The 115,343-nt window shown below is 35.5% G+C and carries 110 protein-coding genes and 7 tRNA genes (1 of these 117 cut by a window edge); 46 read left to right on the top strand and 71 right to left on the bottom strand.

Annotation, left to right across the window (positions count from 1 at the left end):
• Nucleotides 1–50 precede the first annotated feature (50 nt).
• Nucleotides 51–1,433, bottom strand: a complete 1,383-nt coding sequence (dnaA, locus tag PHF10_01195; protein MDD5534351.1) for a chromosomal replication initiator protein DnaA — start codon at nucleotides 1,431–1,433, stop codon at nucleotides 51–53.
• A gap of 192 nt (nucleotides 1,434–1,625) precedes the next feature.
• The gene (locus tag PHF10_01190) at nucleotides 1,626–2,348 is read right to left on the bottom strand and encodes a DUF5701 family protein (protein MDD5534350.1); all 723 of its coding nucleotides are present in this window, start codon (nucleotides 2,346–2,348) and stop codon (nucleotides 1,626–1,628) included.
• 167 nt (nucleotides 2,349–2,515) lie between these two features.
• Here PHF10_01190 and PHF10_01185 point away from each other — a divergent pair, with 167 nt between their 5' ends.
• From PHF10_01185 to PHF10_01160, 6 genes are all read left to right on the top strand, one after another.
• Complete coding sequence (locus tag PHF10_01185; protein MDD5534349.1) at nucleotides 2,516–3,031, top strand: hypothetical protein; 516 nt, start codon at nucleotides 2,516–2,518, stop codon at nucleotides 3,029–3,031.
• A gap of 188 nt (nucleotides 3,032–3,219) precedes the next feature.
• Nucleotides 3,220–3,420: a 50S ribosomal protein L32 gene (rpmF, locus tag PHF10_01180; GenBank protein MDD5534348.1), complete on the top strand. Its 201-nt coding sequence runs from the start codon at nucleotides 3,220–3,222 to the stop codon at nucleotides 3,418–3,420.
• Between the two features lie 67 nt (nucleotides 3,421–3,487).
• Nucleotides 3,488–3,949 carry a transcription antitermination factor NusB gene (gene nusB, locus PHF10_01175; protein ID MDD5534347.1) on the top strand — a complete coding sequence of 154 codons (462 nt, stop codon included), beginning with the start codon at nucleotides 3,488–3,490 and terminating at the stop codon, nucleotides 3,947–3,949.
• Between the two features lies 1 nt (nucleotide 3,950).
• Entirely contained in the window at nucleotides 3,951–4,694 is a 744-nt protein-coding gene (rnc, locus tag PHF10_01170; GenBank protein MDD5534346.1) for a ribonuclease III, read from the top strand.
• Nucleotides 4,695–4,765: 71 nt separating this feature from the next.
• Nucleotides 4,766–5,185, top strand: a complete 420-nt coding sequence (locus tag PHF10_01165) for a hypothetical protein (protein MDD5534345.1) — start codon at nucleotides 4,766–4,768, stop codon at nucleotides 5,183–5,185.
• 218 nt (nucleotides 5,186–5,403) lie between these two features.
• Entirely contained in the window at nucleotides 5,404–7,665 is a 2,262-nt protein-coding gene (locus tag PHF10_01160) for an AAA family ATPase (GenBank protein MDD5534344.1), read from the top strand.
• A gap of 63 nt (nucleotides 7,666–7,728) precedes the next feature.
• Here PHF10_01160 and PHF10_01155 read toward each other — a convergent pair whose 3' ends face one another.
• Genes PHF10_01155 through holB form a run of 6 tightly spaced genes read right to left on the bottom strand, consistent with a single transcriptional unit; the run spans nucleotide 7,729 to nucleotide 13,801 of the window.
• Nucleotides 7,729–8,766: a rod shape-determining protein gene (locus PHF10_01155; GenBank protein ID MDD5534343.1), complete on the bottom strand. Its 1,038-nt coding sequence runs from the start codon at nucleotides 8,764–8,766 to the stop codon at nucleotides 7,729–7,731.
• A 24-nt stretch (nucleotides 8,767–8,790) separates the two neighbouring features.
• The gene (gene proS / locus PHF10_01150; protein ID MDD5534342.1) at nucleotides 8,791–10,020 is read right to left on the bottom strand and encodes a proline--tRNA ligase; all 1,230 of its coding nucleotides are present in this window, start codon (nucleotides 10,018–10,020) and stop codon (nucleotides 8,791–8,793) included.
• Between the two features lie 6 nt (nucleotides 10,021–10,026).
• Nucleotides 10,027–11,187, bottom strand: a complete 1,161-nt coding sequence (locus PHF10_01145; protein ID MDD5534341.1) for a M50 family metallopeptidase — start codon at nucleotides 11,185–11,187, stop codon at nucleotides 10,027–10,029.
• Between the two features lie 2 nt (nucleotides 11,188–11,189).
• Entirely contained in the window at nucleotides 11,190–11,741 is a 552-nt protein-coding gene (locus PHF10_01140) for a ribosome-recycling factor (GenBank protein ID MDD5534340.1), read from the bottom strand.
• Between the two features lie 18 nt (nucleotides 11,742–11,759).
• Nucleotides 11,760–12,842, bottom strand: coding sequence for a hypothetical protein (locus tag PHF10_01135; GenBank protein ID MDD5534339.1), 1,083 nt, complete (start codon nucleotides 12,840–12,842; stop codon nucleotides 11,760–11,762).
• Nucleotides 12,843–12,850: 8 nt separating this feature from the next.
• Nucleotides 12,851–13,801: a DNA polymerase III subunit delta' gene (gene holB, locus PHF10_01130; GenBank protein ID MDD5534338.1), complete on the bottom strand. Its 951-nt coding sequence runs from the start codon at nucleotides 13,799–13,801 to the stop codon at nucleotides 12,851–12,853.
• Between the two features lie 114 nt (nucleotides 13,802–13,915).
• On the opposite strand from holB, the gene PHF10_01125 reads away from it, so the two are divergent.
• The 7 genes from PHF10_01125 (at nucleotide 13,916) to PHF10_01095 (ending at nucleotide 17,704) form a co-directional block, all read left to right on the top strand.
• Nucleotides 13,916–14,647, top strand: a complete 732-nt coding sequence (locus PHF10_01125) for a hypothetical protein (GenBank protein MDD5534337.1) — start codon at nucleotides 13,916–13,918, stop codon at nucleotides 14,645–14,647.
• A 134-nt stretch (nucleotides 14,648–14,781) separates the two neighbouring features.
• A complete protein-coding gene (locus PHF10_01120) occupies nucleotides 14,782–15,771 on the top strand; it encodes a hypothetical protein (protein ID MDD5534336.1) in 990 nt (329 codons plus the stop codon).
• A gap of 113 nt (nucleotides 15,772–15,884) precedes the next feature.
• Complete coding sequence (locus PHF10_01115) at nucleotides 15,885–16,148, top strand: hypothetical protein (protein MDD5534335.1); 264 nt, start codon at nucleotides 15,885–15,887, stop codon at nucleotides 16,146–16,148.
• A gap of 222 nt (nucleotides 16,149–16,370) precedes the next feature.
• Complete coding sequence (locus PHF10_01110; protein MDD5534334.1) at nucleotides 16,371–16,688, top strand: hypothetical protein; 318 nt, start codon at nucleotides 16,371–16,373, stop codon at nucleotides 16,686–16,688.
• On the top strand, nucleotides 16,604–17,128 hold the full coding sequence (locus tag PHF10_01105) for a hypothetical protein (GenBank protein ID MDD5534333.1): 525 nt from the start codon (nucleotides 16,604–16,606) through the stop codon (nucleotides 17,126–17,128). Before PHF10_01110 ends, PHF10_01105 begins: the two co-directional genes overlap by 85 nt.
• Nucleotides 17,129–17,141: 13 nt before the next feature.
• Nucleotides 17,142–17,291 (top strand): hypothetical protein, encoded by a 150-nt coding sequence (locus PHF10_01100; GenBank protein MDD5534332.1) that lies wholly within the window; start codon nucleotides 17,142–17,144, stop codon nucleotides 17,289–17,291.
• A complete protein-coding gene (locus tag PHF10_01095) occupies nucleotides 17,288–17,704 on the top strand; it encodes a hypothetical protein (protein MDD5534331.1) in 417 nt (138 codons plus the stop codon). Before PHF10_01100 ends, PHF10_01095 begins: the two co-directional genes overlap by 4 nt.
• Nucleotides 17,705–17,749: 45 nt before the next feature.
• Here PHF10_01095 and PHF10_01090 read toward each other — a convergent pair whose 3' ends face one another.
• From PHF10_01090 to PHF10_01065, 6 genes are all read right to left on the bottom strand, one after another.
• On the bottom strand, nucleotides 17,750–18,451 hold the full coding sequence (locus tag PHF10_01090; protein MDD5534330.1) for an HAD family hydrolase: 702 nt from the start codon (nucleotides 18,449–18,451) through the stop codon (nucleotides 17,750–17,752).
• 11 nt (nucleotides 18,452–18,462) lie between these two features.
• Nucleotides 18,463–18,942 (bottom strand): hypothetical protein, encoded by a 480-nt coding sequence (locus PHF10_01085; GenBank protein ID MDD5534329.1) that lies wholly within the window; start codon nucleotides 18,940–18,942, stop codon nucleotides 18,463–18,465.
• Between the two features lie 165 nt (nucleotides 18,943–19,107).
• A tRNA-Arg gene (locus PHF10_01080) sits at nucleotides 19,108–19,179 on the bottom strand.
• Nucleotides 19,180–19,279: 100 nt separating this feature from the next.
• Nucleotides 19,280–19,543: a GIY-YIG nuclease family protein gene (locus PHF10_01075; GenBank protein MDD5534328.1), complete on the bottom strand. Its 264-nt coding sequence runs from the start codon at nucleotides 19,541–19,543 to the stop codon at nucleotides 19,280–19,282.
• Nucleotides 19,544–19,629: 86 nt separating this feature from the next.
• Nucleotides 19,630–20,133 (bottom strand): DUF5673 domain-containing protein, encoded by a 504-nt coding sequence (locus PHF10_01070; GenBank protein ID MDD5534327.1) that lies wholly within the window; start codon nucleotides 20,131–20,133, stop codon nucleotides 19,630–19,632.
• Between the two features lies 1 nt (nucleotide 20,134).
• Nucleotides 20,135–22,384, bottom strand: a complete 2,250-nt coding sequence (locus PHF10_01065; protein ID MDD5534326.1) for an O-antigen ligase family protein — start codon at nucleotides 22,382–22,384, stop codon at nucleotides 20,135–20,137.
• Between the two features lie 86 nt (nucleotides 22,385–22,470).
• Here PHF10_01065 and PHF10_01060 point away from each other — a divergent pair, with 86 nt between their 5' ends.
• Nucleotides 22,471–22,923 (top strand): DUF192 domain-containing protein, encoded by a 453-nt coding sequence (locus PHF10_01060; GenBank protein MDD5534325.1) that lies wholly within the window; start codon nucleotides 22,471–22,473, stop codon nucleotides 22,921–22,923.
• A 64-nt stretch (nucleotides 22,924–22,987) separates the two neighbouring features.
• Here PHF10_01060 and typA read toward each other — a convergent pair whose 3' ends face one another.
• From typA to PHF10_01010, 10 genes are all read right to left on the bottom strand, one after another.
• Entirely contained in the window at nucleotides 22,988–24,802 is a 1,815-nt protein-coding gene (gene typA / locus PHF10_01055; protein ID MDD5534324.1) for a translational GTPase TypA, read from the bottom strand.
• Between the two features lie 171 nt (nucleotides 24,803–24,973).
• Complete coding sequence (locus tag PHF10_01050; protein ID MDD5534323.1) at nucleotides 24,974–26,845, bottom strand: alanine--tRNA ligase; 1,872 nt, start codon at nucleotides 26,843–26,845, stop codon at nucleotides 24,974–24,976.
• Nucleotides 26,846–26,852: 7 nt separating this feature from the next.
• Nucleotides 26,853–27,164 carry a hypothetical protein gene (locus PHF10_01045; protein MDD5534322.1) on the bottom strand — a complete coding sequence of 104 codons (312 nt, stop codon included), beginning with the start codon at nucleotides 27,162–27,164 and terminating at the stop codon, nucleotides 26,853–26,855.
• Nucleotides 27,165–27,167: 3 nt separating this feature from the next.
• On the bottom strand, nucleotides 27,168–27,392 hold the full coding sequence (locus PHF10_01040; GenBank protein ID MDD5534321.1) for a hypothetical protein: 225 nt from the start codon (nucleotides 27,390–27,392) through the stop codon (nucleotides 27,168–27,170).
• 27 nt (nucleotides 27,393–27,419) lie between these two features.
• Nucleotides 27,420–28,307 (bottom strand): hypothetical protein, encoded by an 888-nt coding sequence (locus PHF10_01035; GenBank protein ID MDD5534320.1) that lies wholly within the window; start codon nucleotides 28,305–28,307, stop codon nucleotides 27,420–27,422.
• A 189-nt stretch (nucleotides 28,308–28,496) separates the two neighbouring features.
• Nucleotides 28,497–28,946 carry an SRPBCC family protein gene (locus PHF10_01030; GenBank protein MDD5534319.1) on the bottom strand — a complete coding sequence of 150 codons (450 nt, stop codon included), beginning with the start codon at nucleotides 28,944–28,946 and terminating at the stop codon, nucleotides 28,497–28,499.
• A 91-nt stretch (nucleotides 28,947–29,037) separates the two neighbouring features.
• Nucleotides 29,038–29,124, bottom strand: a tRNA-Ser gene (locus PHF10_01025).
• 9 nt (nucleotides 29,125–29,133) lie between these two features.
• Nucleotides 29,134–29,391: a GIY-YIG nuclease family protein gene (locus tag PHF10_01020; GenBank protein MDD5534318.1), complete on the bottom strand. Its 258-nt coding sequence runs from the start codon at nucleotides 29,389–29,391 to the stop codon at nucleotides 29,134–29,136.
• 132 nt (nucleotides 29,392–29,523) lie between these two features.
• Nucleotides 29,524–29,614, bottom strand: a tRNA-Ser gene (locus tag PHF10_01015).
• Nucleotides 29,615–29,629: 15 nt separating this feature from the next.
• The gene (locus tag PHF10_01010; GenBank protein ID MDD5534317.1) at nucleotides 29,630–30,238 is read right to left on the bottom strand and encodes a hypothetical protein; all 609 of its coding nucleotides are present in this window, start codon (nucleotides 30,236–30,238) and stop codon (nucleotides 29,630–29,632) included.
• 345 nt (nucleotides 30,239–30,583) lie between these two features.
• Here PHF10_01010 and PHF10_01005 point away from each other — a divergent pair, with 345 nt between their 5' ends.
• Entirely contained in the window at nucleotides 30,584–33,229 is a 2,646-nt protein-coding gene (locus tag PHF10_01005) for a GxxExxY protein (GenBank protein ID MDD5534316.1), read from the top strand.
• 55 nt (nucleotides 33,230–33,284) lie between these two features.
• On the opposite strand, the gene PHF10_01000 is transcribed toward PHF10_01005, so the two are convergent.
• The 17 genes from PHF10_01000 to PHF10_00920 all read right to left on the bottom strand — a co-directional run bounded on the left by PHF10_01000 (nucleotide 33,285) and on the right by PHF10_00920 (nucleotide 53,640).
• Nucleotides 33,285–33,566 carry a hypothetical protein gene (locus tag PHF10_01000; GenBank protein ID MDD5534315.1) on the bottom strand — a complete coding sequence of 94 codons (282 nt, stop codon included), beginning with the start codon at nucleotides 33,564–33,566 and terminating at the stop codon, nucleotides 33,285–33,287.
• 57 nt (nucleotides 33,567–33,623) lie between these two features.
• On the bottom strand, nucleotides 33,624–34,508 hold the full coding sequence (locus PHF10_00995; GenBank protein ID MDD5534314.1) for a hypothetical protein: 885 nt from the start codon (nucleotides 34,506–34,508) through the stop codon (nucleotides 33,624–33,626).
• 21 nt (nucleotides 34,509–34,529) lie between these two features.
• Entirely contained in the window at nucleotides 34,530–34,838 is a 309-nt protein-coding gene (locus PHF10_00990; GenBank protein ID MDD5534313.1) for a hypothetical protein, read from the bottom strand.
• A gap of 228 nt (nucleotides 34,839–35,066) precedes the next feature.
• Nucleotides 35,067–35,381 (bottom strand): DUF5663 domain-containing protein, encoded by a 315-nt coding sequence (locus tag PHF10_00985; GenBank protein MDD5534312.1) that lies wholly within the window; start codon nucleotides 35,379–35,381, stop codon nucleotides 35,067–35,069.
• 18 nt (nucleotides 35,382–35,399) lie between these two features.
• Nucleotides 35,400–38,666, bottom strand: a complete 3,267-nt coding sequence (locus PHF10_00980; protein ID MDD5534311.1) for a hypothetical protein — start codon at nucleotides 38,664–38,666, stop codon at nucleotides 35,400–35,402.
• A 124-nt stretch (nucleotides 38,667–38,790) separates the two neighbouring features.
• Nucleotides 38,791–40,179 (bottom strand): DNA repair protein RadA, encoded by a 1,389-nt coding sequence (radA, locus tag PHF10_00975; protein MDD5534310.1) that lies wholly within the window; start codon nucleotides 40,177–40,179, stop codon nucleotides 38,791–38,793.
• Nucleotides 40,180–40,187: 8 nt separating this feature from the next.
• Nucleotides 40,188–41,372, bottom strand: coding sequence for a pilin (locus tag PHF10_00970; GenBank protein MDD5534309.1), 1,185 nt, complete (start codon nucleotides 41,370–41,372; stop codon nucleotides 40,188–40,190).
• 39 nt (nucleotides 41,373–41,411) lie between these two features.
• Nucleotides 41,412–42,692 (bottom strand): hypothetical protein, encoded by a 1,281-nt coding sequence (locus PHF10_00965; protein MDD5534308.1) that lies wholly within the window; start codon nucleotides 42,690–42,692, stop codon nucleotides 41,412–41,414.
• A 34-nt stretch (nucleotides 42,693–42,726) separates the two neighbouring features.
• Nucleotides 42,727–43,998 carry a pilin gene (locus tag PHF10_00960; protein ID MDD5534307.1) on the bottom strand — a complete coding sequence of 424 codons (1,272 nt, stop codon included), beginning with the start codon at nucleotides 43,996–43,998 and terminating at the stop codon, nucleotides 42,727–42,729.
• A gap of 17 nt (nucleotides 43,999–44,015) precedes the next feature.
• Nucleotides 44,016–44,471, bottom strand: coding sequence for a hypothetical protein (locus PHF10_00955; protein ID MDD5534306.1), 456 nt, complete (start codon nucleotides 44,469–44,471; stop codon nucleotides 44,016–44,018).
• 97 nt (nucleotides 44,472–44,568) lie between these two features.
• Nucleotides 44,569–45,129, bottom strand: a complete 561-nt coding sequence (locus PHF10_00950; protein ID MDD5534305.1) for a hypothetical protein — start codon at nucleotides 45,127–45,129, stop codon at nucleotides 44,569–44,571.
• 14 nt (nucleotides 45,130–45,143) lie between these two features.
• Complete coding sequence (locus PHF10_00945; protein MDD5534304.1) at nucleotides 45,144–47,081, bottom strand: DUF87 domain-containing protein; 1,938 nt, start codon at nucleotides 47,079–47,081, stop codon at nucleotides 45,144–45,146.
• A 141-nt stretch (nucleotides 47,082–47,222) separates the two neighbouring features.
• On the bottom strand, nucleotides 47,223–47,888 hold the full coding sequence (locus tag PHF10_00940; GenBank protein MDD5534303.1) for a TraC family protein: 666 nt from the start codon (nucleotides 47,886–47,888) through the stop codon (nucleotides 47,223–47,225).
• A 71-nt stretch (nucleotides 47,889–47,959) separates the two neighbouring features.
• Nucleotides 47,960–48,391 (bottom strand): hypothetical protein, encoded by a 432-nt coding sequence (locus tag PHF10_00935; GenBank protein ID MDD5534302.1) that lies wholly within the window; start codon nucleotides 48,389–48,391, stop codon nucleotides 47,960–47,962.
• 58 nt (nucleotides 48,392–48,449) lie between these two features.
• Nucleotides 48,450–48,821 carry a four helix bundle protein gene (locus PHF10_00930; GenBank protein MDD5534301.1) on the bottom strand — a complete coding sequence of 124 codons (372 nt, stop codon included), beginning with the start codon at nucleotides 48,819–48,821 and terminating at the stop codon, nucleotides 48,450–48,452.
• A 23-nt stretch (nucleotides 48,822–48,844) separates the two neighbouring features.
• Nucleotides 48,845–50,746, bottom strand: coding sequence for a hypothetical protein (locus PHF10_00925; protein ID MDD5534300.1), 1,902 nt, complete (start codon nucleotides 50,744–50,746; stop codon nucleotides 48,845–48,847).
• Between the two features lie 8 nt (nucleotides 50,747–50,754).
• Nucleotides 50,755–53,640, bottom strand: coding sequence for a hypothetical protein (locus PHF10_00920; GenBank protein MDD5534299.1), 2,886 nt, complete (start codon nucleotides 53,638–53,640; stop codon nucleotides 50,755–50,757).
• A 94-nt stretch (nucleotides 53,641–53,734) separates the two neighbouring features.
• Between PHF10_00920 and PHF10_00915 the strand changes: the two genes are divergently transcribed.
• Nucleotides 53,735–54,619 (top strand): T9SS type A sorting domain-containing protein, encoded by an 885-nt coding sequence (locus PHF10_00915; GenBank protein ID MDD5534298.1) that lies wholly within the window; start codon nucleotides 53,735–53,737, stop codon nucleotides 54,617–54,619.
• Between the two features lie 90 nt (nucleotides 54,620–54,709).
• Here PHF10_00915 and PHF10_00910 read toward each other — a convergent pair whose 3' ends face one another.
• The 4 genes from PHF10_00910 to leuS form a co-directional block, all read right to left on the bottom strand.
• A complete protein-coding gene (locus PHF10_00910) occupies nucleotides 54,710–62,914 on the bottom strand; it encodes a hypothetical protein (protein ID MDD5534297.1) in 8,205 nt (2,734 codons plus the stop codon).
• Between the two features lie 65 nt (nucleotides 62,915–62,979).
• Entirely contained in the window at nucleotides 62,980–63,693 is a 714-nt protein-coding gene (locus PHF10_00905; protein ID MDD5534296.1) for a thrombospondin type 3 repeat-containing protein, read from the bottom strand.
• A 4-nt stretch (nucleotides 63,694–63,697) separates the two neighbouring features.
• The gene (gene rsmA, locus PHF10_00900; GenBank protein ID MDD5534295.1) at nucleotides 63,698–64,564 is read right to left on the bottom strand and encodes a 16S rRNA (adenine(1518)-N(6)/adenine(1519)-N(6))-dimethyltransferase RsmA; all 867 of its coding nucleotides are present in this window, start codon (nucleotides 64,562–64,564) and stop codon (nucleotides 63,698–63,700) included.
• 3 nt (nucleotides 64,565–64,567) lie between these two features.
• Nucleotides 64,568–67,087, bottom strand: coding sequence for a leucine--tRNA ligase (gene leuS, locus PHF10_00895; protein ID MDD5534294.1), 2,520 nt, complete (start codon nucleotides 67,085–67,087; stop codon nucleotides 64,568–64,570).
• A gap of 230 nt (nucleotides 67,088–67,317) precedes the next feature.
• Between leuS and PHF10_00890 the strand changes: the two genes are divergently transcribed.
• Nucleotides 67,318–68,559, top strand: a complete 1,242-nt coding sequence (locus tag PHF10_00890; protein MDD5534293.1) for a LysM peptidoglycan-binding domain-containing protein — start codon at nucleotides 67,318–67,320, stop codon at nucleotides 68,557–68,559.
• Nucleotides 68,560–68,637: 78 nt separating this feature from the next.
• Here the strand turns inward: PHF10_00890 and speE are convergent, their stop codons facing one another.
• From speE to PHF10_00860, 6 genes are all read right to left on the bottom strand, one after another.
• On the bottom strand, nucleotides 68,638–69,528 hold the full coding sequence (gene speE / locus PHF10_00885) for a polyamine aminopropyltransferase (protein MDD5534292.1): 891 nt from the start codon (nucleotides 69,526–69,528) through the stop codon (nucleotides 68,638–68,640).
• 1 nt (nucleotide 69,529) lies between these two features.
• Nucleotides 69,530–70,597, bottom strand: coding sequence for an adenosylmethionine decarboxylase (speD, locus tag PHF10_00880; protein ID MDD5534291.1), 1,068 nt, complete (start codon nucleotides 70,595–70,597; stop codon nucleotides 69,530–69,532).
• Nucleotides 70,598–70,660: 63 nt separating this feature from the next.
• On the bottom strand, nucleotides 70,661–72,220 hold the full coding sequence (locus PHF10_00875) for a YifB family Mg chelatase-like AAA ATPase (protein MDD5534290.1): 1,560 nt from the start codon (nucleotides 72,218–72,220) through the stop codon (nucleotides 70,661–70,663).
• A gap of 103 nt (nucleotides 72,221–72,323) precedes the next feature.
• Nucleotides 72,324–72,962 (bottom strand): deoxyribose-phosphate aldolase, encoded by a 639-nt coding sequence (deoC, locus tag PHF10_00870; GenBank protein MDD5534289.1) that lies wholly within the window; start codon nucleotides 72,960–72,962, stop codon nucleotides 72,324–72,326.
• A 61-nt stretch (nucleotides 72,963–73,023) separates the two neighbouring features.
• Complete coding sequence (locus PHF10_00865) at nucleotides 73,024–73,806, bottom strand: hypothetical protein (protein ID MDD5534288.1); 783 nt, start codon at nucleotides 73,804–73,806, stop codon at nucleotides 73,024–73,026.
• A 227-nt stretch (nucleotides 73,807–74,033) separates the two neighbouring features.
• Complete coding sequence (locus PHF10_00860; GenBank protein ID MDD5534287.1) at nucleotides 74,034–74,426, bottom strand: polymer-forming cytoskeletal protein; 393 nt, start codon at nucleotides 74,424–74,426, stop codon at nucleotides 74,034–74,036.
• A gap of 155 nt (nucleotides 74,427–74,581) precedes the next feature.
• Between PHF10_00860 and PHF10_00855 the strand changes: the two genes are divergently transcribed.
• The 3 genes from PHF10_00855 (at nucleotide 74,582) to PHF10_00845 (ending at nucleotide 75,309) form a co-directional block, all read left to right on the top strand.
• Nucleotides 74,582–74,788, top strand: a complete 207-nt coding sequence (locus PHF10_00855; GenBank protein MDD5534286.1) for a hypothetical protein — start codon at nucleotides 74,582–74,584, stop codon at nucleotides 74,786–74,788.
• A gap of 160 nt (nucleotides 74,789–74,948) precedes the next feature.
• A tRNA-Arg gene (locus PHF10_00850) sits at nucleotides 74,949–75,020 on the top strand.
• 22 nt (nucleotides 75,021–75,042) lie between these two features.
• Nucleotides 75,043–75,309: a DUF5698 domain-containing protein gene (locus PHF10_00845; GenBank protein MDD5534285.1), complete on the top strand. Its 267-nt coding sequence runs from the start codon at nucleotides 75,043–75,045 to the stop codon at nucleotides 75,307–75,309.
• A 61-nt stretch (nucleotides 75,310–75,370) separates the two neighbouring features.
• On the opposite strand, the gene PHF10_00840 is transcribed toward PHF10_00845, so the two are convergent.
• Both PHF10_00840 and PHF10_00835 read right to left on the bottom strand, forming a co-directional pair.
• The gene (locus PHF10_00840; protein MDD5534284.1) at nucleotides 75,371–75,877 is read right to left on the bottom strand and encodes a hypothetical protein; all 507 of its coding nucleotides are present in this window, start codon (nucleotides 75,875–75,877) and stop codon (nucleotides 75,371–75,373) included.
• On the bottom strand, nucleotides 75,874–76,113 hold the full coding sequence (locus tag PHF10_00835; GenBank protein MDD5534283.1) for a hypothetical protein: 240 nt from the start codon (nucleotides 76,111–76,113) through the stop codon (nucleotides 75,874–75,876). The genes PHF10_00840 and PHF10_00835 overlap by 4 nt, the downstream gene beginning before the upstream one ends.
• Before the next feature lie 162 nt (nucleotides 76,114–76,275).
• Between PHF10_00835 and PHF10_00830 the strand changes: the two genes are divergently transcribed.
• The 8 genes from PHF10_00830 (at nucleotide 76,276) to PHF10_00795 (ending at nucleotide 81,779) form a co-directional block, all read left to right on the top strand.
• A complete protein-coding gene (locus PHF10_00830; protein MDD5534282.1) occupies nucleotides 76,276–77,019 on the top strand; it encodes a helix-turn-helix domain-containing protein in 744 nt (247 codons plus the stop codon).
• Nucleotides 77,010–77,080: transfer RNA gene (locus tag PHF10_00825), tRNA-Ala, on the top strand. The genes PHF10_00830 and PHF10_00825 overlap by 10 nt, the downstream gene beginning before the upstream one ends.
• A gap of 24 nt (nucleotides 77,081–77,104) precedes the next feature.
• Nucleotides 77,105–77,407 carry a MazG nucleotide pyrophosphohydrolase domain-containing protein gene (locus PHF10_00820; GenBank protein MDD5534281.1) on the top strand — a complete coding sequence of 101 codons (303 nt, stop codon included), beginning with the start codon at nucleotides 77,105–77,107 and terminating at the stop codon, nucleotides 77,405–77,407.
• An 8-nt stretch (nucleotides 77,408–77,415) separates the two neighbouring features.
• Nucleotides 77,416–77,979 carry an alpha/beta hydrolase gene (locus PHF10_00815; GenBank protein ID MDD5534280.1) on the top strand — a complete coding sequence of 188 codons (564 nt, stop codon included), beginning with the start codon at nucleotides 77,416–77,418 and terminating at the stop codon, nucleotides 77,977–77,979.
• Complete coding sequence (locus PHF10_00810; protein ID MDD5534279.1) at nucleotides 77,976–80,279, top strand: hypothetical protein; 2,304 nt, start codon at nucleotides 77,976–77,978, stop codon at nucleotides 80,277–80,279. The genes PHF10_00815 and PHF10_00810 overlap by 4 nt, the downstream gene beginning before the upstream one ends.
• 56 nt (nucleotides 80,280–80,335) lie before the next feature.
• Nucleotides 80,336–80,719 carry a hypothetical protein gene (locus tag PHF10_00805; protein MDD5534278.1) on the top strand — a complete coding sequence of 128 codons (384 nt, stop codon included), beginning with the start codon at nucleotides 80,336–80,338 and terminating at the stop codon, nucleotides 80,717–80,719.
• Nucleotides 80,720–80,721: 2 nt separating this feature from the next.
• Nucleotides 80,722–81,243 carry a hypothetical protein gene (locus PHF10_00800; protein MDD5534277.1) on the top strand — a complete coding sequence of 174 codons (522 nt, stop codon included), beginning with the start codon at nucleotides 80,722–80,724 and terminating at the stop codon, nucleotides 81,241–81,243.
• An 8-nt stretch (nucleotides 81,244–81,251) separates the two neighbouring features.
• On the top strand, nucleotides 81,252–81,779 hold the full coding sequence (locus PHF10_00795; protein ID MDD5534276.1) for a hypothetical protein: 528 nt from the start codon (nucleotides 81,252–81,254) through the stop codon (nucleotides 81,777–81,779).
• Between the two features lie 75 nt (nucleotides 81,780–81,854).
• Here PHF10_00795 and PHF10_00790 read toward each other — a convergent pair whose 3' ends face one another.
• On the bottom strand, nucleotides 81,855–82,727 hold the full coding sequence (locus tag PHF10_00790) for a S41 family peptidase (protein MDD5534275.1): 873 nt from the start codon (nucleotides 82,725–82,727) through the stop codon (nucleotides 81,855–81,857).
• A gap of 64 nt (nucleotides 82,728–82,791) precedes the next feature.
• Here PHF10_00790 and PHF10_00785 point away from each other — a divergent pair, with 64 nt between their 5' ends.
• The 3 genes from PHF10_00785 to PHF10_00775 all read left to right on the top strand — a co-directional run bounded on the left by PHF10_00785 (nucleotide 82,792) and on the right by PHF10_00775 (nucleotide 87,091).
• Nucleotides 82,792–83,328, top strand: a complete 537-nt coding sequence (locus PHF10_00785) for a hypothetical protein (protein MDD5534274.1) — start codon at nucleotides 82,792–82,794, stop codon at nucleotides 83,326–83,328.
• 112 nt (nucleotides 83,329–83,440) lie between these two features.
• The gene (ppdK, locus tag PHF10_00780) at nucleotides 83,441–86,089 is read left to right on the top strand and encodes a pyruvate, phosphate dikinase (GenBank protein ID MDD5534273.1); all 2,649 of its coding nucleotides are present in this window, start codon (nucleotides 83,441–83,443) and stop codon (nucleotides 86,087–86,089) included.
• Nucleotides 86,090–86,095: 6 nt separating this feature from the next.
• Nucleotides 86,096–87,091, top strand: coding sequence for a hypothetical protein (locus PHF10_00775; GenBank protein ID MDD5534272.1), 996 nt, complete (start codon nucleotides 86,096–86,098; stop codon nucleotides 87,089–87,091).
• A gap of 220 nt (nucleotides 87,092–87,311) precedes the next feature.
• Here the strand turns inward: PHF10_00775 and PHF10_00770 are convergent, their stop codons facing one another.
• Nucleotides 87,312–88,199 (bottom strand): hypothetical protein, encoded by an 888-nt coding sequence (locus tag PHF10_00770; protein MDD5534271.1) that lies wholly within the window; start codon nucleotides 88,197–88,199, stop codon nucleotides 87,312–87,314.
• A 124-nt stretch (nucleotides 88,200–88,323) separates the two neighbouring features.
• Here PHF10_00770 and hypA point away from each other — a divergent pair, with 124 nt between their 5' ends.
• The 3 genes from hypA to PHF10_00755 all read left to right on the top strand — a co-directional run bounded on the left by hypA (nucleotide 88,324) and on the right by PHF10_00755 (nucleotide 90,381).
• Complete coding sequence (gene hypA, locus PHF10_00765; protein MDD5534270.1) at nucleotides 88,324–88,719, top strand: hydrogenase nickel incorporation protein HypA; 396 nt, start codon at nucleotides 88,324–88,326, stop codon at nucleotides 88,717–88,719.
• A 5-nt stretch (nucleotides 88,720–88,724) separates the two neighbouring features.
• Complete coding sequence (locus PHF10_00760; GenBank protein ID MDD5534269.1) at nucleotides 88,725–89,459, top strand: P-loop NTPase; 735 nt, start codon at nucleotides 88,725–88,727, stop codon at nucleotides 89,457–89,459.
• Nucleotides 89,460–89,583: 124 nt separating this feature from the next.
• Nucleotides 89,584–90,381 carry a radical SAM protein gene (locus tag PHF10_00755; protein ID MDD5534268.1) on the top strand — a complete coding sequence of 266 codons (798 nt, stop codon included), beginning with the start codon at nucleotides 89,584–89,586 and terminating at the stop codon, nucleotides 90,379–90,381.
• 115 nt (nucleotides 90,382–90,496) lie between these two features.
• Here the strand turns inward: PHF10_00755 and PHF10_00750 are convergent, their stop codons facing one another.
• The 4 genes from PHF10_00750 to PHF10_00735 all read right to left on the bottom strand — a co-directional run bounded on the left by PHF10_00750 (nucleotide 90,497) and on the right by PHF10_00735 (nucleotide 93,783).
• Nucleotides 90,497–90,934 carry an NUDIX hydrolase gene (locus PHF10_00750; protein MDD5534267.1) on the bottom strand — a complete coding sequence of 146 codons (438 nt, stop codon included), beginning with the start codon at nucleotides 90,932–90,934 and terminating at the stop codon, nucleotides 90,497–90,499.
• 277 nt (nucleotides 90,935–91,211) lie between these two features.
• The gene (locus PHF10_00745) at nucleotides 91,212–91,772 is read right to left on the bottom strand and encodes a glycosyltransferase (GenBank protein MDD5534266.1); all 561 of its coding nucleotides are present in this window, start codon (nucleotides 91,770–91,772) and stop codon (nucleotides 91,212–91,214) included.
• Nucleotides 91,769–92,905: a glycosyltransferase family 1 protein gene (locus PHF10_00740; protein MDD5534265.1), complete on the bottom strand. Its 1,137-nt coding sequence runs from the start codon at nucleotides 92,903–92,905 to the stop codon at nucleotides 91,769–91,771. Before PHF10_00740 ends, PHF10_00745 begins: the two co-directional genes overlap by 4 nt.
• Nucleotides 92,906–93,048: 143 nt before the next feature.
• On the bottom strand, nucleotides 93,049–93,783 hold the full coding sequence (locus PHF10_00735; protein MDD5534264.1) for a helix-turn-helix domain-containing protein: 735 nt from the start codon (nucleotides 93,781–93,783) through the stop codon (nucleotides 93,049–93,051).
• Between the two features lie 173 nt (nucleotides 93,784–93,956).
• Between PHF10_00735 and PHF10_00730 the strand changes: the two genes are divergently transcribed.
• From PHF10_00730 to PHF10_00720, 3 genes are all read left to right on the top strand, one after another.
• Nucleotides 93,957–94,274 carry a hypothetical protein gene (locus PHF10_00730; protein ID MDD5534263.1) on the top strand — a complete coding sequence of 106 codons (318 nt, stop codon included), beginning with the start codon at nucleotides 93,957–93,959 and terminating at the stop codon, nucleotides 94,272–94,274.
• A gap of 176 nt (nucleotides 94,275–94,450) precedes the next feature.
• A complete protein-coding gene (locus PHF10_00725) occupies nucleotides 94,451–94,882 on the top strand; it encodes a hypothetical protein (protein MDD5534262.1) in 432 nt (143 codons plus the stop codon).
• Nucleotides 94,883–94,954: 72 nt separating this feature from the next.
• Entirely contained in the window at nucleotides 94,955–95,824 is an 870-nt protein-coding gene (locus PHF10_00720; protein MDD5534261.1) for an ATP-binding protein, read from the top strand.
• A gap of 46 nt (nucleotides 95,825–95,870) precedes the next feature.
• Here PHF10_00720 and PHF10_00715 read toward each other — a convergent pair whose 3' ends face one another.
• On the bottom strand, nucleotides 95,871–97,130 hold the full coding sequence (locus tag PHF10_00715) for a methyltransferase domain-containing protein (protein MDD5534260.1): 1,260 nt from the start codon (nucleotides 97,128–97,130) through the stop codon (nucleotides 95,871–95,873).
• 40 nt (nucleotides 97,131–97,170) lie between these two features.
• Between PHF10_00715 and rpsF the strand changes: the two genes are divergently transcribed.
• From rpsF to PHF10_00685, 6 genes are all read left to right on the top strand, one after another.
• Entirely contained in the window at nucleotides 97,171–97,587 is a 417-nt protein-coding gene (gene rpsF / locus PHF10_00710) for a 30S ribosomal protein S6 (protein MDD5534259.1), read from the top strand.
• A gap of 23 nt (nucleotides 97,588–97,610) precedes the next feature.
• Nucleotides 97,611–98,048 carry a single-stranded DNA-binding protein gene (locus PHF10_00705; protein ID MDD5534258.1) on the top strand — a complete coding sequence of 146 codons (438 nt, stop codon included), beginning with the start codon at nucleotides 97,611–97,613 and terminating at the stop codon, nucleotides 98,046–98,048.
• 107 nt (nucleotides 98,049–98,155) lie between these two features.
• Entirely contained in the window at nucleotides 98,156–98,365 is a 210-nt protein-coding gene (gene rpsR, locus PHF10_00700) for a 30S ribosomal protein S18 (protein MDD5534257.1), read from the top strand.
• A 9-nt stretch (nucleotides 98,366–98,374) separates the two neighbouring features.
• A complete protein-coding gene (gene efp / locus PHF10_00695; GenBank protein MDD5534256.1) occupies nucleotides 98,375–98,935 on the top strand; it encodes an elongation factor P in 561 nt (186 codons plus the stop codon).
• Between the two features lie 57 nt (nucleotides 98,936–98,992).
• Complete coding sequence (locus PHF10_00690; GenBank protein ID MDD5534255.1) at nucleotides 98,993–100,039, top strand: type IV pilus twitching motility protein PilT; 1,047 nt, start codon at nucleotides 98,993–98,995, stop codon at nucleotides 100,037–100,039.
• Between the two features lie 148 nt (nucleotides 100,040–100,187).
• Nucleotides 100,188–100,259: transfer RNA gene (locus PHF10_00685), tRNA-Arg, on the top strand.
• Nucleotides 100,260–100,314: 55 nt separating this feature from the next.
• Here the strand turns inward: PHF10_00685 and PHF10_00680 are convergent.
• From PHF10_00680 to PHF10_00660, 5 genes are all read right to left on the bottom strand, one after another.
• Nucleotides 100,315–101,730 (bottom strand): adenylosuccinate synthetase, encoded by a 1,416-nt coding sequence (locus tag PHF10_00680; GenBank protein MDD5534254.1) that lies wholly within the window; start codon nucleotides 101,728–101,730, stop codon nucleotides 100,315–100,317.
• Nucleotides 101,717–102,646 (bottom strand): pyruvate kinase, encoded by a 930-nt coding sequence (locus tag PHF10_00675; GenBank protein MDD5534253.1) that lies wholly within the window; start codon nucleotides 102,644–102,646, stop codon nucleotides 101,717–101,719. Before PHF10_00675 ends, PHF10_00680 begins: the two co-directional genes overlap by 14 nt.
• A gap of 160 nt (nucleotides 102,647–102,806) precedes the next feature.
• Nucleotides 102,807–103,784 carry a hypothetical protein gene (locus PHF10_00670; GenBank protein MDD5534252.1) on the bottom strand — a complete coding sequence of 326 codons (978 nt, stop codon included), beginning with the start codon at nucleotides 103,782–103,784 and terminating at the stop codon, nucleotides 102,807–102,809.
• 106 nt (nucleotides 103,785–103,890) lie between these two features.
• Entirely contained in the window at nucleotides 103,891–105,804 is a 1,914-nt protein-coding gene (locus PHF10_00665; GenBank protein MDD5534251.1) for an ATP-binding protein, read from the bottom strand.
• Nucleotides 105,805–105,830: 26 nt separating this feature from the next.
• Nucleotides 105,831–106,508, bottom strand: coding sequence for a hypothetical protein (locus tag PHF10_00660; GenBank protein MDD5534250.1), 678 nt, complete (start codon nucleotides 106,506–106,508; stop codon nucleotides 105,831–105,833).
• Nucleotides 106,509–106,807: 299 nt separating this feature from the next.
• Between PHF10_00660 and PHF10_00655 the strand changes: the two genes are divergently transcribed.
• Nucleotides 106,808–106,878, top strand: a tRNA-Lys gene (locus PHF10_00655).
• A 152-nt stretch (nucleotides 106,879–107,030) separates the two neighbouring features.
• Entirely contained in the window at nucleotides 107,031–107,744 is a 714-nt protein-coding gene (locus PHF10_00650; GenBank protein MDD5534249.1) for a ribonuclease H-like domain-containing protein, read from the top strand.
• Nucleotides 107,745–107,796: 52 nt separating this feature from the next.
• On the opposite strand, the gene PHF10_00645 is transcribed toward PHF10_00650, so the two are convergent.
• From PHF10_00645 to PHF10_00620, 6 genes are all read right to left on the bottom strand, one after another.
• On the bottom strand, nucleotides 107,797–108,336 hold the full coding sequence (locus PHF10_00645; protein ID MDD5534248.1) for a hypothetical protein: 540 nt from the start codon (nucleotides 108,334–108,336) through the stop codon (nucleotides 107,797–107,799).
• A gap of 412 nt (nucleotides 108,337–108,748) precedes the next feature.
• Nucleotides 108,749–109,024: an HU family DNA-binding protein gene (locus tag PHF10_00640; protein MDD5534247.1), complete on the bottom strand. Its 276-nt coding sequence runs from the start codon at nucleotides 109,022–109,024 to the stop codon at nucleotides 108,749–108,751.
• A gap of 80 nt (nucleotides 109,025–109,104) precedes the next feature.
• The gene (gene dnaN / locus PHF10_00635) at nucleotides 109,105–110,226 is read right to left on the bottom strand and encodes a DNA polymerase III subunit beta (GenBank protein MDD5534246.1); all 1,122 of its coding nucleotides are present in this window, start codon (nucleotides 110,224–110,226) and stop codon (nucleotides 109,105–109,107) included.
• 246 nt (nucleotides 110,227–110,472) lie between these two features.
• Entirely contained in the window at nucleotides 110,473–111,378 is a 906-nt protein-coding gene (locus tag PHF10_00630; GenBank protein MDD5534245.1) for a hypothetical protein, read from the bottom strand.
• Between the two features lie 223 nt (nucleotides 111,379–111,601).
• The gene (gene ftsH, locus PHF10_00625; GenBank protein ID MDD5534244.1) at nucleotides 111,602–113,419 is read right to left on the bottom strand and encodes an ATP-dependent zinc metalloprotease FtsH; all 1,818 of its coding nucleotides are present in this window, start codon (nucleotides 113,417–113,419) and stop codon (nucleotides 111,602–111,604) included.
• Nucleotides 113,420–113,573: 154 nt separating this feature from the next.
• Complete coding sequence (locus PHF10_00620; protein ID MDD5534243.1) at nucleotides 113,574–114,698, bottom strand: S1 RNA-binding domain-containing protein; 1,125 nt, start codon at nucleotides 114,696–114,698, stop codon at nucleotides 113,574–113,576.
• 272 nt (nucleotides 114,699–114,970) lie between these two features.
• On the opposite strand from PHF10_00620, the gene PHF10_00615 reads away from it, so the two are divergent.
• Nucleotides 114,971–115,343: the start of a hypothetical protein gene (locus PHF10_00615; GenBank protein MDD5534242.1), read on the top strand. 1,037 nt of this gene lie beyond the right edge of the window; the window shows 373 of its 1,410 coding nt (coding positions 1–373); its start codon is at nucleotides 114,971–114,973; its stop codon lies off the right edge, out of view.

Genomic DNA, 115,343 nt, shown 5'->3' with positions numbered 1-115,343 from the left:
CCGCCCAAAAGGCGGATTAAATTTCTAACTATAATTTTCAACAAAGCTTTTTAGTTATAAAGTCTTTGTTTGATTAAATCTATTTCTTGTTTGACTCTTCCGCCTTCAGCAACGCTTTGTTTGATTTTGCTGTATGCGTGCATGGCTGTGGTATGATCGCGATTACCCAATGCCTTGCCGATTAAAGGAAAAGACGCATCTATTTCTTCTCTCATTAAGAACATTGAAATTTGGCGAGGAACAACCAACTCTCTTTTGCGGGAATCGCCGGTTACTTCATCAACTCTGATTCCGTAAAAATTGGCCACTGCTTCAATAATTTGCTTGGGTTGGAGAAAACTCTTTTTGGGCTGAGTGGTTAAGCTGACTAAAATATTTTTAACCGTCGGCAAATCCAATTCTATTTTATGAAGCTCATGATAAGCCATGATTTTATTCAAAGCTCCTTCAAGTTCACGAATATTGCTTTGAATTTGAGCCGCCAAATATTGAAGGACGTCTTCGCTTAAGCCATATTTTTTTTCTTGGCATTTTGCTTTTAAAATGGCAAGTCTTGTTTCCAAGTCCGGCGGGTTAATATCGGCAATCAATCCCCATTCCAAGCGGGAAGTTAATCTGTCTTCCAAGGCCGGGATGGCTTTGGGAGGCCGATCGGAAGTTATGACAATTTGACGGCCGTCTTGATACAAAGTATTGAAAGTATGAAAAAATTCTTCTTGAGTTCTTTCCTTGCCGGCCATAAATTGAAAATCATCTATCAAGAGAATATCCAAATTGCGATAATTTTTTCTGAACTTATCCATTGATCCGTTTCCCACCGCCTGAATAAATTCATTGGTGAATTTTTCGGCATTGGTGTAAAGAAATTTCACTTTGGGATTTTTTTTCAAAATAACATGACCGATGGCTTGCAAAAGATGAGTCTTGCCCAAACCGACTCCGCCGTAAATAAAAAGCGGATTGTATTTTTTGCCCGGTTGGCCTGCTGCCGCCAAACTGGCCGCGTTCGCCAATTCATTTCCTGAACCGACAATGAAAGTTTCAAAAGTATATTTTGGATTTAATCCATGGCTGTTTGTTTCATTTTTTGTTTCCGATTCTTTTTGAGTGCTGATTTCTTTCAGTTCTTCCAATTCTATCGCCAATGGCTGACTGGGTTTTATTGATTGAGATGTTTCCACCCGATAAATAACTTTTTTCACTTTATCATCCGTGGCTCCTTGAAGAGATTTTAAAATATCGCGATGATATTTTCTTTCCAGCCAAGTTTGAGTAAAAGTATTCGGAACGCTGACAATTACCGTTTCTCCATTATCTTCTATTTGAGAAATGCGGGTGTTCTGAAGCCAAGTTTTAAAATTGGCTTTTGAAATTGACAATTCCAAATCACCCAATACTATTTGCCAAAGTTGATTTTTATCTAATGTTTCCATTTGTTTTAAAAAAAATAATTTAATTTAAATCTTATGTATTATTATAATATAGCTGTCTATATATCGTAAGTTTATAACCTGCGGAAAACCTGTTAATAACTTTTTAATTTTAGAAAAAAATAAATTCCCCCGACACTTTGTGTTGGGGGAATAATTAATTTCCAAGTTTCCAAATACCGAGAACCGAGTTTCCTAACTCCCGCAAGAAGCCGAACCATAGCGAGAGTAAGAATAGAAGGAATAGCGGGAATCCAGCTCAGGCCTGCCGACATCGAGGTCGAGGCAAGGCACGAAGCCGGAGTCATAGCGAGAGCCGGGAAGATCTATAAAGTGATCTTCCAAAACATACGGATTCTGAATCAACAGGAAACAACCCTCTCTTGCAGTAAGCCCTCTGCGTCCTTGTTTTTTAAATATCTCAACGCATTGATCAGGGCTCTTGCCTAACATCTTTTTTCCGTTTTCAACTTCATAGATCCAATAGAATGCCAATTTTCGTAGTATAACCACATCTTCAAGTTCAGCGAGACTAAGACGGTTTATACCATTGGCGCATTTCATTCCTTTTTCACAATCAAGTATGTCAATAATCAGTAACGCATTGGGGCGGTTCTCAGGGAGAGGAACTCTATTTCTGAATTCTTCTTCACTCATATTAAGCGCCTTATGAACATTACATTCAAGTAAACGCTTTATTTGAGTTTCCCTGACTTTAACTTCTGAGGATGCCTGTGATACCAATACTCCTTTGCTACCACTGAGAGCGACCAAATCAACTATCTCCTTCCCCAGTTTATTGCCCTTTGAATCAATAATTTTCTGGGCAAGCTTACCATCAAGACCCGCAGCTTCGAGTTTATTTAAAATCTCATTGCCTTGGCCTCGTGACATTTTTTGGTTCACGATGTTTTTCATCGCACACCTCCTATTTTTAAAAGTGCTATTATCCCCAAACCAATTGTTTGGTTGTTATTAAAATATCATATTTTTTGAAAAATGTCAATACCCAATTATCACCTGATTATCCAATTATCATTGGTTATCATTTGACACGGCCGTTACTTTTAGTATACTTATATCATATGAAAAAAATTAAAAAATTTTTAACAGAACAATTTTTGGAAAAATTATCGGGACTAAAACTATTCTCTAAATATCTTTTGTTAGCACCATCAGTTCGGCCCACCCTATTTAATTACCAAAAATTATCAGAAGAACTGATTGACGAATGGGATAAAAAAAGTATCAAAAAAGCCATTAAACATCTTATCCACTCTGGACTCTTAAAAAAGAATGAGAAGGATGAATACTTTTTGACTGCCAAGGGTATGAATAAATTATTAGAGCTAAAAATAAAAAAGAAAATTGAGACAAAACAAAAAATAAAAAAGAAATATTTTGTCTTAATTTTTGACATCCCCGAGAAAACAAGATTTAGACGAGATTTGTTCCGGCGACATTTAAAAGAATTAGGGTTTGAACAAATTCAACAGAGTGTCTGGATAACTCAATACGATATTCTAGAGGAAATAAAAGTCTTAATAGAAAATTTTGGCTTGAATAAATATATAAAATTCTTTGTTGCTGAAAAGGTTTAGGTAAAAATCCGACAATAACCAATAAATCACTTAGATACTAAAAGTAACGGCCGTTATATTTAGTATCTCAATGTTGGACTAATATTTTTCTATCATTTCTACTCTATCCTCAAAATATCCTTGCCAAAAAAATCAAAATATGGTAAAATCATTTTACATTTTAAATTATTAATCTAATCTTTAAATTTATGGCACTTCCAAATAGAAAAAGATCTAAAAGCAGAAAAGGAGTTAAACAATATCAATATCGCCTTAAAAAGAACAATCTCAGCAAATGTTCTTCCTGTAAAAAATCTATAAAACCGCATTGTATTTGCCCATTTTGCGGCTGTTATAATAAGAAAGAAATTATTGCTCAAAAAACAAAGGCGAAAAAGGGTAAGAAATAAATGGTTTTGTCTCGCCTAAATTTTCTTCTCCGCCAGTTGGCGGACCTAAAAATTAAATAATTTTCTTATGGCTCAAAGACATTTAGCCAGAACTATTGCGCTCCAAACTTTAACCGAATGGGATTTTAACAAATCTGTCGTTAAAACCAAAGTTAGTATTGAAGAAATTACAAAAAGAAATTTAAAAGAATTCGCTCCGGAAAATTTTGAAGGAAAAGAATTTACCGAAAGTTTGATTGCCAAAATCACGGATAATTTGGAAAAAATTGATTCGTATATTCAGAAATACGCTCCTCAATGGCCGATTGACCAGATAACCTTGGTTGACAGAAATATACTCAGGTTGGGTATTTTGGAATTGGCGATTTTAAAAGAAATTCCGCCAAAAGTGGCGATTAACGAAGCCATAGAAATTGCCAAAAGTTTCGGCGGCGCCACTTCCAGTAAATTCGTCAACGGAGTTCTGGGAGCGATTTTTGAAGACATTGAAAAAGAAACCAAGCCGAAAAATTCCGATAAAACCAAATAGTATGATGTTTAAAATTCAAAAAAAAATCAAAGAAATTCCTTTTCTTCCCGAAATCAAAAGAATGCTACCCCTTGAACAAGTCATTAAAATTAAATTCAAAAATAAGAATTTGCTTCTTCAATCTTTAATACATCGCTCTTTTTTAAATGAACATCCCCGATTCATTGTTTCCCATAATGAAAGGTTTGAATTTTTGGGTGATGCGGTAATTGAGCTGATTGTGACAAAATATCTTTTTAATAATTTCCCGAATCCAGAAGGAGAATTGACGGTTTTTCGTTCAAGCTTGGTTAACGCCAAAACTTTGTCAAAAGTCGCCTCAGAAATAAAACTTGACCATTATCTTTTTCTCTCAAAAGGAGAAACCGGTTCCACGGGAAAATCAAAAGAAATTATTTTAGCCGACGCCTTTGAAGCCCTTATCGGGGCTATTTATTTAGACCAAGGATTTGAAGTGGCGGAAAAATTCATTTACCGAGTTTTATTAACTCAACTGAGTTTTATTGTTAAAAATCAATTATATAAAGATCCCAAAAGCGAATTACAGGAAATCGCTCAAGGAAAATTAAAAATTACGCCTAGCTACAAAGTGATTGAAGAAATCGGTCCGGCTCACGCAAAAATATTTACGGTTGGCGTTTTTTTAAACACGGAAATGATTGCCATTGGCAAAGGACAAAGCAAACAAGAAGCGGAAGTTGATGCGGCTCATAATGCCCTGAAAAAAGGATTTGACAAAAAGTAAAAAATTTGCTAAATTAAACTTAATTAAAGTTCGTTTAAAAAAAGCCTGCTATCGGCAGACAGGGAGGGAAAATGCCATTTAAGCATAGGCACAAGAAACGCCATAAACACCCTAATCGTGAACGCCCCAAACACTCGAAAAAACATTTAGGATGGAGATTTGAAGAATACCCCCATAATCTTAAACACAAAAATCGCATCAAATCTAAAATAAAACATGACAGCAGAACCACTACTCACCATAAAATTCCTCGTTCCAGAGGCGGCGTAAACGAAGAAGGCAATCGAAAAGAAGTGGTTGATTGGGTTCATAAAGCTTGGCACAGAATTTTTCTGAATTGGACGCCTAACGAAGTAATAAGGGCGTTCAGAGTGAATAACAGAAATTTTTTTATCAGAAATAATGATCTTCTCAAACAGGACTGGTTTTCTCTTTTTGGAGACAGATCTGATAAAGAAATTATTGAGATCATAAAGAGGGAGTGGTCATAAAATTAAAAACAGAAAAGGAGTCATAAAAATCAAATATGACTCCTTTTTTAATAGACAAAAAAAATAAATCTGCTAAAATAACGAGTATGCCAGGTAGTGAAACTTTGACTTAAATTTTAGAGGGTTATACCGGCATAAAAAAGTAAAATTTAACAATAATCAAACTAATTTTAGAATTTTGATAGTAAAAAATACCTGTCAAAGTTCTACTACCTGGTATGTATCTCAAACGAGTAGAATTAATCGGCTTTAAATCCTTTGCTCAAAGGACGGTTTTGGAATTTGCTCCGCCCGAAGGAGATAAATTCAGCATTACTTCAATTGTCGGTCCGAATGGCAGCGGAAAATCAAATATCGGCGACGGAATCAGATGGGCATTGGGCGAACAAAGCATAAAATCATTACGCGGAAAAACATCCGAAGATGTGATTTTCTCCGGTTCTGATAAAAAATTGCGTCTTAACGTGGCTGAAGTAAGCCTCTTTTTTAATAATGAAGACGGCTTGACGCCAATAGATTATAAAGAATTCACCATTACCCGCCGAATTTACAGAAGCGGCGAAGGAGAATATTTAATCAACAAAAGCAAAGTTCGGTTACAGGATATTTTGATGCTTCTGGCCAGAGCGAATTTTGGACAAAAAAGTTACAGTATTATCAGTCAAGGAATGGTTGACCAAGTTTTGCAGGCCTCTCCCATGGAAAGAAAAAAATTCTTTGACGAAGCAACCGGTATCAGGCAATATCAAATTAAAAGAGACGAAGCGGCGAGAAAAATAGAAAAATCTGAAGAAAATTTGAAACAAGCAGAAATCGCTTTGGCGGAAATTGAACCGCGGATGAAATCATTAACACGCCAAATTAAAAGATTGGAAAAACGCCAAGAAATAGAAGCTCAATTGCAAAATTTGCAAAAAAAATATTACGGATCGATACTTCAAGGCCTGGACGAACAAATTATTGAAATTAATAAAGAAATCAAACAGGAATCGGAAGGCCAAAAAATCATAGAAAAAAAATTATCAGAAATGCAGAAAGAATCGGAAAATCTGGTCTATGAAGAAACTGACGATAAGTATCAAAATCTGCAAAAAGATTATCAGAAAATTCTGGAACTTAAAGACGAATTATTCAACAAGCAGTCAACCTTGAAAGCTAAAATATATTTTGAAGAAGAAAAAAGAAAACAGGTTCAGCTTACTCATCAAAAAACAAAGTTTGCCGGCGATCCGGAAAAAATATTCAGCGAGCTGAAAGATATCGGCGCGCTTTACGAAAAATTCCTGCAAAATTTAAATCAAATTTCATTGACCGAAGATTTGGAAAAAATAAAAAATCTAGCCCAAGATGTTTCCAAAAAAATAAATCATCTTTTTGAATATTTCCAGCGCCCGCAGCTTATTACTAATCTCCCCAATGAAAATGAAGTAGAAAAAATTCAAAAAGAAAAAGATGAGCTGGATCAACAAATAAGCGATTTAAATAAAAAATTAAGCGAGATTAATCAAGAGCTTGGCCTTTTCACGGAAAATGAACGCCAAAAAAGAACAAAACTGCTTGAATGGCAGAGAAAAATCCAAGATCAACAATTAGAATTAAATGTTATTAACCACAAAATCAATGAATTTCAAATCAATTTGGCCCGCGTAGAAACAAAAAAGGACACTCTTTTGGAAGAAATAAAAAATGAAATGAAAATAGATCCTCAAAATTTATCTGTCGCCGATGAGGCCGTAAATCAGGAAGTTACTATGCCTTTTGAAGAAATACAAAATTTAAAACACCAGTTGGAACTGATCGGCGGAATTGATCCCGAAATCACCAAAGAATATCCGCAAGTGCATGAACATTTTGAATTCTTAAGCACTCAAAGCATTGATCTTAAAGAAGGTATCAAGTCGCTCAATCTAATTATCAAAGAATTGGATAAAAAAATAAAAGAACAATTTACCCAAAATTTTTCCAAAATCAATCAAGAATTTGAAAGATATTTCAAAATGTTCTTCGGCGGCGGCAAAGCGAAAATAGTTTTTGAAGAAGATAAAGAATTGGAAGAAAAAGATGAAGAACAAAAAATAAATCCTGAAGACGAAAATAAAAAAGAGAGCGAACCTGAAGAAGAGGAAAAATCCGAATCAAATATCAATGGAATTGAAATTTTGGCCGTCCCGCCCGGAAAAAAAGTAAAAAATGTGGAAACACTGTCCGGTGGAGAAAGAGCTTTAACTTCATTGGCTTTGATTTTTGCCATCATCAATATCAATAAACCTCCTTTCGTAGTCATCGATGAATCTGATGCCGCCTTGGATGAACAAAATTCAAACAGATTCGCTCAGATATTGGATGAACTTCGCAACTTTACACAATTTATCGTTATTACTCATAATCGACAAACTATGGAAGCCGCCAATATTCTTTACGGCGTAACCATCAGCGTTGACGGTGTTTCAAAATTAATTTCCCTGAAATTGGAGGATTAAAGAGTTAAATTATAAAAACAAAAAAACACCCCCAAAATAGGGTGTTTTTTTGTTTTTATAATTTTATCCTCTTGCCGAAGGAATAATCACATCTTTTAAATTTTCATAATCTTCCAAAATGAGACCAAGTCCTCGGATCACGGAAGTTGATGGATCGTCAGTAACAAAAATCGGAATATTAATTCTTTTTTGAATTAATTTATCCAGGCCCCGAAGCAACGCTCCGCCACCTGACAAGACCAATCCTCTTTCATAAATATCCGCTACCAATTCCGGCGGGGTGGCTTCAATGGTATCATGGATGCTTTCCGCGATAGTTTTTAAAACCGGCATCATCGCCTCTCTAAGCTGGGCGTCAGTCATGATTATCTCTCTGGGCAAACCGGTTATTAAATCTCTACCCTTAATTTTCATTTCTTGCGGCGCGTGAGCAAAAGCGGAACCGATTTTTATTTTAACTTCTTCCGTCGTATGTTCTCCCAAAAGAATATTAAATTTTTCTCGAGCATAATTCATAATATTTTTATTCAATGACTCGCCGCCGATTTTCAAGGATTTCCAAGTAACAACTCCGTGCAAAGAAATCAAGGCCATTTCCGAAAGTCCTCCACCCAATTCAACAATTAAACTGCCTACTGAGTCATGAATCGGCAATCTCGCGCCAATAGCCGCGGCCATCGGTCTTTCCACCAGAAATACTTCTCTGCCGCCGGCTTGAAGAATAACATCCTCTAAGGATTTTTTCTCCACTTCGGTTACATCCAAAGGAATAGTGGTAAAAACTCTCGCTCGGGGCAAAAGAGTAAAGGTTTCTTTTTGAACTTTTTCAATAATTGATTTAAGCATTTTTTCCGTCACTTCAAAATCAGAAATAATACCGTGATCCAGCGGTTTGACAATTGAAATATGAGCCGGCGCTTTGCCGACCATTTTTAAAGCATTGCTGCCAATGGCGATAATCTGATCATTCCTGGTATTAATGGCGACAATTGACGGTTCATTGAACACTAAGCCCTTGCCGCGAATATAAACGCGGAAATTGGTGGTGCCCAAATCAATGCCTATGTCTTTGGCAAATATTCCAAAAAAATTTTTAAACATATTAGTTTAAATGATATTAAAATACTATTTCAGTTTAGCTAATAATTCTTCTAATGTAAATAGCTGGCATTCTTTTTTGTCTCTTTCTTTGTATTCCACTTTATCTCCTGTTTTTTTACTGATAACCAATCTGACCGGGATACCGATTAAATCAGCATCTTTAAATTTAGCGCCAGCGGAATCTTGCCGATCGTCAAAAAGAACTTCATATTTTTCCGAAAGTTTTTTATAAATTTTTTCCGCTTGTTCGGCTATATTTTTATCGTCTAGATCCAAACCGATTAAATGAACATCAAACGGACTGACAGAAGCTGGCCAAATAATTCCATTCTGATCATGAGAAGCTTCAATAATCGTCGCCATCAATCTTTGTAAACCGATACCGTAGCAACCCATCATTACCAATTTTTTTTGTCCGTCGCTATCCGTAAAATTCAAATTCATTTTTTGACTGTAAACTGTTTTTAATTTAAAAACATGACTGATTTCAATGGCATTTTTCATTTCAAGCTTGCTTGAACATTTTGGACACTCTGTTATGTCTTTGCCGATTTCCGTATTCGCTCCCCAACCGCATTTTGGACAAACTAAAATTTTATCTTCACCCGAATCGGCTAAAATCATAAATTCGTTTGAAATACTGCCTCCGATTGAACCCGAAGAAGCTTCAACAGCCACGGCTTTAAGTTGGCAGCGATCATATATTTTAAAATAAGCTTGTTTCACTTTTTCGTAAAAATCATCCAAATCTTCGGACGATTTATGAAAACTGTATAAATCTTTCATAATAAATTCCCGGGTTCTCAATAATCCGCCGGTTGGACGCATTTCATTGCGAAATTTATTTTGAATTTGATAAACCGCTTTAGGCAGATCTTTATAAGATTCAATATAAGTTCTGGCCAAGTCAGTAACCACTTCTTCATGAGTTGAGCCAAGCGCCAGCCATTTTTCATGGCGATCTTTAACTTTAAATAAAGGCGGATCAATCGTATCCCAACGTCCGGTTTCAAGCCATAATTCTTTAGGCTGAAGAGAAGGCATTAAAATTTCTTCCGCGCCAAGAGCATTCATTTCTTCGCGAATGATATTCTCAATTTTTTTATAAACGCGCAAACCCAAGGGCAATAAAGACCAAGCGCCGCTGGTTAATTGATTGATATAACCGGCTTTTACCAAAAATTTATGGCTGAAGGTAGCCGCATCTTTGGGATCGGTTTTAGAAGTTTTAGTAAAAAAATTATTTTGTCGCATAAAAAATTATTTGAAAAACTTACTGAATAAATGCGCTAAATCTTGATAGGTAAGCAAAACAGCCAAAACTAATAATAAATAAAAACCAATGGTTAAAATAAAATTTTCCGTTTCTTGTTTAATCGGTTTTTTTCTGATTCCTTCTATAAAGGCGAAAAGAATGCGTGAACCGTCAAGACCGGGAATAGGAATAAACTGCGAGACGCCTATGGCTACGGAAATAATGGCTAAAAATTGAACCAAATAAATAAAACCAACCCTGGCTACTTCTCCACCCATTGCCGCCAATCCAACCGGACCGACAAACTGGCCAATCATATGGTGCTTGATTATTAAAGTTTTAAAAATCAAATAAAGAGAATAACACCATTGTCCGATCAATAAAAAAGTTGTTTTAAAACCTTCATAAATCGATTGATACCAAGGATAAGAAACAATGGCAATATTGGCCAATCCCACGCCGATCACGCCATAAGATTCTTCTATATCTTGAAAGTTTTGACTGGCCGGCAGAACATTAACTTCTTTTTCAATAATTTGCAAATTGCGTTTTATTTTTATTTTAACCGTTTGATTGACTTTCGGTTTAATATAGTTTTGAAGGCCTTCCACTGTTTTAATTTCTTGTCCGTCAATACTAAGAACCACATCTCCTATTTTAATACCGGCTTTTTCAGCAGACGAATTGGGACTGACCATGCTTATTTGGATGCCGATAATTTCCTTAATTTTTCCTCCCCCGGTCGTTTGCTCGACTGCCTGCGGTATGCCGGCAGAGAAACAAAAAGAAAATAAAATGATCGCCAAAATAAAATTCATGCAAACGCCGCCCGCTCCGATTAAAACCTTTTTCCACCACTTTTGTGCCCCCCAATCATCTTTCTCCTGGCCACCCATTTCTCCTTTTAATTTATTAAATCCTCCGAAAGGAATCCAATTAACAGAATAAATGGTTTTTTTGTCCGCTTCTTTGGGAATATTTTTATTCCAAAAAAATTTAAAATTCCATTTATTTTTATCAGTTTTTATCCAACCGAACATTCTGGGCGGATAACCAAAACCGAATTCTTCAACCCTGACGCCAAAAATGCGGGCAAAAATAAAATGCCCGAATTCATGGAAAAATATGACAATACTCAAGCCAATAATGGTTAAAAGAATAGACATGATTAAATACTGGTAATTTCTTTTTCTTTACGTTCACAAATTAATTTCATTTCCTCTTGCTTGGCAACACTGAATTTATCCAATTCTTCCAATAAACGGAACTTATCATCTTCTGACATTTCTTTCGCTCTTTCTGATTTAATGATTTTTTCTCTGACTAAATCTCGAATTGTCCTTAATGATTGATGAGAGTGTTCCAATTTGGTTTTTAAAATTTTAACCAAATTATTTCTCGTTTCTTCACTTAAAGCCGGTAGAACCAGGCGAACAATTCCTTCTTTGGATGACGGACTCGCTCCCAAATCCACCGAACTTAACGCTTTTTCAATTTCTTTAATAATGCTCTTGTCCCAAGGTTGGATAACAATGGTTCGCGGTTCCGGAACATTAACACTGGCTAATTGTTCAAGCGGAGTTTTTGCTCCATAAACGGAAACCAAAACATGAGAAACCAAGTCCGGAGTGGCGCGATTGGTTCTGATGCCTTGAATATCTTTCTTAAAAAATTCGACGATATTCTCAAATTCTTGTTTGTGAGATTCAATAATATTCATAGTTTTAAATAATTAATGTTACTTTTTAGGTTTTTGAACTTCTCCCAAATATAAAATATTCGGATTGTTCGGATCAACTAATAATTCAACCGGGATCTGTCCGCTCGGCAAAGATTTTGTCACCCAAGTTTTTCCGTCATCCGCTGATTTTTGAAGAGTGTTGGCGGTAATATAATAAATATTATTCGGATTTTGCGGATTGATGGCGAAAGAAAGAATGCTTGCCTGGCCCTGTTTGGGCAATAATTTATAATCAACCCAAGTTTTTCCGCCGTCCTCGCTTCTTAACAAACCGTAATTGCTGGCGGTGATTATTCCATCCGCTCTTCTCGGGTCAAAAATTATTTTATTAACATCTCGGCCATTTTTAAAATCTTTTAAAGATTCATCCAAAGAAACCCATTTGATTCCTTTATCTTCCGTGCGCATGATTCCTTGTCCTGAAGTGGTGGCGTAAATTATTTGCGGATTATTAGGATTGATTAAAATCTGCTTAATACCTCCTTTGAGATCAACAAAAGTTTGCCAGCTTAAACCGTCGTCTTCGCTTCTTATCAGTCGGCCATCGGAAAGACCGGCATAAATTCTGGTATTGGTTTCCGGATCAACAGCCAAAGCGTTAATTTGCACTCCTCCGGCTGCTTCCAAATAAACATTTTCCCATGTACGACAGCAATCAAGACTTTTAAAAATACGATTGCCAATGGCCGTATAAACTACATTTTTTAATTTTGGATGAACGGCAATGGCATTTATTTTTCCGCTCGGCAATTTAGAATATTTTTGCCAAGTTTCCGCGTTATCATAACTGACGAAAAGCCCACTCCCCTTGGTTCCTAAATATAAAGTATTGCTGTCTTGCGGATCAAGAACCATGGCGGAAACATCCACGGCGTCCAAATCCGTCATAACTTTCGGATCTTTTTTGGCCGTGCTTAAAACAAGCAAGCCGACTTTTTGCTGCCAAGATTCGGCTCGATTTACGGATTTGAAAATTCCACTATTGGCTTTTGGAGTCGCAAAATTTATATTAAGACATCCGCTAGTCATTCCTAAAATAAAAATTAGGACGATTAGGAATAAAAAATTCTTGCGTTTCATAAATAAATTTATAAATTAATTAATAAATTTTCAATTGCTATTTTAAAACTGACATTTTGGCGCAGCATCATCTGTGTTTTTAAAATCTCCGAAGTGAATTTGACCAATCTTTCCATGGAATAAATCTTGGAAACTTTTGTTAAAACAGGCGTTAAATCGGAAGATGTCGGAATACCCAATTTAAAAAGAATCAAATCTCTTATTACTTTCAATAAATTGCTTAAAGAGCTTGAATCGCTCAACAAATCGGCTATTTCAAACCTGCTGAGAAAATTATTCTTGGCCAATTCGTTCAATATTACTGCTTGAAATTTTTGATATTCTTTGATTTTTTGAGGATCGGAAACCAATTCCATGGCCGAACCCGGCCGACCCAAGCTTAAATTAAAAATATTTTCCGCTTCTTTGTCGCTTAACTTAAAATCTTTGGTTAAACTGGAAATAATTTCCGTCTTTTTCGGGAAAGAAAATCTGATAATTTGCGATCGAGACCTGATGGTTAAGGGAATATTGCGAAAACTTTTGGCGATTAAAATAATAACCGTTTTAGATGCTGATTCTTCAAGTAATTTCAAAAATGAGTTTGCCGCCTGAATGGTCAAATTATCCGCTTCTTCTATTATAGCAACTTTATAAGGAGCGCAAAAGGGCTCTAAGGACAAATTTTCTTTAAGTTGGCGAATTTGTTCAATACTGATCTGGCTTTTATTTTCCTGATTAACAACCCAATAAACATCCGGATGAATTCGTTTTTGAATTTGAAGACAATTTTGACACTCGCCGCAAGGATTTCCTGATTTCGGATTTTGACAAATTAAGCTGGTGGCAAAAAATTCAGCCACCTTGGTCTTGCCGATATGGGACGGCCCATAAAATAAATAAGTATGGGCCAAATTATTGCCCGAAATACTCTTTTTTAAAAAATTCACAATCTTTTGGTGACCGATAATCTCTAACATACCAAAAAATTATAGCACTAATCATACATTTTTCAAGGGGGTTGACAAGATTCGAAAAATCTGGTTAAATTTAAATTAAGTTAATTCTCGAAAGTTCTTTACAAGGAGGTGGTTATGTCACCATCAAAGAAAAGAAAAGAAAGAGGAATAAAAAATGAAATTCCTCAATCAAAGAAAACAACCGCTGAAAAAATGGTTGTTTTGGAAAGAACAGCGGCGACACCGGAAAAAATAAAATCGCTGATAGAAGAAAAGATAAAAATCCATGGTCAAAAAACAAAAACCGGATTCACGGATTGGGTAGAGACAAGTTCCCTTCGAATAATCGTGTATGCGACAGCGGCAATCTTTATATTCTGTTTGATAACAGCGAATAATCGCGGAACTAAGAATATTTTCTTAAATGGCGTCCAAACTGACAAGATAACCATAAATGACACCCACCCCTGCCCGGACAATCCAAATTGTTTGACCAATTGGTTCGCGTTGCCTTATAAAGAAGTAAGGATTTTCGCAACTTTCCCGAAAAAAAGCGGCAATATTTGCCTTAACTATTCGGGGCAATATAACGACGAATCAGGATCATCTAAAGAAAAGAATGAATGGTTTTCTTCCACGCAAATGATTCCAAAGAGCTTTCTTCAAAGAGTCAAAAACATTAAGTTGGATGAAGAAAGAAAATGGCTGATTATAACCATGGATACCAATTGGAAGCTGGTTATAACCTTCTGTATTATCTGCGGATTTTTTGCCTGGCTTATTCCGGAGCTGTTTTATTTCTCTTTTTCTAAAGGGTTCTATCTGGAGGATGGAGATTACTATAGAAGTAAAAGAAAATATCGGTAACTAAATAAAAAAAATAAAGAGCGGTTAAAAAAACCGCTCTTTTTATTTTTGGGTCTTGACAAAAATCAAAAAATATGCTAAAATAATAATACAAAAATAAAAATCAGTTCATTTAAAACCAAATAGGAGGAAAAATGAAAAAAATATGGGGTATAACTTTAATTATCTGCATTTTTTGCGGACTGGGAATAATGGGCTGCTGGAAGGGTTTAAAATGGCTTGACGGCTTTACAAGAGCCAGAAAAGCAAAAGAAGCCCTTACCTGCTCTTTGATTGCCAGAATTCATAAAGGCAGAGCAATGTTGTCTGACAGCATTTACATCTGTGATAGTCGATTAATCTATTACATCGCTGTTTATGACACTGTAAAAAAAGACGGAATAAAAGTTTTTAAAATGAAGAGAGACGGGAAAATATTGAAACCGGTTGATAAAAACAAAGGAATTCCGGTTATAACCATTGTCGGACCGAACGCGCTTTTTGCCACTTCCAATTATCAATTGTTGGCGGTAAAAAACAGAACTCTGGTCGGTAAGAAAATCCAGAATTTCATTTGGACTCCATTTTCAATGTCAATTGATTCTCCTGATTTGGAAGAAGTCGGTAAAAAATACTTGGGAGATCTGGTTGACCGAGTCTATGAACAATTAGAAGAGCAGGGAGTAAAATCCCGAGCGGACACAAATAAACTGGTTGTTCAAATGGTTCCGACTAATTTGCCTCTCAATCTAATTTTCACCGAACAGGCATGGTTTGGAGATACCAAAAAAACATCTGTTTTTTTGGGAGCAAACGAAGAAAATGCTTTTGCCAATACCAAAAGCAAACAAAATGCTTTTGCTTTAGTCCAGATGTTGCCCTCAACATATCACATGCTGAGACGGAAATATCCTGATGCTGAATTACCAAGTAATTTTTTTGCGGGAATATTAAATCACACCACGGCTGTTAAGGCTATGATTCTGCTCTGCGACGCGAACCTGGAATATTTGAATGGCAATTATCAAGAAAAAAAATTGGTAGAGATGTATCACTCCGGGGTGGTGGAAGTAATCGGCCCGGCCTGTCAGAATTATTTGGATAAATATGACACCATACAGTTAGAATTAGCAAACAATTTTTGAAATATAAGAGGAGTCTTAAAAAAGACTCCTCTGTTTTTTTATTTAAATTTAGGGGTTGACAAAATGTAAAAAATTTGTTATTATTTATATAGTTTTCTAAAAAGGGGGAAATTATGTTAAAATGGAATGATAAACTTGAAAAAGTTTTAGGCGTCTGGATTCTCTTTATGCTCTTATTAGGAGGAGGATTTTGGGGGATATGTGCCATGAATTGTGGATTTAGTTCAAATGGATTATTTAAAGACTTTGTAATTTTTCTTTTTAAAGGAGTAGTAATTTTCTTAATTGATGCAGTGGTGATAGTATTCGTACCCGTAATAATTATCTGGCTTATCTGGATTCCAACAAATTCCGTAAAAAAAATAAAGGACAGTTAAAAACTATCCTTTTTAAATTAAGGGGTTGACCCCCTCACTAAACACTGATGTATTTTTAAAACACAAAGTCTATTTATTTATATTAAATATTAAATTTAAAAACTTGATAAACATAAAACCGAGTGTTTATCAGTGTTCTAAGTGAGGGGGTTGACAAAAAGCAAAAAATTTGCTTAAATAATAATAATTGAACAAAAAAGTACCTTAAAAAGGAGGCAAAAAATGAAACCAATTTTACGCAAAACCGGTTTGGATATTATAATTCCAATTCTCGCTCCCATTGCTGCTATAATATTTTTAGTAATTAGTCCCATCGTGGCAATGTTCCGAGGACTTATTGCCGAGGCAGAAGGTAACGAAGATGGAGCTTATGATTGGAAAGGAAATTTAAAACCCGGCAGACAAGTTGGCAGCCACGGCCCATATCCTTTAAATCATGGTTTTTCGAAAGAAGGATGGATTTGGCTGAAAGGATTAATTTCAGATCAAGGGAAAAAAGAAGTATTGAAAATGATGAAAAAAGAAAGGGAGGCAAAATGAACGAAACTGACGAACACATTAAAATCAGAAATATGGGCGGCGTAGTAGTTTGTGATACTAATGAACTATTTACTGCCGATGAGATTGCAAGAGCATTTATTCCAAACCCATACGATCCTGGCCCACAAAATAATCTATCCGATGATCCGGTCTTAGAAAATAATTTAGCCAAGAATCCAGTCTCAGAGAATAATCTGGCCGATAATCCGAACATGGAGTCTAATTATATAGACTCAGATGATAATATAGATCACTGCACCTGCAATTCAAATATAGACACAAAGTTTAAGTCTATGGATGAGTGTTTGATTAAGATATATTTAGAAGAGATGCAGTTAATCCGTAAACAGGCAAGAACGCCTCAAAATATCAAGAAAATAGAATATTATCAACAGCTGTTGATAAATTTAAAAAAGAGTACAGTGTGGTTGAAGAAATAAATAGGGGGAAAAAATGAAAGACGTTTGCAAATGTAACTTTTGTCACGAAGGAATTGATAGTAATGAAATATGTTATAGAACTGAAAAAGGACAGTTAAGATGCAATAAGTGCCAAAAAATAGTTTGGGACAGAGAAAGAGAAATAGAAAGGGGGAAAAAATGAAAAATGTCTACATCATTTGTCCGGTCAGAAAATTAACCGACCAGGAAAAGGAACGAATTTTGAATTACGTGGAGGATCTGGAGAAAAAGGGATATATTGTCAGATGTCCATTCAGAGACACTCCTCAAGAAGACGAAGTCGGATTAAGAATCGTCACTGATCATGAAATAAATGATATTTTATGGGCGGATGAAATTCATATCTGGTGGAACCCAACCTCTGAAGGATCTTTGTTTGACTTTGCTCAAGCAAGAATGCTTTCTCATATCAAAGAGAATAAGATTATTCTGATTAATGTGGATGAGATTGAAATAACTTCCAAAAAGAGTTATACCAATGTTCTGTTGGCCACGCACTTCGGACTTCAACCGGGTTGCACACTGAAAGAGTTAATAGAAGCAAAAAATAAGTAAAAAAATAAAGGGCGCGAATTAAAGCGCCCTTTTTTATTTTTTTGCTTAAGAAAAGATTTTTAATAGTTCCTGAAAATCCCTGATTTCCGTATAGAGATTTGAATCGATCTCACTGCTATTATACTGCCAATTGCCAAAAACCTTGACGTGAATCGCCTGGCATCCCGCTTTAATAGCCGCCTCCATGTCAGATTTCAATGAATCTCCAATCATCCAAACATTTTTTTTGCCGAATTTATCCGTTAAATATTTCAGTTTTTCAACCTTACTTTCCGGAACAATTTCAATTTCATCAAAATATTTTTCAGTATCAGTCTCGGCAATCTTTCCTGTTTGGATTTTCAAATCTCCGATAGTCAGCAGAACCATATAATAACCTCTTTCTCTTAATGTCTTCAGAGTAGAAGCTACTTCTGGTTTTAGAGGAAACGGCCCATTTCCGAATTTAGCTGCCATATTATAAATTTCACTCTCAATTTCCTTCTTGGGGTCAATACCGATTTTCCAACAAATTTCCTGGTAAGTTTTTACCCAACAAGTCGGAAATCTTTCTTTGGAAAATTTCAAAACTTTAATCGCCGCCTTGTCAATATCTTCAAAAAATTGAATGGTTTCTACTACCGGAATAGTACGTGGTTTGATATTTTCGTAAATAATCTCCAGGCATTTAATTCTCAGTATCTCGTATATATATTGAGACCACCAAAGAGTTTCGTCGCCGTCAATCACTAAACACTTTTTCGCCATTTTTTCCTCCCTTATTTCTGATGAAATCTTTTGCCCCTTAATTCCGATGATAGCCCTCCTTTTTTGCGAGCCGCAAAAAATGCTTCTGCCATAATTTTTCTCTCTTCTTTAGGGGAAATCTTTTTAAATCTCGTGGCTTTTTCGCCCATAAACAATCGGCGAAGAAACAATTTGAATTTTTCCTTTTTACTCATTGTCTTGTCAAGAATTTTTTTCAAATCATCTATGTTTTTTATTCCTTTGGAATTTCCCGTTTCCTTATTGAAAGAAAAATCATTGATAAAATCATCAAATTTTTTCTCGATAATTTTTGCTTCTTTCGGGGTTATAATCCTGATGGCCGGTAATCGAAAAAAATTCATTATAACAAAATTATGTTTTTTCCGTAATTCACGTATTTTTTTACAGGTAACTTCTTCCGGCTCTATGCCTTCTCTTTTGGCTATCAGTCTTCGTAAAAATTCATCCAAACTACTCTTATTTTCTTCCATTTTGTCCTCCTTTTTTATTTTAAATAACTGTTATTATTCAAGCAAATTTTTCAGTTTTTGTCAATCCCGCACCTTTTAGCGATAATACTTTGCATTTAAAAATACCATTGCCAAAAGATGCGGGATCAAATAAAAAAACGCACTAACTATAATGCATTTTTTCAATGCCCCCGCCGCGAATCGGACGCGGATCTTGGGTTCCGCAAACCCACACTCTATCCGTTGAGCTACAGGGGCAAAAGAACAAAATTTTTCTATCCGTCCCGACGCTCCATTTTTATTGGAGGTCGAGATACCGACCCCTCAAGGCGTCGGTATTGAGCTACAGGGGCAAATTCTAGGCTTTCATTTTTATACAGCCATCGGCTACCATTTTTATAATATAGTCCTTTCTTTTTAAATTTTTTATTTTTTTCTCTATTTTTCTGGCGATACTTAAAGTTTCGTATTCTTGAGATAAAACCAATATCGGATGAATCATATTTCTCGTAGTTTGAGTATGTCCAGCGCTATGTTGTTGTAATCTTCTCTTAATATCCGACGTACTGCCAATATAAAATTTATTTATTTTATCTTTTAAAATATAAACGTAACCTTTCATAATAAATTTTTCTATCCGCCCCGACGCTTCGGTCGGGACTCCGACCCTTCAAGGCGTCGGAGTTGAGCTACAGGGGCAAAAAAATTCTAAATTTTCAGCCAGCGATTCAAGCGATCAGTCAAAGTTTCTTCAGTTTTAGTCAAATCTTCTTTTAAATATTTTTTCAAAATATCACGGACCATTAACGGATTTTGGTCATCCAAAGGAATGGAAAAATCCTGCAAGAGATTATTTTTTAAATCAATATAAAGTTTCTTAACATCCGGCGGCTGATAAACAATCCTGAAATTTTTTATATCAGACCATTCATAAAATCGGCTGCCGACTGCCATGCCATCTTCAAAAATATCGCATAAAACATCCATCGGCTCGCGGCGATTATGCAAAGTAATAATCGTCATGAACAAAATCAATAAAACAACAAAAAGAAAGTTGACTGTTACTATGGAATAAATAATAATCCCCAAAGAAATCAAACCGACAATTACATACCATGATTTTTCCCGTTCATATTTGGTATATTCGGGAAACTGCCAGCTTAAAAAATTTTTACCATGATCAATATTTTGATTTTTATTTTCTTGCATCATATTATTTTTGCTGTAATGAATTTAAAATAAAGTTAGAATTGGGATCATCAGGCCAGAGAACTTGAAAATGTTGAGCCCAATAAATCGCCGAGTCAATTTGCCCCATTGATTGATAAGTAGTGATTATTTCTTGATAAATAACTTTTAAAGCATTCGGATAAGGAGGAGTAAAACCCTTTAATATAGGATATGCTGATTTTTGATAATAGTCAATTGCCTTTTGGGGGTTGCCTATTTTTCTGTAAACAAATCCCAAATTAAGATAAACCGGCGTCATTTCATTAACAACATCGCGATAGTGCTCTTCGTTTAAAGACGGGTGGTTGAGGTCAGGATATAAAGAAATGGCTTTCTCGCACATTTTAACGGCTTGATCCCAATTTTCTTCATAAACCTTCAAATCACACCAATGATTGTAAACAAGAGCCGTGCCGGGGGTAAAATCCGCCGAATCTTGAAAAGCTTTTTCCGCGGCTTGAAAATCATTTTGATTTTTAGTCAAATTGGCCTTCTCGCTTTTTAACCAACTTAGCCAAATAATCGCTTCAATCGGCCTGATTTTTTGAGGAATCATTTCAATATTTTCTATACCTGTTTCCAACCAATCAAGTTTTTTTGTTGAAGATGAAAAACCGGCTTGATACAAACTTAAAGCGAATTCTTGATGAAAATAAGGATTATTCGGATTAAATTGTATCGCTCTTTCGTTTTCTTGAATCATTTCCTGCCAATCACCCATTGCTTTTGCCTTTTGGGCATTTAAAAAATAATGGCTGGATAAATATAATTTAAAATTGAATTGCCATGAACATAAAAAAATTAAACTTAAGACAAAAAGAATCATCAAGCTTTTAAGCGGGGTTAAAAATTCTTCCGGTTTTTCTTTTGAAATTAAATTATTTTCCGAGTCAGTCAAATTATTTGATAAAATAATCACCAAAACCATGAAAAGCCAAAAATAAAGCAAAGTGGACATTACATGAAATGAAAATTGAATGGAGGCCAAATAACCGAAAAGTCCGCTCAAAAGACAAAGAATTAGGAATTTAGAATTTGGAATTTGTTTCGGATTTCGGATTTCGGATTTCGGATTTTTAAATAGATATCTTAGCCCAAACCAAAATACACTACCAATCAAAAATAAATAACTCGCCAAACCTAAAAAACCTGAAATTAAAAGCGTGTCCAAAATATCATTATGAGCATAATCAAGATAAATATTAGGTTTTTCGTAAACGGCGAATATTGGCTGATAATATTTAGGGAAATTAAACCGCTGGCCACCCAAGCCATATCCCAAAATCGGCTTGTCTTTAATCAAATCCGCGCTTGCCTGCCAATGCATCAAGCGATATTGCCCGGCTTCTTTCAAATCAGTTAAGCTCATTAAACGGGTTAAAAGCGGATTTGCGGCCAATTTATCTTTTGAAATATTAAAATGCGGAGCGATAAATAACAATGAAATTATTATGAACAAAAAAATCGCGGGAAAAATAATCTTCTTTTTATCTCGGCGCCAGAAAAATAAAATACCCATGAAAACAATCATGACTAAGGCGCCAAGCCAGGCCCCGCGCGATTTGGTCCAAAGAAGATTTAAAAAAAGCAAAATTAATAAAAAGAATGAAAAATATTTGATTAATGATTTTTTGTTTATTAAACCAAAAATAACCAACGGTATGACCAGGAGCAACCAAGAACCCAAAAAATTCGGCTGACCGATGCTGGAAAAAATCCGCCCCATGACAAACGGATCATAAGTCCATTTGAATATGTCCAATCCTTTAAATTGCATGGCGCCATAGATGCCGACGAAAAAAGAAGAAGCCAAAATGGCCGCTAAAATCCGATAAATTTGATTTCTTTTTCTAATATTCAGAAGCAAAAGCAGCCCGAAAACAAAAAAATGGAGCCAGGTCAAATAACCCATTCTCCGCTCCCAAGATCCCCAAAAACTGAACCAGGGCACTTGAGAAAAAATCGTGGAAACGCCCAAAATGGCGATAAAAATACCGGCCGGAATAAAATATTTTATTCTTTGGCGGAAAATTTTAATATTTTCCCGATAAAAAAGAATAAATTTTACAAGATAAACAAATAATAAAATTTCCGTCAAATTTTGAAATAAAACATTTTTGGCAACTTCAAAAACATTATATAATCCCTGATCAAGATAAACAGGAATAAAAAAAATAATCGCCAACCAAAGGATCTCAATAACAATGTCTATTTTTTTGGTTTTCTCCGGCATATTTTTATTATTTGTCTTATTTGCTCCTTATGTTATTATATAATTATTATAATAGATAATCGTTTAAAAATCCAGCCCCTCTTAATATGATAAAAAATAAAAAAATTTTATGGCTGATTTGTGTAATAATTTTACTGATTTTAATTATTATTTTAATCAAATTTTCATCTCATCCCGAATCAACCAAGGTCTGTTTTAAAGATAATTGTTTCCAAACAGTTATTGCCAGAACGCCGCCTGAAATGGCCAAAGGATTGATGAATCAGCATCTTAAAAAAAATGGCGGCATGCTTTTTGTTTTTAAAACTCCGGTAAGTGATAAATTTTGGATGAAAAACACTCTGGAACCACTGGATATCATTTGGCTTGATGAAAACAAGCAAGTCATATTTATTTCAAAAAATACGCCGATTTGTGAGAAAGATCCCTGCCCAAATTACGGCACTGAACAAAAATCACTTTATGTTTTGGAAATTAAGGGCGGAGCAACTAACCAAATTGGATTGAATATTGGTGATAAATTGGATTTTTCACTTTAAATTTAATCTAACAAAAAAATTATTCGCCCGAAAAGGCGAATAATTTTTTTAAATACAGAAATTATTAAGATTTGTTGTGGCGGGCAGTGCGCTTAGATTCCAATTCGCTCAAACAAGTTTTTCTGATACGAACGTTTGCCGGCGTAATTTCCACCAATTCGTCGTCGCCGATATATTCCAAAGCATCTTCCAAGTCCATTATTTTCGGGGTATTAAAATGTTCAGTAATTCCATCTCCCCTGGAACGCATGTTCGATAATTTTTTTGTTTTACAAACATTAATCCAAATATCACCCGGCCGCGAATTTTGACCGACCACTTCGCCTTGATAAACTTGAATCGCCGGACCGTAAAATAAAATTCCGCGATCTTGAACATTGAGCAATCCGTATGAATTCGTCACGCCGGTTTCATGAGCAACCAAAGAACCCTGTTCTTTTTCTTTCCAATTTCCCGGATCAGGCAAATAATCATAAAAAGTCGTATTGATAATTCCCATGCCGCGCGTGTCGGTTAAAAATTCCGAACGATAACCGAAAAGTCCGCGTGTTGGAATTAAATATTCCAAATAGACGATTTTATCAACTATGTTCATTTCTTTAAGCATGCCTTTGCGGCCGCCTAATTTTTGAATGACAACTCCTTGGCTGACTTCCGGCACTTCAATAAATAATCTTTCAAAAGGCGTAACTTCTTGCCCATTAATTTTTTTATTAATTACTTGTGGACGGGAAACTTGCATTTCATAACTCTCGCGTCTTAACCGTTCAATCAAAATTGCCAAATGAAGCTCGCCGCGGCCGGAAACAACCCATTTGCCGTCAGAAGTGTCCTCAACGCGCAAGGCCATATCTGTCTCCAATTCCTTGAATAAACGCGCTCTAATCTGCCTGGAAGTGCAATATTTGCCCTCTTTTCCGGCAAAAGGCGAATCATTGATCATAAAAGTCATTTTAACCGTCGGTTCGTCAATTTTTAACAAAGGCAAGGCCTGAGAATCTTCCGGATCGGCAATCGTTTCGCCAATGGTTACTTCCGGAATACCGGCCAAAGCGACAATGTCGCCGGCGTTAACTTCTTCCGCTTCCACACGACTCAAACCGCTGAAAATCATTAAAGAATTCAAGCGATATTTTTTATGTTCTCCTTGGCGATTGATGTGCATAATATCCTGTCCCGCTTTTATGGTGCCATTATGAATTCTCCCTATCGCAATTCTGCCCTTAAATTCGTCAGCCGTAATATTTGAAATTAATATCTGCAACGGCTTGTTTTCTTCAACAATCGGCGACGGAATATGTTGAACAATGGATTCAAAAATCGGTTCAATATTTTTCATTTTTTCAAGTTCCGGATCCAAACCGGCTAAACCGTTTTTTGCCGAAGCGTAAACAATCGGAAAATTCAAACCCTGATCATCAGCGCCCAATTCCAAAAATAATTCCATGGTTTTTTCCACCACATAATCAATTCTGGCATCCGGCTTGTCAATTTTATTAATCACCACGATTATTTTATGTCCGATTTCCAGCGCTTTTTTCAAAACAAATCTGGTCTGAGGCATTGGTCCTTCTTTGGCGTCAACCAAAAGCAGACAGCCGTCAGCCATATTTAAAACGCGTTCCACTTCTCCGCCGAAATCAGCATGACCCGGAGTGTCTATGATATTGATTTTAATATCTTTCCAAACCACGGAAGCATTTTTGGAAAAAATCGTAATGCCTCTTTCGCGTTCCAAATCATTGCTGTCCATAATCAATTCCGATTGAGCGATTTCTTTGTTCAAATGAGTTTTTGATTGGCGCAATAAAGCATCCACGAGCGTGGTTTTACCGTGGTCAACGTGGGCGATAATTGCGATGTTTCTGATTTTTAACATAATATATTTTTAACAAATAAAGGGTACTAGACCCTTTTTTGCCTGCGCTCGCTCGGAAAAGAAAATAAATTTTCTCTTCCCTCACTTGCTTGGCAATAAAAGGCTTTTGAATTTGAAAAACCTTTTATTTAATTTCAGTTTAACAAATTTGTAAAAACAATGTGCTGCTTGTTATTCTATAACTGCTTTGATTCTTCTGACTCCGGCGCTGCTTGCTTCTTCTTTGATAATTTTAAAACTGCCGAGTTCTTGAGTATTTTTGGCATGTGGTCCGCCACAAATCTCTTTTGAAAAATTATTGATGCTGTAAACTTTTACTTTTTCTCCATATTTACTTTCAAAAACTCCCATGGCACCTTTTTCTTTTGCCTCGTTCAAAGTCATTTCTTCGCAAATCACGGGCAAATTTTCTTTAATTTTTTGATTAACTATTTCTTCAACTTTTTTTATTTCTTCCGGTGTCATTTTTTGTGAATGAGAGAAATCAAATCTTAATCTTTCGGCCGTGATATTGCTTCCTTTTTGAAAAACGTGATCTCCCAAAACCTGCCTTAAAGCCGCCAGCATCAAATGCGCCGCGGTATGAAGTTTTGTCGTCTGCTCGCCGGAATCCGCCAATCCGCCTTTAAACATGCCTGCTGAAGCCGTGCGCGAAAGTTCTTGATGTTTTTTAATTTCTTCATTAAGACCTTCCTCATCTAATTCTAGTCCCTCTTTTTTGGCAATTTCTCTTATTCTATCAATAGATAACCCGTATGTTTGACGCCAATTAAAAGCAACTTTGCCGGAAATTTTATTATTTGGGCCATTTGTTGGACCAGGAGCGCCCGTTGGACTATAAATCTCACGTATTGATTGTGCAGCACCCGTTGCTACAGATATCCCTCTCTCTTCTGATTTACCAAATTTTTTTTCTTCATTAACCAATTGATTAATTATTAAATCTTTATTTTTATTCAAATCGGGATAGACATCTTGATAAATTTTAATCACTTCTTCGGCGATTTTAAAACAAAAAATATCTTTAATGCCTAATCGTTGACCGCACCCAATGGCTAGACGAATTAATCGACGTACTACATAACCTTGTTTTTGATTTGAGGGTTCTACTCCATTTTTGTCGCCAATAATAAAAGTCGCGGCTTTAAGATGATCGGCAATAATACGGAATTCTTTTTTATTATCTTCATATTTTTTGCCGGACAATTCCTCAATTTTTTGAATAATCGGCCCAAAAACATCAGTTTTATAATTATCATCAAATCCGTTTATTATTGCCAATGTTCTTTCTAACCCCATACCTGTATCAACATTTTTCTGTTTTAATGGGATAAATTCGTAAAAATTTTCTGGAATTTCTTTGTTGTTTAATATCAAATTATCATACTCTTCTTTTTTTTCTAGTCTTATTTGTTTAAAATACTGCATAAAAACGTCGTTCCAAATTTCCACCCATCGTTTATCGTCTGGATTAAATTCTTTCGGGGCCACTTCTTTGCCTACCCAGTAGAACATTTCCGTATCCGGCCCACAGGGTCCAGTTTCTCCAGCCGGTCCCCACCAATTATTTTTTTTAGGCAATTCTTTTATTCTTGTTTCAGGGATGTTCAAACTTAACCAAACTTTCTTGGATTCCTCATCTTTCGGAGCATCTTCGTCTCCTTCAAAAATAGAAATGGCTAATTTTTCTTTTTCCAAACCAAGCCACTCTTTTTTTGTTAAAAATTCAAAACTAAATTTTATCGCCTCTTCTTTAAAATAATCTCCGAGTGACCAATTACCGAGCATTTCAAAAAAAGCATGATGAGTTTCATCGCCAACCTCGTCAATATCATCAGTGCGAACACAAAGCTGAATATCAACCAGTCTTTTCCCTTCGGGATGTTTTTCGCCCATAAGATAAGGAACTAACGGTTGCATACCGGCTGAAATAAAAAGTGCAGTCGGATCATTTTCCGGAATTAAAGAAGCTGAGGATATAATTGTATGCCCTTTTTCTTCAAAAAATTTTAAATATTTTTCTCTGATTTCTTTTGAATTCATAAAAAAATTAATGCTTAATCTGAACGATAAACGTAATTAATGTAATCAGAAAAAGCCAGCCAATGGTGTAAAAAAACATTTTTATCGCTTCGGATTTGCGATTCTCAGAATACAACAAAAGCGGTTTTCCCAAAACGAGCATGCCGGTAATCGCGGCGGATAAAACAAAAAGCAACAAAAATGCCACCGGCGCCAAGAAATTATCCATTTTGCTGAATATTTTATCGCCGTTTCGCAAAATAAATGAAATGCCGATGACGTAAACAGCCACGCCAATCGCATTCAATAAACTGATAAAAATTGATTTTTGATTTTTCATGGTTTAATTATCTTTAAAATATTTATCAGTAAGCTTTTTGGACTCTCGCTCTTTTCTTTTTTCTTCCCGATTTTTAATTATTACTTCATATGAAGTTTGTAACAACCATAACACACCTAATATTTCTAATCCAATCTTGGCGCCCTCCCACGTCCCACCGAAAAAGACAATTAGAACTCCACTTGCTATTACAATAGTGCCTATTAGTATTGATATTTTCTCAAACATAATATTCTTAAGCTCTCTTTAATAAATTTATTTTGGATCCACGCCTGGAACTATTATCACATCAATAATACCAGAAATTTTTTTTAAATCTTTTGAAAATTTATCAGGTATCGGAGTATTTTTTTCATTATATATAAAAATAATAAGTGATTTATAATCAGTAGAAGTCACTAAATAACCAGCAGCATCGTCATTAATTTCTTTCTGAATTTTTTTAATATCTTGCTTTTTTCTTAAATATTTACATTCTAATAATAATTTAGCATCTGGAATTCCAAAATCTGGTTTGTATGAAATGGTGCCAAATTTTGGTAAATTGAGTTCTTCTTCAAGATTTAAAAAATGACTTTTCAGTATTGGAAATAGAAAATTTTGCAGTTCTTTTTCATTTTTTAATAAATTTTTTAATCGTAATTGATACCGATTAAATTTTTTTAATATTAAAATTGTTTTTAAAATAATATTTTTTCTTTCTTTAATTTGATCACTTTCAGGAACATATTCAAGGATTTTAAATTCGGGTAAAGATTGTGTAACCTTATAAAATAATTTTTCTAAGAAATCTTGTTCATCCGCTCCAATAGATAATTCAACAAACTGATTATGCTTAAAAAAGGTGGAACCAAAATCAAATATGTTTTTGTATAATTTGGGGCCTTCTTGTATATGTATAGAACAAACAAAATAATCAAGTAAAGAAAAATCAATATCTCTCCAATTATTTTTAAACTCATTATAAGTTTCGTAACTTATATCCTTGTAGGGTAGAGATAATGTCAATCTAAATAAGGAAATTTGAGCATCTTGAAATTTAATTTTTACAATAACCAAAATACATTCTATAATTTTCTCAAGTTGTCCTAGAAAATCTACAGAATTACCTTTTATCTTTTGTATACTTTTAGTAATTTTCATAGTTTAAAATAAAATACTTCAGTCTATCCACAAAACTTTTTCCGGCAGAAAGAATAGTCTCTACAATGGGATTGCTGTTTGTCGCCGATCACTCTACTCTTAGACAAACAAGGGGAAATTCGCTTCTCGCACTACTGGACACGTTTAGAGCCGTGAGAAAAAAAGATAGTAGAAGAATTAAAAAGAATTTTATCTCTCAACCCTTTTTCTTAATTCATCTATAACAGCTTTCTGCCAGTATTTCATGGAAAACCAACTAATCAACGGCCCTGCAACTATACGGAGCCAGCGTTTATGGATAACAACTTGATAAGTGTAATCAATCACGGTTCCTTCCGGGCATTCAGAGAGCAATAATTCTTCGTGACCGGAAGTTCCAAATTTAGGACTCTCATTATCCGAAATAAATCCCTTTCCGGGGAGAATCCGAGTTTTCATTTTTACCGGGAACTTTTGGCCGAACGATTTGACAGTCGCATTTATTTCCAAATTATTTTCTCCATGCTTTACGACTTGTATAGATTCCGCAACTTTCGGAAAATACTCAGGCCATTTTTCAAAGTCAGTTATTATGTTAAACACCTCTGTCAGAGGAGCTTTGATGAGCCACTTGGCGTGAAGAGTGATTTTTTCTTTCATATAAAAATTATACCAAAAATTGATGGAGAGGGTGAATTCGCTTCTCGCCACTGCTGTGGCTCGAAGTAAAAGTACTGAGCTTGTCGAAGTACGGAGAGGGTGGGATTCGAACCCACGAGGACATTACTGCCCTAACAGTTTTCAAGACTGTCGCTTTCGACCGCTCAGCCACCTCTCCATGTTTATTTTATATTTTTTCCAATGTATCTTTTAGTAAGAACTTTATTCTCTCTTTACCTTTCCCTGACTTTAAAAATAATTCTTCTTTTTCCGCGTCAATTTTTGAGAGAAAACACTCGTAATAAATTAAACTCCATGGTCCATTATTTTTAGTAAAAACAGATTTACCGGAGTTATGCTCTTTAATTCTTCTTTTTAAATCGTTAGTAAATCCTTTATATAGCTTACTATTCTTTTTACTTTTTAGAATATAAACGTAATACATAAAAAATATCGCTCCCAGCCCAAGGCTGGTCGGCCTCGGGCCGAAGCCACCTCTCCATATCTATTTAAAACAAAACCAGAATACCCTATTTTTAAACAGGGTATTTCAAATAACTACACTTCCGTTTAAAAACGGAAGGAGTGGGATTTGAACCCACGGTACGGATTAAAACCCGTACAGAGGTTTAGCAAACCTCCGCCTTAAACCACTCGGCCATCCTTCCATAAATCAAATTATTTTATAACTTTTTAGTTAAGCTTTCGTAAAGACCAATAATTTTTAATAACAGTTTAACATCAAAATATTTAATTGTACATGTCCCTCTATAATCAATTCTTTTCATTCTATTTGTCGGATTTGTGATTGTCGGTTTATAAAATTGAGTTGTCGGCACATCCAATAAATCACTCCAAAATTCCGTAATTTCTTTAGGAGAATGAGTTGAATGAAGCTGCAAATGAATTCTGATTTTATCTTCATTAATTTCAAAACCGCGTCTTAAAAGCCCTAGAAATACTTTAACCAAGTTATAATCACTATTGGAAAAAGCGACAAAATTACTGGATGGATATTTTGATCCCTCGCACCAATATAATAAACTGACAAAAATTTTGGCAAGATTTTTATCGATTTTCAAATTGTCGCATAAATTACGCAAATCAGATTTCAAAAATTCTTCCTTCTGTCTGGCTAAATTAAATGCTTTGGCGTCAGAGGGAATGTCTCTAACCCAGCGAGAAATGGTAAAATTGGGAACTTTAAGTTTTTTCTCTATTTCTCTGATTGATAAGCCCTTTTTTCTTTCTTTTCTTGCTTCTTGAACAACTTTTTGATCGTAAAATTTCATAAATCTAATTTATCAAAGAATTTCTGAAATGTCAATGGTTCACAAACCGCCACCATATTGTCCGTCGCAACCATCCGGTTTGAACAGGATAACAGATTTAATACTATTTTATTTTATCAAAAAAATTTTAAATGTCAACCTCTAATTTCGGTTAATAAATATCAAGGGTTTGACCCTATTGCCCCCACACCAAAACTCAACATAAAGCTTTCTTAATAGATAAAAATAAAAGCGAAGCGGCTTCGCCTTCTAATTTTGATAATATGCCAATCAGGTGTTAAGTTTGGTGTGAGGGCTTGCCAAAAAGTCAAATTTGTATTATAATATTATAATAATTTTGAAATTATGCCTTGTCTCAAAACACCATTAAGTGAATTGACTTCGGCGAGCAAAACAACCTTAAACCGTTTGGAAAAATTAAAAATTCAAACGGCCGAGGATTTGCTGTATCATTTTCCTTTTCGCTATGACGATTACAGCAAAATTTTAACCATTGCCGAATTGAAAACAAAAAAATCCGGCACAATTAAAGGAAAAATCAGCTTAATCGCCAATCACCGTTCACCGCGAAAAAAAATGGTTATTACCGAGGCGATTATTTCCGACAAAACTGATTCTATTAAAGTGGTCTGGTTCAACCAGCCTTTTTTAACAAAAATTTTACGATCCGGACTGGAAATTTATTTGGCCGGAAAAATAGATGTTGACGATTATTACGGAATGCAATTTCTGAATCCGTCCTACGAAATCGTAAACAGCAAAGATCCGATCCACACCGGCCGATTAGTGCCGATTTATCCCGCCACGGTCAATTTGAGCCAAAAACAAATCCGCTATCTTATCCGCCAGACCATTCCTTTGACGCAAGATATTGAAGATTGGCTGCCCAGAGAAATAAGGAGTAAATATAATTTAACAAGTACTACTTTTGCCTTGGAGCAAATTCATTTTCCGCAAAACAGGGAATGGCTGGAACGAGCCGCTCACCGCTTGAAATTTGACGAATTATTTTTAATTCAAACCCGCAATCAATTGGTCCGCCAAAAAATCAAAAGTTTGGTCGCGCCGAAAATTGAATTCAAATTGGAAGAAACGAAAAAATTTGTTGACAACTTGCCTTTCAAACTAACCGATGCCCAGAGAAAATCCAGTTGGGAAATCATCAATAATTTGGAAACAAGCGCGCCGATGAACCGGCTTCTTGAAGGCGACGTAGGCAGCGGAAAAACCATTGTCGGCGTTTTAGCCATTTTAAACGTTCTTTTAAACGGTTATCAAGTGGCTTATATGGCTCCGACTGAAATTTTGGCCGAGCAGCATTTTAAAAATATCACCGAATTGCTGAAAGATTACCCGTTCAAAATCGGGCTTTTGACTCGTGAAAATATCAAAACGAATAAGGACGAAAAAAATAAAAAAGTGAAAATTTATGAAGAAATATCTTCCGGAAAAATAAAATTGATTATCGGCACTCATTCTTTAATTCAAGAAAAAGTAAAATTCAAGAATTTGGCCATGACGATTATTGACGAACAGCACCGTTTCGGCGTAGCGCAAAGAGCCGCGTTTCTGGCAAAGTCCAATCCCGACATGACACAGACTAACACGGACGAAACACGGACAGACACAGACACATCTACACAGACTAACGCAGATATAACACGGACTGATACGGACAAAAAAAATAATAATCTGTTATACGAAAATTTAACTTATCAAATCAGGGGAATAATGTTTAAAATTAAAAAAGAACTTGGTTTGGGCCATAAAGAAAATATCTATCAAAAAGCAATTGAGAAAGAATTTAAAAAAAATAATATAAAATTTGAAAAAGAAAAAATTATAAATATCCAATACGATAATGAAAAAATAGGCACTTACAGACCGGATTTTATCGTTGATGATAAAATAATTGTGGAAATAAAAGCTTTGCCTTCTATCGGTAAATTTGAAACGGAACAAATTTGGCATTATTTGAAAAGCAGCGATTATCATTTGGCGTTATTAGTCAATTTTGGGAAAGATGATATTCAAATAAAAAGAACGATTCATGGCTACATGAAACAGACTGACACAGACGAAGCACTGACCGACACAGACAATAAAAAAAATCACATGGAAAGTCCGCGTAAGTCAGCGTCCAGTCAGTGTAAGTCCGCGTTAATGCCGCATTTTTTATCAATGACCGCCACCCCGATTCCCCGCTCAGTCGCTTTGACTCTTTACGGCGATTTGGATTTATCCATTATTGACGAAATGCCGCCGGGCAGAAAAAAAGTTTTAACCAGCATTGTCAAACCTGATGAAACGGAAAAGATTTATAAATTTATCCGCGAAGAAATAAAAAATGGCCGTCAAATCTTCGTTATTTGCCCTTTAATCGACCAATCTGATCAACTGGGCGTAAAATCAGTCAAAGAAGAATATAAAAAATTATCGGAAAAAATATTCCCTGACTTAACTTTGGGATTTCTCCACGGCCGAATGAAAGCCAAAGAGAAAGAAGAGATAATGAAAAAATTCGACCAAAATAAAATCAATATTTTAATTTCCACGACCGTAATTGAAGTCGGAATTGACATACCAAACGCTTCGGTGATGATTGTTGAAGGAGCAGAAAGATTCGGACTGGCCCAGCTTTATCAATTGCGCGGCAGAATCGGCCGAGCCGAACATCAATCTCACTGTTTTCTATTTTTGGAAAATGAAGGCGAAAAAGCAAAACAAAGATTAAAAGCTCTAATTACCGCTCAAAATGGCTTTGAATTAGCGGAAATGGATTTGGAAATGCGCGGACCGGGAGAAGTTTTTGGCACCAGCCAAGCCGGATTTTTCACTGACTTGAAAATTGCCCGACTTTCCGATGTTGTTATTTTAAAAGAAGCTCAAGAAGCGGCTGATAAAGTTTTCAACAAAGATAACAGTTTAAAAACTTATCCTTTGCTGCAAAATAAAATAAGCCAGTTTGCTCAAACAGCTCATTTGGAGTAAATAATTGATAAATAAAAAAAAGACTTGTTTAACAAGTCTTTTTTTTATTTAAATATCAATTTTGATTTTTTCTTTCTAGTCCCTCTAATTCTATTACTCTTTCTTCTAAACCAGGATTTTCTCGGAATAATAATTGTCGGGCTATTTCAAATCCAGTATCCACTACTGCAAATTTACCTTCTATATTACTTGTAGAATTTTTAAGTTTAATATATTGCTCAACGCCGGGGTCATTTCTAAGTTCATTTAATCTATATTTTTCTTCCTCAGTTAGTTCTGTTTTTTTATTTTGTGAATCGTCGGAATTAAATTCTCCTTCTTGTTCTATATCACTCATATATTCACCTCATTGAGATTGTTTGAAAAACAATCTTTTAATTGATTATATATCACTTTATTTACCGACAATTTTTTGATATTCTTGCCAAAAACCATCTTGAAAAACCTCTTGACCATAATCAGCTGTTATCTTTTCTACCTTCTCAATCAGTCTTTGACGCGCATATTCTTCTTCTATATTATTGTCTATTTCTTTATAAACCAGTAAGTAAAATTTAATTTCATCAATTGCATTCTCTAAATTTTTTCTATCCTGTTCTATCCTTTGCGATGGTGTCATATCACTTGGAGGCGCATTATCAGGATGTCGCTCATTCATAAACTCAACAAATTTATAGGAATTGATAATACCACTTCCTATCATTGGAGGAAATGATGTATATCTTATATTATCTTTAATAAATCCTTCTTGATCAACCCAAAATTGAATTTCATCACCATTGGAAAGATATTTTACTTTAGCTGGATAAATATTTTGATAGGTAAGTTTTATTTGCTCATCTTTAAGAAATTTTCCAATTCCTTCCTTCGGTTCTTTTTTTGAAATATCAAAAAAATATTCCTCCATTAATTTTTTATTTCCGGCATCTGCAGAATCCATAGCTGTATTAAAATCTTTTTGGATTTCCTGGTAATACTCAAGATGTTTTTGTGTTTCTTTTTCTTGTTCGGTCATTTGTTCTCCACTGACAGGCGCTACTTGTTCTTGCTGAGTTTGTTGAACTTGTTCTTTTTGAGCAGCAAACGCCGGTTCGCCAGCGGCAAAAGTAGTTAAAATAGCTAAACCATAAATAAACTTTCCAATTATGCGAGGAGCATTGGAAAATTTATTAGAAAACCTTTCTTCACCATCTTGAATCTGAGCAGTAATATCTGATTTAAATTCTTTTTTCTCCGGAAATTGCGATCCTGGTTCAAATTGTCGTTCAAAATTTGACATATTAAAATTTATTTATAAATCTTAGCCGCCCAGCGACTCAATCATTTTCTCTTCTTCATTAAGAAGAGATTGGATGGATTCCTGATTTCCGGAAGCAATTATTTTTATTTTCTCTTTTAAATTCGCGGTTAATTTATTGAGATTGTCCGGGCTATTCTGAATTAAATCAATAAAAATATCAACTTGTTCTAAATTAAGTTGATGAATTAGCTGAAACCAAAGTTTTTTATCCTCCTCGTCAAGTAATGAAGAAATAATAATTTTCTCTAATTTCCGCTTCTGGGCAATGGTTTCAGTAAAGGTCTGCACGTTTGTTTGTGTTTCAGCCATATATTTATATTATCATAAAATGGCCCAATTGTCAATGGCCATTTTCTAGTTAAGTGGTAGGTTTCACCTACCAATAGAGTTATAGGGGTTCTGTCAAATTTTTTGTCTATCCCAAAACCACTTTTATCGCTTGGTTCAAATTTTCTTCCTGAATAATTTTTATTTTCTCAAACAGAAAAACCCTGCGGCAAACCGCAGGGTTTTTCTGTCGCACGGTAAAAATATTATCTAAGATCTGTTCAAGGAAGCAAAATATTCTTGAGAAAATTCTCCGAGTGTTTTAGTCATTTTTTCTTGATAATTCTCTATATGAGAAGAGAAAAAATTTTGCAGTTCTTCGGAGGCAGGATTTTTATCCATTATTTTCTCATATTCAGCTAATCCTTTTTCATCCAAATAGTTAAGAGAGGTCAAACCTAATCGACGTTCAACCTGTTCTATTAATTTGTCTTTGTAGAGATCTATCTCCTCCGGCGGCAAATTAATTTCAGCTTGACGCACGAGTTCGTCAACAAAATTTTTGATTGGATTTTCTTCTGGCATAAATTTAAAATTAAATTTTTATTGTTCAATTAAATTATATTCTTTTAAAATATCTTTTTGAAAAATTTTCTCAGCCCCATCAACACCGTACTTATCTATCCATGGTTGAATAAGTCCGTTTACGTATCTCCGAACAATTTCTGCTTGCCAAGTGTTCCCTAAATTGGCTTCTTTTAAAGCTTCATAGATATTATCAAAATTTCGTACTACATTAAAGGTTGTTCCCAATACCTCTCTTTCTAGTGTTATATCTCGTCCTTTTTCCTGAACTAGGCTGTCAAGATTAGCTATGTGATTTTCAACCAGCCATTTGTTTTCTTCTCCGGTTAAAACAGCAAACACGGTTGGTCCATCAAATTGCAAATCAGGTTTTAGAGTATCTCCCGAAAAAATTGCTGCAGGCCCGAAATCTGGGTTAACAATTAATTTTCCATCTCTTTGAAAAATCTTTGCTCCTTCAACAATCAAGGGATGCTCTGCGGTAGCTTGTTCTAAGGAAACAACTTTAGCCCCTTCTGCTACTTCCTGTGTTGAAACTGTATCTTTAATTTCTGGAGATTTTGGCGCGGCTGCATGGTGCGCTGCTTCTGACTCTACTGGAGTTGCTTTTTCTACGGGGATAGTTTTGACATGTTCTGTTGCTCCAACTATAGTAGTTTCATGAGTCGAATCCGAGGGAACATTAGTAACTGTTTCTGAATGAGAAACTGGGGTTGGTTCAATAATATTATGAACTCCCTGTGCGGCCTCCGTATGAACTATACTATCTGAAGATTGTGACTTATGACGCAAAGCTTCATCAAAATCGCGAATTCTTAAATTTTCATTAAGTTTTTTGACTAATTCTTCATGTGTTATGTCCGGATGTGTTATGCCTGAACCGGCTTGTCTTTCTCCGCCCATTATATTTATAGCTTTATGTAAATCTTCATCTGAAACTTTATCAACCGGCGTATGTAAAATATTATTAATAAATTCGCTATTTTCAGCAATATGTTTTGAGGCCTCTTCTGAAATATTTTTACTTGCTTCGTGAAGAGTATTGAGAGCAGATGAGTCTTTAAAAATTTCAGAAAAATCAATCGTCTGACCAGGATTGATAAGATCTGCGCTTTTAAGACCAAAATCTTCCGGATTAGCCACCACTTTATCTTTTAAGGAATCAATCATATAATCTTTTTGAGACTGATCTAAATTCTCAAGTAAACCTCTTTTCTCCAACTGCCGTTCCACTAATTTCCAAATATTGTCTCCTTTGGCAACCGTTTCTATATTACTTATCTCTGGGGTATGAGAAACTTCGGGTTTTATCACTATTGTTTCTGGTTTGGTTTCTAAATGTTTTGTTTCTGCATGAGCTTCTTCATTTTTTAGGTTTGATAAAGCTTCTCCGGCGAAAAATCCAGCTGCGAAACCGCCTATTCTTCCCGTCCATTTTAATATTTTAGCCTGTTTTTCCTTGGACATTTTTTCTTTAACCGTTTCTTCCATTTTTTCATTAGCCTTATTAATATAATCAGTTGACTCTTCAATTTTGGTTTTCTCAATAGCGAAAATTCTCTCTTTAAGTTTGGCGTATTCGGAAGGATCTTCTTTTTTAAATTCTTGGTCTAAAAGTTGAGTTTTAGCTAAATTGAGCGTTTTTTCATCTACTTCAGGCAATAATTCAGCGGCAGAAATTCTTTTTAAAATTTCAAATCTTTTCGCCTTTCTTATAATTACCGAGGCCGCTACTTCTCCGACTTTCATTCCGGCATAACCCATCATTATATTTCTTACCACCGGACAAGTTCTAGCTAAGATACCGGCAAAGGCAAAAACACCGGCCGTAACTAATTTTTCTTTTTCCGTTTTTCCGCCGGCTAGAGGAGCTAAAATTTCTCCCATTTTATTTTGGGCTTTCGTGAAAAATCCTTTATTTTTAGCGCTAAATTCCATTTCTAGAATTTTTTGGTTATTATCCATTTCCATTAAAGAAGCGGCCAACTGGACTCTTTCTTCCATTTCTTCGCCAGACAAGCCCTCGCCCCTTTCTTCAAAATACTTTCTCATTGAATCTTTATAAATGTCTTTCTGGTGTCCGTAAAGAGTTTTCAGATCTTCCTTTTTAATTTTCCCCCCGGTATAAGCTTCTTCAGCTTTTTGAATCTCTTGGCCGAGCTGGGAGGTCTCTTTTTCCTTTCCTTCAACTTGCTGTTGTTTAGCCACGGCGAGTTCGGCTAAAATATTTTTTTGCAAATCTTCTTTAAGAGTTTTTGCCTCTTCTGAATCAGAAATTAAAAATTCTTGCATTTTCTTTCGGGCTTCTTCATCTTCTTTTCTTTTTATCTTACCACTAATCAATGTTTCAATAATTCTTGCTCCGCCAACAGCTGCTCCGGCTGCTATTCCGCCTGTTAAAATACTAAGCCCGATACCACCGCCTATATAAAGACCCATTTTCCCTACTGTTTTAAGAGTTTTTTTCCAGCGAGGAGTTTTTTGAGATTTTTCGGCTTGAAATTTTTGAATGGCTAAGTTTTCTATTTTACTTTTTTGATTGACTAAAACCTGTTCAATAATTTCAATAGGCAGCCCCAAGGATTGGCTTAATTTTTCTTTCTGTTCTTTGAATTTTTGAATAGTTAAATTTTCTATTTGATTTTTTTGATTAACTAAAGTCTGTTCAATGCCTTCCATAGGCATTCCCAGAGATTGGCTAAGTTTTTCTTTTTGTTTTTGATCAAGAGAGACGCCTTCTGTCTGTTTAGGAAAAGCATCCTCTTTATTTAAAGAGTTTAATAATTCTTCAATCTCTTTATTAAAATCTTTACCAATTTTTTCGCTGTCAATATAAGACAATGTTTTAGTGAGATCTCCCTTTTCGCCCTCTGGAAGTTCGCTTTGATTCAATTTTATTTTATAAAGTAATTCTCTATCAAGAAAAGATTTTCCTCCCCCTTTTTCAGGAAGTTCTGGTGATAATAATTTAAAAACTTTTTCACGTAGACCATGATCGCTTGGCATAGAAGTAAAATCGCCTGTTTTCCTTATATCATCAATAATTATCTTAAGTTCGTCGGCTGGGGTCGGTTCAAGACCCTCCATTGCGTCGATTTTAGGTAAAACATTATTAATTAAATCTTCAATGTTTTGGGCATTAGCAATCAATTCTTCAATCTCCTTGTCTTTTTCGGTTTTTTCAACAACTTCCTTTATTTTTTCTGCAGCTTCTTGGCCTGTTACTTCAGTAGTATCTTCTATATTTTCTTTTGGTGGCACATAACCACCTGTTTCGGTAGACATATTTTTTTAATTTAATTAATTAAATTTTTAACCTTTATTATATTCATCTTAACCATACAATTATACTATCAAAAAATAGCCCTTTTGTCAAGGCTATTTTTTATTGATAAATTATTGAATTTTTCTATCCCAATACTGTTTTTATCGCCTGGCTCAAATTTTCTTCCTGAATAATTTTTATTTTCGGCTGAAAATCCAAAAATTTTTCTTTAGACATCACAATTTTTTCAAAACCCAATTTTTCCGCTTCTTTAATTCTTTTTTCCGGCCAAGAAACATTTCTCAATTCGCCGGCCAGACCGACTTCGCCGAAAAATAAAGTTTTAGCGTCAATCGGTTTGTTGTAAAAAGCGGAAGCAATGGCCATAGCCACGGCCAAATCTGCCGCCGGTTCGGAAATTTCCAATCCGCCGACAATATTGATATGAATATCCTGATTTTCCAATTTAAGGCCGCATCGTTTGGTTAAAACCGCGACCAAAAGCTGTAAACGGTTAAAGTCAAAACCCGTGCTTTTTCTTTGCGGATAGCCAAAATTAGTTCTTGAAACAAGTGCCTGAACTTCTATCAAAAAAGGACGAACGCCTTCCATAATGGCCGCGATTACCGAGCCGCTGATGACTTGAGAATTCCGATTGGCCAAAAAAACTTCGGAAGGATTTTTTATTTCCACCAATCCTTGTTTTTTCATTTCAAAAACTCCGACTTCATTAGTTGAACCGAAACGATTTTTATAAGATCTTAAAAAACGAAAATGATGATGCGAATCGCCTTCAAGATATAAGACAACATCAACCAAATGCTCCAAAGTTTTAGGACCGGCCACTGAGCCTTGTTTGGTAATATGACCGACAATAAAAATTGTTGTTTGTGTTTTCTTGCCGACTTCCATTAATTTGGCGGTTGAAGCGCGAATTTGATTAACGCTGCCCGCTTCCGAATCAACCCCGGAAGAAGAGACCGTCTGGATTGAGTCAACCACCGCTATTTTAGGCTTATGTTTTTCAATTGTGGCGCAAATGACATCAACATCCGTATCGCCGAAAAATTTTAAATTATTTTCCGAAACGCCGATTCTTTCCAATCGCAATTTTACTTGCTCGGCTGATTCTTCGCCACTGATATATAATACAGAATTTGGAATTTGGAATTTGGAATTTGGTTCATTAACTGGCAGATTAGAAATTTGCCTTACTATTTGTAATACTAAAGTGCTCTTTCCAACGCCCGGCGCGCCGCCCAAAAGAATCAGCGAACCCGGAACCAATCCACCTCCCAAAACTCTGTCCAATTCTTCAATGCCTGTTTTAAATCTTGAAAAATTTTGGCTTTTAATGGCGCTGAATTCAATAACTTCACCGGCTTTTGTTGTTGTAAAATTTTTGCGCGGAGAATTATTTTGAACAGTTTCAGAAATTGTTCCCCATGCGCCGCATTCCGAACATTGTCCCAACCATTTTGGAAATTGAGATCCGCATTTTGAACAGGCATATATTGTTTTATTTTGAGGCATAAATTGATTTATTTTTTATCGCATTTACAACCGGAGTCCCAACCAATACTGGTATGAATATGATTTGTATGACCCGGGCAGTTATTATAAGGAGTATAACAAATATAAGCGTTCGGGTTACACTCTTTAATCGCGTTGATTATTTCCGTTGGCGAAGGACTGGTGGTTATACCAATATCTATGGCATAAGATTGAGCTGGACACTCCTTGCCTCCATAATGACAAGAATTTTTAGTATGATGACAAGAATAACAATTAGGATCATTTTCTTCTCGACAATCCTTTTTTTGCCAGGCATTTCTACATCTTTCCACGCCTGCATCATCGGAAATACTGGTAATTACCGCTTTTGGTTTATTATCCGAACCAACGATTTTTTTACCAAGACAATCTGTAAAACTGGCTAATTGGGGCGACATATCAGGTATTTGTTTGGTAATTCCCGGGTTAAATCTCCACCAATCCGAGTCTGTCTGTCCTTCCAAAACAATCGGATAATCTATTTCTTCTGCATCAAGCTCAATTTTTGCAATTTCTCCCAGATGAATCGGCTTGAAAAAAGTTAACTGCGGATTTATAAAATTTAAAAAAGTATTAATGCCTAATAATAAAACCAGCCCGAATAAAGCACCAGTGATTCTTCCTTTGGCATCGGAAATCCGACTGCTATTGCCTCCGGCAATCATCCATTCCACCCCGGCCCACATAATCATCACCACGGCCAAAGCGGCGATTAATCTGATCGCCCATTTATAAAGAGCTATAAGATATTCGCCAATCCATGGAAAGGAATAACTTTTTTTGCCATTTTGCTCAGTCACGATTTTACTTTCATCAGTGGTAAATCCTTGAAAACCTGGAATTTGAACTTGCAATTGCGGAGCAATTATTGATTTTGATTCTTGAGTGTCAGTTTCTATACCGGTAATAGGCATTACGCCTTCACTAATATTCCAACAATTAATTTGAAACATTGTGTTCGAACCTTGAGAATCTCCAAAAAGTGGCGTGGCTTGGCAATTAGAACCGGGACAACAAGGATTGCCATTACAACCTTCCGGGCGCTGATCTGTTCCGCCAAGCGGGATACAGGCAGCCGAAACTTGCTGACCGGCCCAAAACCAAAAAAACGCCATTAAGGCGATTATAAGTAAAGAATTTGGAATTTTGAATTTGGAATTTTGAATTTTCATTTCAACTTATTTACTTAGTTAGCTTATTTGCCTATTTACTTATTTTAGCCTGATTGATCTTAAATGACTGGTGTCTTTGTCAATAAAATACAGCATACTGTCATCACTTGATAAATAAATATCACCTACATTATATCCGCCCATTGCTCCTTCAGCCAAGAATGAAATTTGACCGGTGGCCACATCTATCTTATAAAAATCATCACGAGTATTAGCGGCTAAATCAGGTATTAATCCTGATCCTTCAGGTAAACTTTTAGGAACAGCGCAATAAAGAGTATTGCCATTATTATTAAATGAACATTTATTGGCCCATGTAGCCAAATTTAAATCTATTTTACCGCTACCGATTGCATCTCCTTGAGCATCCACTATATAAAGTTTGGGTTGATAGTTTGAATCAGAACTGTAAACACTGTAAACAATTTTGTCGCCGACTGGAGACCATTTCGATTCAAAACCGCGGCCGTCAATAACCAAAGATTTAAAATTTTCGCCATTTTGGCCGATTAATAATATTTCCTGTTCCCAAGCGCCTCGCGGATCTCCGGTAGCCGAGAAAGCGACAACTTGATTATTCGGCGACCAAGAAACCGTTACTTTGTCAGCATTGTTTCCGATATGTTCAATCGGTTTTGCTTCACTGCCGTCGGCCCGACTGGTAGCCAACCAATTATTTTCCGGATATTGACTGGTTGATTCAAACGCAAAATGAGAACCTGACGAATCCCAAGAAAAATTTTCCCAATTTTTTGGCAAAGTATATTGTTTTTTTTGATCAAAATCATACATCACTTTAAATCCGTCCGGGTATTCCAAAATCGCTCTGTCTTTGGTCGGGGCCCAATTGATATTATCCACATTATAAAAAACTTGATCAGTCAATAATTCTTTATTGCCCAAATTATCTATTTTATAAAAATGCCCGCCTGTTTTATCGTAATAAATATTACTCTGTCCGTCACCGGCTAAAGTTGCATTTTGAACCTGGTCATCAGAAATAGTATTAATCCATGTTCTGCTGCCGGAAGCCACTTCATCAATTTCCGGAGTTATTTTTTCCGGCGCCACGGGAGTTTCGGGAGTTATTGTTTCTTCTGCCGGCCATTCCGAAATAGGCAGACCTAAGCGTCCCCGTTCTTCAATGGTCATCCCTTCCCACTGACTTCTAGTTACCGGCAATCGAGCCGGCTGCTCCGTAATCGGTTGCTCAGGAGTTGGCTGAACAACAACCGGTTTTTGACGAAAAAAGACAAACCAAACCAATCCGGCTAAAATTATCACTGCCACTAAAAATATAATTAAGGCTTTTTTATTCATATTAACAAAAAATTTCAAAAATTAACTTTACTCTTTAAGGACGAAACCAAGTCCAAGCTGTGTTACAATCGCCGCTTATATTAACCCCTGGTTGTTCACCCTCTGCGCAAGAACTTGAGAATATAATTTCCCTTTTTTTCCCTGGCAGCGCGTCCCATGAATATTTTTCACATCTGAGTTGCTTGGGTTGAATAGTGTAACACATTACATAATTTTTTGAGTCGTTAAAAAGCGTTCCTACTTCATGACAACAAATTCCATCTTTACTCCAGGTTGGTTGAGGGGTTTTATCGACATCGGCGCATCTTTTGCCTTCAGTAACTTGAGGTTTTTCATCGCCTTTTAGCCAACACGCGCTATTGTTTGCTGCGTCTTTAGAAGCAGAGCAATTGACCCGCTCATATTTTTTATCACCCTCTTTGGGATTTGGACAGTTGAATAAAGTATCGAGAATACAATTATTTAAACCCTTTGGTTCATAAGCGCAAACATGCCGACTTTTGTCATATAAAGTGCCCCATCCTACGTCTTTCAAATAAAGCGCGCAAGTCGCATCACTGGTACTCGGCTTTCCTTCACATAATTTTATAGGATCTGTGCAAATAAAACTATTATCCGATGACTGTCTATAGCAACTGTTATCCCCTTCGCAAAAATCTGTCCAACAAGAATTACCGGCCGCTTTCCAAACACCATTTTCTTCTTGAACAACCTGGAATCTTTGAGCACATGGTTTGTCCAAAACTTGTCCAATTAATTGAGTTTTTCCATTAATAGTTTTATCAATATTAACTTGACCGTATTCAACCACATTTTCTTCAGGTAAATGATTCATTAAACTATTATTATAAATATCCCTGCACCAAGTTATCCCCAATTCTATATTATTAATATTTGTAATATTCAAATTTTTGAATCTGACTAAAGCGGGATTCAGAAAACTCAATAAACTGTAAGCGCCAATGGCCAAAATCAAACCGATCAAAGCGGAATTAATCCGATCTTTGGCTTGTGTAATTTGAGGCGCGCTGCCAGCCGCAGTCATCCAGCGAAAACCGGCAATCATAATCATCACCACAGCCAAAAAAGCGATTGTGCCAATAGACCATTTATAAAAAGCAATAATAAATTCACCCAAAGTCGTGCCGCTAATATTTTTTATGTCGCCGACATTCATAAAGCCGGGAAGACTTACTTGAGGTTGAAATTTAATCTGAGCCAAAGCAAAATCAGCCGCGAATAAACTGATAAGCAAATAAGCTGATAAGTAAATAAGTAAATAAGTTTTTTTATTTTTAATTGTCATTTAAATAAAATTATTTTTTACGATGGTGAAAATGCGTTTTTAATTATTTGCAAACCACTACTCCATAGCAGTTTAAAAAGTTCCCCGGGATCAGTGATGGCCACTACGCTGATGGTTGAAAGCACTATTAAACAAAATAAGACAGTTAAAATAATGACATCAATAATACCCAAAATAATAATTTCCCATATTTCCAAAGCCGGCACAAATTTGACTTTTAATAAATTACCGAAAATCAATTGAGCATTCATCAATAGAAAGGTGACAATCAAACCAACTACGGTTATCGCCGAAGCTCCGTTAATTATCCGATAAACAGTTTTAAGGCGCTGAGCCGCATCTTTCAATTCTTTGGTTTTCCCGGTGAAAGACGTTCCCGAATCATCTGATTTCACCACATCCTCGGCTCTTTCCGCTTTTAATCTCACGGCGATTGATTGTTCTGTTTCTTGTTCTTCAATATCACTAACCATAAATTACTATAATTTAAAATGTCAAAAATATTTCTTATTTTTAATTTTAAATTTTTATCATTGTCATTTTTCATTTTGATTTTTAATTTTTGATTTATTAATGAATCTCTATCTCTCCCACTTTCCATTCATCGGCTGATTTTATAAAAGTCAATTTTACTGTTTTATATAAAATATCTGTTTGACCTAAGCGCGCGGCTTGCTCTTGAATTTCCGCGGTAAAAATCGCTTGCGAATCCGGGACGAATTTATCCAAATTGATGGAAATTATTTTAGTAGTCAGCCCGAAAAAATCATTAACAGCCATGTCTTTTTTCACTCCTTTTTGAATTCTTGATTCTGTTTCTGTTCTAAGCGGCTGAGCCATTTTCGGCAATAATTCTTGCAAATTTTCATAATTACTGTCCGTAGAGTAACTCCCATAACGTTCAATAAAAGACCGTGCCTGATTTGTTAAATCTATTTTTAATAAATCTTCCGCAGTTGGAACCAATGTTTCTGTTTCAACCTGATTTTGGTTAACCGTGTTTTCTTGATCAACCAATTGATTTATAATATTTTTATTTTCCAAAATTGGTTGGCTTTTTTTTGACATCAAAAACCAAACCGTGCCGCCGATTAAAACTAAAATAACAATAATTAATATAACTTTTTTCATATGATTAAAATATTTTATTCAATGGGCATATCGCCGATACTTTCTGACGAGCCCTTATCTAAACTTTTATCAAAATCTCTTTTGGCTTGTTCAATTTCCAAAATTTGGCGCGGATCAGAAGTGATTAACTGATCTTCCGAGTAAGAAGCAACCACTTTAATCGCCGCGTGTTTATTGCCGGCGAAGAATATGCCGTCGCCAACACCACATTCAAGTAATAAATATTTTTCTCCTTCAGTCAACATAAAAGTCTTGGCGATCAAGTCAATGGCAGCCGGAGATTGTTTTAAAAGCAATTGCATGGCCGAGTTGGTAACAATGGCTTTTCCATAAGGAGAATTCAAGAAATCCGCCACATCTTGACTGATGGTGGTCACGCCCAGATAATATTTGCGGCAGCGTTTCACCAAAGCATAAATGAATTTCGCCGAATCTTCATATTGCAGCAGCCACCAAGCTTCATCAATCATTAAAATTCTTTTTTTCATTTGCGAACGGACAACATTCCAAATATAATTCACAATCGTATAAATGGCCATCGGTCTTAATTCGTCTTCCAAATCCCTGACGGAAAAAATCACCAATTTATTATCCATTTGAACATTGGTCGGGTTATTTAAAAATCCACTGAACGTTCCTTGAGTATATTTTTTAAGACGCTCGGCTAAATTATTGCCGCCTTCCATTCCTTCCAAAATTTCCTGCAAATCACCCATAATCGGCATTTCCATCTGACTTAAATCGCAACCCGGAACAATATCTTTTTTAGCGTAGGATTCAATTAAAGCGCGATCAATCAATGAATCTTCTTCCGGCGTAAAACTGAGATTCCCCTTTTCATCCGGTTTGCCAATACAAATTTTCAATAATCCTTTCAAAGTAATAACCGCGGAACGAATCAAATCACCGGTTTTTACATCCTGACTTGATGAACGCGGCAAATCAAAAGGATTGATTTTACTTTCTGAAGTTAGAGAAATATTAACATAAGTTCCGCCCACTGCATCGCAAAGATGCTTATATTCTCTTTCCGGATCAATAATAATCACGTCAGTGCCAAGCATTAAAGAACGCAAAACTTCCAATTTGGCAAAATAACTTTTACCGCTACCGCTGGTGGCAAAAACAGTGAAGTTCGCATTCGGCATGGAAAATCTGTCGAATAAAATCAAACTGTTATTATGACGGTTAATCCCATAAAGCACGCCGCTATCCGAAGTAAGATCTGCGGAAATAAAAGGAAAACTTGAAGCGCAAGGAGAGGAGCTCATATTGACCGTAGTCATTATTTCATCGTTAGCCAAAGGCAAAGTGGAGTTAAATCCTTGTTCGGATTGATAAAGAACACGGCGAGTATAAACCATTTTACCGCCAAATATCGTTTCCACTCTTTCGGTCAGAAGATCCAACGCTTTTAAATCATTGGCATAAATAGTCACATATAAAGCAAGTTGGAAAAAATGTTCAGTCCCGGTAGTTAAATCATCTCTTAATTTTTCAATGTCTTGCAACGCGGTTTCTTTAACCGGGTCTCGTGGCAATGTTTTTTCCCGATCAGCTTGAATCTCGACTTCCAAATTACCAACCTTCTTTAATAATTGTTTTAAAACTTCTTTACTCTCAACCGGATAGAAAAACATCGCAATATCCAAAGGTGCGTTAAGATGAATTATCGGTGAAAACCAACCCACCATAACATAACGGGGAAAGGTGGTGACAAAAATGGTTCTTAAATATTGATCACCCAATTGCAAATATTTCGCGTCTACTCTTAAAGCCGCCGGAGCAACCAAGTCTCTGACGGTGATAGTCCCTCTTTGATAGGCCTCTTCGGATTTCAAAATCTCTTTCGCCTCTGTATCTCTTTTGGTTTCTCGAATTTTTATTTCTTGCGGACTTTGGACTTTTTCAATTGTTGTTGGCTCGTTTAAAGCCGATGGTCGTATTGGCATAATAGAAAATGTAAATATCAAAGATTAAAATGACAAATTAAAATGTAAAATTATTGAATTTATAAAATACTTTTTGACTTTTATTAGTTTTAAACTTTACACTGTCATTTTGCATTTTGATTTTTTAATTTTGATTTATTACTATTCAACTCTTAAATCTTTTATTTCAACTAATTTTTGATTCTGAGCGCTGGATGGATTATAAGTATTATAGAAAAGTTCAATCAAACTTTGAGTGTCGAGTGATATTGCTTTAATGCCCATACTTGAAAGATTTGACAAAACGTTATCCATTCTCCTGAAAAGAATTTCTCTGTATTTTTCAAATTTTTCTCTTTTAAGCTTAACAACCGAAGCAGCGCTTAAAACATCAGTCATAATGGACGCGAAACTTCGTTTTTTGTCGCCTAAAGGATTGTAAGGCACCACTATATAAAAACGTTTACTCATTATTTCGCCCATTTGGATTAATTCTCTGGTGAAATCAATATAATCAGCCATTTGCGCTTTTAACAAATCATTGGTTTGGGTTCTTTTTAATTCTTCCAATTGAGTCAAATAAGGATTGATGTTAAACGGCCTGGATTGAATAACGATTTGAATCGGAAAATCCAAAGAATTTAAAAATTGAACATAAGCTTGAATCACGGCATTTTGCTCTTCTTCTGATTTCAAGGAAAAATTAATTGAAGAAACCAAAAGAACAGCCCTTAAAGTGCCGTCTTGCAAAATAACGCAATCATTTCTTATTTCGGAAATGTTTAAATATTTTTGCGTTGAAGGAAATTGAGGTTTTTGATTATTCATATTTAAAATTAGGATATTAGGAATTAGCTTCTTAGCCCTAAAAAGCTAATAAGCTACAAGCTAAAAAGCTATTATTCATTGTCTTCGGTATATTTCCCTCCCGTATCAACCAATAGGGCAACTTGAGAAAGCCGAGTGGAAGAAAGCGGGGGACGGGGAACAAATTCCTGCATTGTTCTGGCTGTTTTTTCTTTATCTCTGAAATTTTTTTCAACAATTCTAATAAATTCTTTGCGCCAAACTCTTATTTTGGGCCTGCGAAAAGTTTGAAAAACATTTACGAGAAAATAATATATCGGCCGGCCATTAACTTTCAAAAAGGCGAGAGATACTCCCACTGACGCGGTGATAATCGCGACCAAAATGAATAAAGCAAAATCAAATAATTTATAGCAAACACCAATAGTGATAGTCGTGATAATAATAGTCAAAAATTGCCGTGGCGTAATCTGCCCGATTATTTTCGGTTCAATATCAATAAATTGTGGAACGATGAATTGCATGATAAAAAATGCAAAATGTAAATATCAAAAATTAAAATTACAATTCAAAATGTCAAAATTATTTCTTACCCTTGAGAGTTAAAATACTAGAAGCCAGAATATTGGCTATTTCTATCAGTTCTTTTAATGACCACTGCAATTCATTTTTATCTCCTTTGTCAGTATCTCTTAATAATGTCAGCCAAACCTTAGATTCATTGGCTGATTTTAAAGAATGAGTGAAAAAATTGATAAAATCTTTCTTTGAGCTGGCTGAGTTTGCCTCAATATAATTTGCCAAAATGCTTGTTCCACTTCTTAGAAGCTGTTTTCCCAAGACATTGCATACGGAGTCTTTGGGAAGCTTGTCTATAAACTTGATTAACCTTAAAACCCAGTTATAGAGGCGTTTTTTGAATTCATTTTTAAAATTTACACTGTCATTTTCCATTTTGATTTTTCAATTTTAAATTATCAGAAACGGAGGTTCTGGTTCAATTCCACCACTTTGTCAAATTCTTCTTCGTTTAAAGTTTTACGATTTTCTTTTTGTCTTAAAATGATTACTTCACTGACTGAGATGCCCTTATCAATTGATTCCGTGCCGATATCCAAATATAATTTATTAATTTCTGATTCTTTCCATGCCTTGATTCCTTCCGATTTTTTAACCAAAGATTCTTCCCCCAATAAATCTATTTTTTCTTTTATTTTTTGAACAGCTTGTTCAGCGCTGCCCCATCTTCGAAAATCCTGAAGAGTGGCACCTTGTAACTCTTCAATCGGGCCGGAAACACGAGGAGTAACCTTAATTTCTTCCATTTTAGCCATTGCCGGCTCGCGAGGCGGCCGGTGAATAAAAATTTCCGCCTGAGGTTGAGGTTTAATTTCTTTTTTTATTTCTTCAACTTTTGGCTCTTCAATAATTGGTTTCAATTCCTCTTTTGGCAATTCTCTAACCGGTAATTTAAATTTGTCTTCTGCCTCTTCATCAAGAACAAATGGGGTATCTCCCGGCGGTAATTGATCAATTTCTTTTAAAACATCAGTAATTTCTTCCGGTCCGGAAACTTTAGTTTTCGGTTCTTCCGAAACCGCGGTAAATAAATTTGGCGCTGTTTTCTCTTCAATTTTCTTTTCCAAAACAGGCGGAATAATCGGTTTAAATTCCGGCATGGCCAATTTTGGTTCTTCTTTGACAATTTTAATTTCCGGAATTATCGGCTTGGGCTTTTCAATAACCGGAGCCGGTTTTTCTAAAATCGGTGCTACCAACGGTTCTTGCTCAAATTTTTCTTTTAATAATTTCTCTTTTACTTCTTCAGGTTGAGGAAGTAATTTTTCTTCTTCAATTTTAGACAACAAAGAAACTGATTTTATTTCGGGTTTTTCCATGCGAGTAAATTTTTGAATTGTTTCTTCCGGCTGTTTTAGTCCTTCGGCCAGTTCAATCTGAGGAATATTACCCATTGGTTCAATTTTAATCATCGGCTTTTCTTGTTTCAAAATATCCATCACCTTGTCAACTATTTTTTCGTCCAATTCCACGCCTCCGATTTTTTGTGGTCTTTTTAAAACAATTCTTGTTTCAATCTCTCCGCGCACTTCTCTTAAAAAAGAAATGACTACATTTTTAAAACGTTTTTCTATTGTTTCATCTGGGAAAGTCAGGCCAACCTTGGTAATCGCATTGTCCGCCGCCTGATTAATATCAAGTTTTGCAGCAAGAGTAGGAATATTCTCTTTTAATTTTTCAATTTCTCTATCAAGCTCTTCTGTATTGATTTCTCCCGGTTTCTGCATTTCTAGCATTTGAATAATCGGTTTCAAAATTTTACTCAAATTTTCTTCAACATCCCTTAACGCAGATACAAGGAGATGATAATCCGTTACTAATATTTTATCCAAATCATTAAATGTAATATCTCCAACTACCAGCCTTATTACTATGGCATTAATGTCAAAATTATATTTTTCGGCAAGTTGGTTAAAAATTTCCGTATTTTCCGGAGCAAAAATTACATTTCTAATTTTCCCTGGTAATTGAAAATATTTCGATTCTGCTTTTTCTTCCAATAATTCTTTTTTTTCTATGTCAAAACCTAATGCTAACCACGAAATTTTTTCTTTCAAAGCAATACTGATCTCTCTCGCCTTTTCCCTTTCCAAAAGATATTCTTTCTCCAAAATCTCTGTCAAATTATTAATATCTATCTCTTTAATTGCGATCCTCATCAGTATCTCGGCCAAAGAAACCTGGCGTTGAGAATATTGCTTTTCTATTTTATCTAAAATTCCTAAAATTTCTATCGAAGATAGCTTGTCTTGAACTTCTAACGGCAACTCTTTAAATTTTAATACGATATCATCAATCATAATTCAAACTAAAGTTGCTTATTTATATCATCTGCGAGTTTATGGATATCGTCAGTTAACCATTTTGCCGGTAGTGCACCATAATTTTCTTCCTTCGCATTCTCTGTTTCAGCTCCTAATTTAGCAAGCCTGTCATCTAAATCTTTTGCGAACGAATCATCCGGTTTTACTTTTATTGCCTCACTAATAATATGTTGCAAATTTCCCAGTGTGTCTTTAATTTTTTCATTCTCCGTTTCTCTTTCTGTTTTTTTCTGCCAATCATTAAGATCTTGGAGGCTAACTTTTTCAGATGTTATTTGCGTGTTTTTAATTTCTCCCGGCGCTTGATCTTTTGTAACTACAGCCATGCCATCTCTCGGGTCAACATGAGAAAAACGCCAATCATTCTCCATTTTTCCTGGAGTCTTTGAAACATTCACTTTCTCTCCCGGTTTAATTTCTCTAATTCCTCCCACTATTTTTTTTGAAGTAGAAATTTCAGTTTGGTTTAGAATATCTATTGCATTCTTAACTTTATTAATATCTTTTCTTAACTCATTAAGAACTTGTATATGCATCCTATTTAGTTGTGTCCCTCCCGCGGTCGAAGGTGGAGTAGACCATTCAGTAGCCGCCCACCCTGAAGGTGACGGTGGCGTTCCTGGTGGTACAGGAGTCCCCATTGAAGGCGATGGAGTTCCAGTTGATGATGGTGGAGGCGGATGTCCTGATCCCAAATGCCCTCCTGCCACTGGTGGCGAAGGCGGTAATTGTGGCCCTCCTGCTGAAGGTGACGGTGGCGTTCCTGGTGGCGGGGGAGTCCCTGTTGAAGGCGGTGGCGTTCCTGTTTTTCCTGATAATGAATTTCCATAACGGGATATCCCAGGCATACTATATGTTGGTGGCGGCGGCGGCGGTGGCGGCGGCGGCGGTGGTGGCGGCGGCATCCAAAGTCTTTGCGCAGATACCACTCCCGCAATTGATAAATCTTGTATTTTCTGATCAGCTTCTTCAGCTTGACTATTGCTGATCCTTAATGCATTTAATGCCCCCGAGTTACCCCTGGCATTTCTCATTATCTCTAGTTGTTTAATAATTTCTTCTTGCTGCGCCGGCGCTATCTTAGAATTAGCAATCTGGTTATTAGCAAAACTCAAAACTTTAGTAGCTGTAACACTACCAAATTGTTTAACATCAAAATCATCTTTCCCCAACTTATTTATATCATAAGGAGTATATTTGCTATACTTTTCTTTAATTTTCTTTAATTCTTTTCCTCTACTTATTACCCCTGCCCTTGATTGATATCGACCAGTTTGAGGGTTAACCTCCTGCGAATAATCAAAATATTCTTTACTTGTCCCACCCTGTAAACTGGCTAAACTGGCTATATTTATAAGTTCATTTTGTTGATCTCCTCCTCTTAGATTACCAACCCTGCTGAGACGATCTTTAATATCTTTTGGCCTTAAGCCTCCTCTCCTGGCTAATTCTTCTTGATAAACCTGTTTTCCTATCCTATCTCCTGTTACCCCTTCTAAATATTTTATTCGTTTATCATCCATAGAACTAAATGACCCAACCTGCTCTTCAATTTTTTTACGGCGCGAATATTTAATCTGTTGTTCCCCTAATGCTATAGCACCTTTCTGACCACCCCATCTTTCCTTAATTTTAGAATCTTGTCTTATTTTTCTTGCTTGTCTTTGATCTGGAGCAGCCCCTATTATTCTTAAAGCTCGTCCGCCCAAGGCTTCAGCTTTTTGGGGAATACCCATAAAACGCGCAGTTGCAGCCGCTCCCTTAAACGGCATCTTGGCCGCACCTGTGGCGAATCCTTGCATTTTTTTAATTCCTTGAGTGGCAATTGATGCTCCGGCGACAGCCATTTGCTGAGCAACCATTAAAGAACCGATCAACATCGCAATGCCGATTATAAAATTAAGCATATATTGCGGCTGACCTGTTTCGGAAATAGCTACAGATAAACCGGTCCCCCCTGCTGTTCCTCCTAAACCTTCCGATTGAAGAGATTTAACAGTGTCGGGAGTAACCATTGTTTCATACATTGTCGGTCCTGTTTCTTGGACAACCGCCAATGACAACCAAAGCATAAAAGCCATAGCCGGTCCGGCAATCAAATTATTGGAAAATTTTTCCCACCATTTAACAGCATAACCCTGGCCCTTTGGAAAGAGAGGGGCCACAAAAATTAAAGGTGAGAAAAGAACCAAAAACCAAATTGTCACAATTCTCATTGCTAAAATCACAGTCATGATACCAACCACTATCAAGGCGACAATAGTCATAATCAACCCCAAAACCATGGCTCCAAAAAGTTCATTTGTATTAATATCCGCTCCGCCGATACTATTCCTCATTTCCATTATTTTTGTCAGTCCCAACATCTGAGCAAAATTTCCTTCAGCCGCTGACTTGAAAGCGTTGACAAAAGTCAACATTATAATTTGTGAAATATCAATCAAAAATCCGCAAATAAATTTGGAAAAGTTAACCAAAACTGCCGCCAAAACCAATTGTCCCAAAAGTTTTTTGTAAGAATATTGTTCAATTTTTAAAACCGTGCAAAAAGCGATTATTAAAAGAGCCAAGATGAAAGACATATTGCAGATGTCTCTGATGATAATCCATCCTTTGGAAACCGCCGGTGAATTTATGAAATCATTATATTGAGCGATCCAAACCAAAAGCCGGATAATAACGACCAATAATTTCCCGAGTAAACTTACCAGTCCCATAATCGGCCAACCCAAAATCGTCATTACCGTTTTGCCCATGTCTGACATTTCCGCTTTAGCCGGTGAAAAAGCGCAGAAAGACATAACCAAAATCAACCCGAATAAAACGGGGATGATAATTTTCTTTTTTGTTATGTGGCGCAGAAAATGCATAAAAATTAACTTATTATAACATCTTGACAAAAAGCAAAAAATATGATAGAGTATTATACAGTTAGACAATAACGTTTAACTCAAAGGGGGACAAATGTTCTTTAAAAAATTTATTTTAGTTATAGTTTTAATGTTCGGATTTTTCAGTTCGGTTTTTGGACTAACACAGCCGGTCGATGGATGGATCCCGGTAGATTCAAGTAACGCGGATTCAGTATTTCTGGATTATTTTGGACCTGATGCTCTTTTGAGTTATGGAACAGTGAAAGTTTCAGATGATCATAGCCCGTGGAGAAACAGTCAACATTCTGTTCAATTTATGGTTGATTCCGGAAGATATGCGGAATATTTTAAAAAAGAATATAATCGGGATATTGGCGATACTTCCCAACTCTTTACTGATATTAAAGTTCTGTCAGATTCTGTCTGTTTCCGATTTTATATGATTTCAGAAGGAAAACTTTATTCCAGCTCTAATATTTGGGGGACTAGTTATACCGACTGGAGACAAGAGATGGAATTCCACTCTCTAATCTGGGGGGCATCAAGCTGCTTACGAGCAACAAGAATTGATATTTTAATTCTAGAGGTTTGGTGGGAGACTGGGGAAAATCCCCACTTTCCTTTTGGCGGAAAGCTTGATAATCTTGCTTATCAAACCTATCATAATAACAATAAAGTGCTTCTAGATTCGATGGGGGAAAGTCAAGGAGTTGAGGAAAATGAAAAATGGAAAAATCAAAATGAAAAATTAGAAATCTTTCCAAATCCATTTTCTTATTCTTGCCATTTTAGAACCTCGGTCGTTGGCCAAATTGCGATTTACGATATCAGCGGTAAAAAAGTAAAGACCATTTTGAAAGAACGGATATGGAACGGGAAAAATGAATCCGGGAAACAATTACCTAATGGAATTTATTTTGCAAAAACCTTGATGGGCAATAAAACTGTAACTACAAAATTGACTTTGTTAAAATGAGAAATTTATTTCTCGCCGAGTAGGTCTGTAATAGACCTACTCTTTTTTATTTTCTAAAAAGCCAAGAAGCTACAAGCTAATAAGCTATAATTATTGCGGTCTAATAATTATTAAGCCTCCGAATGGTGTGCCTGCTATCCCCAATCCATTACATTTACCATTAGATGATTTTAATACATTCTCCTTTCCATTATTACACCAACCCCAATTATCTTGAACATAAACGCGAGGTTTAAAACAACAAGTATTGGAACACTTAAAGGCATTCCAACCCGGTGAACCTTCGCCGGCGCATTGATAAATATGAGTAAATTGGAAATAATTATTTGTGCAGGCATCAGGAATATTGCCGAAATTTAAATTAACCATATTTTGACATTCGCTATAAATCGGACAATCTTCTGGTTTATCACAAGCCTGATTTTGATTAACCCCGGCCTGACATTTTTTATTTGTGCATAAAGCATATTCTTTTAAACAATCTGAATCTTTATTGCAAGCTTTGCCGGCATTGATTCCTTCTTTACATGCAACTCCGAGATTTGCACAACTGCCACTTCCTTCACAACAAGCCTGTTTGTGATTTTTAGCTATTACCGAATAAGGATTAACTTCGCCAGCTCTATCTCCCCAATCAATGGAAATTTCCCTGATCGGCATTTGATTTTCATTTGCCCAAGCATAAAATTTCAAAATTGCCAAATATGACTGAACACGAGTAATGTTCTCTCCATCTTTATAGACATTACCGATAGTAATATGATTTGAAGCCCCCTCAGAATCCATTTTACAAACATTCGTTAATTCATCACAGGTTGGGGCCGCCACTTGAGGAGTATTAGTAGAATCCAAAACAGTATATAAGCTTCCCGTATGATATTGAAAATCAGACAAAGAAAATGTTTTGACATCAAAAGATCGAGCAAAAAGTTTTTTAGCAAAAACAGAGTCTTTTATGTTGCCCGTATAATCATATAAAGCACCCTTATTTATTTCACAAGTATTTGATGATTCTGTAATATAAACTGTTGATGTATCCCAATTTTTAACCGCGCCCCAAGGAGTACAATTTTCAAACTCTGTTTTACCATCCACAGAATCATTAAAATAATTTTTAATATTATTTACCCGATTAGTGTAAGCGGTGGCCATTCTGTCAGTATCCGCAATTTTAACAACTTGTTCACAATCATTTTTAATTTTTAAAGTGATTGAATTTATTTTAAAGTATCCAAAATTCTTTTCATCTGCTGCTTTTAATACCAAAGAATCAAAAGTTTGATCTTCTTTCCAGTTAGCAATTATCTTTACGCCATTCCCCGAACCGTAAGATGATGTCCAAGAATTAGAATCATTTAAAGATAATACCAGAGGATCCCAGCCCCAAAGACTTCCTGAATCATTCCCACTAATATCTGTACAGGAACCGCTTGAACAGGTATTCGTATCGCCAGCACCATTAGCGCTGGTACAAGAACAAACATTAATATTAATACTTTCAACCATGTCCGCCTTTAAATTTTTGACTCTATTTGATGAGCTATTACCCAAAGAAAATATCGCTTGAGCGGGACAATCTAAATTACAATTATCAAGCTCACTAACAGAATAAATACCTGTTATATTTGTTGAACAACTATCCGATCTCCAATTATGTGGCCACCATTCCACATCATTACATATATTACCTTTCTGCCAAGCGCATTTCCATGTTTCTCCAGATTTACAATCGTTATGAGAAGTCATTGTTAAATTACCCTCTGATTGTAAATCTATTACTGGAACTTCAATTTTTTTAGCACAATACCATTGTCGCTCATTCGCGGCTTGATAGCCGGCAGAAGTGAATTGATTATAAATATCCGGGTCGCCGATTGCCGCGCCGGGCCACCAGGTAATGCAAGCATTTAAATCAGCAGGTTTTGATGGATCCGGTTCCAAACAAAAACCTCTCAGACCAAGCGCGTTTGTCTGTTTGGTTAAAGTTTTCCAAATTCCCGGAGTATGATCATTTTGAGTGCTCACGCAAATATTCTGAGTTGTATCTCCTGTTTCCTTGCCATCACTGCTGCTCACACAAATTCCCGTTGTTGTCGGCGCCGTATTATAATATTTTGTTGTTCCGCCATAATCATCTTTAGTGTAACTGCATTGGCAATCTTTATTTTCGCCGGTATTATTCGTATCATTGCAAACATTAACATCGGAAAAATAATATTTTTCCACGTCACTCTTAAATGGCGAATCTTTTTCCGGATAAGCTCGACAGGTTTTCCCAATAGTAGATTTTGTCAATTGCGTTGAATTAATCTCACTATCTGGTTGTATCGACGATTTAAGTTTAATTCCATCGACTCCATAAACGCTCCCGTTTGTATCAAGATAACTTAATCTGTAAACACCGTTATATTCCTTGGCCCATAATCTTTCAATCGGGTACATATTGTAAATTGAGTGGCCGGCGTAATCCATCCCGCTCCAAGAAACATCTCGGTTTTGATATATATTATCGGCTAAAACTTTCGGGTCATTTTCCCAAATCAGATGACCGCATTGATTCGCATTTCCAGTGCCGATCAATTTGTCGCAACGGCCAACCGCTTCACAAATATCTTTAAAAGAACCGCTAGTTTTATCCCATTCTGAACGCGAGCTGGTGCAAGTCAGCCATTCGCCGCAAGTTCTATCTTGCCGGACTTTAAGAATTGTATTCGCGTCATTTTTAATTTGTCCGTAAGACGAACAATATTTACAATAATCTGTATTTGTATATTCAGCATCTGTACAACTTTTGCCAGTTTGTGGTACTCCTTTTGTACAATCAACCGGCGAAACCAATCCGTATTTTGGATTAGTTGCTTCCGATTTTTTGTAAGTGGCAAAAGTATTATAAGTGGCCAAAACTTGACCATCGGCATTTTTTAAACTTGAATCAAGTAAGAGAATGCAATCTTGTTTTTGTGAAACATTGCCTTGACAGGAAGATTGATCCAACTTGTCGTCATCAAGATAATAATAATTTTGAATTTGTTTCAAACTGATATCATCAAAATCAGCATATACACTACTATTTGTGATATCAATAACTCCCGCAGTCCCATTTCCTTTGACTAAAACAGGGGATACCATTATTTTATATAAAGGCAAATTTTTAGGATTATCTTTTCCGCCGGCAACAATTGTTTTATTCAAAGTTATCCAATCTTTATTGGTTGTATCAATTCCTCCCCAACCGACAGCCGGCTGATAGCCATAAACCCAATTAAAACACCAACCATTTACATTTCCCAAATTAACATCTTTTAAACATTGTACATAAGATTTTTCTAAATCATTAGAACCAGTACAGTTATCTTTCCCTTGGTCGGCACACGTCCGAACAATTGCGCTTTCCGAATCTGAACAATCTCGGGGAACAGACTTGTCGTCAATTTTTACAATACAACCTTGATTGTCAAATTCTTTATTGCCCCGATAAAATAAGTCCAAATAAACAGTCGCTTTTACGTCATCAGTAAGATTATTATCTAATTTAATTTTAGCCGAAAAATTAAAACTGGCGCCACTTGGCAAATCATTAAATTCCGGGTATTGAGCTACGCCAAAACGAGGACTTGAACCGTCGCTTTCAATTCTTAAAAAATTAGCAGGTTGACCAAATCCGCTTAAAAGCTGAATTGTATCAGGTTTTGCTACTGAACCATAGGCAGGTGTCCATTGACCCAAATTTCCGGTTTCAAAATCTCCGCCATTAATTAAATTATTGCCAACCGTGGCTCCAAAATCAGTAAATTGCGTGCAACCGGTTTGTTTTTGAGGACAAACTCCGGCTATATTTTTATAATCAGGTTCAGCACTTGTTTTAATACTATAAAGACCATTGATTTGATATGGAGTGTTGTCTGTGTTGTAATAGCAAGGCTGGCTGGTTCCCTTTTTGAACCAACCTGTTTTATTTTCTCCTCCGACCATTATTTTTTCGCGCCATTCGCAAAGATTTTCGCCCGGATCTTTGAAATAAACCGAACTGCCGGAACCGTTGATTTTATATTCTTCGCAACCGGTATTCGCGCTGTCGCAAAGAATCTTGGCAGAATAATTATCAGGATTATTTCTTAAATATAAATCAGACCAACCAACTACCGTATCTTCGGAAGAAAGCGTCGGCAAACCGAATCTTTGACAACCCTTGTTTGTTTCTTGACAGGATTTTTTGGAATCATTGATCAAATAAATCGGACTGTCGTCCGGAACCGTTGTTCCATTTTTAAATGTTTCAGCAAACGGCGAAGTGGAATTTTTGGTGTCAATCAAAGCTTCGCAGCCGACTGATTTTTCATCACAAAGACGAGCAAATGAAGTCAGATATTGAAGTTTGTTGTTTTGATCTTTATATGCCTGGCAACCCGAGACAGTGCATCCAGCAGGCATTTTTGTTTTCCAAGAATCTTTGATTAAATTCAAATCGTCTTTAACTTCTTTTAAAATAATATCGTCAACATAAAATCCATTAGGACCTCTAATATTTAGTTCCCAATCACCAGAAGATAATTGATTGTTCGAATAAATTGGCCCCAATTTAATTTCTTGCCAATCATCGGAAAAAATAGTTGTTTTATCTTTATTATTAAACCAAACAGTTTCTTTATCTTTTGTAAAAAATGAGTAGTAGTCACCATTGCCCCTGGCCCAGAAAGAAAGTATATAAGATTTTTCGCTCGTTAAAGAAACTGAGTGAGAAATCATAAATGATGGGCTCTGCAATGAATGACCCGTATAAACTCCTGATTCATTAACAGGCGTCCCATTCCAACCTTGGTCCTTCGCGTCTTCAAAATCACTTTTTAAAATTTGGCGAACATTATTGGCGGCGTTGCCTTTATATTCTCGGCAGCCGATATTGGCCTTGCTACAAGAAACGCTTTCAGTAGGAATGGTTTGATAAATACAATTTCCATTATCCCATGTCCCGCCGCTATTTGAACATTTAGTTGAGTCAAAACCAGTTGGAATAGTTATCCTTAAAGGATGACAATCATCAGAGCAAGTAATAGTATTTTCGTAAATACGATAACTTACTTTTCCATCCGCGTCATAAAATTCTTTGCAATGAGGATTAGTAAAAATTTGGTCTTTATCACATATTCCGAATTGAGCAGACGGGCTGTCAATTTCTGCCGGTCCTCCTGCCCCAGCTGTTAAATAATATTTTTTTAATTGATAACCATTGGTATCTGAACCAACCCAAGTGTAATAATAACCGCAAGTTTGCGTATCCGGTTTTTGGCAAGTTCGAATATAAGAATAATATTGTATTCCTTCACCACCCTTTGCCACTTCATCTAAATTGGTAAATTCTTCGCAACCCGGCGCAGAACAAGATTTGGCTAAAGAAGGAATTAGCAGCACGTCGGGCTGATTGGTTTCAAAATTTGTCTTCATTTCTTTGAAATAATTCGTTCCAACACATTTTTCCGAACAACGATTTCCTTCAGAAACAATTCCCGGGATAGTCGGATCATTATTGATTGGCGCATATAATCCGCAACCGACATCTTCTTTTTCACAACTGGTGGCGAAATTAGAACATTCCAAACTCGGGCTGTCACCTTCACAATCCATCCATTCTGGCGCGGTTTTTAAATAAATTTTTGAATCAGTAGCAGTCCGAATATATTCATGGCAGCCCTCTGAATTTTTGTCGCATTTTTCAACATTGCGATTAAAGAAAATGGCGTTTTGGGTAGGATTTTGCTCAGTACCATTTTTCCCATAAGTTGTACATTGGCCGCTTTCATCTCTGTCTATGCAAGTCAATGATACTCCCGGTTTTTCGCAAGCCCAAATATCTGCCTTATTGGCCCCAAAACTTTTTTGATAATCGGAACAATACCATTTACAACCCACATCATTGACGCTGCAATTAGCAAAATTTAAAGTATTGGCCAAATAAGAAGAACTTTTTTTATCGCTGGTTTTAGTATAAGTTTGACAAGTATTAAATTGGCTGTCGCAAGAATTTCCGCCTGCCCGCCAAATATTTTTTTCTCTGGTGCAATAACCCCAAGTATCGCATTTCCCATTCGCGTCTTCGTGAATACAATCTTTCATATCAATACAGGTTTCCTGACGTTGGTTGGAACCGGGTAAAGGAATAGCCGAATAAGCAATGGTTTCACATTGAAAAGACGGCGCTTTTAAAACCCAATTCGGATCAACCAAATGACAAAAAGGTGAAGCGGAAAATGATTCTTTTGTTTTCCCTACATTAGTATAACAATGATCATTGTCCCAAACCGGACATGGAATTTCCATACTTCCTTCTTTCGGAGTTTTAGTAGGATCAATATAAATCCGACAATCACCGTCTGAACTGACTTTATCAAATCCGTCAACAATATCTTTTAAAGTAAATTGAGCATCACCCAATTTACCGTCATAAATTTTTTGCGCCGCAATTTCCAAACCTAATGGAAAAACTCTGATCGCGCGCAATTTTTTAATATTGGTTAAACTGTAGCGGCCCAAATAATCAGTAGCTGCGTCTTTTTTACTTCGTCCGCTGACCAACCAATCCGAATGAATTAAATTTTTATCCATGGCTTGTTTTAAAGTCAAATTGTCTTCAAGTGCTCTAACCATTCCCGAATCCATTACGCAATTGCTCGGCAAAGCGTATTTCGGATCTTGTGGGCAAACTGAGTATTCGTCATAAATTGATATTTCCCCGCCTTTTTTCAAAGAAGCCACTGTCAAGTCGGAAAAAAGCGATCCACCCGCGTTTGAACCCAAAGTAATCAACCCTCCTTCTCCGCTTAAAAATGGCTGTGTTCTAACCGCCTCCGGTGAAACATTAACATTATAGCCTTTCTCAAAAATTTGTTTTAAAAGTTTATCAATTAAAGTATTGGTAAATATGCCAATTGCGTCGGCCACCGCCACACCGGTATATTGCATCGGACTGGCTGTGCCATTTTTTACCGCCTCCCGAGCCGCCGTATCAACCAATGATGACGGAGTTTTAGTCAAACCGGAAATTTTTGTTGTCACATCATTAAGCCTGCCCTGGAGAGATTGAAAATATTGAGATTTAGATACCGCATTGGCTTGTTTTTCCATCAAACTGGATTGGAGACTTAAAGTAATTCTCAAATCATTATCTTCCGAATACATTCTGCCGATATCTTCCAAGGTAACCTCTTCTTTGGTTGTCAAAGCGGTAAAATCAGTTTTATTAATCATGCCTGTCAATTGGTTGGTCCAATCTATTAATTGTTTAACATAAAGATTGGCTCTATTGGTATAAGCCAAACAATTGGTAAAATTACCCAAACAATCAGTTTTGCTGCAGATATTATAACAATTCAAATCCTGACAAAAATTTTCTTTATTTTTGGCCGCGCAGGCTGACGTATTTTTTTGCCAAAATTTCAAATATTGTCCATATTGTGTCGCCGGAGGTTCGTCCGGTCCCCAAACATTATTATTGATTCTGTTTCGAAAATCAGCTTGAATATTTTCTTTTTGAATTAATGAAGTATTGTTTTTATTGGCTTTTAAATCCTCAACGGTTTGAGAAAAATCTTTTTGAATGCTTGTAATTTTATCAGCAATCATTTTCAGATTTGTTTTGTGATCCCCGCCCGGCCAATCAGCGGTCTGCCATTCATTTAATTTACTGTCCGCTTCAAAAATGGATTTAAAACTGGACTGATATCTGCCAACTGGTCCTTCTTTCAAATCCACGGAAAATTCAATTAAATTTTTTTGACTTGCCTCTTTGATTCTTTGTCTTATTTTAGTGAAAGAACATTTGTTTTCTTGTGTCCAAGTTTTTTGACGATAAAGCGGATCAAAAGAAATTAAAATGTTCAAACGGAGAGTCGGATCAATCGGATCGCACAAGCTTTGTCCGAAAAAGCCTTTCGGTCCTGCGGCCGCGTCAATAAACTCTCCCAACATATTATCTCCCACCTTAACCCAATAGTCCGGATCGGCGATAAACATTGGGGTTTGTCCTTTTCCTCCCGAGGCCACCCATTCGGCAGTTTGCGTGGCTATTTGACTGGTATAAGTGTTAATCGCGTTTTTGTAAGCGATTCCCGCGCCATTTTTCCAAGCTAATTTTAAAAATTCCCAAACCTTATCCACTATCACTTTAAGCGGATCATGAACTACCATTTGGGCTTGAGCTTGTTTTGGATAAAATAAAACCGGAGTCATTATCGATAAAAACATTACCAATAAAACCGCCCCGGTTAAAATTCTAAAATTTAATAATTTTTTAGCTTTCATAAAAAATTTAAAAGCCAACGAGTAAAATAATAAGTTAATAAACTAACAGATTATTACTTCTCTGCTTATTGTGATTGTTGAGCTGACTGTAAAAACATTAATTTTAATGTTTCGTCATCTATTTTATTTAATATTTCCGGATCCGCTCCTTGCGTGATCAAGAGTTGACGTAACTCATTTATATCCAAATCAGAAAAATCGCCCGAAGCAGTATTCGGCGTTGCTATTGCTTCCAAATCTATTCCTGTTTCTGTCTTAGTTTCATTATATAACTTCTGAAGAGTTTCGCTATCAAGCTTATCCACAACATCACGGCTTAAACCTCCTTTATCCACCAATAAATCACGAATTTTCTGAACAGACTCATTGCTTAAATTAGAAGTTGGATTTAATGTCCCAACACTGGGGCTGGAAAATGTTTTTTCTAAATTATTTTCACTTCCCGCTGCCAATTTATTAAGCGGGGTTGAAATAAGATTTAAAGGATCGGACTGCGCGTCTACTTCGGTTTTATCAGAATATCCGTCACTGTCAGAGTCCGCCAAATAAGCCGAAGTTTGATATTTAAACTGTTCGTCGAAGTCAGAAAAACCGTCTTGATCCGTATCAATAATTTTTAAGCCGGCCAAAATCTCTTCTTGGGTTAATGATTTTGGTTTGGAATAACTAATAAAAGGAGCATAAATTGCCCCTTTTATTTTCAGAAAACCAAGAGTAACGGCGCCAATGCCGATTAAGATGAAAAAAACTATAATAAAAGTATTTTTCTTTTGCGGCATGAAATTATTTTTTAATTTTATTAACTAAATTTATCCAATTTTCAATTGATAATTCCTGTGCTCTGGATTTTAGAGAAAGATTTGTTTGAGATAAAATATTTTCACCTTCTTCTTTATTTACCATAGCACTTTTCACCAAATTATTCAAGAGGTATTTTCGCGGCGAAGAAAAACCGGCTCTGACAATTTTAAAAAAAACATCTTCGTCTACATTGGTTCTGTTTGACTCATAATTTGGAATAATTTGTAAAATTATTGAATCAACTTTTGGTTTGGGCCAAAAATTTTCTTTTGAAATTTTAAAAATTCTTTTGGGCTGACTGTAAAATTGAATTGAGATCGCCAAAAGATTCATTTCGGGCGGTCGAGCCAGAATGCGCTCTCCAACTTCTTTTTGAAGGATTAGAGTTATTGATTTTGGTTTTCTCCGACGCTCTTGGTCGGAGTCCCGACCCCTTGCGGCGTCGGGATTTTCTAAAAATTTTCTTAGAACCGCGCTGGTAATATTAAAAGGCAAATTCGCCACCACCTTGTAAGAATCCAGAATTTGGAATCTAGAATTTGGAATTTGAAGAATGTCTTCTTGTAGAATCTCAACATTTTTATAATCTTTCAATTTTTCTTTCAAAACCTCAATTAATTTCTTGTCAATTTCCACGGCTAAAACTTTTTTTACTTTTTCCGATATTTCTTGAGTTAAAATTCCAAGTCCGGCGCCGATTTCTATCACACAATCTGATTTTTCCAAATTAGCCGCGTCCAATAATTTATTTATCGCGTCCTGATTAATTAAAAAATTTTGTCCTCTTCTTCTTAAAGGTTGAATTTGATATTGATTGCAAATTTCTTGTGTTTCTTGTTTAAGCGACATTAATTAAACCACTAAATTAATTAATCTTCCGGCGATAAAAATTGTTTTTTTAATTTTTTGTCCGTTCAAAAATTTCTGAATTTTCTGACTATTAAGAGCAATCCGACTTGCTTCTTCTTCAGTAATGCCAATATGAGTTTTAATTGAATCTCTCATTTTACCGTTAATTTGAACAACTAAAATAAAATCTTTTTCTTTGACTAATCGAGAATCAAATTCCGGCCATTTTTCTTGAAAAATACTTTTTTTACCACCATTAATTTTAGACCAAAGTTCGTCACAAAGATGGGGAGTAATAGGAGATAATAATAAAAGTAAAGTTTTAATGCCGGAGATATTCGGAGATTTTTCCAGAACATTCAAATATTCCATTAGAAAGGCAACCGTGGTGTTGAATTTAAAATTCTCAATATTCTCGCTTACTTTTTTTATTGTCTGATGCATCAAACACTCCAAGTCGTCATTTTTAACATCTGATTTTAAATTTGTTTGAGAAGCTAAATTCCATACCCGATTTATAAAACGCCAAACCCCTTCAATAGTTTGAGTGTTCCAAGCAATCGGCTGATCATACGGTCCCATAAACATTTCATAAAGCCGCAGAGTATCAGCGCCATATTTTTTGACGATCTCATTCGGGTTAACAACATTGGAAAAACTTTTACTCATTTTCCTGCCATCTTCTGCCAGAATCATTCCGTGTGATCTTCTCTTAAAATAAGGTTCATTGCTTTCCGCGAGGCCAATGTCATATAAAAATTTATACCAATAACGGGAATAAAGAAGATGCAAAGTTGTGTGTTCCATTCCGCCATTATAAATATCAACCGGCAACCAATATTTCATTTTTTCCGGACTGGCTAAAGTTTTGTCATTTTTGGAATCAAGATAACGGATAAAATACCAATTTGAACCGGCCCAATTCGGCATGGTGTCGGTTTCTCTTCTCGCCCAAGCGCCGCATCGCGGACATTTCACTTTTATCCAATTCTCGCATTTGCTGAGTGGCGATTCACCTGTTCCTGACGGCTGATATTTTTTAAGATAAGGCAACTCAACCGGCAAATTTTTTTCTTCAATCGCCGTCCAGCCGGGATTTAATAATTCTCCCTGATTAAATTCTTTACAATCCGCTTCTTGTTTCTTACTTTTTATTTTGTCAGCGCATTTTTGACAGAAAACCAATGGAATCGGTTCTCCCCAATAATGCTGACGGGAAAAAACCCAATCTCGCAATTTATAATTTATTTTTAGTCCGCCTGATTTTTCCAAAGTCAATCTTTCAGTGATTTTTTTTCTTGCTTCAGCAGAAGCTAAATTGGAAAATTCTTCCGAATTGATTAAAATTCCCTCTGATTCAAAGGCCTCTAATAACTCATTATTGGCGCCCTTTTCCGCGGCTTTGTGATTTTGGTCAGGTTTGATTACCTCAATAATTTCCAATCCGTATTTTTGGGCAAAATCAAAATCTCTTTGATCATGAGCCGGCACAACCATAACCGAGCCTCCGCCATAAGCGGCAATCACATAATCGCCGAGGAAAATCGGCACTGATTTTTTATTAATCGGATTAACGGCAAAAAGTCCTTTTAATTGGACGCCTGATTTTTCTTTTGCCAAATCAGTTCTTTCCATGTCTGATTTTTCTTGAGATGCTTTAATATATTTTTCCACTTCTTCCAAATTTTTAATTTTTAATTTTAATGTCTCAATCATTTTATGCTCGGGCGCGATTACCAAAGCCGTTACGCCGTAAATCGTATCAACGCGAGTGGTAAAAACTTCAATAGATTGTTCTTCTTCCGAATCAGAATCTTTAATTAAAAATTTTAAATTTGTTCCTTCGCTTCGGCCAATCCAATTGATTTGCTGAGTTTTAATTTTTTCCAGATAATCAACTGTTTCCAATTCTTTAATCAAACGATCTGCATATTCGGTAATTTTAAGCATCCATTGTTTCATTTGCCGCCTCTCAGTTTGAGCGCCGCAGCGTTCGCATTTTCCCTGAACCACTTCTTCATTTGCCAAACCGATCTTGCATTTTGGACACCAGTTAATCGGAATTTCAGATTGATAAGCCATTCCTCTCTTAAACAATTGGATAAAAATCCATTGCGTCCATTTATAATATTTCGGATCAGTGGTATTAATTTCTTTAGACCAATCAAAAGAAATTCCCAAAGATTCAAATTGTTTTTTAAAAACAGCGATATTTTGAGCTGTGATTTTGGCCGGATGAATTCCTTTTTTGATGGCATAATTTTCCGTCGGCAAACCAAAAGCGTCCCAACCCATAGGGTAAAGAACGTTTTGCCCTTGCATTCGTCTTTTTCTGGCCAAGACGTCCATGGCTAAATAAGGGCGGCAGTGCCCCACATGGAGACCGTCACCGGAAGGATAAGGAAATTCCGCCAAAATATATTGTTTGGGCTTTTCGGAAGAATCCTGAGCCTGATGAAGCTTCAATTTTTCCCAAACTTTTTGCCACTTTTTTTCTATTTTGGCAAAATTATAATCTTCCATCTTTTTGGTTAATTTTTTTGAAAATATTTTACTTTTCATACTCTTTTCTATATTTTTATCATTTAATCTTAACATAAACTTATCCTCTTGACAAGCGAAAAATTAGTGGTATAATAAAGATATTAAACCTTTGATATCTGCGCTTGCTCGGAAAAGCACTCTCGCATTAGCGGATTGCTTTTCTCTCACTCGCTTGATAATAAAAAACAACCCTGAACAAGGGTTAAATTATGAAAAAACCTCTTGAAAACAATTATCTTAAGGTTTTTCTGAACAATTTGTGGTCCAATGTTCAATCAGGCTTGGCCAATCTGGGAAAAGCGATTATCGGGAGAATACTTTACATCTCTCATTTTTGCCTTAGACACCGTGATAAAATAATAACGGGCGAATTTGCTTTAGTGGCGGTAATCGCCTTTTTTATTATTTTCTCATCTTTGGAAATGAAAAATCTTTATGAAAACTCCAATCATGAAAATTTGATTACCTCTATTACCAATCAAGATAAAATTATTGTTAAGGCTCAAAATAATTTTAACAATCAAGCCTCTTCCGATAAGAAGGAGGCTGATTTTCATATTGCCGGCAATAGAATGCTGGCAAATTCTGATATTTCTTTAACCCTGGGCGGCAGCACTTTAATTACTCCTGAGACAGAATTTAATGACTCAATGCCAAACACCAGAACAGAGGTTGAAAAATATGTCATTGAAGCAGGGGATACTATTTATACTATTGCTCAAAAATTCGGCATTAATATCACTTCCATTCTTGCGGCAAACAATTTAACGCTTCGTTCGGCAAATCTTATCAGACCCGGACAAACACTTTCTATTTTGCCTATCGACGGTTTAACTCATAAAGTCAAATCGGGTGAAACTTTGGATCAAATCGCTAGAAAATATAAAGCGTCAATAAATGATATCGTTGATTTCAACGGCTTGGCCGATGCTTCTGATATTTTAGCAAATGATATTTTAATTATTCCTTACGGATCTCAACCTTCAGCACCTCCGCCGGTAGTGCCAAAACCTCAAGTTGTTCAACCTCGTTTTGAAAAAACAGAATTGGTAACAACTTCACCAAACTACAATTCTTGGTTAAGAAACACAAAATGCCACAAATTTTATAACGGTCAATGTACTTCTTATGTAGCTTATAAATGGGCAACCGATCTCGGCAAATGTGTCGCTTGGAGCGGTAATGCCAAAGACTGGCTCGGTAACGCCAGACAGCGAGGATTTAAAATTGGAGATGATCCTCAAAAAGGAGCCGTTGTTTCTTTATGTGAGGCCGGCCGCGGTTGTTGTGGAAGAAGTTCCTATTGTTGGGGACACGTTGCTTATGTTGAATCTTTTAACAATGACACTATTACTTTTACTGAGATGAATCATCCTACTCCTTGGCGCGTCACCCAGAGAACAATTAACCGTAATGATGTGCGTATTTTGGGTTATATTTACGCGGAGTAAAAAAAATTAATATATTAAAAAAGTCTCTCTAAAAATTTTTAGAGAGACTTTTTTAATTTTCTAAATTATATCACTAACTTAAATTTTAAATAGCTTTTTAAGATAAACCGGCAAGGCAAAAATCGCCTGATGAATTTTCGGATAATACCATTTCAAATTTTTCACCTTGCGTTCTTTTAATCTTTTTTGAATAATTTCATTTTTTATTTTTGTCGCGTCAATATAATTGCTGTTAATACCGAAAGCCATTAAAGATCCATAAAGAGGGATATAAGAAGCAAAAACCGAAGAAAATTTAAAAACAGATTTTAAATTTTTATAAATCCATTTTGATAATTCCGGCCGAGTGGTCACCAAATCCAAATGTGTCATAAAAATGCCGTTTTTCCCCAGTTTTGATGAGATTTTCTGATAAAAACTTCTTGTATAAAGCGCTTTTGACGGACCAATCGGATCGGTCAAATCGGAAATAATCACATCAAATTTTTCTTTTGTTTCTTCCACAAATTTTTTCCCGTCTCCGACAATAATTTCAGCTTTAGGATTTTTAAATGAATTTTTGTGGATAAATTTTAAATATTTTTTGGAAAAATCAATCACTTCCTTGTCTATTTCCACCATTATTACTTTCTCAATTGATCGATGCGCCAAAACTTGCTTTAAAATTCCGCCATCTCCGCCGCCGATAATCAAAACTTTTTTCGGATTGGGATGCGAGAACAAAGCCGGTTGCGTCATTGCTTCGTGATAAAAAAATTCATCTTTTTCAGAGGTTTGGAAATAACCGTCCAATTTCAATAATTTGCCCAGCCACGGCGTGTCAAAAAGTTCAATTTTCTGATATTTGGTTTTGCCTTTATAAATAAGTTTGTCATAAGCAAAACCGTAAGCATAATTAAAATTCGCTTTTTTGCCCTCAAGAATTTTTCCCGTGGGATGAAATTCAAATGTATATTTTTTCTTCTTCATATTATTTTCTCAGTTTTTCACCGAATAAAAATCTTGTCATTCCGCCGGACAAAAACCATTTATCTTCCATGATAATATGATCATAAAATTTTTCGGCTGAATTTTTAATGCATTTCAGTTTTTGCGTTTCCAAAATATTTCCCGCGCAAGCCGACCAAGCCGGAACCTTTATTTCATGCAGCAATTTCATCATTTCGTTGTAGAATTTTTTAAATTTTGTTTCTGATTCTGAAATAATATCCACCACCGCGTAGTCAATTTTTTTGTCTTTCAAATAGGGAATGGTTTCAAGTGCGTCGCCGTAAAACATTTTCAAACGCGGATCTCTCAAAACCTTATTTGCTCCCAAATATTTTTTGGCAATTTCCACCACTTGCTGATCTTGCTCAAACATATAAATGTCTTTCAAATGCTTATTCGGAATTATTTTTTTCAGAACCGAACAATCTCCGCCGCCGATAATCAAAACCGATTCCGCCTTGATAAGTTTTAATTTTTTTAACATTTGATCATCATAAAAATTTGAATCAGTTGTTGCATATTGCAAAATACCGTTTGAAAAAAGACAGGTACCGAGTTTTTTTGTTTTAACCAATTCCAAATTTTGATATGGAGTTTGTCGTTTATGAATTGTTTTTATCACCTCAATTTCACGCCTGAATCCTTCACTTTGCAAAATTGTCTTCCATTGACGCATTGTTCCTCTTTTAATAAACGTCCAACTTACATCTTTGGCGCCGATTTTTTCCTTTAAATAATCAAGGATCGGCTCTGGTTTATTCGCGCCGCAAGTAAAAATATCAATGCCGACATAGCCGATTTCCGGATAAGTATGCACGCTGATATGGCTTTCGGCTAAAATTCCGACAATCGTTATTCCGACCGGTGAAAACTTTTTGGAGACCAAACTTAATAAATGATGGTCTGTTTTGTGGATAGCTTCCTGAACCAATCTTTTTAAAAGCTGCTCATCATTAATGATTCGCGCGTCGCAGCCCTTCATATCGGCGATAATTTCGCGGCCGATGCGATAACTTCTTTTTAAATGAATAACTTTATTTTTTTTCATCTTCGTTATTTATTTACTTATTAACTTATTTACTTAGTAAGCTTATCAACTTATTAGCTTGCCCTATAATACTTCTTCTAATTTTGTCCTATATTGAATGGCTTCGGCAATATGATTAAAAGTAATTTCTTTGTCGCCGGCCAAATCGGCAATGGTTCGGGAAACTTTTAAAATCCGATGATAAGCGCGCGTTGACAAAGCAAATTGATCAATGGCTTTTTTCAATAATTCGTGGCTTTTATCGTCAACTTGACAGAATTTTTTCAATTGCGGCAAAGTCATTTCGGCATTGGTTAAAACTTTTTTCTTGGATGAATCATTTTTAAATCTTTTTGTTTGAATTTCTCTCGCTTTTTCCACTCTTTTTCTGATTTCTTTTGAACTTTCAGCAACTTTTTCATTGGTTAATTTTTCAAATTTAAGACGGGGAATTTCCAAGTGCAAATCAATTCGGTCCAACAACGGCCCGGATATTTTTTTACGATATTTTGTAATTTCGCCAATACCGCAGCGGCATGGTTTTTCCGGATCGCGATAATATCCGCAAGGACAAGGATTTTGAGCGGCAATTAAAATAAATTTTGATGGAAAAACCAAAGCGCCCCTGGCTCGGGAAATGGAAATTATGCCATCTTCCAACGGCTGGCGCAAACTTTCCAAAACATGACGGGAAAATTCCGGCACTTCGTCTAAAAATAAAACTCCCCGATGAGCCAAGCTGATTTCACCCGGTTTGGGGATTTGTCCTCCGCCAACCATGGCTACGTCAGAAATAGTGTGATGAGGAGATCGAAAAGGTCTTTCAAATTTCAGTTCGCCTTCTGTTAAAAGTCCGGCCACGCTGTAAATTTTTGTTACATCTAAAATTTCTTCTTTGGACATTTTCGGCAAAATTGAAGGTATAGTTTTTGCCAAAAGAGTTTTTCCTGAACCCGGCGCGCCGCTCATCAAAATATTGTGTCCGCCGGCTGCCGCGATTTCCAAGGCTCTTTTTGCCTGTTCTTGGCCTTTGACATAAGCCATATCAAATTCATATTCTGTTTCTTTCTCCAAAACATTAATATTTTCGCCGATAAAAGGTTTGATTATTTTTTGTCCGGTCAAATGACTGATTAAAGAATCCAAAGAATCAAGCGGATAAATTTTAAAATTTTCATTTTCTATCAAAGCCGCCTCTTGAGCATTAGAAGAAGGCAAAAAAATATTTTTGATGCCTTTTTCCGCGGCTAAAATCGCCATTGGTAAAACCCCTTTAGAATGACGAAGCTCGCCGTTTAAAGCCAATTCGCCGACAAATAAACTCTTCTCTTTTAAAAAATCGGCCGGGATCTGATTTGAAGCGATTAAAATTCCAACCGCCATGGGCAAATCATAAACCGAGCCTTCTTTTTTCACATCAGCCGGCGCCAAATTAATTGTTAAACGTTTTTTGCGCGGATCCGGTAAAAATTTCAAGCCGGAATTAATAATGGCCGAGCGAACTCTCATTTTTGATTCTTCAATGGCCCGATCCGGCAAGCCGACAATATCAAAACAAGGAAATCCGCTTGCAATATCCACTTCAACTTCCACTAAATTTGATTCTATTCCGACATTAACTGCCGAAAGAATTTTCGCTAACATAATGGTTTTTGGTTATTAGTCTTTAGTTTTAGTTTACTGGTTTTTGGTTTTAAACTAGCAACCGACCAACTATAACCATTAACTAAAAACTGTAAACTATTTTCTACTTCAATAAAGTTCTGGTGCCGATTCGATTTGCTCCGGCTTTAATCATTTTTAAAATTGTTTCCAAATCTCTAATTCCACCTGAAGCTTTTACGCCGAAATCTGGACCAACTGTTTTTCGCATCAATTTAATATCTTCTTCTTTCGCGCCTGACGGTCCGTAACCGGTGGAAGTTTTGACAAAAACTGCGCCGGATTTTTTCACAATTTGACAAACTTTCTTAATTTCATTTTTAGTCAAATAACAAGTTTCAATAATCACTTTAACCGATTTCGGTTTTGCCGATTTAACCACCATTTTTATTTCATTTAAAACATATTGATAATTTTTTTCTTTAAAAGCGCCAATGTTCATCACCATGTCAATTTCGTCAGCTCCGTTTTCAACCGCCTGTTTGGCTTCGGCCGCTTTAATTTGGCTGGTGGTGGTGCCATGTGGAAATCCAACCACGCTGATTAATTTTATTGATGAATTTTTCAAAAAACTTTTAGCCAATTTTGCTCTTGAAGAAGTCACGCAAACGGAAAAGAAGCCGTATTTCTTGGCTTCTTGGCAAAGTTTTTTAATATCAGAACTCGTGGCAATCGGGCTTACATTCGTATAATCAATAAGTTTTGCAATGTCTAGTTTGTTCATTTTATTTTTGAGTTAACGGATTAAAGAGTTAACGAGTTAATTTTATTGAAAATTGAAAATTTTAGATGAGTCTGTCTTTTCCGACAATTAATTTTAAAACTTTGGGAGCAACTTCAATTATGGCCGGAGTTTTAACGATTTTATTCTGATCAACTTTAATAAATACTTCATCGCCCTCTTTTTTGGATTCAACTCTCAATTTTTTTACGAAAAATAAACTGTCTTTTTTGTCTTTGCCTTTTATAAAAAGAAAGTCTTTGCCCGCATTTCCCAATAAAACTTCCAAATAATTGTCTTTTGGATCGGAAACTGTTTTTTTAAAATCAGGGTCCTGAGACATTTTTTTAAATTGCAAAAGATCCAAATTAACAACTTTTGTCAGATTAATTCCGGTAGGATTGATTTGATATTGTTCATCGCAAATCAAACGGGTCTGAACCGGATTAAATTCTAAAGACGAAAGAAAATACTGCCCGTTAATCATGCCCAAGCTTACATCTTCAATTCGGCGCGATGAAATCACATCACAGGCGAATTCATTGGTCGGCAAGCCTAAAATATGCGCCATTGTTGAGTTTGACTGAGTGGGGATAAAACCCAGAACCGCATTTTGATTAGCCATGGGAATAGCCGCTTGAATAAAAGTTTCATCACTTCCCACAATCACTACGGTTGGATTTTTATCTCTTAAACTTTCTTTGATAATATCCGAGATGCTTTTTAAAATGGAAAAGCGGATTTTTTTGCCCGTAATACCTAAATTAGCCAATCGAATTTCTATTTCATTGACTTGTTTTTCATACCTTTTCTCAGATAAAAAAGAATCGTAAATGTAAAAATACATACCAAAATTATTTGAAAATTTAAGCTGAAAGCGCAAAATTTTTAACTATAATTTTGCGTACCCGCCCAAGTTTTTGGACACTTACTTGCCACAATCTTCGGGTCAGATAAAACATAGACCTAATACATCGCCCTAATCTTAATTAATAGTCCAAAAATCTGGGCGGGTAAAGGTTTTCTAGTTAAATTTTTATCGTGCTTCGCGCTCAAAAATTTAAAGAAAGCCCTTTATATCTCTTCTGCTTTTTCTCTTTTATGTCCGGAAGTTGATGGGCCCTTGCCAACGCTGCAGCGGCCGCTTAAAGTCGCTCCTTCTTCCATGGAAAGGATTTGGCAATTAATATCGCCCGCGACATTGGCCGTGGAAGCCATTTCAATTTTATTCAATACTTCCAAATTTCCCTTAACCACTCCGGCTACGGAAATATTTTGGGCTTTAATGTCGGCTTCAATCAAGCCACCCTGTTTTAAAATCAAATCACTCTCGGTTTCAACTGAACCGATGATTTGGCCTTTGACCACTACGTCTCCGGCGGCCACGAAAGTTCCTTCAACTTTTACCCCGGCGCCGATAATTGTTTCGGTGTCTTCGGGTTTCATTTTTGCGTCTTTTTCAAACATAATATTTTTTAGTTAATTATTAATTAAATTAAAGACATGATATTAAATTATAATAGAATAATTTTAATAGTCAACCTTTTTATACCCTCCCAATTGACAAAAACCTATTTATCATTTAAAGTATTGGATATAAGATTTTAACTAAATATAAAAATATGGCTCAAACAATAAAAATCGCCAACGAAACAAAATTAAAAACTGCCCCCGATACCAGTGATTACATTCGCAAAGGATTAAAAAAAGTATTTTGGACAACCACAATTTTAATTTTGGTTTTAGTTGTCTTGGCAATTATAAACAGTCAAACAAGTTTCTTATCTCATTTGGCCGAATCGCTAATGGGAAAATTGATCAAGCAATAATTTCAAGCTGACAAATAAGCTAACCAAGCTGGCAAGTTAATAAGTAGATAAGTAAAAAAGAAATAATAAATTATTTATTTGCTTATCCACTTACATACTTATCAGCTTATTTACTTAGTTAGCTTACCAACTTATTAACTTATATACTTGTTAATTTTCCGCCCTCGTAGCTCAACGGATAGAGCAAATCCGTCCTAAGGATGAGATAGGGGTTCGATTCCTCTCGGGGGCATTGATTATAAAAACACACAAATATGCATTATTATCTTATAATTTATTACTTAGCTGGCGTTTTGCAGGATTTTTTGTTAACTCTTAATTGGCGATATATCAATAAAGAAAAAGTTGTTCCCGCGGCTATTTTTTCTTTTGCCGTGACAGTTGTATCAATGCTCGTGCTTTATAATATTTTAACTCGGCTTGATAATGAAAGAAGTATAATAGCAATTATGGTTTATGCGGCGGGCGTCGCAACCGGAACAATTCTCGGCATGAAAACCAAAATTGGTTCTAAAAAATAAACAATTCGAAATTTCTATAAATAGAAAAAAGGGGCTGAATTTTTTCAGACCCCTTTTTTTGTTACCTTTTCTTTGTCCTTTTAATTTCTCTCTCTAATTCCTCTTTTTTCTGAAAAAGTTCTGGAAATTTTTGGCGAGTTTTCCGTTCTATAAATTTTTGAAACTTAACCGTAGAAGCACAAAGAGCCATGCATATGGTTAGAAATATCAGACAACCACCTATAAAAATAACGGGGTGACATTCTATTACTAATCCTACTCCCAGGATAGCAAATCCCCAAAAACATCCTACGAAGATAAGCCCATAATAAGGGGGTTCTTTTTTTCTAATTTCCTGATTCACCTTCTCTAATCCCCGAACCTTTTTTTCATCAGCCGTCAGACAATTTGATTTTATTGGTGCATGCCATTTATCACAGACCGAGCATTTTGCTACTAAAATTTCACCACACCTGCCACATTTGAGTTCTTTGATATCCCAAATAAAGTTACTTGTGCTCTCAATCGTAAATCCTTCTTCAAATACACTACTTCCGCATTTAGAACATCTGAATTTAGGATATTTCATTTTTTACCTCCTTTTTCGTTTTTTTCTTCAAATATATCTGTTTCTACAATGTACGTAAGCCGAAAAACTCCTCCAAGTGTGAGTATAGCTCCTCCAAGTTCTCCAAATAAAGTCCAAATAGGCACCACAGATGATTTCATAAACGCATCTTGAGCAACAAATAGACTTTTGAATAGAAAAATTACACCTAAGCACACAATAATCACTGGACCCCAAAATCTAAAAAAATTTTTCATCTCTTCCCCCTTTTTAATATTCTAAAAACAGTATAGCACAATTTTTAAAATCTGTCAAGAATTTTAGACGCCAAATAGTGAATAAACAAAGTTAAATGTATCTGTGGATAACTTATGTGTCAATAATCTTGACAACATCAATAAATATGTTATAATAAAAACATGAACACTTTAAAGGAACAATTAACTAAATTCGGTCTGGCGGAAAAAGAATCAGCTGTTTATTTGGCTGCCTTGGAACTTGGCGCCGGCACGCCCATGGAAATCAGCAAAAAAAGCGGAGTCAAACGTCCAACTACTTATTTAATTTTGGATTTACTGGCCGAAAAAGGATTAGTCACCCGCTCGCTCAAAGAACGGACCCAAGTTTTTATCGCCCAGCCGCCAAAAAAAATTTTAAATTCTTTAAATGAACAAATTTTGGATTTTCAAAGTTTATTGCCTCAATTAATGGCTATCCATAATTTAGAAAAACAAAAACCAAAAATTATGATTTTTGAAGGCGAGGACGCGCCGGATCGGGCTTATCAGGATATCTTAGAATATCAGGGTGAAATATTATTTATTAGTACAATAAGCGAGGCTGACAAACGATACCCCAAAATGGCCAAACCTTTTGAAAAAAAACAGAAAAATAAAAACTTCTCGGTTAGAGAAATTTTATTTGACGAGCCGGTTGCTAAAGATTATACTAAAAGAAATCAAGGGCCGTTTCACCAAATTCGTTTTTTGCCTAAAAATATAAAACCGTCTGGCAGTGATCTAGGTATTGTCGGCGATAAAATTTTACTCGGTTCTCTGCAAGATGAAATTTTCATTGTTTCCATTGAAGATAAAAAAATCGCCAATTTTGTCAGAATTTTATTTGATTTAACCTGGCAAGGTTTGGCAAACAAGGGCCTATAGTATAGTGGTAATACGCCGCATTCGCATTGCGGAGACGGCAGTTCGATTCTGCCTAGGTCCATAAAAAATATTTTAATTTGCGTTTATGAAAAAATATCAAAAAGAATTGGACAAATGGTTTAAAGAAAACGACTGGAAATACTGGTCTCAGTTGTCAATTTTGGCGCGGCTTTACGAAGAATGCGGCGAATTCGCGAGATTAGTTAATCATCTTTACGGCGACAAGCCGAAAAGAGATGAAGAAAAGAAACAAGAGCTGGAAGAAGAAATCGGCGATATAATTTATACGCTGATTTGTTTTGCCAATTCAAATAATGTTGATTTGGACAAAGCAATCAGAAAAAGTTTTAATAAAGTTGTCAAAAGAGACAAAAATAGATACAAATAAAAAAATTAATGACTAATGTAATTATAATTCATGGTACCTGCGGAAGTCCGAAGGGAAACTGGTTTCCTTGGTTAAAATCCGAATTGAAAAAAATCGGTTGCCGGGTTTTTATTCCTGAATTTCCTACCCCCAAAAATCAATCTTTAAAAAATTGGCTGAAAATCTTTAAAAAATACAACCAATATTTAGATAAAGATACTATAGTTATCGGCCATAGCTTGGGGCCGTCTTTTTTATTGAGTGTTTTGGGAAAATTGAATCATCCGATTAAAGCCGCATTTTTTGTGGCTGGTTTCACCGGCTTGATAGGCCGTAGAGATTTTGATAAACTTAATAGAACCTTTACGACCAAATCCTTTAATTGGACTAAAATAAATAAAAATTGCCAGAAATTTTATGTTATCAATTCAAATAATGATCCCTACGTCCCGCTTGAAAAAGGCAAAGTGCTGGCAAAAAATTTAAATACCAAATTAATCATTATTAAAAACGCGGGACACATTAATAAAGATTCCGGATATATTAAATTTGATTTTCTTTTGAATAAAATTAAAAAATATCTAAAAAAATGAAAAAAAATATTATTACATTTCTGGCGATTGTGATTTTTGGATGCGCGGCGATTGTAGTCGCGGCGGTTAAAGTTATTACCCCGACTCTCACTGCCTCAATTGCCGACATTGCTTCAATTGATAACGACCCATCAAGTTGCGTTCTTTCTTTATCAAATACCACTTTTTTTAAATCATATCGCATTTTGGTATTCACAAAAATTAATGGCGCATGGCCGACCAAAGACGGCGGTTATATTGTTTCCGGAACCACGGATCCGAATATTATGTTTATCCCGCCGGATGGTTTTGTGGCCAAACTTGATAAAAAGGGAGGTATCCAATGGATGAAACTTTTAAAAACCAAAAATGCCGCCGGCGCAGGAAATCCTTTGGGAGATGAAGACGTTCAATCAATTATTGAATTGAAAAGCGGCGGATATTTAATGGTTTCCAAGGTTTGGGGTTTTATCACTGCCAAAGAATGGAGCGCGGATAACGTAGAACTGGACAAAATAATGTTCACCAAATTGGACAAAAACGGCAATATGATTTGGAGTAAATCATTTACCGGCTTTGTTGAAGACGCCAAAAATTCTTTATTGGAAACCGCTGATAACGGTTTTTTATTTTACACAAATATTACTGATTTAACGCCGGATAAAGTCGGAGAAGACAGCGATGTTTATTTTGATCAGCCCTACTCATCGCTTAAAGTTTTTAAATTTGATCAAAATGGAAATATCCAGTGGTCTAAAAATATAAAAAATTTCATTGCCCGCGAAAACGATTCTTATTTAATTCCCACGCCGGATGGCGGTTATGCTTTAGCCGGCAATTTAACTCAGTCGAATCCGGAAAAAGACCCTCCTTACAATTTTGATACTTATCCGGGCTTGGCCAAATTTGATAAAAATTTTAATTTTGAATGGGCAAAAAGCATTGAAGGCATCCCTTTGGAAATGGCGGCTGTAATCACCAAGCCGGAAGGCGGCCTTGAAATGGGTTGGAAAGAAATGCGGCAAGGAGCAATTGTCGTTCAAGGTCTTGCTAAAACCAAAGACAACGGTTATATTGTTTTTGGAAATTTATCCGCTGCTTTATCTTTAATTACAGACAGCAATAGCGTAAATTCAAAACCAAAAAATTCTTTAATGGGATTTAAATTTAGTTCCTCTGGAAATTTGGAATGGGCCAAAAAAATAACTTTGAGTTTTAATGATTTCAGCGGACCGATGACAAATTATTCCATTATCTCAACGACTGACAATAAAATAATAATTGCCGGACCCAATACTTGGGCTGATGATGATTGCGGAACCAAAATGCAAGATGTTAACGATCAGCGCAAATGGTATGTTGAAAAATACGGAGAAATGGAAATGTTGAAAGAAGGAAATCAAAAAACAAAACAATCGCAAGAAGATTGGAAAAAAGTTCAAGCAGCCATTAAAGCCGCGACAGAAGCTTCTCACGGAAGCATTCTGACAATAAAAACTGATCAAGAATTAAATATTGACTGGATAAAAGAAATCGAACCGCCCAAGTCCGGCCCTTTGACTAATTATGTCATGAAAGCAACACCGGACAGTGGAGCGATTATTGCCGGCGAATATACGACTGACGTGGTTCAATCCGTTTTGCTTAGCAGCATCACCTATTATAAAGACGGTTTCTTGGTAAAATTGGACGGGAGCGGAAATGTTAAAAACAACGCCGGGTGGGTCGTGGATTATAACGATAAAATCATCACGGAAATAACAACTCTTTACGCAACAACCAATGATTTAATCAGCCAAACAGATTCTTACTCAGTCAAGTTAACCAGTCGCAAACCGGAATTTTCTGTTTACAAAAAAACAAAAACCACCACTTATGTTTCCCCGAATAATTCCAAAAATACTCTCTGTCCGACACTGCCTAATGTTTTCGCTTATAATACTCCGGTTCAAAATTCGAACCTTGCTTCAACCGCAACAAGAACTTGGCCGGAAATTAATTATGAAAGAGCGATCCCTTCCGAACTGATTAATGACAAAAGCCGAACGATTGATGGCGAACTTTTGCCGATTTTAAATCAGCTTTATAATAATCAAGTTAAAATGACTGATAATATGGATGGCTCAATGCTTGATTATATATTCCCCCGTATTGTTACTAAAGACGATGTCACTGCGGTTAAAAATCATCTAGAAGGCCTTGGCTATAGAACACAAGATGAAGGACTTAATCAATTGACCATGTATAAACCCGGTTATTGGCTGATTATGACTTTTTCCACTGATCATCCTGATAAAGCATTTTTGGAAATTACTTTTTGACAATTAATAAATAGTGTGCTTTAATAGAAATATAATAATAAACCTTTGAAAATCGTATGAATAAAAAACTTTTATTTGCCATCATTATCGTTTTAGTGATAATCGGGATTATTTTTGTTATTATCGGCAATCGATCGGGACAAAAAAGTAAAAATAATAGTCCGGAAGACGGAATTGTTTTATTCTTTTCTCCGACCTGTCCCCATTGTATAAAAGTGGAAGAATTTTTAGCCCAGAATAAAGCGGCTGAAAAAATAAAATTTGAGAACCGAGACACTTCTATCGCCGTCAATCTTGAATTATTAAAAGAAAAAGCCGGGGAATGCGGATTAAATGAAGGAGATCTTGCTATTCCTTTTTTGTTTGACGGGTCAAATAAAAACCCAGTCTGCTTGATAGGAGATGTTGATATTATTAAATTTTTCCAAAGTAAATTATAATCATGGATTTAATTAAAAAAAATATTTGGCTGATTTTAGCCATAACCGCGATTTTTCTGCCATACCAAGCTTCTGCTGTTTGCCCCGTTTGTACTATCGCGGTTGGCGCCGGTATTGGGCTTTCACGCTGGCTGGGCGTTGATGACGGAATTACCGGTATTTGGGTTGGAGGCTTGATTATTTCCTTAATTATTTGGTTTTTAACCTGGTTGGATAAAAAAAATATTCATTTCAAGCTGCGCGATTTCGTCATTTATCTCGTTTTTTATTTCTTTTTTATCGCCTCTTTTTACGGTATGGGGCTGATGGGGCATCCTTTGAACCGCCTGTGCGGGATGGATAAATTATTATTCGGCATTATTTTGGGCGGTTTGGTTTTCCTGATCAGCGTTGGTTTGAACAATTTATTAAAAAAGAAAAATCACGGCAAGGTATTTTTTCCTTATCAAAAAGTGGTGATTCCGGTGTCTCTTTTATTAATCACCAGTTTAGTTTATTATTGGATTACTAAATGTTATAAATAAACAAATTTATGGATTTGGAACAAGAAAAAATTCAAAAACTTTTAAAAAAAGTTGAAGAAAGTAAAAGTGGCGGACTGGATCTTTCGTTGGACGAAGACCTCTCTATTGCCATCATGAATTTAATATCCATTGAAGAGCATTTTTTCTTTACCGCAAAAAAAACCGGTAAATCGGAATATTTTGATTTATTAAAAACTGTGCGTGAAATGCGCAAGGACTTATTGAAAAAAATTATCAAGGATTACGAAGGCGAAGTTTGGTGCATTTCCAAACACTTACTGGCCGGCTCGATGAGATTGATGGAAGTCGGGACAAAACACTTGGGTCAAGGAGAAAAAGAAAAAGCCGAAGATTTATTTAAAAAATCATACGAGCTTTATTCACTATTTTGGGCGATAAATTTAAAAATAATCGACACTTCAAACTTGAAGAAAATTGACGACAACCAACTGAATGTCCACGACCAAGAAAAAACCGGATTTTTCGGCAAAATGGGAGATTTATTAAAAAAGGTTCTTAACTGCTGCAAGGAATAAAACACCTAATTTAAATTTTTTAAAATAAAAAAATAGTATTACTGCTATTTTTTTATTTTATTTCGCAAAAAAGTATTACTTATTATTTTTTAATAAATAATTCTTTGCAAACTTTTCTATATTTTTACCTTTATAAACAATATCCGGACTAATTTTTGTCTTTTCTATTGGCTGTTTTTTATCTTTCAAAAAAAATCTCCAAGTCGGAATTCTAATAATAAATTTCTTTCCAAAAATCTCAACTATTTCTGATATCGGGTTGGCGCTTCCTCCGGCCGTGGGTTCGCCGATCAAAACAGCTCTTTTTAAAATTTTAAATGGTGCGAGAAACAGTTCATTTGAACTAAAACATTTTCTTGAAATTAAAATTATAATAGGCTGGTCAATAAAAATCTTTTTATTCGGTTTAAATCTGCCCTCTGTAGTTTTCAATTTACCGTTTTCATTTTTCTTGATAAATTTGCCGTAAATAAATGTCTTTTTGAAAAAAATGCCGGCAAAATTATGGGCAATTCTTGACGACCCGCCTTGATTCTCTCTCACATCAATAATAATGGCATTATACTTTTTAATATTTTTTTGACAAAATTTATTTAATTTTTGATCAATATCGCCAAGCCATTTCGCCCATGACGGAATTTTAATATAAAGAATTCTATTTTCAATTTTTGAAAATGGTGATTTTTTAATTTTCGCCTTGCGCATAAAATTACGATCCGACTTGCGCCATTCTTTAATATCTGCGTGACCATTACTATTAAGAAGGGCCAATAAATTTTTAATCGAGATTTCTTGTTCTGATTTTCCACATTTAGATTTATCTAAAATAAATTTGGCCTTCTTCTTAAATATATTTTTCTCCGTTTTCGTTAAAAACGGGTATATTCCCAAAATCTTTTGATAAATTTTTTCAACAACAAATATTTTGTCACTATTTTTCAATTTCATATTCTAAATTATACCTTAAAAATAGATAAATACAATAATTTTATCTATTGACAAAAGGCAAAAAATGTGCTATTATTTAAATATAAAAATCAGACAATGGTTCTTTATAAAAAAACAAGGAGGAAAAATGAAATGTCCGATATGTGGAGGAGAAATATTCATAGTAATGGAGAATGAAATTAGGTGCAGCTGTGGTGAGACCGTTTTAAAACGTTGCCCGGTTTGCAAAAATCTCCATCCTTTTCCCCTACCTGATTTTTGCCTGGCAACCGGCAAAAATATCAAAATGGTTCGGGAATTGGAAAAATTAAAAGAAACAATTCACGAGAAAAAACCTCGTTGGTTTTCCGAAGTTTGGTTCTTAATTTGGATAATTATTTGTATAATAGGAATAGCGCATATTTTTTACCCTACTGATTTTATTCCAAGAACTCCGGCAATTTTTATCGCCGGCTTAAGTTTTATCGCATATTCGTCTATTCCTTGGCTGTCGGAAATTTGGCAGAACAGATATGTCCAAAAAAGGTTTCCCGAATTACTCAGGGAAAAAGAGGAATTAGAAAAGGAGATTGGACGAGTAAAAATATCTGATTTAAAATAAGAAAAATATTAGAGGCAAATCACAATTGATTTGCCTCTTTTTTAATTGAAAAATTCTAAAATTAGGATATAATATAATGACTGCAATTTAATTAAAATAATGTTAAAAATATATGGAAAAGAAATTTATTTATTTTTTCAGCAAAAATGAAACTGACGGCAATGGACAAATGAAAAATTTACTCGGCGGCAAAGGAGCTGGATTGGCGGAAATGTCTAAAAATGGCATTCCGATTCCTCCCGGTTTTACGATTACAACCGAGGTTTGCTGCTATTTTTACGAGCACAAAGAAAAATTGCCGCCTGATTTTAAAAAACAATTTGAAAAAGCTCTCAAAAAATTGGAAAAAGCAACCAACAAAAAATTCGGCGATCCGACCGAGCCATTGCTTCTCTCAGTGAGAAGCGGAGCGAAATTTTCCATGCCCGGAATGATGGATACGATTTTAAATTTGGGTCTTTCTTTAAAAACCATTCCCGGTTTGATTCAAAAAACTAAAAATCCGCGTTTTGTTTACGATGCTTATCGCCGTTTTATCCAAATGTTCGGCAATGTTGTTTTGGAAATCAATAAAGAAGAATTTGAAGATATTTTAAATAAGAAAAAAGAAGAACTCGGAGTGAAATTTGACACTGAACTCAGAGAAGAAGATCTTAAATCCTTAATCACGAAATATAAAAAATTCATTCACGAAAAAATCGGCCGCGAATTTCCCGATAATCCGTTTAAGCAGTTAGAAATGGCGGAAATGGCAGTTTTCAAAAGCTGGAATAATCCGCGAGCCGCCACTTACCGCCTATTAAATAAAATTCCTGATAATTTGGGCACGGCAGTGAATATCCAGTCCATGGTTTTCGGCAATCTTGGCGAAAATTGCGGTACTGGCGTGGGTTTTACGCGTAATCCTTCAACCGGCGAGAAAAAAATTTACGGCGAATATTTGATCAATGCCCAAGGCGAAGACGTCGTGGCCGGAGTCAGAACGCCGAAACCGATCGAAGAACTTAAAAAAGAAATGCCGAAAGTTTACGATGAATTAAAAAAAATAGTCATGCGGCTGGAAAAACACTGGAAAGATGTGCAAGATTTTGAATTTACGATTGAACAAGGAAAACTTTATATGTTGCAAACCAGAACCGGCAAACGAACCACTCAGGCGGCGGTAAAAATCGCCGTGGATATGGTCAAAGAAAAATTAATTTCCAAAGAAGAAGCTTTAATGCGTCTTGAACCGGAACAAATTAATCAACTGCTTCACCCGATTATTGATCCAAAAGCGAAAATAGAAATAATTACTCAAGGACTTCCCGCTTCTCCGGGCGCGGCCATTGGAAAAGTTGTTTTTAATGCCGATGAAGCGGTTATTTTAAGCAAAACGGAAAAAGTAATTTTAGTTCGCGCCGAAACTTGCCCTGATGACATTCACGGAATCAACGCAGCGGAGGGAATTTTAACTTCTCGCGGCGGAATGACATCGCATGCCGCGGTCGTAGCCAGAGGAATGGGAAAATGCGCTGTGGTTGGTTGCGAAGAAATCAAAATAGATGAAAAAAATAAAAAATTTTTCACCAAAAAAATGACAATCAAAGAAGGAGATTGGATTTCTCTTGACGGTTCAACTGGCCGAGTAATTTTGGGGAAAATGGCGAGAATTGAACCTAAATTAAGCAATGAATTTGCGGAGTTTATGAAATGGGCTGACAAAATCAGAACATTAAAAATCAGAACCAATGCCGATATTCCGCGAGATGCAAAAGTCGCCCGCCAATTTGGCGCTGAAGGCATCGGCCTTTGTCGAACCGAACATATGTTTTTCGCCAAAGAGCGCTTGCCTTTGATGCAAAAAATGATTTTAGCCGACGACCTCGCCGGCCGAAACGAAGTTTTAAATAAATTATTCGTTTTCCAAAAAGAAGATTTTAAAGGCCTTTTTAGGGAGATGAAAGGATTTCAAGTGACGATCAGATTCTTAGATCCCCCGCTCCATGAATTTTTGCCGAAAACAGAAAAAGAATCTTTCGAACTTTCCGAAAAAATAAATGTGCCCGGAGAAAAAATTTGGCAAAAATCTTGCGAACTTCACGAAACAAATCCGATGCTCGGCCATCGCGGATGCAGGTTGGGTATTACTTATCCGGAAATAACCGAAATGCAAACCCGAGCCATTATTTCCGCGGCTTGCGAATTGGCTAAAGAAAAAATAAAAATAGTTCCGGAAATAATGATTCCTCTGGTCGGACATGTTAATGAATTAAAAGACCAAAAAAATGTCGTCATAAATATTGCTGCCGAAACAATGAAAAAATACAAAGTAAAAATTGAATATTTGGTCGGCACTATGATTGAAGTTCCAAGAGCCTCGCTGGTGGCGGATGAAATCGCCGCGGAAGCGAAATTTTTCTCGTTCGGTACCAATGATTTGACGCAAATGGGCATGGGATTTTCTCGAGACGATGCCGGAAAATTCATTAAAATATATTTGGACAAAAAAATACTCAAAGACGATCCGTTTAAAACTTTGGATCAAGAAGGCATCGGACAACTGATAACAATAGCCATTAAAAAAGGAAGAAGTGTCAGACCTGATTTGAAAATCGGAATTTGCGGCGAGCACGGTGGCGACCCGGAGAGCATAAAATTTTGCCATAAAAACGGATTTAATTATGTGAGCTGCTCCCCTTATCGCGTGCCTATTGCCAGGCTTTCCGCTGCTCAAGCCGTTATTCTGGACAAAAAGCAAATTGAATACACCTCTAAATAAAATTTTATGGCAAAAAAAATTACAGCCATCGGACTTTTTTCCGGCGGATTGGATTCTATTTTGGCGGCAAAAATATTGCAAAAACAAGGCATTAAAGTAATTTGCCTTAATGTTGAAATTCCGTTTATTCCCGAAGATAAAAAAAATAATCTCAAGACAACGGCCAAAAAATTAAAAATCCCTTTAAAAACCATAAAAGCCGGGGCTGATTATTTAAAAATGGTGCAAAATCCGAAATATCATTACGGTTCGGCGATTAATCCTTGCATTGATTGCCGAATTTTTATTTTAAAAAAAGCCAAACAATTGGCTAAAAAAACAGGAGCGAAATTTATTTTTACCGGCGAAGTTTTGGGTCAGCGGCCGATGTCTCAGCATTCCCAAGCCATGGAATTGGTGGAAAAACAAACCGGATTAAAAGGAAAATTACTGCGTCCCCTGTCCGCTAAATTGCTTTCGGAAACCGAAGCGGAAAAAATGGGCTGGGTCAAAAGAGATAATCTTCTGGATATTTCCGGACGATCCCGCCAGCGCCAATTAGCTTTGGCTAAAAAATGGGGAATCAAAAATTTCCCTACGCCGGCCGGCGGCTGTCTTCTAACTGACAAAAGTTTTGCCAAAAGATTACAAGATTTATTCAATCAAAATAAAAAAATCAGCGATGCTGATATTTCCCTTTTAAAAATCGGGAGGCATTGGCGAGTGGATAAAAATAAAATTATTATCGGCCGCAATTTTGAAGAAAATAAAAAATTAAAAGCTTTAAAAAATCCGAAAGATTATTATTTTGAAACCGCCAAATATCCGGGCCCAACCGGCCTTTTAATCGGTCCGGCTAGCCAAAAAGCTATTATTCAAGCGGCTGCTTTAACCGCCGCCTTTTCCGACGCACCGGACGAAAAAGCCATAGTCAAATACGGACAGAAAAAATTAAATAAAAAAATCATTATTAACCAGCCAAAAAATTATTTAGAACAATTGACCGCGTCTCGTATTATTTAATTAAAATATAAAAAGAAAACGCTAATCAATAAACGTTTTCTTTTTATTTTAAATAAATTTCGTCCTGTAGAGTATGTAAATAACTTATCAGCTATATCTAAAGTGTAAAGCATTTTGGGGTAGGCTTTTGTAAAAAGCCGAGATCAAATATGCCGTGTTGTATGATGTAATAAAAAATTCTTTTTCACTGATTAAACGGAAATAAATCGAGGCAAATTTATTATTTATTTTTATATATAATATACCCTGGATTATCTTCAACATTCTTATTGTTACTAATCCCCTTGTCTTTCATTAAAAAATCACCATCTAAAAACAAAGTTGCTAATTTAGCGATGCGCAATGTTCTTTTATCTTGAACAACTTCAGACCAATATTTACCTGCTTCCTCTCTTAAAACATTAAGTTCATTTCTAAATTCTTCTTTTATTGCTTCAAATCTTTCCTTTAATTCAGGATTATCTTCTAAATATGGCATCCCACCACTCGCAAAAGTATGAAGACTTAATTCTCGAGGGAAGCCATATTTTTCCAATAAATTTTCATATCTTTCGCTATAAAATTCTGTGAAATCCGGTCCTGTCTCATTATCAAATAAAACGAATAATTGTTGCCCATTATGGTTATTATTCCAATCAGGATAGAAAATTTGATCACCAATAACCCCAGTTTTTCTTTCTTCTCCGCCTACTTCTGGGGCGACAGAAAAAGCAGCAGGATGATTGTAGTATTCTTCCATGGAATATCCAATATATTTTGCTTTTTCTTTACCAGGATAAACTTCGAGAACAGGATATTCGGGCAATATCATTTCAACAATTTCCTTTCTTTTTTCAATTACTTCAGAATTTTCAAAATAATTCGGCACATTATTTATCTTTTCCATCAATCCTAAAAATATCTCCCTTCTTTTTTCATTAGAAATATTTTCAATAGATTTAATTTTTTTAATAATTTCTTCAGCTGCAACAAAAAAATCTTGCTTTTTCTGTTCTTGTTCAATAGCTAATGCTTCTTTTTGTTGGCTCATTTCTCTTTGTTCAGAAGTCATCATTTTTTCAGCTTTTTCTACTTCCTCTAAAGATGGAGTATATTTTATTTTTTCCATAATATTATTTTTTAAGATTTAAATTATTTACGATCTTTTATTATTATATCTTATAATATAAATATAGCACAACTTTATAAAAACGTCAATAGCGTTTTCTTTTTATTTATGTATAATATATTTTATGCACGAATGGTCATTAGCTCAGGCCGTTGTTTATTCGGCCATAAAATATCAAAAAAAGAATAAACTGAAAAAAATTTCCGAAATTAATTTAAAAATAGGCGAACTGCAACAAATAGACAGGGATATTTTTAAGTTTTCTTTAAAACAAATCGGCCGACTTAAAAAAATAACCGGCAAAATAAAAATTAAAACCGAAAAAGCGATTTTAAAATGCCGCATTTGCCAACATCAATGGAATTTTAGTAAAATCCTCAAAAAACTCAATAAAAATGAAGCTGAATATATCCATTTTATCCCCGAAATCGCCCATACTTATCTCAGATGTCCGAAATGCAAAAGCCCGGATTTCAAAATTATCAAAGGCCGGGGCGTTTGGATAGATTCTATTAAATGAAATTTATGGATCCACGACCAAACATCATTAATCAAAGATTAAAAAACATTAAAACTATTATTGCTGTTTCCGGAGGCAAAGGAGGAATCGGCAAAAGCTCAATTGCCTCTGTTTTGGCGTTAAATTTGGCTAAAAATGGCTTAAAAACAGGCCTTTTAGACCTGGACTTTTGTGGACCCTCAACTCATACCATTTTGGGAATCAACAACCTCTTCCCAAAAGAAGACAAAGGAATTATCCCGCCGGAATTTGAAGGCCTGAAATTTATGTCCATTATTTACTATACGGGCAAAAAACCGGCTCTTTTAAGAGGCGAAGACATTTCCAATATTATTTTAGAACTGTTAACCATTACTCAATGGGGCGATTTGGACTTTTTAATTATTGATATGCCACCAGGCATTGGCGACGCGGCTTTGGACATTTTAAAATTAGTTAAAAAAACCGAATTCTTGATTGTCGCCACCCCATCTAAAACCACCATGGAAACGGTTAACAAAAATATCAAAATGTTGAAAGAACTGAAAGCGCCGATTTTGGGCATTATTGAAAATTATCAATCTCACCAATTTTCTCAAACAAAAACCGAAAGTAAAATTTCCGGTGTGCAAATTTTGGGCAAAATAAATTTTGATTCAAAATTTGAATCAGCCATTGGCAACGCGAACAAAATTTTAAAAACCAAATTCAGTCAAGATTTGAAAAAAATTATTTATAAAACCTTAAATCAAAGGGTATAGTTTAATTTCCATTGTACGACGCATAGATAATGTTTAAACAATAAAAAATACTCTTTTTTTATATAATAAGTAGCTAATAAAACCAAAATTGTTCCACGTGGAACAATTTCATTTTATAAATCAAATGACTATTAAGCTTATTCAAGCCAAATCTATTCTTAACCAATCCAAAGCTTTTCAGAGTTATACCTTAAATCCTTATTCTGGCTGTCCGCATGGCTGCGTTTATTGTTATAACCTTCAGTTTATTCAACGATTCAAGCCCGATCAAAAATGGGGTCAATTTATGGAGGTTAAAATTAACGCCCCGGATATATTGGAGAAAGAAGTTAAACGAAAGCCAAAAAATGATGTTTTCTTTTCAACCATTACTGACGCCTACAATCCTTTAGAGCAAAAATACCAAATTACCCAGAAATGCCTCAAAATTCTCTTAGAGCACCAATGGCCGATCAATATCCTGACTAAATCTGACCTTATTCTGCGAGACATAGAACTAATCAAAGGTTTTAAGCAAAAAAAGGTTGGTTTCAGTTTAATCAATCTTGATCCCAAAATAGCCAAGATCTTAGAACCGGGCACCAGTTCACCTGAAAAGAGACTTCTAGCCCTCCAGACCATTCACCAAGCTGGCATTCCGACTTATGCCTTTGTTGGGCCTATTTTGCCCTATATAACCGATTTGCCGCTTATCTTTAAGAATCTGGTTGGTAAGGTAGATGAGGTCTTATTGGATACCTTTAACACTGCACCGGCTAATTGGCAAAACTTCAAAAATGCCCTTGAACCGAGTTTCCCCGAACTAATACCAAAATGCCAAGAGCTTTTGTTCCAAAAAAGGCGAATTTATGAAAATAACGTTCGCCAGGAGATCTTAAAATTAAACCAGCAATTTAAACTGCCGATTAAGATTTGTTTTTAAAGACAGGGGGATAATTGTTCCACGTGGAACAATTAAGTTAATAATTTATATAAAAATAACTTTTATCTAATAAACAATAGCTCTTTGTGTGTCGTAAAATAGAAAAAGACCAACTTTATACGTTGGTCTTTTGATTCAAAATAAAATTTTTGATTCTTCTCCTGTGGCTATTATACAAATCCACAGGTAATTCTTCTAATAAATACCATTCTGCTTCATCAACATCGGACGTTGATGAAACAAATTTTATGTCATCTGATTTTACTTTTAGATCTGCTCTACGAGTAAAAATCTGATGGCCATTTCCCTTTACTTCTTCAATCTCTTTTTCACCGATTTTTATCTGATCGGCGACAATACCGGTTTCTTCTCCAAGCTCGCGAATTAATGCGACCAAATTTGTTTCGCCTTCTTCAATTCCGCCGCCAGGTAAGCCCCAGCCTGCTTCCTTTGTAAAAGGCTTATCACCGGTAGGAGGAGTCTCTTTATTGTGAACCAATAAAACTTCTCCCCATTCATTAAACAATAAGACAAAAACACTTGCTTTCGACATTTTATCCTCCTATTTAAGGTACTGTTGTTTTTGCGCCAAAACTAAATTGTTTGACTATTATATTTAAGCATATTTTTCGCTTTTTGTCAACCCCCTCACCTAGAACACTGATAAATATTTGATTTTTTATCTTATAAATCTTTAAATTCAATTTTATATAAATAAAAATAGAATCCTTATTTAAAAAACACATCAGCGTTTGGTGAGGGGGTCAACCCCCACAAAAAAATAAGACCAAATGGTCTTAAAAAATTTCAATCAATTATTCAGTTAACCGCTAACAGGCCAAATAAACAACTTTTATTTTTTCTGATTTTATATGGAAATTTTTAATCAAATCTTGTTTCGATTTTTCCGAATCAGTAATGACTTTTTCCGCCCGTCGCAGAGCATTTTTCAAAATTAAAATAAAAAATCCGTGTTTGAAAGAATATATAAATTTCGCTAAAGAATTTTTATGTTGAGTCGGGTATTGCAATAAAGTCAAATCATGAATCGTCACCACAAACCGGCCGAGATAAAACAGAGGGACATTAAAGTGGAGAAAATGAACTAAATCAAGGCGTTGAGAGGCGAGTTGTCTGGGGAATAATATCTGCTCTTGCCAGGAATACCAGGGATAATCGGCCAAAACCTTGTGAAAATGAGGGTTTTGAGGATGATATAAATTAAAGCCCTCTTGGCGGAGGAAAATAAAATAATCATCTTTTTGCCCGCCTAAGTTTTGTGAAGCAAAATTTTGGCGGGTTTCTTCAAGATTTTTGATAAGTTCCTGAGTGTAGCGCCCGATTCCTTTGCCCGTCGGGCCGTAGAATCTGGCGTCGATTCCGATTTTCATAAATTTTTGTAAATTTCTTCTGTTTCTTGGGCGCATTTTTCCCAAGAATATTTTTTAATTTGTTCAAATCCTTTTTGAATTAGTTCTTCGCGAAGATTTTTGTTTTCTATAGCTTGATTAATGGTTGCAGCCATTTCTTCTATGTTTTTAGGATTAAAATATAAAGCAGCTGAACCATAAATTTCAGGCAAGGGTTGATGTTTTGAGGCGATTACCGGTAGACCGAACTTCATTGCTTCCAAACCGGGCAGGCCAAATCCCTCAGATAAAGAAGGAAACACATAAGCCAAACCATTTTTATAAAGCCAAGCTAATTTTTCATCAGAAGCTTGACCGGAAAAAATAACTTTTTCTTCCAACCCCAATTCTTGCGTTAATTTTTGCAAATTATGATAAAAATAATCCATTTTCCCGACTAAAATTAAACGAATCCCCGGGTGTTTTGATAAAACAATTTTAAAAGCCTTGATTAAACGTTCCAAATTTTTGTGCGGGTAAGCATTGCCGATATATAATAAATAATTATCCGGGATCTGCTCCGAAACCGGTTCAAAGTCTGAAATCTTTGGCGCCATATCAGTCGCTTCATAAGTTACAGAGATTTTTTTTGGATTAATTTTATATTGTTTCACAATTGAATCTTTAATAAAATTAGAAACCGTGATAATTTTTTCCGCCCGTTGCATGGCATTTTTAATAATCAAATAATAAATAATTTTTTTAAAATAAAAAATTGATTTCCAGTGTGTTGAAGCTTTTGGAGTAGTTTGATTATGAGTCAAATCATGAATCGTCACTACAAACCGGCCGAGATAAAACAGAGGAACATTAAAGTGGAGAAAATGAACCAAATCAAGGCGTTGAGAGGCGAGTTGTCTGGGGAATAATATCTGCTCTTGCCAGGAATACCAGGGATAATCGGCCAAAACCTTGTGAAAATGAGGGTTTTGAGGATGATATAAATTAAAGCCCTCTTGGCGGAGGAAAATAAAATAATCATCTTTTTGCCCGCCTAAGTTTTGTGAAGCAAAATTTTGGCGGGTTTCTTCAAGATTTTTGATAAGTTCCTGAGTGTAGCGCCCGATTCCTTTGCCCGTCGGGCCGTAAAATCGAGCGTCTATGCCTATTCTCATAAAGTTTTTCAATTAAAACTCAATTAAACTCAACTTACTTATTCCTATCTCTTAACAAAGCGATGTCCCGTACTGATTTGCCTACCGGCGAATCTAGTACTGGGACGAGCGTCAATTCCGATGCGCATAAATTTTTTCAATTATTATTTTGATTGCAGCCAAAGCATTTCAAATAATGCTTTCATGGTTTGGCTGAATTCTTGACTTTCGATTAAAAAACTGAAACTTTCTTTTTTGGAAGTAATAATTGCCACTTTATCATCCCAAATTAGAATAGTTGAATAAAAAGTGATTGACTTTGGAAGATATCGCATCTCCCGAAGTTGTTCTTTGTGTTGAAAAAAATATTTTTCTTCTGACTCGCGTGTCTTAACGCGCAGGGTTCTGCTTTTTATTTTTAATTTCGTTCGAGCGGCGACATAATCTTTGGCAAAATCCACTCCGATAAGATCATAAATGTCTACTGACGGAAGAATGGCCATAGCTTCTTTTTTTCGGCAAGATAATGTTTCTCTAAATATGTTTCTTGCCCCGGAAACTCCCTCATAAAATTTTGTTTTTGGTTTTATGCCCGGGATATTATAAATAGATTTCAATTGAGGGAGAACTTCTTCTAATGCTCTCTCTTTTTCGTGAAGAATTTTTTTAAGTATTTCCGGATCTTCGGCTAAAAAATATTTTTTATTATTTTTTATAGTATGAGTAATAAGCCCGACTTTTATCAGGTCTCCCAAAATATCATAAGCGCTGGTTCTTTTTATGCCTGCTTTCTGGGCGACCACTCCGGCCGTAGAAGGACCCAGCTCCAAACAGGTGAGATAGACACTAATTTCTTTTTTATTCAGATTAAATTGTTCTAAAACTTTTTCTATTTGCATAAGCGTATTTGTTGATATTTTTCGACGACACTTTTATTATATAATACCCATAAAATATGTCAAATTAGTTATCCACTCTCTTTATGTCGAGAATACTTGACAAAAATTAAATTTGTGCTATAGTGATAATATAAGACAATTAAATGAAATTGTTCTTTAAAAAGGAGGAGAAAATGGCAAAAGAACCGATCAAATTAAGTGATATAAAAATAAAAGAAATTTTGGAGAAGTTAGAAAAAATTGGGATTGATAAGTTCAATAAAATAGAAAGAATAGACAAAGACTCTCTTGTATTAACGATTAGCGGGAAGATGGAAATCACTATTAAAGATATTTCTAGCTACTATGCAGATTATGACAGCGGTAGTGGTCAAAAATGGGTAGTAGAATATACCTTAATGATTCTTGACGGAGAAGGTAGATTTTTTATAGCAGAAAAAGTAGGGGGCAGAGAATTGCGTCTCTCTTTCATAGGGCTAAAGAGGAACTAAAGAAAAAAAATGATCAACAAAAAATAGTTGAAGAAAAAAAGCTTAGAAGAGAGAAAAGACAACAAGAACGGGCAGAAAAAAGAGCTCAAGAGCAATTAATAAAAAAGTTGGAAGTATAAGTTATTTAAAGGGGGGCGAGAAAAAATATTCTCGCCTTTTACAAGAAAGGAGGAAAGATGGTAAAAGAACCAATTGAATTAGGTAGTTCAGAAACACGAGAAATCATGAAAAAATTAACAAAACTCGAGACTGATAAATGGAGGGAAAATGGGAAAGATAATTTCTCAACAACTGATAATGGAATAGAATTTATTATTATAGAAGGTTGCCAAGATACAAGTGGTATATATGACACCAGCTCGATAAGCTATTATTATTTTTGTGTTCTTGATGGGAAAAATGAATTTAAGTCTGCCGGGGACTATTATGGAGACTCTTGGGCACAAAAAATATTATTCGAAATCTCCCATCAGCTCTCGTTAATTGTTAAAAAAATCAGGGAGAGTATTGTAAAAATAGAAAATGAAAAATGGGCAGTTGAAGAAGGGGGTCGCGAAAAAACAGAAAACAATGCTCGAGAGGAATTGTTAAAAAAACTGAAACTATAGCTATTTTAGGGAGTAAAAAACATTCTTATTCGTTTTGTAAAAAGGAGGTAAAAGATGTCGAACTGTTATATAATGGTTGGAGTGCCGGCTTCCGGGAAAACTACCTTTGCTAAGAATTTGGCGAAAAAATCTAAATTGGAAATTCTTGATGCTGATGAAATTAAAAGACAATATAGAGATAAATCCGAGATGGAAATATTTGAAATCATTAAGAAAAAATTAAAGAAGTTGTTATCTGAAAAACAAAACGTGATAGTGGATATGCCAAATGCTTTTGTTAATATGCGCAAAAAAATTATCGAAATTAGCAGAAAAGCTGGCGCAAAAAAAATAATTTGTATCTGGATGAAACCACCGCTTAATACTTGTATTCGCAGACATTACCAACGATTAAAACAAGGTAGGGGTCCCGCATTCCCTGTGACTACTGATACTATCAAAACTCATTATCGAGCGCTGGAGGAAGACCCACCTAAACTATCAGACGGATTTGATATGATTTTTAGAAAGAAAGGATTAAATCTAAACCTTATAAAAAGGAGGCCTAAAATGGCAGAAGCAATTGAATTAAGATCTTCTGATGTAGAAAAAACACTCGATCTTTTAAAAAAGGCTGGGGTTGTATGGAGAAAAGAAAGGAATGATTATTTTTCTTATTCAACAGTTTACAAAAGAAAAAAAATTATTATTACGCAAGAATCTGGCAGCACCACCGCCTTATATGAATCAGTAAGTTGGACGTATTATTGTTTACGCATTATTGATAAGAAAAAGGCATTTGAATTTACTTCAAATAGCGAGGGACGTCTTGCACAAAGAATAGCAAGTGTGTATTTCAAAGCTGAGAAGACAATAGAAGAACAAGAAGAGGCTAAAGAAAAGAAAAAAAGAAAGATCGAAGAAGAAAATCGGAAGCAGCTATTGAAAGATTTAAAGAGGTGATTATTTATTTGAGGGCAAGAAAGATATTCTTGCCCTCTTTTTATTTTTATCTATTTTTGCCGAGAGAGAAGATAAAAATTTCGCGCCAGACTTCTTGATTGGCTCGGGCGTAAATAATTGATTGCCGCTTGGTTGATTTGATAATCGGATGATTTTTTAAATTTTCAGGAATGGGATTAATAATTTGCCAGCCTATTTTTTCCAGCCCGAGGCTGGTCGGCCTTGGGCGGATAATTTCCGGCAAAATAAATTCGGAAAAAATTCCATTATTTTGTTTTAAATCCTGATAAATCGGAAAAATCATCACCACTTGCCCGTTTGGTTTTAAAATTTTTTGAAATTCTTTAAAAGCGCCAAGATATAAATCAGATAATTTAGACATTATAATCGGCAATTGAGCTTTTAAACTGGAAATTTTGGTCGGACCCAAATAAGGCTCGGCAACAATTAAATCAATTGATTGAGGGTCTATTTTTTTAGAAATTTCTTTAACATTGGCCTGAAAAATTTTGTAATTGGTCATTGGCAATTGGTTGTTTTCGGCAAGCCATTCTAAATTTCCCTTAGTGTCTTTAATCGCTTCGGGGTTTAAATCAGCGCCAATAATATTTTTATAACCCATTAGGGCTGCTTCTTGCAAAATCGTGCCCGCGCCGCAAAAAGGGTCTAAAATTAAAGCTTTTTTATCCAGTTCGCCGGCCAGATTAATCATAATTTTGGCCAGTTTTGGCGGTAAAATTCCCTGTTCCATTGACCGATTCGGCCGGCCAAAATCGCGAAAGCCGTACTCTTTAAAATCCTGACAAGCCAAGGTTCTGCCGAATAAAAATCCGTTTTTCTCGGCGAAAAATACAAATTCCGCGCCGGTTTCTAAAAGCTTGTTTGTTTGAACAATAACCGAAGAAAGAGCGTCTTCGCGAGAAGTGACCCAGCGGGAAGAAATTCCTTTTTCTTTAAGGTCTTTTTTCAAATTCAAAGCCAAATTTTTGATCAAATTTACGATTTGAGAAATTGAAGCTTGATGATCCAGACGATAAACACTGAATCCGAATCTGACTTTAGTGGATTTTTCAGAAAACAAATCAGCCAAATTTTTTAAATCCTGATTTGGTAAAATTTTGCCGATCTTAACAGTTCCGCCCAACCGGTTTTCCAAATACGCAAAATCAATTTCTTTATTTCCCGGCAAATCTATAATTAAAACTTCTTCTGATATTTTTTTAATCTCAAAAGGGCCTGTGAGTATCTTTAAGATTTCAGCTATTGACAAAGTTGGATTATTGCCTAATATAAGAAAATATGTCATAATAACATTATTATAGTTTAAATCATTAATGTCAAATCTTATGTATGAAATTCTCTATATCATTCCCACTCCTTACACGGAGCAAGACGTACCGGTAATTTCAAAAAAAATAAGGTCGTTGATTGAGAAGGCCGGCGGCAAGATTCTTAAAGAAGAAGAACTTGGCAACAAAAAACTGGCTTACCCGATTAAGCATGTTTATCGCGGGTTCTACAACCTTTTTCGTTTTGAAATAGAAACAAAAGAAATAAAAGGAATAAACGACACAATCAGATTAATGCCTGAAATTTTAAGGCACATGATTGTAACCCTTAATTCCAAACCGATGAAAATTAGAAAACCGAGACACTCTGTGGAAAAAAAGGAAGAAGAAATTAAAGAAGTCAAAGAAGAAGAAAAAACAACTGTCAAAACCAGTTTAAAAGATTTAGAACAAAAAATTGACGATTTATTTTAATCTAATTTAATAATTTTTTAATTATGAATCTTAATAAAGTTTTGATTATTGGACGATTGACCAGAGACCCTGAAGCGCGAACCACTCCTAATGGCCAAAATGTGGCGACTTTCAGTTTGGCTACTTCAAGAAATTGGACCAGCGCTCAAGGAGAAAAAAAAGAACAAACCGATTTTCATCGAGTAGTTGTTTGGGGCAAATTAGCCGAAGTCTGCAGCCGTTATTTGGTTAAAGGACAAGAAGCTTATGTTGAGGGCAGATTAACCACTCGTTCTTGGCAAGATGCTCAAGGAAATAAAAAATCCACCACTGAAATTATCGCTCAGGCTGTCCAATTTGGCGCCAAAGCAAGAGGAGGAGCTTCTTCAAATAATGAACCGCGCGAAGCTGAAGAAAAACCATTACCCGAAGAAGGGAATACCCCTGAAGAAGAAATAGACGTGGAGGAGATTCCGTTTTAATTAAATGCGAATCGCTACAAATAATTAAATAATATTAAATACAAATTTTTACGAATATTTGTAATAATTTGTAAGCTCTAAAATTTGTAATAATTAGAATTTAAATTATGGAAAATCAAAAACATTGTTATTTTTGCATCAATAGCGTTAATGAAATTGATTATAAAGACATAGAACTTTTGCGCCGATTTGTTTCCACTTATGAAAGAATTTTACCAAGCCGCAAAAGAGGAGTCTGTGCCAAACATCAAAGAAAATTAACTCATGCCATTAAAAGAGCAAGATTTATGGCTCTTTTGCCTTTTGTTAAAAGCTAAAAAAATATTATGTTATCCTTAAATGATTTAAAAAATATTGGAACCATTCTTGAAATTGATGACGCGCCTTACGCAATAGTCAGTTCTCTTCATACTCACGTTGCCAATAGAAGAGCATCTGTGCGCGTAAAACTTAAAAATCTCATTACCGGGCAGGCTTTGGAAAAAACTTTTTCATCAAGCGATAAAATTGAAGAGGCTTCCACCAGTACTTCCAAAGCAAGTTTTCTTTATCCATCCGGAAAAGATTTTTATTTTATGAATGATGACGATTATGAACAATTTGCTTTAAACGAAAAAATATTGGGTACGGCAAAAAATTTTTTAAAAGAAGGATTGGAAGTGGAGGTATTGCTTTTTAATGAAAGACCAATCAGTATAAAAATTCCAAAAAAAATAGATTTAAGAGTAATTGAAGCGCCGCCTGCAGTTAAAGGTGATTCAGCCACTACTCCCAGTAAAATTGTTACCATAGAAACTGGAGCTCAACTTACTGTTCCTATTTTTATTAAAGAAGGCGATATTATTAAAATTAACACCGATACAGGCGAATACGTATCCAGGGTATAAAAAAACTAACTTGAGAATTTATAAAAGCTAATAAGCTAATTCCTAAAAAGCTAAAATATGAATCTTGATGAAATATTTGAAGGCGCAGTTGCGCTAAAAGCATCAGATGTTCACTTAGCCAACGGCTTGCCCGCATTTTTCCGCGTTGACGGAATTTTAAGGCCAATACAAAATTGGCCTATTTTTGACCACGAAACTATTTTAAAATTGGCCGAACCGATTATGACCCCGGCCCAAAAAGAAGTACTTTTAAAAAAGAAAAATTTAGATCTTTCTTATCAAATTAAAGATAATATCCGTTTTAGAATTAATATTTTTTGGGAAAAAGGACATTTGGCTTTGGCGGCCAGAGTTATTCAACCGATAATTCCAAGCATGGAAGAAATCGGCTTGCCTCCGGCAGCTCATGAATTAATTAAACTTCAAGACGGGTTGGTTTTAGTGACTGGGCCGACAGGCTGTGGAAAATCAACCACTTTGGCGGCAATGATTGAAAGAATTAATAATGAACGAGCCTGTCATATTATTACCCTTGAAGATCCAATTGAATATGTTTTTACTTCCAAAAAAAGTTTGATCGCTCAGCGAGAGTTAGGACAAGATATGACCTCTTTTGATTCGGCCTTAAAACACATTGTCAGACAAAATCCTGATGTAATTTTTGTCGGAGAGATGAGAGATTTAGAAACAATCGGGCTGGCTATTACTTTGGCTGAAACCGGACATTTAATTTTAGCCACTCTTCATACTGCAAACGCCCCTCAAACCATTGATAGAATTATTGATGTTTTCCCCCCTCATCAACAAAACCAAGTAAAATTGCAAATTGCCTTGGCCTTAAGAGGCATTATCTCTCAACATTTATTACCAAAAATTGGCGGCGGCAGAGTCGCGGTCAGAGAAGTTTTAATTAACACTCCGGCAGTTGCCAATTTAATCAGAGAAAATAAAATCGCCCAAATAAAATCTTGTATGCAAACCGGCGGCAAAGAAGGAATGTGCACACTGGAAGATGGCTTAAAAAAGCTTTATCGGGAAAAAGTTATTACTTTAGACACAGCCTTGGCCCACGCAACTTATCCGGAAGAATTATTGAAAGAATAAATTAATGACTAATTAGTCTAATTAATCTAATTGATCTAAATAAATCCCAATGACTCAATGACCCAAAAAATTTTAGACATTGGGCGTTTAGTTGTTAGTTATTGATTAGGTCAATTAGAAATTAGGTCAATTGGTCATTTTATATTCTGCCTCCGTAGCTCAAAGGATAGAGCACTGGTCTTCGGAACCAGGGATACGGGTTCGATTCCTGTCGGAGGCATATGAATAATATTTTAAAAAGTCGTTCAGATTTAATCTGAACGACTTTTTTAATTTTAATCGAGTAGAATCTTACCCTCCCAAGTAGGATTTACCGAGACAATTTTGATAGGAACCCCTAACCCTCCAGAGTTTTGCAAGAATTTAATGTATTCTTGCGCCTGACTCGGAAGTTTTTTAAAAGTTCTTATATTGGTTAGATCTTCTCTCCACCCTGCAAATTCTTTATATTCCAAGGGTTTGCATTGGAATAAAATTTGAGCCAATTCACCGATTTTTACTGAATTGATATCCGGTTTTTTGAAGGCAAAAATTTTTGCTCTTCTCTTTCCAATAGATTCCCATTTGAAATAAGGTTCAAGAATTCGCAAATCTCCATGGTAGTCATAAGAAGTACAGACCCTTATTGTCTTTAGTCCTGAAAGTTGGTCTAAATTCGTCAAAGCAATCCAATCAACTCCCTCATTAATCAAAACTCCATATCGAATAGCCAATAAATCAAACCATCCTGAACGTAATTTTCCTTGCCATCTATTCTCCGGATTATATGAATCGTTAACCTTCTTCCCCAAATTAATATCTTCTGTTACAAAAGGTCCTGGTCCGTGACGGGTAAGATATGCTCTAACAACTCCTATCTTTTCAATTTTTGAAACTTGTCTCAGAATTTTTTCTGCATTATGAAACGTCGCCCTGGTTTTTGTAATATACGGACTGAATCCATAAATTGAATCAAGAAGTGCGCCTTGAGCTCCTTCAAAAACCATCTCAATTTCTTGTTTAATGGTTCTAAAGAAATAATCCTCTTTTTCTAAATTGATTTTTGCTGTTTTTAGAAAATGAGAATAAAATTGCGCAAGCATTCGAGGATTGACTCTGTCTAGAAAGTAATCATAGATTTCCTTCATCTCCAGAGATGGACATTTTTTGAAAATTTTTTCAGCCTCTTTGAGTTTTATCCCAATTAGATGTTCTAATTTTACCCTTAAGGCATTTTCATCTAAGACATCTCCCATCACTATTCCTAGACCCTTTTCTCTATCATATAAGGCTTGTCCAACACCTACCCCACAAGAACCGAATCGGCGTTCTTTTCGGCCTATTTCCATCATTTGGCATATCATTTTATGGGCCGGAGTGATAATAGTGGCATCTGTATCAATTATTAACCTTTCGAACACCTTCTCCACTCCTTTACTCTTTAAAACCCGCGCTTCTTGATCCAGATTTTCCAACTTAACCAACATCTGTTTGGAAAGAAATGTCTTGATCTCGGGGACTAATGTTCCTGCTCCGAATTGGGCAAAACAATGCCACCGACCATTTGGTTCGACTACATTGTGCCCTGCTTGCGGACCGCCTGTGTACCTAACCACTAAGGGTATTTTGTAATGCCTTACCAAAAAATCAATTAGAGAACCCTTACCTTCGTCGCCAAATCCAAGACCGCAAATAACTTTACTTTTTTTCATTAGCCACCTCTCTTTCAAAAAAATTCAATATCTCCATAGCTTTCTTAAAAGAATCTTCATGAAAACAAATCATGTCGCTCAACAAAAAATACCTATAACCCATTAAAAACATCAACCTTAAATCGGAAATATCTGCCATTTCCACCACTTCTTTTTCCTCTAAAGACGTCAAGATTCTCGAAGCGACTATTGCCCTTGAGTCTGCTCTGATAATTTCTGCGAGTATATCAAATATCTTTGTCTTTTCTCTACCTATATTAATATAGAGATCATCACGAGCCGCCATTAATCGAACTTGTCTTCGATATTTAGGATATACTTCTCTGACAAAACTTAACCCTCTTAAAGATTCAATTTTGGCAATTATTCGGGCTTTGGGGTCAGCTTTTAATATCTCAAGAATATCTTTCTCTTGTTCCGTGAATGAAAGCATATAATTATGAATATCAAAAGCTTTTGCCGCCTCAATATATTCAAGATCACTCTTAGTAAAAAATCCTTCCACTTCCAGAGAGGGGTCAAGAATATTTACCGGTTCTCCGGCGCCAACGACTCTCACAGGCCTTTTACCAAGAATCAACTTGTTTCCATCTATTATTTCAACTACTTTGGAAACACAATCCTTAAAATATATCTCTGCCGGCAAATTAACTTTTATCTTCCGGCTCAACTCAACAAATGAGTACGGCAAATAAGAAAATTTTGTGATTCTAAGTTGCCTGGTTTTAAGATCCAGCCAGATTTTTTTTCCTTTAGCCTCTCTGACTAATCTTAAAAGAAGACTGTTTTTGTCTTCGGCGATCGGCATAATAGTATTGAATCTTAGACCGCTAATAAGAGGATGGCCTATTATAGCTCCTCGATGGTCCACATAAGGCGGGAGAGTCCCTATAATCCTTATTCTACCTTTATTCATTTCTACCTCCTTTTTAAAGTACGATAATAGATTCTAAAAATTTTATTTCGGAACCTATTTTTAAAGAAATAAAATAATTTCTGTAAAAATAGATCTCAAAACTTTGAGAGTAAAACGGCCCGCCGAAAGTTTTTAATTTCTTGCGACGGGCTTTTTTTATTTATAGTCTTCCGACTTTTTGCGGCTTTGCTTTTACTGATTGCGGCTTTGCTGACGACGGCTCAACTTTAATTATTTTAGAAGTTGACCGGACATTCGATTTAACCGTAGCGGCGAATTTTTTTAAAGATTTTTCAATCTCTGCAATCCTTTTTTTGTCTTGCCCTCTATTTTCCATCTCTTGAAGATATTTCTCAAGAGTGCATTTACCTGTGACAAGAGCAAATATCCCTAAGGTTAAATCCGCTATAGCCAAATCACTTTCAAGTTTTATCACTTTCTCTTCGCCTAAGACACCTTCCCATTGGTTAACGATCCCTTTGTCGTTTCCTCCCTCATAGTAACGATGGATGAGAAAAACATTGCCCATAAACTTCTTTTTCAGCTCTTCAAAAATCAACTTACTGCTGACGCTTTCGTGCTTTCCTCCAAAATGTTTCCCCAGATCGGCAGATGTTAAATTCTCACGAAAACCCTCGTCACCGGTAAACAAGAAAATTGGGGTTACGGCATTAGGCATTTTAAATCTCCGGGCATAGAAATAAGCGGTGAATTCATACGACTCTTTAGATTGACCGCCTCCTCCGCCTTCTAACCATATTTTCTGCAACCAGCTATCCAAATTGCGAATAAGAGAAAAATCACACACTTGAATCGGAGCATCATCGCATTCTCTGTCTCCGACCGCCGCAAGACTGATTACCGGGTCTTGAAGATAATTCTGTTCGACAATTTGCCCTGCTATCATCGGCATCTTATCATAAATGATTTTTGGCAAATTCCCCATCGAACCCGTTACATCAAACGCGTAAACAATCGGGCTCTTATTCGGACATACAATTTCCCGATTTACAGTCAAAAGCGTTTTATCAACATTGCTGTTTCTCATCTTCTCTTCCGCAACAGTTGAAGAACCTCTTGAAGTTCTGCTCGTTTTAGGCGTCACATCTCTATCGTAATAAGTTCCTCCTCCTCCCATGTTTACCCCCTTTGCAACCCTTATTGGGATTGCAGTTTTATTACAACTTTTTTTAAGATAGACAAAAGAAATATCTTGCCGAATGGCACAAGGTTTTTAATTATTTCTAATCAACACCTATAATATTTCTCTCTTTAATCTGAGACAAAATCGCATCCAAGTTCTCGACAAGATTTCTAGCTTTAATCTTGGCAATAATTTCCTTTACATTTAGCGGAAGTAAACGGCGCGATGAAGATTCCAATATAGCCATTAAAGTCATTGTGTCAATTTCTATTTGACTGGCGCTTGGAATAAAATCTTTAATTGCCTCTTCTAACGCAATTTCATCAACTCCTTTTTTACTTTGAACCGAAGCGAATCTGTAAGCATTGAGAGATATTTTTTCAATATCTGCTCCGGATGAACCTTCGGTAAGTTCCGCAAATTTGGAAAAATCAGAAATTATAGTGGGTATTTTATGCCTCTTAAACATCACTTGGAAGATAGCTGAGCGTTCCGGTTTCGACGGCATTGGTATCAAAATTCTATCATCGCTTCGGCCACTTCGTTTTAAGGCTGCATCAATCCGATCCGGTCTGTTGGTGCAAGATATAATAATAATCTTCCCTCGAATCTTCGGATCTGAAAGAAGCTCCATCCACATTTTCATTAAACGTTCAGAAACTCCTGAGTCTCCTTTTGATGAATCTCGACTAGCTTCAGCCAAATCAGCTTCATCATTATTTACTACCACTGGTGCCAGAGAACGAAGCCCGTATGTCAATTTTTCCCCGCGAGTTTCTGATTCTCCAACCCACATTGATCTCAGGTTTTTTATTTTAACGAAATTGAATCCTGCTTCTTTAGCCAGAGATTCCACAATTGCCGTTTTGCCTGTTCCGGGAGGTCCCATTAAAGTGATTCCCATTGGGACTAAACGGTCCTCGCCTTTTTCAATAGCCCTTAAAACGCTTTTAAGATAGGTCTTGATATGTTCAAGTCCGCCAATATCTTCTAAGCCTTTTTTAGGCTCGCAAATTTCCATCACGTCACCGTATTCGGAATTAAGAATTTCCTTTTTCTTTCCTTTTACATATTCTAAACTTATTTCCTTTTTTTCTTCTTTACTGCGAAGGAAAATTTCAAAAATCTGTCGGTAACTCATACCTTGAGTGGCCAGAGAAAAAATTTCCAAATTGAAATTTTTAGGCACAGGAAAAATATTTGAAAAAGTTTCTAATTTTTCCTGGTATTTTTGAATTTCCTCTTTAACTTTCAACCCTTTTTTCGACCGGAATTTTTCTAAAGTTTTTTGAATCTCCTGATATTCTTTATTACCCTCAGTAATTGAACGTAGAAAATCCTTTCTTTCTTTTTGAGAGGCCCGAGGAATAAAAATCGTTTGGACTGAGCTGCTGCTTTCTTTTAATTGAGAAGAAACATTCGCTATTTGGTTGGTTAAAAGCAGAATAATACTTCCTTTTTCTTTTATTTCCTCACTTTGCGCCCAATTTACCAATCTTACCGTATTGGTTCTGTCATTTGACGCCAATGATGTGCCACTAGAAGACGGGGCTAACATATGAGCGTAGCTTATCACCACGGCAACATCTTCTAGATTTGTCAAAGCTTTCTCAATAAGAGGAAGACAGGCTTCCGGTTCTCGAGGAATTCCGCGTTTTTTTGAGAGGGCATTTTTCGCAGCAGCGACAGGATTGTTACTATCTGCCATATCAACATCCGACCCTGTTATTTCTCGAAATTGCGCTTCCATCTGTTTATTTAAAAAACTGATGCCAGACGCAATGTTATAAAAAATAACCATTGGACGCTCGTCAAAAACCTTCTCAAGAAATTGGCGAAACGAAATATAGGGTTTGTCTGATTCGTCATCCATGTCAAAATTTGTAACCAGATCGGAGATATTCCCGTGAAGTATAAACTGATGGGCAATTCCCGCATTATACCGAGTGGCAAGATCGTTAAACCAGTCAGGTAAACGACTGCCGGGCTCTTTCTTGTCTGATGAATTATTCATATTCTTTCCTCCTTTTCAAACAGATATTAATTCTTTTCTTGTTTTTCTTCCAAAAAATGTTGGTGAACTGTTCCTTCCGGAATAGGCTGACCTCTTTCTTTAGTTTCCGAGAAAATAAGTTTTATCCCGAATTTTTGAGACAGAGCGAGAAGTTTTTCTCTTTCTTGAGCCAAAGACTCAAGAGATTCAAAGTGTTCAAAACATAAATTTGCCTCACCCTCGGAAGTTTTGGTGATTTTAACATATTTATGCACACTTTTTTCTTCCTTCTTTTCTCCCTCTAAAACAAAAGAATCTCGGCCTTTATCAGAGATTGAGATCTCGTAGTCGAGAAGTTCTAGAATAATACTTAAAATATGAAGTTGAAATTTGCTAAAAACCAAGTTTGTTATTGTCTCTATCTTTTTTTTCTGGATAGATCCATTATAACTTGCGTTTGCCTCTAAATAACCATTACTTTTAATTGAGAAACTTACTAAATCAGATTTATCAATCTTTAGCAATGCTCTTTTTAAGGCCTCTTTTAGCAACGGAACGATATCTAACTCTTGTAACCATTCAATAAATTCAAAATCACCTTCTCCTATCTTGGCCAAAAGTTCTGCATCAATTTTTGGCGTCTCGATTTTACTCTTGAAATTCTGCGGCTGAGGGACAGGAATCTTTACTCGAGAATAACTCTTAAATCCGATATTACAAGGCATGATTACCTCCTTTTTATAATATACCCTTTTTTAATGATCTATAAATAATTTATCATATTTTTAGAAAATGTCAAGCCCCTAATAAAGCTTATTAATAATACAAAATCTCCGGCAGGGGCTTTTATTTTTTCAAAAACATGGTAAAATAAACTAAGATTAATCATCTATTTCTATCATAAAAATTGCCCCCTTAGCTTAACTCCGACGCTTAGGGTCGGAGTCCCGACTTCTACGTCGGGATGGATAAAAATTTTATATTTTTTAGTGACTAGTCCTTAGTAATTTATAATTTGTTTTGTGCCCCCATAGCTCAATGGTAGAGCAGTTGCCTCTTAAGCAATTGATATAGGTTCGATCCCTATTGGGGGTATTTTATACTTTAGTTTAACTCCGACGCTTAGGATCGGAGTCCCGACTTCTACGTCGGGATGGTAAATCCGCCAGCTGGCGGACTCTTAAGCAATTGACAAAGGTTTGATTCTTTCAGAGGGTATATATTATTAATTTAAATATCTTTAAGTTATGTCTAAATTAGTTTTTGATATTGAAACTATCGGAGAAAACTTTGACGAAATGGATGCGGCGACTCAAGAAATTCTTATTAAATCAATTAAAAAAGAATCTAAAGATAATGACGAATATGAAAAATCCCTGCAAGATTTAAAGCAAGGGCTCGGATTTTCGCCTTTAACCGGCGAGATTGTCGCAATCGGCGTTTTAGATTGTGAGAAAGATAAAGGAGCGGTTTGTTTCCAAGCTCCAAATGCCAATCTTAAAGAAACAGAAGAAAATGGCATTAAATTCAAACCAATGACCGAAAAAGAAATGCTGGAAAATTTTTGGAACGGCGCGAAAAATTATCAAGAATTCATCAGTTTCAACGGCCGAAGTTTTGACGTGCCATTTTTGATGGTCAGATCAGCAATTAATAATGTTCTACCAAGTAAAGATTTAATGTCTAATCGATATCTTGGAAGTCAAAAATATGATTCTAAACACATAGACTTGTTTGACCAGCTCTCTTTTTATGGCGCTGTTTGGCAAAGAAAAGGAGGATTACATCTTTGGAGCCGCGCTTTCAATATTGAAAGCCCCAAGGCCAATGGAATAACCGGCGATGACGTGAGCGCTTTATTTAAAGAAAAAAAATTCTTGGATATTGCCAAATATAATGTCGGTGATTTAAGAGCGACAAAAAAACTTTACGAATATTGGGAAAAATATTTTAAATTCTGAATTTTATACTAAGAAAAAAGAGGCGTATTTTACGCCTCTTTTTTTTAATTTATCAAGCTTTAACTGTTTTAAATTTCTTTATCTCAATCAGACTGGCGATAAAGAAAATAATATTTAAAACAAACCAAATCCAAATTGAAAGAAATCCACTGTAAACAATAATTAGAAATCCTCCGATAGCCATTATAACAAACCCTATTTTCTTTGGCATTTGCGTTAGCCCTAAACCGCATCCCAAAAGACCGAAAGAACCTACCCAGTACCAGATACCGTTGATTGAGTGAGTAAGAAGTAAAATAGTATAGACGATTACCGTAGTAAGACCGACTATAAAAAGATTGCCTCTTTTAACGCCAAATAGATTTAAGGCGCCTGAAATAGCAACCACAAACTCTAGACCAACCAATAAAGAATTGTGAAGGAAAAACCAGGCATAAAGGCATAGAATTATCGCCCCCCAGACGAAAAAATGATTTCGGAATTTTGCCGAAACCACTCCGATAATAATCATTGCCATTCCAAAATAAGCCAAAATATTCCAAATTGTACTGACCAATCCCGTAAAACCCAATAGGGTTAAGATGGTATTCATAAAGCCTCCTTTTTTTATCTGCTAATTAATAAAAAGATCTGATTTAATTATAGCACGATTTAAAAAAAATAAAAGAGGAGATACTTTAGGTATCTCCTCCTAGATATAGATCACCTCCTTTTTTTGAAAGGAGTCATTTTTCCCTCCTTTTTAAGTTAGACCGGATAAAAACTGGTTTCCCCATTTTTTTCCACGATTTTGCCTATAACTTCATGGGTTATAGGATCTTTGACTACTGACTTAAAACTTTGCGCACTTTCTTTTTTTGATGCCATCCCATCCTCCTTGCTTAAATTTATACTCTATTAATATGCTTATATATTAGCACATTAATTGTTTTTTGTCAACCCCTATAAAATAAAAGAGTCTGTTATTTTTAATATAACAGACTCTTTTAAAAAAAATTTCAAATTTATCTTACAGAAGTTTTGAATTCTTTACCAGCCTTAAATTTAGGAACTTTCATTGAAGGAATTTGAATTTTAACTTGAGTTTTTGGATTAATACCAGCTCTTGCTTTTCTCAATTTAACAGAGAAGGTTCCAAAACCGGCGATAGCCACCTTATCTCCCTTTTTTAAAGCGGCGATAATGCTATCAATAAAAGTATCAATCATTCTAGCTGTTTCAGCTTTAGAACAATTTTTAGCTTTATTGGTTACGACTTCGATTAATTCAGCTTTATTCATAATTTTTTTAAAGATTTATTTAATTTTTCGTTTTTAAAACGAATAGTGAGAATAAACGACCTTTAAAATATTTTTATGTCTTATTTATTTTTAATCGGCATGATTAAATATAAATAAGATTCATCAGAAACAGATCTAATAACGGCGGCAGTATTATCATTTGTCACTTCTATATTCACTTCTTCACCGCCCAAGTTAATCAAACCATCAAGCAGATAACGATAATTAAAAACAATTTCATTGTCTTCTCCTGAAATTTCCCCTTCTAAAACAGCCTTATTTTCTCCAACTTGATTATTTAAAGAAGAAATCTGAATTTGATTTTTTTTGGCAACTAATTTTAGAAAAATATCATTAATGCCGCTTTTTGTAAAGAAACTGGCGGCTTTAACTGTTTTTAGAAAATCATCTTTATTAATAATGGTTTTGGTTTTAAAATTTTGAGGGATAATTTGTTTATAGTCCGGATAAATACCGCTAATCAGGCGAGAAATCAATTCGGTATTCTGATAAATAAACAAGATTTGATTTTCCAATAAATAAATTTCCACATTATCTTCGTTTTTAATAATTTTTAACAATTCTTGTAGGGTTTTGGCCGGAATAATAATATTTTTTATTTCTTTAATAGACAATTCTTTTAGAACAATTGATTTTTCCGCCAATCGATAACTGTCTGTTCCGACAATGGTTAAATTTTTATCTTTAGGATAATTCAAAGTGAATAAAACACCACTTATTTCCATTCTTGTTTCATTTGGTGAGATGGTAAAAATAATTTTTTCCAAAGCATCTTTTAAAACCTTACTTTCTACAATAATTTTTTCTTTTTTCTCTATTTGGGGGATAATCGGAAATTCTTCTGACGAAGATCCTTTAATTTTTGCTGTTTGATTTTTAGCTTCAATAATCAATTCATTATCTTTAATTTCCAAGTTTAAAACTTCTCCCAGGGGTAATAAATTTATATAGTTATTAAATATTTGAGAGGGAACAGTAAATGTGCCTTCTTCTTCTATTTTAGCTCTAATTATAGTTTCTATGGCTATTTCAAGGTTTGTACTGCTTAATTTTAATCCTCCTTTTTCAGTTGAAATTAAAATATTATTTAAAATAGGCAATCCCGATTTATTTATCCCTGCTAAATGACTTACCGTATTAAGACCTTGAGATAAATTTTCTTGTAAACAGGAGAATTTCATATGATGATTAGTATTATGAATTATTTTTTAATTTATAAATATATAATAACAGTAGTAAGCTATGTTGAAAAGTGGGAAAACCTTAAAAATCAATAGAGACTTACTTTTTAATAAACAATATTTGTATAAAAACAGTAGATAAAAATGGGAAAAGAAATGGATAAGTCAGGGTTTAAGAAAAACACAGGAAATAATCACATCTTATTAACATTTTGTTTCTTCATTTTTCCCCTTCTTTTTCACAGTTTACAATCTTTCTTCCGGGTGAGATATTTGAAGGAATAAATTATTCCAAATTAGAAATTGAAAGGCGGAAAGAATTGAAATGAAGAATATTAATATTATTGATAAAATAAAAATCCAAAACAAGAAAACCAACCAAAATCCAATAGTTAAATTGAATTGTAAAAATATATAAAACAAGAAGAAACAAGGCCAAGAAACACCAATAGATATCAATAAGATTATTAATCCGAATAAAACAGTGATTAAAAAGAGAATTAAAGAGGTTTTAATGGTGATAAACCAATTTTTTATAAAGAAAACAACGCCCTTTTTAATAGCCGAATAAAATTTTTCTTGTTCTAAAACCAAAAAACAGACAATGTAACGGGAAACAAAAGAAATAAACACCTCAATCAGAATAAAAAATATAATGTAGACAAAAATAGGGATTTGAATTTTATAAAGCGGCGTTAATCCGACCAAGCTTAAGAATCCGTAAATAATGAAAAAAGAAATAAGATTAAGACCGACAACCGGAATAATATATTTTTTGCTTTTTTGTAAAATTTCAGGGATAATTAAATTTTCTTTATTTCTTAACTGTCGAACAATAAACAGAAAAGAGATATAAACGAGAAAAGATATGTAAAAAAACAATAAAGTAAGGATAATTATAATAATAAATAAACAGATGCCTTTTATGCCAGCCGGCGATTGAGAATTGAAAGAAGAAAAAATTTGTCCGAATTGAGTACGAATTACTTTAAAGGTGATTAAATTATTTATCCAATTGTCTATTTTTTCAATATTAACAATAACCAAACTAATTTCATTGACCGCGAAAGGGATGCCCAAAAAACCCAATAACCATAAAATTGGTCTGTCCCAGATAGTTTTTAGGGTTTGTTTTAACGCTTTAACTTCCATACCAGGTAGTAGAACTTTGACAATTTTTGTCCAATCATCAAGGTTGTGAATTATTAATTAAATTTTTATTTTTGAAAACCTTTATTTGTCTTATGAATTTTTTGTCCGACCAAAAATCAACAAAATTAAAGATTCCAAATAGATTAAATACGCGATATAGGTATTACCAGGTAAAACTTTTTAGTTGCGAAGGACAAGTCAAAGTCCACTACCTGGCATAAAATTAATTTTTCATGATTTTGGCAAATTCATCTTTCTCAATCGTTTCTTTTTTAAGCAGAATTTTGGCCACTTCTTCCAGTTTTTCTTTATTTTTTTCAAGAATCTCTTCGGCTCTATTATAGCAAAGATTAATGATTTTAGAAACCTCCTCGTCTATAGTTTGAGCGATTTTTTCAGAATAATCTCTTCTTTCGGAAATTTCGCGACCCAAGAAAATCAGTTCTTCTTTCTCGCCAAAAGTGCGCGGACCCAAAATATCACTCATGCCAAATTCGGTCACCAACTTGCGGCTTAAATGTGTTACTTGTCGTAAATCATTGGAAGCACCCGTGGTCACCTCTTTAAATGTAAGTTTTTCGCTTATATAACCGCCAAGATAAACGGCGATATTATCCAAAAATTCAGGCTTGGAACGAAGATATTTTTCTTCTTCCGGCATGCGCAAAGTATAACCGGCGGCTTGTCCGCGGGAGATAATGGATACTTTATGCACCGGATCGCAACTTGGCAAATTCCAACTGACGATAGCGTGTCCGGCTTCATGGAAAGCGACAATATTTTTTTCTTTATCTGAGAGGATATGGCTTTTTCTTTCAGGCCCCAATAAAACCTTATCTATGCTTTCTAAAATTTCTTCATGGCCGACTTTCTTTTTATTATTTTTAACAGTTAAAATAGCCGCTTCGTTTAAAAGATTTTCCAAATCCGCTCCGGAAAAACCAGGCGTTCTCTCAGCAATTTGATGCAGATTTACATTTGAGGCTAATGGTTTACCAGCGGAATGAATTTTTAAAATAAATTCGCGATCTTTAATATCAGGTATGTCTAAAATAACTTTTCTATCAAATCGGCCCGGTCTTAATAAGGCAGGGTCTAAAATATCCGGTCGATTTGTCGCGGCCATAACCACTAATCCGCTATTTGGTTCAAAACCATCAAGTTCAACAAGAATTTGGTTTAAAGTTTGTTCTCTTTCGTCATGAGATCCTCCAACTCCTGACCCTCTAATGCGACCAACGGCATCAAGTTCATCAATAAAAATAATACAAGGAAGATTTTTTTGCGCTCTTCTGAAAAGATCTCTGACGCGCGAAGCTCCGACGCCGACAAACATTTCCACGAATTCAGAACCGGAAATATGAAAAAACGGAACATTTGCTTCTCCGGCCACGGCTCTTGCCAGAAGGGTTTTTCCTGTACCCGGCATGCCGATTAAAAGCACTCCTTTGGGAATTTTAGCTCCCATATTGATGAAATTTTTCGGACTTTTTAAAAATTTTACCACATCTTGGAGAGCTTCTTTGGCTTCATGAACACCGGCTACATTTTGAAAAGTTACTTTTGTTCTTTTGTCTTTTGGATTAACTTGCCTGGCCTTGCTTTCTCCGAATTTAAAAGCTTGCATTCCTGATCCTTTCATTTGATTGGATAAATAATAAAAAAAGCCCACCAAAAGCAGGAAGGGCAATAAAATAGGCAAAACAACGGTTAAAAAGACGTTGCGATTGGAAGCATTTTTTATTTGGATGGAAAGTTTGGAAAGTTTTTCTGAACTGACTCCATAATTGGTTAAAAGCTCCACTAAAGGCTGATTGTCTTCTTTTAAGGTAGTTTGTTTTTCTTGATTAACTAATAAAATATTCAAAGAATTGTCAGTAACAACAATTTCCTTTACTTTGTCTTCTTGAATTTCTTGAACCAGCTGGCTTATGCTTATTTCTTGAGTTTTTTTATTGTCAGAGCTTGTTAAACTGAAAATTCCGGCAATTACCAAAAAAATAATCAAAAAAATGAGAAAATTCTTTAATAAATTTTTCATAGTGTTTATTGTCAAGCGAGCGAGGGAAAAATAGTCCGCTAATGCGGATTACTTTTCCGATCCCGCTGTTAGCGGGAGCAGATAAAAAAGGGCTTAACATCCTGCCATGTCTCAAGAATCCCTTTCGGGGTTTACTCTGAGAATCTAATACCCTTTATTTCTCGTCGCCAGATGGTTGATCTTGAGGCTTATCTTCTTTATTATTTCTCAAAGAAAGTCCTAAACGATGATTTTCAGGTTCTACCGAAACAACTCTGAATTTTATTTGATCGCCGATTTTAGCAATTTTAGACATATCTGTCACCGGTTGGTCGGAAAGCTCAGAAATATGAGCCAATCCGTGAATATCTGGGTCCAACTCCACAAATAAACCGAAAGGATTAACTTTTAAAACAGTTCCCATAACTTCTTGCCCCACTTTATATTTTTCAGACACCTTGACCCATGGATCTTCTATTAATCTTCGGGTGGACAAAGAAATTTTACCGTCTTCGGTAATACCGATAATTTTTGCTTTTACTTTATCCCCAACGTTGATCACATTTTTAGGATGATCTATTCTTTGCCAAGCCAATTCGGAAATATGAATCAAGCCTTCCTGACTTTTATCAAAAGTGACAAAAGCGCCAAAATCAACTATGCCGCTGATTTTTCCTTCAACAACATCGCCAACCTTATAATTTAACAAAATAGATTCTCCTGTTGGTGTTGAAATATTTTTTTCCGAAACAATAAATTTTTCATTTTCCTCATCAACATTGATAATTCGGACAGAAAACTCTTGTCCGATATATGTTTTGAGTTTTTCCAAAATTCTGATTTTATTTCCTCCATCAACTCGAGGATAGTGCTCACTGTTTAAGTGAGAAACAGGTAAAAATCCCGCTACTTTTCCAAAACGGATAAGAAGACCGCCCTTATTAGCTTCTAGGGTTTTTACTTTTATTGGTTCGCCCTTCTCCATCAGTTCTATTAACTGATCCCATGCTTTTTTATGGCTGGCATAACGGAAAGATAATTCCATTAAACCTCTCTCATTCTCCAAATCAATAACAGTTGCCGAAGTTGTATCGCCAACTTTTAAGTTGGAAAATTCACCGGATTCATCAAAAAGTTCCGGCCCCCGGATAATACCGGTGGTGATTCCATCGATGTCTAAATAAATTTCATTTCGGCCAATTTCTAAAATTTGGCCCTCAACCAAGTCGCCCATCTTGGGAAGCAATTTGGCCGATTGAAGATACTCTTTTTTAATTAATTTTGTTGTGTCGCTAATCATATAGGATTATTATAAACATCTTTAAAAATCAGTCAACCCCCTCACCTGAACACTGATAAGCACTTAGCCTTTAGTATTATATTTAATTTTTTCACATAATAAATGAAAAATATTTTAAACATAAACAATATAGATTTTGTATTTGTAAAATACATCAGCGTTTGGTGAGGGGGCTAACCCCCATAATATTGAATAATAGCTAGATTGACATCTCTGTTTTAAAGATTAAAATAAAGGACAAATAAGAAGTTTTTTCTGATTTAAAATTAAAAATGTTTAAAAATTTTCATAAAAAATATATTCTTTTAATACTGGCGGCTTTAATACTGATCAGTTTTATTATTTTACTCTCTTTTTTCTATTATAAAACGGATAATCTGGTAAACTACGCGCCTTCCAATACGCTTTTCTATTTACATCTTGATTTAAACAAATTTCACCAAGGCGGTTATTTGGGTGATAAATGGTTAAAAGAATATTGGCCGGGAAAAACAATGAATTCTTTCTTGACCAGTCAATCGGATTTAGCCATTATTGGCGCCAATTTTCGCCGAGAAACAATTTCTTTATTGGACGAAGCAGGCTGTTTTGTTTTTTTTGAAAATAATTCTTCTCAAAATCCTTCTTTGGTTTTTATTTTCAAAA

It is taken from the genome of Patescibacteria group bacterium, assembly GCA_028716665.1.
Taxonomy (GTDB): Bacteria; Patescibacteriota; Patescibacteriia; order UBA2591; family JAQUPP01; genus JAQUPP01.
The sequence above is the reverse complement of the archived record's forward strand: the minus strand, read 5'-3'. Positions and strand labels throughout refer to the sequence as shown.

Excerpts from the sequence above, each read along its gene's own strand:
- rnc (MDD5534346.1), top strand. The coding sequence starts at position 3,951 with ATGATGTTTAAAATTCAAAAAAAAATCAAAGAAATTCCTTTTCTTCCC.
- PHF10_00790 (MDD5534275.1), bottom strand. The coding sequence starts at position 82,727 with ATGAAATTGAAAAATAGTGACAAAATATTTGTTGTTGAAAAAATTTAT.
- PHF10_01165 (MDD5534345.1), top strand. The coding sequence starts at position 4,766 with ATGCCATTTAAGCATAGGCACAAGAAACGCCATAAACACCCTAATCGT.
- PHF10_00845 (MDD5534285.1), top strand. The coding sequence starts at position 75,043 with ATGCATTATTATCTTATAATTTATTACTTAGCTGGCGTTTTGCAGGAT.
- PHF10_01105 (MDD5534333.1), top strand. The coding sequence starts at position 16,604 with ATGGATTTGGCTGAAAGGATTAATTTCAGATCAAGGGAAAAAAGAAGT.
- PHF10_00785 (MDD5534274.1), top strand. The coding sequence starts at position 82,792 with ATGTGCTATTATTTAAATATAAAAATCAGACAATGGTTCTTTATAAAA.
- PHF10_00805 (MDD5534278.1), top strand. The coding sequence starts at position 80,336 with ATGAATAAAAAACTTTTATTTGCCATCATTATCGTTTTAGTGATAATC.
- PHF10_01095 (MDD5534331.1), top strand. The coding sequence starts at position 17,288 with ATGAAAAATGTCTACATCATTTGTCCGGTCAGAAAATTAACCGACCAG.
- PHF10_00665 (MDD5534251.1), bottom strand. The coding sequence starts at position 105,804 with ATGAATAATTCATCAGACAAGAAAGAGCCCGGCAGTCGTTTACCTGAC.
- speD (MDD5534291.1), bottom strand. The coding sequence starts at position 70,597 with ATGAAAAAAAATAAAGTTATTCATTTAAAAAGAAGTTATCGCATCGGC.
- radA (MDD5534310.1), bottom strand. The coding sequence starts at position 40,179 with ATGCCTCAAAATAAAACAATATATGCCTGTTCAAAATGCGGATCTCAA.
- PHF10_00670 (MDD5534252.1), bottom strand. The coding sequence starts at position 103,784 with ATGGGAGGAGGAGGAACTTATTACGATAGAGATGTGACGCCTAAAACG.
- PHF10_00660 (MDD5534250.1), bottom strand. The coding sequence starts at position 106,508 with ATGCCTTGTAATATCGGATTTAAGAGTTATTCTCGAGTAAAGATTCCT.
- PHF10_00840 (MDD5534284.1), bottom strand. The coding sequence starts at position 75,877 with ATGAAATATCCTAAATTCAGATGTTCTAAATGCGGAAGTAGTGTATTT.
- PHF10_01045 (MDD5534322.1), bottom strand. The coding sequence starts at position 27,164 with ATGAAAAATCAAAAATCAATTTTTATCAGTTTATTGAATGCGATTGGC.
- PHF10_01120 (MDD5534336.1), top strand. The coding sequence starts at position 14,782 with ATGAAAAAAATATGGGGTATAACTTTAATTATCTGCATTTTTTGCGGA.
- rpsF (MDD5534259.1), top strand. The coding sequence starts at position 97,171 with ATGTATGAAATTCTCTATATCATTCCCACTCCTTACACGGAGCAAGAC.
- PHF10_00630 (MDD5534245.1), bottom strand. The coding sequence starts at position 111,378 with ATGGAAGTTAAAGCGTTAAAACAAACCCTAAAAACTATCTGGGACAGA.
- PHF10_01050 (MDD5534323.1), bottom strand. The coding sequence starts at position 26,845 with ATGAATTCAAAAGAAATCAGAGAAAAATATTTAAAATTTTTTGAAGAA.
- rpsR (MDD5534257.1), top strand. The coding sequence starts at position 98,156 with ATGGAAAATCAAAAACATTGTTATTTTTGCATCAATAGCGTTAATGAA.
- PHF10_00680 (MDD5534254.1), bottom strand. The coding sequence starts at position 101,730 with ATGAAAAAAAGTAAAGTTATTTGCGGTCTTGGATTTGGCGACGAAGGT.
- PHF10_00970 (MDD5534309.1), bottom strand. The coding sequence starts at position 41,372 with ATGAAAATTCAAAATTCCAAATTCAAAATTCCAAATTCTTTACTTATA.
- rpmF (MDD5534348.1), top strand. The coding sequence starts at position 3,220 with ATGGCACTTCCAAATAGAAAAAGATCTAAAAGCAGAAAAGGAGTTAAA.
- PHF10_00730 (MDD5534263.1), top strand. The coding sequence starts at position 93,957 with ATGGCAAAAGAACCGATCAAATTAAGTGATATAAAAATAAAAGAAATT.
- PHF10_00720 (MDD5534261.1), top strand. The coding sequence starts at position 94,955 with ATGGTTGGAGTGCCGGCTTCCGGGAAAACTACCTTTGCTAAGAATTTG.
- PHF10_00860 (MDD5534287.1), bottom strand. The coding sequence starts at position 74,426 with ATGTTTGAAAAAGACGCAAAAATGAAACCCGAAGACACCGAAACAATT.
- PHF10_00675 (MDD5534253.1), bottom strand. The coding sequence starts at position 102,646 with ATGAATAAAGGTAGAATAAGGATTATAGGGACTCTCCCGCCTTATGTG.
- speE (MDD5534292.1), bottom strand. The coding sequence starts at position 69,528 with ATGAAGAAGAAAAAATATACATTTGAATTTCATCCCACGGGAAAAATT.
- PHF10_01010 (MDD5534317.1), bottom strand. The coding sequence starts at position 30,238 with ATGAAATTTTACGATCAAAAAGTTGTTCAAGAAGCAAGAAAAGAAAGA.
- PHF10_00830 (MDD5534282.1), top strand. The coding sequence starts at position 76,276 with ATGAACACTTTAAAGGAACAATTAACTAAATTCGGTCTGGCGGAAAAA.
- ftsH (MDD5534244.1), bottom strand. The coding sequence starts at position 113,419 with ATGAAAAATTTATTAAAGAATTTTCTCATTTTTTTGATTATTTTTTTG.
- efp (MDD5534256.1), top strand. The coding sequence starts at position 98,375 with ATGTTATCCTTAAATGATTTAAAAAATATTGGAACCATTCTTGAAATT.
- PHF10_01035 (MDD5534320.1), bottom strand. The coding sequence starts at position 28,307 with ATGAAAATTACTAAAAGTATACAAAAGATAAAAGGTAATTCTGTAGAT.
- PHF10_00820 (MDD5534281.1), top strand. The coding sequence starts at position 77,105 with ATGAAAAAATATCAAAAAGAATTGGACAAATGGTTTAAAGAAAACGAC.
- PHF10_00915 (MDD5534298.1), top strand. The coding sequence starts at position 53,735 with ATGTTCTTTAAAAAATTTATTTTAGTTATAGTTTTAATGTTCGGATTT.
- PHF10_01110 (MDD5534334.1), top strand. The coding sequence starts at position 16,371 with ATGAAACCAATTTTACGCAAAACCGGTTTGGATATTATAATTCCAATT.
- PHF10_00645 (MDD5534248.1), bottom strand. The coding sequence starts at position 108,336 with ATGAATACCATCTTAACCCTATTGGGTTTTACGGGATTGGTCAGTACA.
- PHF10_00925 (MDD5534300.1), bottom strand. The coding sequence starts at position 50,746 with ATGATTGATGATATCGTATTAAAATTTAAAGAGTTGCCGTTAGAAGTT.
- PHF10_00690 (MDD5534255.1), top strand. The coding sequence starts at position 98,993 with ATGAATCTTGATGAAATATTTGAAGGCGCAGTTGCGCTAAAAGCATCA.
- PHF10_00945 (MDD5534304.1), bottom strand. The coding sequence starts at position 47,081 with ATGCCAATACGACCATCGGCTTTAAACGAGCCAACAACAATTGAAAAA.
- PHF10_00835 (MDD5534283.1), bottom strand. The coding sequence starts at position 76,113 with ATGAAAAATTTTTTTAGATTTTGGGGTCCAGTGATTATTGTGTGCTTA.
- deoC (MDD5534289.1), bottom strand. The coding sequence starts at position 72,962 with ATGAACAAACTAGACATTGCAAAACTTATTGATTATACGAATGTAAGC.
- typA (MDD5534324.1), bottom strand. The coding sequence starts at position 24,802 with ATGTTAAAAATCAGAAACATCGCAATTATCGCCCACGTTGACCACGGT.
- dnaN (MDD5534246.1), bottom strand. The coding sequence starts at position 110,226 with ATGAAATTCTCCTGTTTACAAGAAAATTTATCTCAAGGTCTTAATACG.
- PHF10_00705 (MDD5534258.1), top strand. The coding sequence starts at position 97,611 with ATGAATCTTAATAAAGTTTTGATTATTGGACGATTGACCAGAGACCCT.
- PHF10_00890 (MDD5534293.1), top strand. The coding sequence starts at position 67,318 with ATGAAAAAACCTCTTGAAAACAATTATCTTAAGGTTTTTCTGAACAAT.
- PHF10_00955 (MDD5534306.1), bottom strand. The coding sequence starts at position 44,471 with ATGGTTAGTGATATTGAAGAACAAGAAACAGAACAATCAATCGCCGTG.
- PHF10_01005 (MDD5534316.1), top strand. The coding sequence starts at position 30,584 with ATGCCTTGTCTCAAAACACCATTAAGTGAATTGACTTCGGCGAGCAAA.
- PHF10_01190 (MDD5534350.1), bottom strand. The coding sequence starts at position 2,348 with ATGAAAAACATCGTGAACCAAAAAATGTCACGAGGCCAAGGCAATGAG.
- PHF10_00735 (MDD5534264.1), bottom strand. The coding sequence starts at position 93,783 with ATGCAAATAGAAAAAGTTTTAGAACAATTTAATCTGAATAAAAAAGAA.
- hypA (MDD5534270.1), top strand. The coding sequence starts at position 88,324 with ATGCACGAATGGTCATTAGCTCAGGCCGTTGTTTATTCGGCCATAAAA.
- PHF10_00650 (MDD5534249.1), top strand. The coding sequence starts at position 107,031 with ATGTCTAAATTAGTTTTTGATATTGAAACTATCGGAGAAAACTTTGAC.
- PHF10_00855 (MDD5534286.1), top strand. The coding sequence starts at position 74,582 with ATGGCTCAAACAATAAAAATCGCCAACGAAACAAAATTAAAAACTGCC.
- PHF10_01075 (MDD5534328.1), bottom strand. The coding sequence starts at position 19,543 with ATGAAAGGTTACGTTTATATTTTAAAAGATAAAATAAATAAATTTTAT.
- PHF10_00620 (MDD5534243.1), bottom strand. The coding sequence starts at position 114,698 with ATGATTAGCGACACAACAAAATTAATTAAAAAAGAGTATCTTCAATCG.
- PHF10_01090 (MDD5534330.1), bottom strand. The coding sequence starts at position 18,451 with ATGGCGAAAAAGTGTTTAGTGATTGACGGCGACGAAACTCTTTGGTGG.
- PHF10_00770 (MDD5534271.1), bottom strand. The coding sequence starts at position 88,199 with ATGGAAAAAATAAAATATACTCCATCTTTAGAGGAAGTAGAAAAAGCT.
- PHF10_00920 (MDD5534299.1), bottom strand. The coding sequence starts at position 53,640 with ATGCATTTTCTGCGCCACATAACAAAAAAGAAAATTATCATCCCCGTT.
- PHF10_00715 (MDD5534260.1), bottom strand. The coding sequence starts at position 97,130 with ATGACATATTTTCTTATATTAGGCAATAATCCAACTTTGTCAATAGCT.
- PHF10_00980 (MDD5534311.1), bottom strand. The coding sequence starts at position 38,666 with ATGTCTACCGAAACAGGTGGTTATGTGCCACCAAAAGAAAATATAGAA.
- dnaA (MDD5534351.1), bottom strand. The coding sequence starts at position 1,433 with ATGGAAACATTAGATAAAAATCAACTTTGGCAAATAGTATTGGGTGAT.
- PHF10_00800 (MDD5534277.1), top strand. The coding sequence starts at position 80,722 with ATGGATTTAATTAAAAAAAATATTTGGCTGATTTTAGCCATAACCGCG.
- PHF10_00865 (MDD5534288.1), bottom strand. The coding sequence starts at position 73,806 with ATGTATTTTTACATTTACGATTCTTTTTTATCTGAGAAAAGGTATGAA.
- PHF10_01060 (MDD5534325.1), top strand. The coding sequence starts at position 22,471 with ATGATAAAAAATAAAAAAATTTTATGGCTGATTTGTGTAATAATTTTA.
- PHF10_00745 (MDD5534266.1), bottom strand. The coding sequence starts at position 91,772 with ATGAAAATCGGAATCGACGCCAGATTCTACGGCCCGACGGGCAAAGGA.
- PHF10_00965 (MDD5534308.1), bottom strand. The coding sequence starts at position 42,692 with ATGAATAAAAAAGCCTTAATTATATTTTTAGTGGCAGTGATAATTTTA.
- nusB (MDD5534347.1), top strand. The coding sequence starts at position 3,488 with ATGGCTCAAAGACATTTAGCCAGAACTATTGCGCTCCAAACTTTAACC.
- PHF10_01070 (MDD5534327.1), bottom strand. The coding sequence starts at position 20,133 with ATGATGCAAGAAAATAAAAATCAAAATATTGATCATGGTAAAAATTTT.
- PHF10_01155 (MDD5534343.1), bottom strand. The coding sequence starts at position 8,766 with ATGTTTAAAAATTTTTTTGGAATATTTGCCAAAGACATAGGCATTGAT.
- PHF10_00750 (MDD5534267.1), bottom strand. The coding sequence starts at position 90,934 with ATGTCGAAAGCAAGTGTTTTTGTCTTATTGTTTAATGAATGGGGAGAA.
- PHF10_00905 (MDD5534296.1), bottom strand. The coding sequence starts at position 63,693 with ATGCCGCAAAAGAAAAATACTTTTATTATAGTTTTTTTCATCTTAATC.
- PHF10_00775 (MDD5534272.1), top strand. The coding sequence starts at position 86,096 with ATGGCAAAAAAAATTACAGCCATCGGACTTTTTTCCGGCGGATTGGAT.
- PHF10_00990 (MDD5534313.1), bottom strand. The coding sequence starts at position 34,838 with ATGGCTGAAACACAAACAAACGTGCAGACCTTTACTGAAACCATTGCC.
- PHF10_01185 (MDD5534349.1), top strand. The coding sequence starts at position 2,516 with ATGAAAAAAATTAAAAAATTTTTAACAGAACAATTTTTGGAAAAATTA.
- PHF10_00910 (MDD5534297.1), bottom strand. The coding sequence starts at position 62,914 with ATGAAAGCTAAAAAATTATTAAATTTTAGAATTTTAACCGGGGCGGTT.
- PHF10_01040 (MDD5534321.1), bottom strand. The coding sequence starts at position 27,392 with ATGTTTGAGAAAATATCAATACTAATAGGCACTATTGTAATAGCAAGT.
- PHF10_00875 (MDD5534290.1), bottom strand. The coding sequence starts at position 72,220 with ATGTTAGCGAAAATTCTTTCGGCAGTTAATGTCGGAATAGAATCAAAT.
- PHF10_00960 (MDD5534307.1), bottom strand. The coding sequence starts at position 43,998 with ATGACAATTAAAAATAAAAAAACTTATTTACTTATTTACTTATCAGCT.
- PHF10_01160 (MDD5534344.1), top strand. The coding sequence starts at position 5,404 with ATGTATCTCAAACGAGTAGAATTAATCGGCTTTAAATCCTTTGCTCAA.
- PHF10_00760 (MDD5534269.1), top strand. The coding sequence starts at position 88,725 with ATGGATCCACGACCAAACATCATTAATCAAAGATTAAAAAACATTAAA.
- PHF10_01000 (MDD5534315.1), bottom strand. The coding sequence starts at position 33,566 with ATGAGTGATATAGAACAAGAAGGAGAATTTAATTCCGACGATTCACAA.
- PHF10_00740 (MDD5534265.1), bottom strand. The coding sequence starts at position 92,905 with ATGAGAATAGGCATAGACGCTCGATTTTACGGCCCGACGGGCAAAGGA.
- PHF10_01030 (MDD5534319.1), bottom strand. The coding sequence starts at position 28,946 with ATGAAAGAAAAAATCACTCTTCACGCCAAGTGGCTCATCAAAGCTCCT.
- PHF10_00935 (MDD5534302.1), bottom strand. The coding sequence starts at position 48,391 with ATGCAATTCATCGTTCCACAATTTATTGATATTGAACCGAAAATAATC.
- PHF10_00995 (MDD5534314.1), bottom strand. The coding sequence starts at position 34,508 with ATGTCAAATTTTGAACGACAATTTGAACCAGGATCGCAATTTCCGGAG.
- PHF10_00810 (MDD5534279.1), top strand. The coding sequence starts at position 77,976 with ATGAAAAAAAATATTATTACATTTCTGGCGATTGTGATTTTTGGATGC.
- ppdK (MDD5534273.1), top strand. The coding sequence starts at position 83,441 with ATGGAAAAGAAATTTATTTATTTTTTCAGCAAAAATGAAACTGACGGC.
- PHF10_01020 (MDD5534318.1), bottom strand. The coding sequence starts at position 29,391 with ATGTATTACGTTTATATTCTAAAAAGTAAAAAGAATAGTAAGCTATAT.
- PHF10_01135 (MDD5534339.1), bottom strand. The coding sequence starts at position 12,842 with ATGAAACGCAAGAATTTTTTATTCCTAATCGTCCTAATTTTTATTTTA.
- PHF10_01085 (MDD5534329.1), bottom strand. The coding sequence starts at position 18,942 with ATGGAAGAAAATAAGAGTAGTTTGGATGAATTTTTACGAAGACTGATA.
- holB (MDD5534338.1), bottom strand. The coding sequence starts at position 13,801 with ATGTTAGAGATTATCGGTCACCAAAAGATTGTGAATTTTTTAAAAAAG.
- PHF10_01140 (MDD5534340.1), bottom strand. The coding sequence starts at position 11,741 with ATGAATATTATTGAATCTCACAAACAAGAATTTGAGAATATCGTCGAA.
- PHF10_00950 (MDD5534305.1), bottom strand. The coding sequence starts at position 45,129 with ATGAAAAAAGTTATATTAATTATTGTTATTTTAGTTTTAATCGGCGGC.
- PHF10_01145 (MDD5534341.1), bottom strand. The coding sequence starts at position 11,187 with ATGTCTATTCTTTTAACCATTATTGGCTTGAGTATTGTCATATTTTTC.
- PHF10_00985 (MDD5534312.1), bottom strand. The coding sequence starts at position 35,381 with ATGCCAGAAGAAAATCCAATCAAAAATTTTGTTGACGAACTCGTGCGT.
- PHF10_00795 (MDD5534276.1), top strand. The coding sequence starts at position 81,252 with ATGGATTTGGAACAAGAAAAAATTCAAAAACTTTTAAAAAAAGTTGAA.
- PHF10_00930 (MDD5534301.1), bottom strand. The coding sequence starts at position 48,821 with ATGGAAAATGACAGTGTAAATTTTAAAAATGAATTCAAAAAACGCCTC.
- PHF10_01065 (MDD5534326.1), bottom strand. The coding sequence starts at position 22,384 with ATGCCGGAGAAAACCAAAAAAATAGACATTGTTATTGAGATCCTTTGG.
- rsmA (MDD5534295.1), bottom strand. The coding sequence starts at position 64,564 with ATGTCGCTTAAACAAGAAACACAAGAAATTTGCAATCAATATCAAATT.
- PHF10_00725 (MDD5534262.1), top strand. The coding sequence starts at position 94,451 with ATGGTAAAAGAACCAATTGAATTAGGTAGTTCAGAAACACGAGAAATC.
- PHF10_00940 (MDD5534303.1), bottom strand. The coding sequence starts at position 47,888 with ATGAATAATCAAAAACCTCAATTTCCTTCAACGCAAAAATATTTAAAC.
- leuS (MDD5534294.1), bottom strand. The coding sequence starts at position 67,087 with ATGGAAGATTATAATTTTGCCAAAATAGAAAAAAAGTGGCAAAAAGTT.
- PHF10_00815 (MDD5534280.1), top strand. The coding sequence starts at position 77,416 with ATGACTAATGTAATTATAATTCATGGTACCTGCGGAAGTCCGAAGGGA.
- PHF10_01125 (MDD5534337.1), top strand. The coding sequence starts at position 13,916 with ATGTCACCATCAAAGAAAAGAAAAGAAAGAGGAATAAAAAATGAAATT.
- PHF10_00755 (MDD5534268.1), top strand. The coding sequence starts at position 89,584 with ATGACTATTAAGCTTATTCAAGCCAAATCTATTCTTAACCAATCCAAA.
- PHF10_00640 (MDD5534247.1), bottom strand. The coding sequence starts at position 109,024 with ATGAATAAAGCTGAATTAATCGAAGTCGTAACCAATAAAGCTAAAAAT.
- proS (MDD5534342.1), bottom strand. The coding sequence starts at position 10,020 with ATGCGACAAAATAATTTTTTTACTAAAACTTCTAAAACCGATCCCAAA.
- PHF10_01100 (MDD5534332.1), top strand. The coding sequence starts at position 17,142 with ATGAAAGACGTTTGCAAATGTAACTTTTGTCACGAAGGAATTGATAGT.
- PHF10_01115 (MDD5534335.1), top strand. The coding sequence starts at position 15,885 with ATGTTAAAATGGAATGATAAACTTGAAAAAGTTTTAGGCGTCTGGATT.